The sequence below is a fragment of the Enterococcus sp. DIV0421 genome, assembly GCF_051713745.1.
GTDB lineage: Bacteria > Bacillota > Bacilli > Lactobacillales > Enterococcaceae > Enterococcus_D > Enterococcus_D casseliflavus.
Window position 1 is genome coordinate 605,514 of sequence record NZ_JBIOQM010000001.1, and the last position, 115,343, is coordinate 720,856.

Genomic DNA, 115,343 nt, shown 5'->3' on the forward strand with positions numbered 1-115,343 from the left:
ATAATAAGAAACATCTGCGATATGCACGCCCAAATAGAAGCTGCCGTCAGGCAATGCTTTTACCGTCACCGCATCATCCAAATCTTTGGCATCCGCTCCATCGATCGTTACGATCTGTTGATCTCGCAAATCCCGTCGTTCTGGAAAGTCAGCAGGATCGATCGTATCGGGTACTGCATCTGCCGCTGCCAAGGTTTCTTCCTCAAATTTTGTGGGAATCCCATTCGCCACGACGATCGATAAAATATCCATTCCAGGATCGTTTTTATGCCCCACAACTTTTGTGATCAACCCCTCTAAGCTTTTCGAATAGCCTTTTTCTGGGTAATGGCTGATCTCAACGATCACGATGCTGCCGTCTACTGGACGAATTCCTTGGGCGCCGATAAACACCTTTAAATCGCTTAGTTTTTTATCTTTAGGTTGAACAACGCCATATAGATCCGATTCTTCGATCTCTTTTTCGTCAAATAATGTAAACTCGCCGACCAACTGACTGATGGCGCGTTGCTTGATTTCTACGACCTTTCCCTCTGCGCCGCGATCTGAAAAAGGATCGGCAACATGCACGATGTCTACAGCAACGGTATCGCCGTCCATGGCATAGCCTGTTGCTTCTTTAGGGATATAAATATCGTCTTCTTCTTCATCCAACGTGACAAAGCCGAAGCCCCGCTCGTTGGCACGAAAGGTTCCTTCCACAAACACTCGTTTCATTGGTAATTTCACTTTGCCTTTTTTGTTAAAAATCACACTGCCTTCTCGTTCCATCGCCGCTACTGTCTGGACAAGATTCTTAAAGTCTGTACTTTTTTGAAGTCCTAGACCTTCAGCAATTTCTTCCATTGAAAAACTTTTTTTACGGCTTTCTTCGAGAAACTGAACAATTTTTGTTTTAATCGTTTCTGTCATAACTCACTCTTTCCAAGCAAGTGTTTCTAAGAAAGAAAACACATCCTGCTCTAATTTTTTCCGTTCTGGTCCAACCGTCACCACATGACCACTTTGAGGATACCATTGAAGCGTATAGGGAACATGGGACAATGCCGCTGCGGTTTTGAAAACCGTCTGTGGATCGATCATTTGGTCCCTTCCTGCTTGCGCCAGGAAGATTGGGCGCTCGATTTTTCCTAAATGCTCAGCTGTGGTTTGTCCGACTGTTTCGATTCCTTGCAGTTGTTCTCTGACCTTACGAGGGACTTTTGCCAATATTTCTTTTTGGGTCGCCTCATCTAAATCAGCGTAGGGTATGACCATTTCAGCATACTTTTCAAAATTGACTGGTACTTCGTTCTTGGTTTCAAATAACGGTGAGCAAAAAAGACCGCCGCCCATCAATGTTGGGTCTTGCGTCAAACGATCCATCGCTAAAATCCCACCCATCGAAAGTCCAAGAACGGCAACTTCCTCATAGCCTTTTTCTTTCACATAAGCAACTGCATCCGCGGCATCCTGCTGCCAAACAGTCATTCCTTGATTTAAGATATCATCTGGATTCGGTGTACCATGTCCAGTAAACATCGGTGTATAAACCGTGTAGTCTTTTTGTTCTAACGAACGACAAAGCATGCGTACATCGTTAGGACTGCCTGAATAGGCATGGAACAAAATGACCGCTCGTTTGCCGTGTTCAGCAAAAACCGGTTTTGGTTGATTAAATGTTTTCATGTTTCCTTTCACCTCACGTCCAATTCTACCATAGTTAGCAAGAATACTTCGACAAATGCGATCAAAATCTTCCCGTTAAAAAGAAAAAAACCTCTCTTTACGAGAGGTTCGCTAACAAAGTGATTAGTTTGATGAAAGAAAAGCCAAAATAAAGAGCAAGACCATCCAAACAAAACCTAAAATGGCCGTTGAACGCTGCATCACCGCTTCAAATCCACGGGCTTTTTGCTTACCAAACAATTGATCTGCACCGCCGGTAAAGGCACTAGCTGCACTATTTTGCTTGCTAGGCTGCATCATGATCGTAATGACCATTAAAATCGAAATAACGATCACAGCAGTTAATAAGATGTTATACACGTTAGCTCCTCCTTGCTTGCTAAAGTCGTCCTTTCCATTTTAGCATTTTCCGCTGGAAATTACTACTCTCTTTTTGTCATTGACCGTTGCAGGACGGTTTAAAAAAAAGACTGTCCTTTCTGACAGCCTTTTTCTCATAGATCACTTTCGTTCAAATCAGCGAACGAGTACGTCATCGTATTCTGGTTTTTCTTTGAACTCTTTGACCGCAAAGGAGCAGACAGGCATAATTTTTTTCTCTTCCCGTCTTGCTTTTTCAACAACCGCTTTGAGTAATTTTTGCGCCAATTGCTGGCCGCGATAATCAGGGTTGACGAAGGTGTGGTCTACTTCTAGAACATCATCTGGCGTTTCTTGCCATGTGATTTCTCCCACCTCTTTTTCTCCATCATACAAAGCAAAACGTTTATTTTCTTCTTTGATTTCCATTGCTTTCTTCCTTTCTATCAGACGATGTCTGTATTTTGTTTGATATTCTCAATGAATTGCAAAACGGTTGGCCAATATTCTGGTGCATCTTTCACTGCCTGTAAATGTCCCATATTCGCAAAGAGGACTTTTTGTTTCGGTCCAGCCGTTGCTTCCATTAAGGTATTGATCTCTTTTTCCGAAAGAAACGAATCTTTTTCTCCTTGTAAAAACAGCACAGGTAAATGGTTGCTGCCGACTTGTCGGGTCACCGAGATCTGCAAGAAGGGATAACCGACTAATTGTTTGCTATAGCGATTCGCTAAGCGCAAAAAGCGTTTGATCGGTAACCGAGAAAATTGCGGCAAGCTTGATCGGATCGCACTGTAAACGGACGTATAGCTGCTGTCTGAGATCAACCCAGCCACTTGCACCGGCATGACTTCTCCACTAGCCAGCAGCAAGGTCGCAGCCCCCATTCCTAAACCATAGAGGAAGATTTGTGTTTGTGGGTCTTTTTCCAAAATCTTATCGATCCACAAAAGTAGATCCATCCGATCTAGCCACCCTAAACCGATCTCTTTGCCTTCACTGCGGCCATGTCCACGTAAATCAGGAACTAAAACATTGTAACCAGCAGACCAGAATTTCTCGGCTGCCTCTTGACAGTCTGCTTGCCCATCACTGCGATACCCATGCAAGCAGATCACCCACGTTTTTGCACACTGATCAAAGACTTCCGCTGTTAGGATCAGATCATCGGCGGTCGTTACCGTACATTCCGAACCTTGTGCCCAAAAAGCCGAACTCTTTGTTGCGATCCGCTCTTTGTATGGAATCCCCAGTTTCTTTCTGCCTTCTTTTTCATACCATTCATTGTTTCGCATAATGATCGCCGAAACAAAATAGCGTACGCCCTTTTTCAAAACAGACGTGCGATATACATAGTACACCAAAAAACCAAAAATAAGCAGTAGTAGCAATAGCCAAACCATAGGATCCCCCCTTAATTTTAGTTTACCATTTACAATGGATTTCAGCCAAAGTTTTGTCGCACGTCTTAAATAAGTCCTATACTTTAAAAAAACTTTGCCCTGACTTCTAGCAGAGAAGCAGGACAAAGTTTTAATTGGTTAACTATGTTTTCGTCGACAAAGTATGCCAACGCTTGTAACGAGTAAAATACTTCCAAGGATACTCCACTCATAAGAAGAGCGCTCGTTTGTCTTAGGCAATCGTTTTTCAGTAGTCGCATGGTTTACGTCATTCTTGTTGTCATCTTCCGATTGTTTAGAAGTATCTGGCTTTTTAGGTGACAACGGGACCTGCGGCTTTTTAGGATCACTTGGTGTTTTTGGTGTCTCTGGCCCTGTATAAGTGTTGACTAAGTTATAGCCATTTATTTTGGTGGTGTATCCTGGAACATTTTCTTCTTGGATCGTGTAGGTATAGGCTTTTCCTTCGGCATCGTATTTTGGCAGCTTATCAAAGCGATAGGACCAGTTGCCTTTTTTATCTGCTTTTACGATTTTTTCTGCGTATTTTTCGCCGTTTCGCATCAGATTGACAGTGATGCTTTCAGGACGGGTATTGAACTTGTTGTCGTTGTCATTCCAAGTTTTTCTGCCTGAAACTGTGGTTGTTTCCGTATTGACTAGGTCATAGCCGTTTACTTCACTGATATATCCAGAAACGGTTGCTTCTTGAATCGTGTAGACATAGGCTTTTCCCTTGGAATCATACTTAGGCAGATTCTCGAAGTGATAAGTCCAGTTCCCTTCTTTATCGGCTTTTACGATTTGATTGTCGATCTTTTTACCATTTTGCATCAAACCGACAGTGATACTTTCTGGTCGGATGTTGAGCTGATTGTTGTTATCATTCCATGTTTTCATTCCTGATACTTCTGTCGTTTCGGTATTGTGGTAGGTGTTGACTAGGTCATAATCATTGATTTCACTGGTGTATCCTGGAACATTTTCTTCTTGGATCGTGTAAGTATATGCTTTTCCTTCGGTATCATATTTAGGCAAATCATCAAAGCGATAGGTCCAGTTGCCGTGGTTATCTGATTTTACGACTTGCTTGGCGATTTCTTTATCATTTTGCATCAGTTTGACAGTGATGCTTTCAGGACGGGTATTGAACTTGTTACCATAATCATTCCACGTCTTCGTTCCCGATACTTCTGTCGTTTCAGTATTGCGGTAGGTGTTGACTAGGTCATAGCCATTTACTTTGGTGGTGTATCCTTCAACGGGTGTTTCTTGAATTGCGTAGTCATAGGTCTGACCAGATTCGTCAGTTGTTGGTAGATCGGTAAATTCATAATGCCATTCCCCCTCTTTATTCGGGGTAACCGTTTTTGTTTGGAACACTTCACCGTTTTGCAGTAATTGAACCGTAATGCTTGTCGGACGAGTATTAAATTTGTTGTCATAATCATCCCACGTTTTGGTTCCGCTGATTGTCGTTGTATCAAGAGACAGCAGGTGATTCATTGCAGCAAGTTTGATTATCGGTACAACCGTTTCATTGGCTTGAAGATCCCAGCGGTGGGTTTCCGCATTAACCAAGACCGTATCAGCAATGATACTGCCGTCAACATTTTGGTGGACATCAACTGTATCACCAACAGCCAAAATCGTTCCTTGGAAGGGACTATTAATCGAAATCATTTGATTTTCTGGCTGATTAATAAAATTCCACAGGATAACGGCATCATCAAAATCTTCTGTTTCATGACTATTGCGCGTCGTGCCATCTGTATATTCTAGTTTGATTTGTGACTTGATATTAACGGTACTTGCTCCTTCGGTATCCACATTGATGAGCACAGGAGACGTGCCTTTTGTTAGCCCTTTGATGGTAATAGGTGTATCTTTTTCTAATTCTGTTTTTGAAAGAGTAACGACTACCTTTTGATCTTCTTCATCAATAGTATCTGCCGAAAAGGAAATTGGTTTCTTGTCGATTAGATAACCGTCTGGCGCTTCTGTTTCAACAAAGGAATAATCCCCTTCTGGAAGATCCGTTTCGATTACTTGTCCTTCATCATTTGTGACCTCTTCATCAACCTCTTTATGTGTCTTTTTATTTTGAAGTTCGTAAACACCGTCATCAAGCGGGTTGCCTTGTTCATCCGTTAAGGTCAACACCACCTCTTGCGTATCATTTTCAGCACGGGCGGTATTGATGACCCGCTGATTATTGTCAGTAAAATCTTTGGTTACACCGGGTGTTTGCGGATAGACTCCTAGCCTTTCTGACGTCGCCTGTAACGTTGAAAATACCTTTTTAAAATCTATATACGGTTCACTTGCAGATTGATCTTGGAAAACTTCGTAAGTTTTCAAGTGATCCATTCTCTGTCCATTTACAAAAACGGCAGGTTGTTGATTTTGATCTGCTAAATCTACTGTGACTGATGGGCCAAAGACAACTTTGTTTTTTCTGCTATCAGTTCCTGATACAAAGGAAGAATTTGCGATCGTATTGACCTTTTGAATATAATTGATTTCTGTCGCCAACGAACCATCCTGAATACTGGTTCCAAAACTGACATTGCCATTTAGTTCTCCCACTGCTAAGTTTCCGTTTGTGTGGGTATTTAGCGTCGCATGGTTAGCAAAAATATGAAAATACTGAGCTTCTCCTAGAAGTACGTTATCAACTTCTGGCACATCATTCTTAAAGCTGCCGCCACTTGATAGTTGTGAAGCTGCTGGCGCACTTGCTTGTGCATCAAGTGGTGATTCGATTGCTGTTGATGCGGTAGTTGATTCTGCTTGTGGTTGTGACTCGCTGCTTTTTGTGGCAGGCTGTTTTTCGGAAGCCTCTGTTTGTTCCTGACTGTCAGCAAGCAATGCTTCGGCACTCGTTGCTTCTGTGGATTGATTGTCAGGTAGAACAACTACTACATCTGTTGTGTTGATAATGTCTTCTTTCACTTGTCCATTTTCTTCCTCTGTTTGAAGAAATGCGGATTTGATTGTCAAAGTTTTAAGAGCTTTTGTTTGAAACGTTAGCGTCATTTGGCTAAAGGAGCTGCTAGTAGTTTCTTCCATCAGCTGCTGTCTTTGCGGATCATATGTAAATTTCGTGCCGCTGCTTTGGATTGATTCCGGCAAAATTGTTTGTTCCCCTTCACTCAAGCTAAATGCTAGTTGATTAGATGCTGCTTGTTGATTTTTTTCTACTTGGATCCTCCAAGTGATCTCCCCTGTGGTAGGATCTGGTAATGAGATCACATGTGCTGTGCCTTTTTCGTTCTGAAATAGGACTGTCTTGGTGTTTCCCTCGCTGTCTGCATGAGCTGTAACGACTGATAACAATGGCGTCACATACGACATGACAAGCAAGGACAACATGAAAATTGGGTAAGCTATTTTTTTCACATAAGTAAGCATTTTTTCTTCCTCCAAACAACAAATTTTACTCAGGTGATTATCCTAATCGGAAAAAAGACAAAATGCAAAATACCTCAAAGTTTGTTTATGTGAAAAAAATGAAAGCAAGAACCATAAAATGATTCTTACTCTCAGAAGAATTTGTGAAAATGAAATATAATTTCTTTAGTTTTTAAAAAAAACAGAACAATTTATTCATGATAAATACTCAAAATCCAGAAAGAATCTTTTGTTTGTGATAAAAGTTCTTTCATTCAAAACTCTTGAGCAACAGCAGTGATTGGCAACTCGTTAAAATTTCACTAGTCAAAAAATAATAAATGTAAACTGGAAATGAAAATTTTCATAAACAATCAGATTATTTTCATTTTCGATTACAAAAATTTTAGCTGATTCTTTAAAATCTTACTGTTATTTTCCCTCTATTTATAAGTTCTCTTAATTTTTCAACTTACTTTCTATAAAAAAAACTGTTCCTTGTTCATCTACTAGAAACAGGTTTTTTCTATATAGCTTTCATTCACTTTTAATTACTAAAAGTTTGAGCAATCTCCTCTTGATCAAAGTCACAAGCCACATCCAAGGACAAAGAATCTGCAGTAGCCAATGCACCCCATGACACACAAAATTTTAAATCAGTTGGACTTTGATTCCCCTCAATAAAATAAGCTGGGAATCCCGAGTCAGACCTGTCAAGTTGATATACACCCCCAGATTTTTTCAGGAAACACTCATCGTCATAATATTGAGTTACAGCAAAATTAAGGTTAATGGCAGATTTTTTTAACAAATATTGCGCGCCATAGTATCTTTGCCCACTAACGATTTCAAAATCACGGAAAGAGTGTCGAGGAATATCCGTTTTTATCTCAAGTTTTCCCTTCCCTTTGATCATTTTTAAATTAGGCAATAAGATAAAGCGACCGATTATTTCGTTGACCCAATCTGGATGACTTTCACCGTAGTAACTCGAAAAATTGCTATGACCATCGATTACTTTAAAAGAAATCGGCTCCCCGTTAAAGGTTAACCACCAGTTGCCAACAGTTGTGGGTAGCAACTGTTGACTATAAAGATCGCCAAACAATCTGTCTGGTCTTTCATCACATGAATCAGACACAGCTATATCCTTACAATGCTTTTCTATATATACCAATAGATCTGTATCGTCTGTAACGACAGAATATGAGCTACCATCATCAATGATTAATTCTAAGCTGCCTAATGGATGCTGAATGTACGGAAGATCTACATCACGATTCCAGCCTTCCCACTCAGGATAAGAATCAAAGATCAAAAGATCATCCAAAGAAATGCTGGGTAAAAAACCAGTTAGCACCCCTTCATAAAGATAAGTACCTTTGATTGCATCCAATAAATTATGGCCGCTCAGCCAAATAAGCGACTTTCCATTTTTCTTCTTTTCACTTGAACGCAAAATACTTGTGTCACCTGAATAATCGGTAATCAACCAATTATACTGGAGGATCACTTCTTCTGGAAATAAGTCAATAATTCCTGCAGCGGAAACGATATGTTTTCCTTTAAAGCTACATTATTTATGTACAATTTTTTCATCAGCATTCTCTCCTAAAATACTAAGTTTTCCTATAGTCTATCATACAATTAGCATACCGAAAAAACTCGTAAAAAAGTCCCCCCATGTCATTTACACATGAGGGGACTTTACCATCATTTCAGTTCAGCCAAACGACAACGTTTGATTAAGCTAAGATTATTTATTTTTCAAGTTGTAGAATGCTTGCAAACCTTTGTATTCAGCAACTTCACCAAGTTGGTCTTCGATACGTAGCAATTGGTTGTATTTTGCAATACGGTCAGTACGTGAAAGAGAACCAGTTTTGATTTGGCCAGCGTTTGTTGCAACTGCGATATCAGAGATTGTTGAATCTTCTGTTTCACCAGAACGGTGAGAAACGACTGCAGTGTAACCAGCTTCTTTCGCCATTTCGATAGCATTGAATGTTTCAGTCAATGTACCGATTTGGTTAACTTTGATCAGGATTGAGTTACCGATACCGTTTTTGATTCCTTTTTCAAGGATTTCAGTATTTGTAACGAACAAGTCATCCCCTACTAATTGAACTTTGTCGCCTAAGCGTTCAGTTAATAGTTTCCAACCATCCCAGTCGTTTTCATCCATACCGTCTTCGATAGTGATGATTGGGTATTTGTTAACTAATTCTTCTAAGTAGTCAACTTGTTCAGCAGCAGTACGTTTTACGCCGTTTTCGCCTTCAAATTTAGAGTAGTCGTAAACACCGTTTTCGTAGAATTCTGATGATGCACAGTCAAATCCTAGGTATACGTCTTTACCTGGTTCTAAACCAGCAGCTTTGATTGCTTCTAAGATTGTTTCAACACCGTCTTCAGTTCCTTCAAAACGAGGAGCGAAACCACCTTCGTCACCTACTGAAGTTTCTAAACCACGTTTAGACAAGATTGATTTCAAAGCGTGGAATACTTCAGTACCCCAACGTAAGCCTTCTTTGAATGTAGGTGCGCCTACAGGCAAGATCATGAATTCTTGGAAAGCGATTGGTGCGTCAGAGTGAGAACCACCGTTGACGATGTTCATCATAGGAGTTGGCAATACTTTTGTATTGAATCCGCCTAAGTAGTGGTATAAAGGTACTTCTAGGTAATCAGCAGCTGCACGAGCAACAGCGATAGAAACACCAAGAATCGCGTTTGCGCCTAATTTGCCTTTGTTAGGAGTTCCGTCTAAAGCGATCATTGCTTTATCGATAGCCATTTGGTCACGTACATCGTAGCCGATGATAGCTTCTGCAATGATGTTATTTACATTGTCAACTGCTTTCGTTACACCTTTACCGCCATAACGAGCTTTGTCGCCATCACGTAATTCAACTGCTTCGTGTTCACCTGTTGAAGCTCCTGAAGGAACCATTCCGCGGCCGAAAGCACCTGATTCTGTGTAGACTTCTACTTCGATAGTTGGGTTACCACGTGAGTCTAAGACTTCGCGTGCGTAAACATCAGTAATAATTGACATGTTTTGTCTCTCCTTTGAGTTTGTTTTATCTTAAGGGGAAAGCCCCTTGCGAACAACTTAATTGTAGTGAAAAAATCACGATTCTGCAAATGTTATTTTCATGAAAATGAAATTATTTTACAGCATCTAATAATGCTAGGAATGAATCAGCTTGCAAGCTTGCGCCGCCAACTAATGCTCCGTCAACATTTTCTTTTGCCATGTATTCAGCAATGTTTTCAGGTTTTACAGAACCGCCGTATTGGATACGCACGCTATCTGAAACTTCTTTGCCGTATAATTTTTCAACGGTTTTGCGGACAACGCCACAAATTTCGTCTGCGATGTTTGCATCCGCTGATTTACCAGTACCGATCGCCCAGATTGGTTCGTACGCAATCACAAGATTACTTACTTGACCGTCTGTTAAACCGTCTAAGCCAGCAGTGATTTGTCCTTCGATCCACTCCGCTGTTTTGCCAGCTTCATAGGTTTCTAAAGATTCACCACAGCATAGGATTGGGATCATGCCGTTTGAAAAGATTGCTTTGGCTTTTTTGTTGATGTCTTCATCTGTCTCATGGAAGTATTCACGACGTTCTGAATGACCAATGATGACATAGTCAACACCTAAATCTGCTAAAGCTGCTGGTGAAGTTTCACCAGTAAAGGCACCTTCATTTTCCCAGTAGCTGTTTTGAGCAGCAATTTTTAATTCTGTTCCTTCAGCAGCATTCACTAATGTTTCTAAGAATAGAGCTGGCGAACCGATCACAGAGTCAACTGTATCGTTGCTAGGAATTTTAGTTTTGACTGCTTCAGCAAATTCTTTTGCTTCTTTCGCAGTTTTGTTCATTTTCCAGTTTCCGGCAATAATTGGTTTGCGCATGTTCTGGCACTCCTTTTCGTTATCAAGCGTGCAAAGGAGATCCTTTGCACGGCTTGTCATTGATTATTTATCGTTGATCGCAGCTAGGCCAGGAAGTGTTTTTCCTTCTAGCAATTCAAGGCTGGCACCGCCACCTGTTGAGATGTGGGTAAATTTGTCAGCAAAACCTAATTGTTCTGCTGCAGCTGCAGAGTCACCGCCACCGATGATCGTTGTTGCATCTTCAAGGTTGGCAATTGCTTCACAAACACCGATCGTACCGTTTGCGAAGTTAGACATTTCAAACACACCCATAGGTCCGTTCCAAACGACTGTTTTTGCGCCTTTTAATGTTTCAGCAAACAAAGCGATAGTTTCAGGTCCGATATCTAAGCCCATTTGTCCTTCAGGAACATCACCAGTATGTTCTTCTGTTGGGACATCATTTGAAAATTCAGCAGCAGTGATTGAATCAACTGGTAATACTAATTTATCGCCAGCTTTTTCGATCAATTCTTTTGCTAATTCTACTTTGTCTGCTTCCACAAGAGAATTACCGATTTCCATGCCTTTTGCTTTGTAGAACGTATACGTCATTCCGCCGCCGATCAAGATTTTGTCTGCTTTAGGAATCAAGTTTTCGATTACGCCGATTTTGTCAGATACTTTTGCTCCACCAAGAATCGCGATCATTGGACGTTTTGGTTCTTCGACTGCTTCACCGATGAATTTGATTTCTTTTTCCATTAAGAAACCAGCAACTGTTGGGATACCTGTTGAAGCGATCCCTACGTTTGAAGCGTGTGCGCGGTGTGCGGTACCAAAGGCATCATTTACAAAAACATCACCTAAAGAAGCCCAGTATTTACCTAGTTCAGGATCGTTTTTGCTTTCTTTTTTGCCATCGATGTCTTCGAAACGAGTGTTTTCAAAAACAACGACATCGCCATCTTGCATGTTGTTGATCGCTGCTTCTAATTTTTCGCCGCGGGTTTCATCCACGAAAGTTACTTCTTTGCCTAACAATTCGCCTAGACGTTTCGCAACTGGCGCTAAAGATTTTCCAGCTTTATCTGCTTCTTCTTTCACACGACCTAAGTGTGAGAAAAGAATTGCTTTTCCGCCGTTTTCGATCACGTAATTGATTGTTGGTAATGCTGCTTTGATCCGTGTATCGTCTCCGATCACTCCATCTTTCAATGGAACGTTGAAGTCCACACGTACAAGAACTTTTTTATCTTTTAAATCGATATCTTGAACTGTCATTTTCGCCATGAACAGATTCCTCCTAGCATAATTGTTAAAAAAAGCGGAGAAGCGCGATGCTTCCCCGCTTTCTCTTGCGATGGTTTAAATTAAAGTCGTTCGCAACTCTTATAGGTTAGCGAAGTATTCTAAAGTACGTACTAATTGTGCAGTGTATGACATTTCATTGTCGTACCAAGCAACAGTTTTAACTAATTGTTTGTCGCCAACAGTCATAACTTTTGTTTGAGTTGCATCAAATAATGAACCGTAAGTCATACCAACGATATCAGAAGAAACGATTTCGTCTGTGTTGTAACCGTAAGATTCGTTTGAAGCTTCTTTCATTGCTGCATTGATTTCATCAACAGTTACTTCTTTGTCAAGAACAGTAACTAATTCAGTTAATGAACCAGTTGCAACAGGAACACGTTGAGCAGCACCATCTAATTTGCCGTTCAATTCTGGGATTACTAAGCCGATCGCTTTAGCAGCACCAGTTGAGTTAGGCACGATGTTTGCAGCAGCAGCACGGGCACGGCGGAAGTCACCTTTAGGGTGTGGTCCGTCTAGAGTCATTTGGTCACCTGTGTAAGCGTGGATTGTAGTCATTAATCCTTCAACTACACCAAATTTGTCGTTCAATGTTTTCGCCATAGGAGCTAAACAGTTTGTTGTACATGAAGCACCAGAGATAACTGTTTCTTCACCTGTTAAAGTTTCATGGTTTGTGTTGTAAACGATTGTTGGAACATCGTTTCCACCAGGAGCTGAGATAACTACACGTTTTGCACCAGCTGTTAAATGTTTTTCAGCAGCTGCTTTAGAAGTGAAGAATCCAGTACATTCTAACACGATTTCAACACCTAGTTCGCCCCAAGGCAATTCTTCAGGGTTGCGGTTAGCTAAAACTTTGATTTCGTTTCCGTTCACATTGAATGAACCTTCGTGAACTTCAACTGTACCGTTGAAACGTCCTTGTGTTGTATCATATTTTAACAAGTGAGCTAACATTTTAGCATCTGTTAAGTCATTGATAGCCACAACTTCGATTCCTTCTACTTCTTGGATACGACGAAATGCTAAGCGTCCGATACGTCCAAATCCATTAATACCTACTTTAACTGTCATTTAAGATTTCCTCCTTATGAAAATCATAAAAATATTTATTTTAAAGGGTTGCCCCTTTTAAAATCTCATTTGCGCAAGCTTCATCGGTGATGAGCCAGGTTTGTTTTGGTGCATTTTTCATGTATGCATTGACCGCTTTGGCTTTTGATTGTCCGCCAGCGACCGCAAAAATGATTGGGACTTTTTGCAAATCTTTTAATTGAAGTCCGATGCGAGGAACTTTGTAGACGACCTCACCAGCTTCGTTAAAGAAATACCCAAAGGATTCTGCAACTGCATTTTTTTGTTTTAACATCAGAATTTCTTGTTCTGACATTTTTCGTCGAGCCGCCATATGCAACGCCCGTCCAATACTATGAATAACACAATTCGCTTGACTTATCAAGTTTAAGACATCAACGATGGCGGGTTCTTTCAAGAGAAACTCGTAGGTGTTCATGCTTAATTGTTCTGGTACAAACAAGGAGCGATAATCGCCGTTTGTCTGCATCGCCATTACTGAGCTGACTGAGTTTGCTTGCACGTTGACTGATTCTCCGATACCGCCACGGGCTGGAACAAACAAGTTATGACGTTTGGCGGTTTCCAAATTGCCCAATTCCTCGGCAACTTTCGCCATTGTCGTCCCTCCCATCACTGCGATGGTGTTTTTGCCTTCTGGCAATAAGAGATCCAACGATTCATTCAGCAACTGGCCAAATTCAGCAATCACTTTCGGTTGTCGATCACCATCGCCGCTCGCAATCAAACAACGTTCGATGCCAAAGGTCTCTGATAATCGTTTTTCGATTTGGTGCATTCCGAACAGCTGATCCATCAGTGCACCGATCTTCGTATACACTTCTTCTCCATAGGCGGTCAATTGCATGCCGCTTTTTGAAGAGTCGATCAGTTTTAGCTTTTTAAGGATATCTGTTTCCGTCCTCAACACGCGTTCCGTCATTGATAAACTTTCCGAAAGTGTCCGGCGGCCAACGGGCTGCATCCAATAAATATTTCTTAAGATACGGTAACGTTCCTGGAGTACAGCGAGAATATCCGGGGTGATTGCCTCAATCAATTTTAATTCATCGAGCATTTTATACCCTCCCGTTGGACAATTTTCGTCCTACAATGACTTAAAATGACCCATCGATTGCAAAAAAAATTTAAATCTGTTTCCTACACCAATAATAGTAGCACTTATCGCCTTGATACGCAACTATTTCAGTCACAAAATCTTGCTTTTCATAAAATCGTCATAATTTGAAAAAGAGGAAAGGATCGATAAAAAAAGGAAAGGCTTTGCTGCCTTTCCTACTCGTTAATAGTACGTTTTGCTTTACTCGAATCGTTTCCGCTTGGAAGAACCTGGGATATTCATGGCTTCACGATACTTTGCCACCGTTCGTCTGGAAATATCGATGCCCTGGGCTTTGAGGGCATCTGTCAACTTCTGATCTGACAATGGTTTGTTTTTGTTTTCTTCATCGATCAGTGCTTTTAGCTGCTGTTTGATCGATGCCGTCGTCAGGTCATCACCGCTTTCTTGTGTCGAAACTTTCTGTCCAAAAAATAGTTTTAATTCAAACACCCCAAAGGAGGTTTCCAAGTATTTCCCGTTGACCGCTCGGCTGACCGTCGATTCATGAATCCCTAATTCTTCGGCAACTTCTCTTAAAACCAATGGCTTTAATGGGCGATCTGGTTGAGTGAAAAACTCCTTTTGCCGTGCAACGATCTGCACCCCGACACGATAGATGGTATCCCCTCGTTGCAGCAAGGTCTTTTTCAGCCACTCGAACTCTTGGGCTTTATTGTCTAAATAACTTAATACCTCTGGATCACCGCTTTGCTTCAATTGATCAAAATATTGCTGCTGAAAGCGAACCTCTGGCAAGGCGCGTTTGTTTGATTTCACGATCGGCTGTCCTTTTTCAACCGTCACTCTCAGGTCAGGAACGATGTAAAGCCCATCGGTTGACCCAAACGCAGCCCCTGGTGTGGGGGTCAATGTTTGAACATAATCAAAGACCTTTTGGATCTCAGTTAATGGAATCTGCAGCGCTTTGCTGATTTTGTCCCACTTGCGCTCTGCCATTTCCGTAAAAAATTCTTCTAAAATGAGATAGGCCATTGGCGGCGCATAGTCATCTCTTTCCGTTTGCAGCATCAAACACTCTCTTAGATCACGAGCACCGACGCCTGCTGGATCTAGCTGCTGGATCAAGGTCAAGGCATCGAGCATTTGGATTGGGGTCCCACCAACAAGTTTTCCAGCTTCTTCCAGATCAATCGTCAAAAAGCCGTTTAAATCAATGTACTCGACTAAAAATAAAACGATCGTCCGCAAGAAGGTATCTCGGTAGTTTAAATGTACTTGATCAATGAGGTATTCGAATAAAGACGTATGCTGGTCAGGGATCTGGCTTAAATAATCCATCAATTGTTCTGATGAGCCATTGCTTTTGCTTGGTGTGATGGGCGAATCATATTCCCCCAGATCAATCAATGGATTTTCTAATGCTTGGTTATCTATGAAGGACAATAATTCGTCTGCAGAAAATTGCAACACTTGGATCGATTGCTGTAATTTCTGCGTCATAGCAAGCTTTTGCGTCTGTTTTTGTTGTTGTGAAAATTGCTGTTGAAATTTCATCATTCTACCTCTTGTTTTTTTCACTGAAATTGGTTAAACTAATATTTGTGCTTCGCGCCTTTAGTGTAGTGGATATCACGTAAGATTCCGGTTCTTGAGACGGGGGTTCGATTCCCTCAAGGCGCGTTTTTTCTTTTCGTTACAAGTATACTCGATTCAAATCAATAATTCAAAAGCACTTAGGGACCGCTGATGCGGTTCCTTTTTTATTTGTATCTATGTAAGAAGGCGAACTCGTCCTTCAACGATTAAAAGCTGCTTGCAGCCATAAGGCGAAAAAAAGAAGAGGATTACTCCTCTTCTTCCTCTTCATCCGCAAAATCATCTTCATCATCGTCATCGATAATGGTTAGATCTTCCTCAATGCTGTCAGGTAATTCTTCTTCATCATCGGTGCTGTTGTCGGCGCCGATTTCTTGCAAGTCTGAATTGTATGCCGAGATTTCTTCATCCTCGTCATCATCATCATCAAAGAGATCATCTTCTTCGTCATCTGACAAATCAGTATCCTCAGGATCATCATCGTTATAATCGATTGCGTCTTCATCATCGTTGATAAAGGCATTGACTTTTTTACGTTTGCGACGACGTGGTGTATCTTCATCCTCGTCTTCGATGCCATGGTTGACTTCTTCATCGATCGAATCAATGGCGTACCATGAACGTAAGCCCCAACGATTGTCGCCTAAAGAAATAAAACTACCGTCGATATTCAAGTCTGTATAAAACTGCGCCAATGAATCACGAATCTCGCTGTCTGAAGTTTCAAGATAGTTTTGAATTTGGTTGACCAAATCAGAAAAATCCATCACGTCACCGCGCTGCTCTAAAATCGCATGGGCAACTTCAATCATCGACAATTCGTTTTTATTTACACCTTCAAATACATTAATTTCCAAACGGGACACGTCCTTTCACAGTCTACTCCTAATCATACAAAATTACGCCTCAAATTGCAATTTTTTCTTTCAATTTCCCTTTGATCAAGCGGTAAATTCTAAAGATAGTTTGTATTCGCCGACTTTGTCAGCAGCCATGAACAAGTCATAATCGATATCGATCTTTCCCGAGTATGGACGGTCTTTCAAGCTAACGTGCAGGTGATTGGTGAAGGTGTGGAACATCATCAAACCATACGGGGTTTGGTAGCTCGTCTCTAACCGTTCCTTATAAGAAAATTTCAAACGCATGCGCATTTCCCCTGAGCGAATCAATTGAATCAATCCGTCTGGCATGATTTTCATCGTGACGGGAACGTCGGTACCGTCTGGCTGGATCTCTTTGTAACGGATATATAAGGTATCACCGATCTTGACTGCTTGTCCTTGCAGATCAAACAGAAAGTTCTCTGTTTCCCCTGCTTGACGTACATTGGTTGTTAAATGAATCGAGATTGGGATTCCTTTTGATAATTCTTGCATGTACGTGTGCCTCCTTTGAAGATTTCAGTTTCATTCTTGCTTTTTTTCATTCGTTTGTCAATCATTTCAGTTGATTCTCCTTGGTCTATTTCTTCATTGAAAATAAAAAAGCGAAAACAAAAGCAAGTTTTCATTCTTTTCTCCAAGTAATTTTCCAAGAATCGTATATAATAAGGATAACAGGTATTTTTAAAGGAGTTTAACCGATTTGACTATCTATATAATGGATCAAACCTTACCACGTATCCACAATCCTTATGAGCCGTTTGCTTTCACCGATGTTGCCACCGAAGCTGCTGGCAAACTGGAACAAGTTTATTGTCATTTTTGGCAGTTGTCCGATACGATGATTTTAGGAATGAAAGATACCCGGCTGCCTTTTTTGATAGATGGTCTGCAGGTTTTGAAAGAAGCTGGCTATGCCTCGATCATCCGCAACTCAGGCGGGCTTGGGGTCATCAATGATGCCGGTATTTTGAATGTCTCCCTCATTTTCCCTAAACATTTGGCTGCCACTACGGATGCAGCCTATGAAATGATGGCGACATTGCTACAAGCAGCCTTTCCTGAGCGGACAATTTTGGCTTATGAAATTGCTGACTCGTACTGCCCAGGCACCTATGACCTGAGTATTGACGGAAAAAAAATTGCTGGCACAGCACAACGACGGATAAAAGACGGCGTGGCTGTCATGATGTATCTGAGCATCAATGGCGACCAACCAGCCCGCGGCTCTCTCGTTCGTCGTTTTTACCAAGCAGGTTTAAAAGAGCGCTTTGGTACGGATGGCTATCCAGCCGTCAATCCTGCGAGCATGACCACTTTAGAAGCGGCTCTCGGCCGTAAGTTTACCACACAAGAGGTGATTGACCGTTTGCAAAAAGCCCTGCTTTTCTTGATCACAGACCAATCCCTATATCCGCTTGAGTCACTGGATCAATGGCTTTCAGAAAATGACCTTAGCGAACAAATGCAGCAACGCTTAGCTGGCATGGAAAAGCGAAATCACCCAATAAAGGAGTTTAGCGATGAGCCTACCATATAAATATCAAACCTTAGCGATAGAAAAAGTGTTTCGTGACCCTGTTCACAACTATGTCCATGTGCAGCACCAAGTGATTTTAGACTTGATCAATTCCAAAGAAGTGCAGCGTTTGCGACGAATCAAACAACTAGGGACTGCTTCTTTCACCTTTCACGGAGCAGAACACAGCCGCTTTTCTCACTCCTTGGGGGTTTATGAAATCAGCCGCCGCATTTGCGATATTTTCCAACGCAATTATTCGATTGAAAAAGTTGGACCGAACGGCTGGGATGATAAGGAGCGTTTAGTGACCTTGTGTGCAGCATTGCTTCATGATGTGGGCCATGGTCCATACTCCCACACCTTTGAGCATATTTTTCATACGGATCATGAAGCCATCACAGTGGCGATCATCACTTCTCCTGAAACGGAAGTTCATCAGATATTGAACCGAGTGGAAGCTGGATTTCCTGAGAAAGTGGCAAGTGTCATCACTAAAACCTATCCAAATCCCCAAGTCGTTCAAATGATTTCCAGTCAAATCGATGCTGATCGGATGGACTACTTGCTGCGCGATGCTTATTTTACCGGCACTGAATATGGCACGTTTGATCTGACCAGAATTTTACGAGTGATTCGTCCGTACGAAGGCGGTATTGCTTTTTCTATGAATGGCATGCACGCTGTGGAGGACTACATCGTCAGTCGTTACCAAATGTATGTGCAAGTTTATTTCCATGCGAGTTCTCGAGGGATGGAAGTGATCTTAGCCCATTTGCTGGACCGTGCTGCAGAACTTTATCAGGTGGATCAGGAAATGTTTCAAAGCCATTCGCAACTGCTTCTCCCGTTTTTAAAACAAGAATTCACTTTAGATGAATACTTGAAACTCGACGATGGCGTGTTGAATACCTACTTTACCCAATGGACGGAAGAGAATGATCCGATCCTCAGCGATTTAGCCAAGCGGTTCTTAAATCGTAAACCGCTAAAATCCGCTCGCTTTGACGATGAGACACAGTTGCCGATGATTGAAGAAATGCAGGGACTGGTGGAAAAAGTCGGCTTCAATCCCCGCTACTATACTGCCATCAATTCAAGCTTCGATCTGCCTTATGATTTTTATCGACCAACTTCTGGTAAGCATCGGACACAGATCGAATTACAGGAAAAAGATGGTTCCCTTGTAGAATTATCCCAAGCCAGTCAACTTGTTGCAGCCTTAGCGGGACAGACCCAAGGTGACCAGCGCTTTTATTTCCCAAAAGAAATGATTGACCCCAACATCCAAAATCACTATGATTTATTTGGAGAGACGTATCAAGAGTTTGCCAAGCACATTCGCAATGGTGCTTTGATCAAACCAAGCCACTAGGAGGAACTTATGAGTATCAAACTGATCGCCATCGATATCGATGGTACCCTGCTGAACAACGACCGCAAGATCACTCCAGCAGTTTACAAAGCATTAAAAGACGCAGAAGCACAAGGCGTGCGCATCGTTTTGTGTACGGGACGCCCCTTAACTGGTGTCCAAGATTTATTGAAGGAACTAGACTTATTTACGGACAATGATTTCGTGATTACCTACAATGGCTCTTTGGTTCAAAAAACCAAAAATCAAGAGATCATCTCTGAATTCGGCTTGTCCCAAGATGACTATCTCTTTGTTGAGATGACTGCGAGAAAATTAGGGGTTCACCTTCATGTAGAAACTGAGGATACCATGTATACCGCTAACCGCGATATCAGTCCTTACACGATTTATGAAGCCTTCTTAGTCAACATGCCATTGAAATATCGGACACCAGAAGAAATGCCTGCTGACTTGAATATCATCAAAATGATGATGATCGATGATCCCGCAATACTGGATCAGATCATCCCACAATTGCCGAGCAGTTTGACCGACAACTACAATGTGGTTAAAAGTGCTCCATACTTCTTGGAAGTCCTAAATAAACAAGCCCATAAAGGAGCTGCTGTCAAAAAATTGGCGGAGCACTTAGGCATCAAACAAGAAGAAGTCATGGCGATCGGCGATAATGAAAATGATTTAACCATGGTGGAATATGCTGGTATCGGTGTGGCGATGGCCAATGCTACTGAAAACGTGAAAAATGCCGCAGATGTCCTAACCGCTTCAAATGAAGAAGACGGTGTAGCAGAAGTGATCAACAAGTATGTTTTAACAAATAACTAAGTGCAAAAAAAGTCAGGTTTCCTTTTTATCGGAAACCTGACTTTTTTATTTTGCCAACCACTGTTCAACTGCCCATTTATGGCTGCCGCGTTTCAATCGTTGGATCGCTTCTTCTGGCGTGTGCCAAGACAATTGATTGGTTTCTTCTGTCGGTTCGCAAACTTTTTTCCACTGTGTCATTAAATAGAAATAGCCCGGGTGATGGTAAAATGTATCGCGATGGCGCGAATAGAAGTATTCAACTGCCTCCCCTAGATACTCAGCGATCTCCCCTTCAAATCCAAGTTCTTCAATCAATTCTCGTTGGATCGCTTCTTCTTTGCTCTCATTTGGCTCAATTTCACCACCGGGCAAAAAGTATGCGCCGTTGGGTGCTTGCACCAAGATCACTTCATTTTTTTCGTTTGGAAGAACGACATACGCCCCATATCTTGATTTGTATGGTTTCCCCGCTTCTTTTTCCCCGAACACAATTTCCTTTTCTGGCATGATTCCCTCCACCAACACTTTCTTTCCATTTTACCTTATGCCAATAGTCTGGACAAGCTGGAAATAACGCTCGGTTGTCTTTTATTCGTTACAAAAAGAGAAAATATGTTATCATACAACTATCAAGATCGAAAGGATGATTTACCCATGAAAATGGCTCACACATGTGTCCGCGTCAAAGACTTAACGGCTTCTCTAGATTTTTATCAAACTGCCTTTGGTTTTGAAGAATCTCGCCGTCGTGATTTTCCTGAACATAAATTTACTTTGGTTTACTTAACTTTGCCTGGTGATGATTACGAGCTAGAGTTGACGTATAACTATGACCATCCTGGCTATGAGTTAGGCGACGGCTATGGCCATATCGCCATCAGTACCGATGATCTAGAAGCGCTTCATGAGAAGCACCAAGCGGCTGGATTTGATGTCACTGACCTGAAAGGACTCCCAGGAACTTCTCCTTCTTACTATTTTGTGAAAGATCCTGATGGCTACAAAATCGAAGTTATTCGCGAAAAATAAAGCGAAGGTGATCGAAAAAAGGACCTCGTGTCCTTTTTTCTTTTTCGATTCATTTACTAGTAGAAAGGTTTGATCAAATGAAGCCCATTATCGGCATCGCTGCTAATGAACGACCAATGATTGAAGAAGCAGAACATTGGTTGTCCTATACACCCAAAAATTTTGTGACCCATATCCAACAAGCCCAAGGCATCCCCCTATTATTACCAATAGGTGTCGTGGAAGATGCTGCGACTTACATCAGCAAAATCGATAAACTCTTGTTAGCCGGTGGTCATGATGTCTCCCCTGTTCACTATGGCGAAGACCCTCATCCCTTGATTCAAGGCATTCATCCTGATCGTGATGTCTTTGAATTGGCATTGATCAAAGAAGCAGTGGCTCAAAACAAACCGATCTTTGGAATCTGCCGCGGCATGCAGTTACTCAATGTCGCATTTGGCGGGAGTTTGTACCAAGATCTCTCTTTGATCGATCACCCAACGATCAAACACGTGCAATTGCCGACGTTCTTTCAATTCCCTACACATCGGGTAAAAATCAAGGCAGACAGTCGTTTGGCTGCTCTTTTAGGCACAACCTATCACGTCAATTCTTTTCATCACCAAGCAGTCAAAACCGTTGCGGATGATTTCAACGTGATTGCCACCGCTCCTGATGGTGTCGTTGAAGCCATTGAATCCACTGCCTATGGCGCACCGATCTTAGGCATTCAGTGGCATCCTGAGCTAGCCGCTCACAAGCTGCCTTCTGAGCAATCGATCTTCAACTTTTTTGTGCAGGAATTCTAAAGTCTTGCCCCTTGTTTTCTAGATTTTAGCGAATAAAAAACGCCCGATCACGAAAAGGATCGGGCGTTTTGCTTATTTTTCGTTTTTCATTAACACTAATGATTGTTTCAACGTTGCTAAAATGCCATTGTCGTTATAGATCAAGACATTTGATTTGTACATTTTTGCAGAAACCAGCATCAGGACGATCGTGGTAACAGCAAGAATTCCTACTGAAATTAATGCACCGCCGATACCCACTGTATCATTAGCAAGCCGTACTGGCATAATGAAGGAAGATAAAAATGGTACATAGGAAGTTACTCGTAAGACCACGTTATGAGGATCCATACCGCCTAGCACGATTCCAAGCATATACCCGCCCAATGAAAGATACGTCACTGGAATGATGGCCTTCGCCGTATCTTCTGCTTTGTTCACTAACGACCCGCAAAGGGCTGATAAGACCGAGTAGATCAAAATTCCTAAGAAGACGAAAACGATCGCAAACACCAGGAAGGGACCAAAAATGCCATCTGTCGAAAAGTTTGCCAACAAGTCTTTTACCATTGGGTTATCCTTGATCCAGAAATAGCTCCCGCCAAAAATCGCAACATAAGCAACTAGCTGGGTCGCTGCAACCATGATTACACCAGTCAATTTGGCATAGTAATGGATTTGCGCCCGTGTACTAGACAAAATGACTTCCATGATGCGTGTGCCTTTTTCAGAGGCAATCTCTTGTGCAATGATCTGTGCGTAAGTAATGATAAAGAAAAAGAGGATGATTGTTGCGATCATACTTACTAGTGATTGCATCGCGGTATTGTCTTCCCCATAAGTCATTTCGCCATCTTCACCGAAGGAAACTTTTTGACGATCAAGCGGTGCGACTTCACTAAGGACTGCCACTTGCTCAGCAGTCAAGCCAAGCTCACTAGCTCTATAGGAAGACTGCAAACCCGTCAATAACTGTTGGATCGTCAGCTCTAAAGCTTGCCCCATCGAGGACTCGCTTAATAATTCCCCTTGCAGCGTATCCCCAGAAGCAGTAATAAGTAACAAAGCATCAGCATCTTTGTCTGCCATCTGTTGCTGCCCTTGTTCTTCGCTGTCAACAATTTCAAATTCAAAATCATCGCCGCTTTGGTCCACAAAGGTCTGCGCAATGGCTGGTTCATTCGCATAAACGGCAATTTTGTCGACACTGTTCATACCATCAGCAAAATAACCAATGAGATAAAATGCCCCCGTTGCAATAAATGGCACGAGAATCATAATCAAAAACGAAATTGATTTGATATTTTTTTTATAAACATCTAATGCGATTACCCAAAACTTACTCATTTATTTTTCCCGCCTTCCGCTTAAAGATTTCTTCTAACGTTGGCGGTTGTTGATTGAACATAGGGATATAACCATCCGCCGTTGCTAAATCAAATAAGGTTTTTCCTACTGCAGGATCAGCAATCGTAATATCATAGCTGCCATCTTCTCTGGCAAGAACTTCCTCGACACCTGCCACTGCCAAGAGCTGTTCTTTCGTCAAGTTGGATTCTAAATAGACTTTCGTCCGCCCAAAGGATTCACGAATTTCATGAACTTTTCCGTTTAAGACGGTTTGACCATCCCGCAGCATAATCAAGTGATCGCAGATTTTTTCCACATTATCCATATTATGACTGGAGAAAATGACACATGAGCCATTTTTTTTCAGTTCAATGATCCCATTTTTCAACAGTTCTGCATTGACGGGGTCTAACCCACTAAATGGCTCATCTAAAATCACCAATTTTGGTTCATGGATCAACGTTGAGATCAGCTGAACTTTTTGCTGATTTCCTTTTGATAGCGATTTGACTTTATCGGTTTTCTTGCCTTTGACTTTAAATTTGTCCATCCAATAGTCGATTTTTGGTACGATGTCTTCTTTCTTCTTGCCTCGTAACCGCGCGAAATAGATCAATTGATCTTCAATGGTTACTTTTGGAAACAAGCCGCGTTCTTCTGGCAGATAGCCGATAATATTGTATTCTTTTTCACTTATTTTATGGCCATCCCATAATACTTCCCCTTGATCAGCTTTCAAGAAATCCAAGATCAATCGGAATGTCGTCGTTTTACCAGCACCATTTTGACCAATCAAGCCCATGATCTGTCCATCATTGATGGTAAAGGACAATTGATCGACTGCTGTATAATCGCCAAATGTTTTTACTAATTGTTTTGCTTCTAACACATGCTCACCTTCCCTGTCTAATAAAATATATCACTAAAGAAAAAGCCGATAACGGCGCCAATGATCGCTCCGACAAACATCAAGATGACGGTATCGCGGATCACTCGTTGACGCTTCGCCAGTTTCTCTGGTTCATTGTAATAACTTGCTCGATTTTTATATAAGAATTTCATCAGGATCGTGGTCAATCCTACCCCAATCGGGATAAACACCAGCCCCGTAATCAATCCTAGTCCAAAGGACCAAAATGGATTTGTGCGAATATTGAAATAACGGATCAAAAAGTAAATTGCTGCTAATATCACTAAACTGATCACCGAAAGTAGAATCGATTTTTTCATTAAATACCGTGTTTCATTATCGATCCGTTCTTGATAGCTTTCTTGGTCACTGAAAATCGCTGGTGTGTCAGGAGACGCTTTAAAATAAAAATAGCGATCTTTATAATTGCTGATATAAGTCCAGCCTCCTGCTTGATACATCGCTAAGTAATCAACGATCTCAGAGGGCTCTCCTTCGAAAAAGTCTACTGCATATTTGATCGTTTCTGGGTCTCCTTTGATAAACTTCAAAAACCCTAACCGATTCATCTTCACAAAGTGCCACCCTAACGACGCTTGTTTTTGCAGACGAACCATTTCCTTTTCTGGGTAATAGGCTACACCAAGTGAAAGAAGGTATTTCTTATTGATGCCCATCTTGCTCTCCCCCTAACGCTTCGAAAACCTGTTCTCCGATTTGATAAAATAATTTGCGCCGTTGAATATCTTTCTCCAGAACTTGTCTTCCTTCTGGTGTAATCTGATAGATTTTTTTTCGGTCAACGCTTTCCTCTAAATCGATCCACCCCTTTTTCGTCAGCTTCTTTAAAATCGTATACATCGTTGCGGGACCAATCTCAAACGTCCCTTGGCTTAGCTCATGGATCTGTTTCATGATGAGATACCCATGTTTCGGCTTTAAAAGCGCTAATAAAATCAAATAGGTTGAATCTGTCAATGCCTCATCCATTTGATTCCTCCGTCCCACTAGCTATATCACTTAATGATATATTATCGAATGATATAACCAGCGTCAATCTTTTTTTGAAAAATAAAAGCCGTCTCCACTAGGGGAAACGACTTTTTGAACATTAGTTAGCAATTTTGACAGGCGTATTATAAGGGATGTTATAGTAAAACCATTTGGCATCTGGGACTGCTAAACGAATGCAGCCATGAGAAGCCCGAGTGCCTAATTTTCGTCCTTCAACAGAACTAAAAGCATTAGTGGACCAAGCAATGCTCGTTGGGATCGTATGGAATAAATAGACGCCGTGATCTTTAAAGGAACGGTAGTAAGCGGCTCCTGAAAAAGCTAAGCCTTTTTCTGCTTGGATACGGAAATTCCCTAAAGGTGTTGGCGTATTGAAGGCACCGGTCGAGCAAAGCATCGTATAAATCACTTTATTTCCTGATTTGATGTAGACCCGCTGTTTGCTGATAGATACTTCAATGTTTAAGTTTTTAACGTTTAATGAAGGATATTTCCCTCCTGTAGTATACATCCAAAAGTTGCTATTTACATTTGTGGTTTGATTTTCCTTGACCCAACCGATTCGACCAGCTGGCGAAACGAGATACAAGTAATTGCCATCACTCGTTTTTGCTAGTTTGGTCGCTTGTGCCATATAGCCTTTGTAGGCACTCTTTTTCCCAAGTTTCGCACTATTTGGATCGGCTTTTTCAAAGAAATTGCCATCCCCATTCTTGATGACCACGTAGCGGCTAATGTTGCTTTGAGAAGTGATCGTATGGGCATTGGTCACCCCACTTGCATTGATGTAGCCTAACCATTTGTTGTTGAGATAGAGGGAGTAGTAGGTGGAGCCGTTGAAATGTTGATACTTCCCAGTAACTTGGATATTCTTGTTCATGTAATTCGCGCTACTGCCTTTTTTCTTCGCAAAAGCCAAATCTTGCCATAAGGTATAATTCTTACTTTTTAGGCGGACTGTGCGTTTTTCACTTTGCCAAGTGCCCCCTTGATTGTTGGCAACCGTTGCTGCATTGGCATTTAAGTAGCCGATCCACTTGCCATTCGCATCATAAAGGGACAAGTAGACACCGCCATTGACATGGTTGTATCTTCCTTTGGCAAGATAGGTTTTTCCCGCTAATTTCGTGGTAGTATTTTTCTTACTCGACCAGCGAAAATTGCCCCAAATCGTGTAATTTTTCTTGGTCAATGTCACATATTTCCCGTAGGACTGATAGGCGCCTTGCGCATCAGTCGTTAATTTGACACCCGAGGCATTGATATAGCCTAGCCATTTGTTGTTATTTGTATAAAGAGAATAGTATGTCGACCCATTCAAGTGGCGATATTTCCCAGTAACTTTGACTGTTTTTCCATTTAGAGAGGCTGTCGTTCCTTTTTTCGCTGTCCAATGAAAATTTTGCCATAGCGTATAATTTCCGCTGATGATCGTGGCATACTTTGATTCAGACTGCCATACACCCCCAGGTGATGTCGCTAACTTAACGCCGGTAGCTTTTATCCAACCGATGAGAACATTTTTATTTGAATACAATGCGTAATAGATCACGTTATTATTCGTCGTGAATACTTCTTTGATTTCAAAGGTTTGACCAGCAATGCTTGAAGAAGTGCTCGTTTTTTTATCTAAAAACACATCTTGCCAAAGCGGTTCTTTCGCACTTGTAACGGTTGCATATTTTTTCTCGGTTTTGAAGGTTCCGCTGGCAACTTTCACTGCTGCTTCTGCTACGACACCGACAACCTTTTGATCGTCACGAATTTCAAGATAGGTCCGCTTATCGGCACCTTGATACCGTTTGACACTACGGTATACCTTGCCAGCTAATTCATTGATCGTTCCTTGCTCGATCAATTGATCCTTCTCAAAACGGTAAAGGATGTTTTGCGTTTCAGGATTGGCTGCTGCAACCGGAGTGATTTTTATATATTGGTTTTTATCTGCAATTGATTCAACATCAATGATCCCTAAGTCTGGTTCTTCAGAAGATTCTTCCGTCGATTGAGTAGATGAATCTTGTGTGGTCTCGGTCTGACTGGTCTCAGTCGCAGCCGTGCTAGTACTTGACGTTGTTTCTGATGAAGAGGTAGACGTTGATGAAGACTCAGTTGCCGTGCTTGACTCTGTACTCTCTGTACTTGCCTCTTGAGATGATGCTGCGCTCGCTTCTGAGAAACTTTCTGACGTCGCCTCTTGTGCAGTGACAGACGCTGCTGTCGGATCCCCTTCATTTGCTGCATAAACTTGTGTGATCGTTCCTGCAATGGGTGCGACCAGTACCCCAACAATCGCAACGCCTTGAAGCAACCCACGTTTCAACTTCTTCATTTTTATTCCCCCTTTAATCCTATTTTGGTATTACTTTCTTACTATATTAACAAGATATTTTTTAGTGCCACTCCCCACTTTAAGTACACCACTGCCTAATAGAAAATTTGAAAAAAACGTCCCCAAAATAAAAAAAGCAATAGCCACTTTCGGCTATTGCTTCAAAAACGTTTCTTCTATTACATATGTTCCGCAACTAAAGCTTTCAATTGATCTTTTGTATGCACCCCAATTGCTTTATCAACGACTTGGCCGTCTTTTTTCAACAACAAAGTTGGAATAGACATGATCCCGAATGAAGCTGGTGTTTCAGGATTTTCATCCACATCCATTTTCACGATCTTCAATTCGTCTTCCTCATATTCATTCGCTAATTGTTCCAAGATCGGCGCTTGCATCCGACATGGACCACACCAAGTTGCCCAAAAATCAATAAGGACTAAGCCTTTATCGGTTTCTTCTGAAAAAGTTTTATCAGTAATTTCTTTTGCCATCGTACTTCCCCTCCATTTTTAAAACTAAAAAAAGTATACCACGTATCGGAAGTTTTTTAAAATCGTCTGCTTACAAAAGGTAAGGGTTCTTAAAGGTTAGTTAAACTTCACAATGGTCGCTCCATTGCCTCCTTGATTTGCTGGGGCAAATTCAAAACTTTTCACCGAGCGATGGTTTTTTAGGTAGTCAGTGATCCCTTGACGCAATGCGCCGGTTCCTTTACCGTGAACGATCGTCACCTGCGGATAACCTGCCAAAATTGCTGCATCCAAATACTGATCCACTTCATTGAGGGCTTCTTCGTACCGCTTGCCGCGTAAATCCAACTGATTGACCACTGGACTGCTGTCAGCAGAACGAATCGTATTAACGATACGCTGTGTAGGCTCCTTCACTGGCGCTGCTGGTTGGAGATCTGTTTCTGGCAAATTCATTTTCAGAATGCCGATTTGGACTTGCCACTGATTTTTACCGGCTTTTTTCAACAGTACCCCGCGCTGCCCATAAGAAGTTACGAGCACTTCGTCTCCTTCTTTCAGTGTCTTGGCTGCCTTGGCTTTTTGCAGAACCTTGTTTTTTTGCAGATGTTCTTCTTGCTGTAGCCCTGATAACTTGGTGCGCGCGTCGATCAGCTCGTGTTCTTTGACCTTCGTTTGACCGCCGGCTAACTGCATTTTACGAATATCGGCAATGATTTTTTCAGATTCTTCTTTGGCTTCTTCAACGATCTGATTGGCTTTTTGCCGAGCTTTCGCCAATTCTTTTTCACGTTCTTCAAAGAAATAACTATAGGCTGCTTCTAGCTCTTGGTGCAAGCGGGCCGCTTCTTTTACATGATGACGGACTTCAAGATACTCGGTTTCCGTCATTTTTCTTCGATTTTCTAAATCAGCGATCATTTCATTCAGGTCTTGGCTTTCTCCATCCATGATCTCTTTGGCTTGATCAATGATCGTATCTGGCAAGCCAAGTCTTTTCGAAATCTCAAACGCATTGCTTCGTCCTGGAACCCCGATCAACAAGCGATAGGTCGGACTTAAGGTATCAACATCAAATTCCATAGAGGCATTGATCGTATTGGATCGGTTATAGCCATAAACCTTCAATTCAGGATAATGGGTCGTCGCCATGACATAAGCCGACTTAGCCCCAAGTTCGTCCAAAATCGCAATCGCTAGTGCCGCCCCTTCTTGAGGATCGGTTCCTGCGCCTAATTCATCAAAGAGAACTAAGCTTGTCTCGTCGACTTTTTTCAACACTTCAACGATCGTTGTCATATGAGAAGAAAAGGTCGATAGACTTTGCTCAATGGATTGTTCATCCCCAATGTCCGCAAAAATCTCATTGAAGACACCCATTTGGCTTTCTTCTTCTGCCAGAATTGGTAAACCAGCTTGGCCCATGATCTGCAATAGCCCTAATGTTTTTAAGGTGATGGTTTTCCCACCGGTATTCGGCCCAGTAATGACAACGGCTTGATAGTCTTTTCCAATCGTAATATCGTTAGGAACGACTTTTTCTTGATCGATCAATGGATGACGTGCTTGCTTAAAAAAGACATGGTTGTCTTGATTGATCGCTGGTACGATTGCCTTCATCTCTTTTCCAAAACGAGCCTTGGCATTCATGAAATCCATGATCCCGATCACATACGCATTATGGAGAATCTCTCTTTGATATGGGGCTAACTCTGCTGACAATTCTGCTAGAATACGTGTAATTTCATCCCGTTCCGCAATTTGATGCTGGCGCAAACGGTTATTTTGTTCCACTACTTGTTTCGGTTCGATAAACAAGGTTTGACCAGAGGAACTTTGGTCGTGGACTACCCCGCCGAAAACACCTCGGTACTCTTGTTTGACTGGAATCACATAACGCTCATTTCGCATGGTTACGATCGTATCACTTAGATACTTTGCATTGCCACCTCGGACGATGCCATCCAATGTCTCGCGAATCGTCCGTTCTGCTCGTCGGATCGATTGGCGAATTCCACGTAGTGCTGGAGAGGCATCATCTGTGACTCGGCCATCCTCATCGATAGCTTCTTTCAAGCGTCGATTCAAGGTTGGCAAAGACACCAACTGTTCTTCCCAGTGATACAAGCGGGAAAATTCAATCTCGCTTTCAGACAAATCAGCAAAAAAGCGTTTCAATTCCTGCGTAGTTGATAAGACACGGGCAACTTGTGCCAACTCAATGCCGTTTAAATCGGCGCCAATTTCGATCCGTTTCATTTGGGGACGAATATTCTCAATCTTTGGTACAGGGATTCCGCCTCTTAAACGTTGGATCTTGATCGCGTCTTCTGTTTCTGCCAGCCAAGAGGAAATGACTTGCGCATCACTTGATGGCGCAAGCTTTGCTAAGGCTTCTTTTCCTTGGGCTGTTACAATATACTGACCGATTTGACTCTTTACTTGTTCAAATCCTAAAACATCAAGGATCTTAGTATTCATTCTTTTCTCACCTGCTTTGTTTTAACTTTTTGTTCCTAAGAAAAAGGCAGAATGGCTCTGCAACCATCTGCCTGCTTTTTACCCAATCACATCTGTGATCCACAATCGATAGAAGTAATCTGAGAGAATCGGCGACCGATCAACGATGAAATTCGCAGTTCCGCTCGTTTCAAACAGATTTTGAATCGTGGCAAACGGGATCATTGAGAGAATCATGAAAAACATGTACAAATTGATATACATCAAGATAACATTCAAAACACCCGCAACTGCCCAGTCATAACCACCTAAAAAACGTAGGCGTTTGTAACGCAAACTGTCTGCAAAAATCACCACTAGTTTTGTGATCAGCCATCCAGCAAAGAGCACCATCACAAAAGCGATGGCTGCATAATAGGCTTTGTCTAAATCTAAAGCCAGTTCCATATCGTAGTATTTTAACTTTGAGTCCGCCGTTACTGACATATAAGGAACATAGAGCTCAATTTTCTTCGCAATTTCTTGGTAATTTGCTACTGCAAAGAAAAAAGAGATCAAATAGCCCAAAACTGAGACCAATTGTAAACTGGTTCCGCGCCGTGCGCCGCCGTAAAAGGCTGCCAACAACAAAACCAAGACAAATAATCCAATCATTTAGGTATCCTTTCTACGCCGCACTACCCATGGGCTGTCTTTTCTTGAATTTTTCGTTTCCTTTGTTCATTTAAGATCTGTTGTGCTTCCACATGATTATGGATCTCCACATCACTGCGACCTGTCTCATCGAGAACTTTCCGTGCTTCGGATTCAATCGCTTCGATCCGCTTAATGCGATTCTCAAGCTCCGTTGCTTTAATGGCTTGTCCTCGCAGCTCGTCCACCTTTTTTTGTAGGACCAAAAGCTGTTCTTGTTTTTTCAGCTGGTCGGAAACAGCGTTGATCGCTAATAAGATCGACGCTTGTTCTTGATCGGTTTGTGGCGATAATTGCATGATCTCAAGCAGTTGGTCATTGACCAATCTTGTCACCATATCCATGTGTTCTTTGCTTTCGCGTCCAATAATCGTGTAACTTTGATTCGCGATAACTGCTTTATAACGTTTCTTTTGCTCCGTCATAGGAATATTTCCTCCCATTGCTTACATTCTGCTCTATTCTATCACTTATTGAACATGTGTCGCAAACTCTTAACTATTATACGTGATTTTCTTATGAATTTCCATGCCAATCGTTTGTTTGCTGATCGTCTTAGTAAAAAAGAATAAAAAGTATGGTAAAATCTTAAAGTATCCTTTTGTCTACCTAAAAAAAGACAAAAAATCAGGAGGAATCAAATGAGTACGATCGTTATCAAAGTACCAACTTCAACTATCCAAAAGATGCAGCAATTTTACCAACGAGATTTGCTAGCTAAGAAAGTTCCTTATACAGTGTTTGTCGCCAAAAAAGGGCCAACGACGATCACTGCTTATACGTCAGGAAAAGTCATGTTCCAAGGAGCGACTGCTGAAAAAGAAGCTTCCTTATGGGGCGATACGGCAAGTGCTGTACCAGATAAGAAAAAAGCGACTGTTTCATCCACTGCGTTGCCAGCAGGATTTAGCGAAAAAAGCGTCGTCGGCAGTGACGAGGTCGGTAATGGCAGTTATTTCGGTCCTTTGGTGGTCTGTGCCGTCTATGCAAAAAAAGAGCAATTACCACAGCTGAAAGCTTTAGGAGTCAAGGACTCAAAAATGCTGACAGATCCAGAGATCCGTAAGATGGCGCCGAAAATCAAAGAATTGGTTCCTTACCAATTGCTCACCGTCACGCCCAGCAAATACAACGAGATCCAACCAAAATACAACACAGTCCGAATGAAAGTTGCTTTGCATAATCAAGCCATTCGTTTGCTTTTGCAAAAGATTGCTCCTGAGACACCAGATGCCATTTTGATCGATCAGTTCACGAGCGAAAAAAATTATCGCACCTATTTAAAGTCGGAACAAGTAGCGGTCACTGAAAAGCTCTATTTTGCGACGAAAGGTGAACAATATCATTTAGCAGTAGCGGCAGCCTCTATTTTATGTCGTACAGTCTTTTTGGATGAATTAGATGCAGCCTCTAAAGAAGTCGGTTTGCGCTTGCCTTCTGGCGCCCACGCAGCTGCTGATCAAGTTGCAGCAAAATTACTGCAGCAAGGTGGCATAGCACTATTAGGCCAATATGCCAAACTGCATTTTGCGAATACCGAAAAAGCACAGAAACTCGCCAAGCTGTGAGTTCTCGTATTTTCAAAAAAACTGCTGCTACTTCTGAATAAAGGAAGCAGCGGCAGTTTTTGTCCTCAGTACCAGTTGAATGCTGGGAATCAAAGCCCTAAGCCAGCTGCTTCGATTCCCATCGTGATCAACCCAGCCAAATAATTTTCTGAAAACTGATCGGAAAAGTGTAATTTTGGCAAGACGCCATATTGAAACACTGCTGCCAGCTGCTTTTCCAAAAAGGAGCGCGACACGAGCGCCTGCCATTCAGAGGGCAAAAACAAAATGACTTGATGCGGGTCCGTCACTGCCACGATCGCTTGAAGAGTAGCAGTCACTTGTTCTGGGATCGCCTCTGTTGCCAAAGGGTAAGAAGCCGTGTAGAGATGCGGCAAATGCTTGATTTCGCCACTTAAATGGTTGGCTCCTTTAAAGAGCTGTTGGTCGATGACCAGTCCCGCACCTGGCGGATAATTTTTCGGAAAATAAATGCCAGCCACGATTTTTTTCTCTTCTTTGAAATGAAATACCGCAGCATTCACGTCATTCTCAATAAGCGTTTTTACAGCGATCTCCTTTTCAATCAATTCCCCTAGCGCCATGTCCTTAAATGCTGGAGCATCCATGATCTTCAGTCTTCCAGCAATTTCCACACCAGGAATTCCCACGACTGCCAAGCTGATTTTCGGGTATTCCTGTTTTATCTGACGAATCACTTGCAAGAACTGCGGCAATCGGCCCTCTGCTGACTGCTCATGATGCAAAATGTTCCCGACGAGATCGACGACTGAAAAACGAATCACGATCTGCTGGTCTTCTTCGATAAACTGAATGATCAACAACAGTGTCCGTTGCGCATTGTACTGGTAAGCCGCAGCTTGACGTCCTCCCGTTCGTTGCGGTTGATCCGTCGTCAAAAGCAACTGCTTTTCAATCAATTCAGGAAGCAGCTTGTTGATCGTTACCACGCTTAATTGAGAGGCATCTGCCAGTTGGCGCTTGGTCATAGGCGCTTGCTGCTGTTTTAGCAAATCCAGCAATACTGCCTGATTATGTAATTTAATGGTCGTTGACTGATAAGCTTTCATTTTTCTCCCCCTCAACGCTCCTATTTTAACAGATAAAAAGCTGGGAATATACCTTTATTAATTTTGTTAACAAAGGTATAATAGAAGCAACTTATTAAACAAAGTTTACTAAGTTCAAAAAAAAACGATCTATGTTGCTTATTAAAGGAGTTGTCGATAATGAAAATTGAACACATCGCACTATATGTCAATGATTTGGAAAAAATGAGGACATTTTATGAAACCTACTTTCAGGCGGTCAGCAACCCAAAATACCATAATCCGAAAACAGGCTTTCAGTCCTATTTTTTGACCTTTGATTCTGGAAGTCGGTTAGAATTAACGACCAAGAAATTTTTAAGCCCTCGTATCAGCGAAAGCTTAGGCTACACTCACCTTGCGATTGCAGTTGGTGATCAAGCTGACGTCGATCGATACGCTCAACGGTTTGTTGAAGATGGCTACCCTCTTTTAAATGGTCCTCGTACAACAGGCGATGGCTATTATGAAGCAGTTATCCAAGACCCCGAAGGCAATTTGATTGAATTAACCACCGACGATTTACCGTCTTAGAAAGGATTTTGCAATGAAAGAAGACTTTGATTATCAAGCGATGTTGGCTGGTCAATTGTATCAAGCTTCTGGCATTCTCCCTGAGAATGGTTCAGCGGAGGGAAAAAAACGTGCCCAGGAAATCAACCACTTACCAGTCGATGACCAAGAACGAATCATCGCCAAAGAAAAAGCACTCTTTGGCAAATTTGGGCAGCATTGCTTTGTCCAACCACCCCTTTATGTTGATTATGGTCGCCATGTTGAGATTGGTGATCACTTTTATGCCAATATGGATTGCATTTTTTTAGATGTCAATAAGATTCTGATTGGTGATCATGTGATGGTGGGACCACGGGTCAGCTTCTATACCGCCGGTCATCCAATCGATTCTGTGGTCCGCAGTCAAGATTTGGAATTTGGCCTACCGATCACCGTCGAAGATTACGTTTGGATCGGGGGCAATAGTACGATTTTACCAGGTGTCACGATCGCCAAACATGCCATCGTCGCTGCTGGTTCCGTCGTCACAAAAGATGTGCCGCCGAATACGATCGTCGGCGGCAATCCAGCCCGTGTGATCCGTGAGATTCAGCCGGCTGACAAAGAACATTGGGAAACTGCCGCCCAGCTCTATCATCAAAAACGAGCAGACTGGCAGAAGCAGCAAAAATAACGAAACAAAAGGAGACGCCATGATTTTTACAGACTATCACGTCCATAGTGATTACAGCGATGATTCTTGGTATTTGATGGAAGATGTAGTCAAAGACGCCATTAAACTAGGCTTAGCAGAAATCTGCTTTACCGATCATGTGGATTATGGAGTCAAAGAAGACTGGCAAGCGACGGATACGTACCTCGTCGGGGCCAATAAAGTTGTAAAAAATGTCTACTACGACTTGTATTTTAACGAACTGGCACGCTTAAAAGAAACATACAGTGACCAAATCAAGCTAAAAACTGGGCTGGAATTTGGGATACAAATGCACACGATCCCACAATTTACCCGTCTTTATCATTCGCATCCCTTTGACTTCATTTTACTTTCCGTTCATCAGGTAGACGATCAAGAATTTTGGACTGGAGAATTTCAAAAAGGACGCAGCCAACAGGAATGCTACGAGCGCTATTATGATGAAATGTATCAGCTAGTCACGACATATAAAGAGTATTCCGTCTTAGCCCATATGGATTTGATTCGTCGTTATTTAGATAAAGAGAAGGACGCTTTTGAACAAACGAAAGAACAAATCGCAGAGATCTTGAAAGTCGTGATCAAAAATGGCAAAGGCATTGAACTGAATACCTCTTCCCACCGTTACGGAATCAACGGGTATACGCCATCGATCGAGATCCTCAAGCTTTATCGTGACTTGGGGGGAAGCATGATAACCATCGGCAGCGACAGTCATAAACCAGAGCAGCTCGGGTTTCAAATCAAAGAGGGACAAGATCTTTTACGGTCATTAGGATTTACTAAGCTCTGTACGTTTGAACAGATGCAGCCGATTTTCCATCGTTTTGCTTAACCTGCGCAAAAGCTCCGTCTTTTGCAAAAATCATCCCCTCGTCTTTCGTCATGAATCTAAGTATTTTAAACAACAAAAAGAACGACCGCTTCAATCTGCGGTCGTTCTTTTTTTAGACATCAGTTCGTCCAAGCAGCAACTTCTTCTGGGTGATTGGCTACCCAATCTTTGGCTGCATCTTCGGCTGACGTTCCGTCATTGATTGCTAACATGACTTCTTCCATGTCTTCTTGTGTCCAGTTGAAACGATCAAGTACTTCGTAGACTTCTGGCATGTCATCTGCTAATCCTTGGCGTACAACAGTGTTGATGCTTTCTGCTTCACCCATTGTTCCTTCTGGATCATCCAGATATTTCAGATCATATTTCGCAAACATCCAATGTGGAGACCAGCCAGTAATAACGATCTCATCTTGGTTCTTGATGGCTTGGCCTAATGCCACTGTCATCGCTCCTGAAGAAGAGGTAGCGACATTCCAATCGGAAAGGTTGTCATACGTTGCAACCGTATTTTCCGCTGCATTTACGACACCAGCGCCTGGTTCGATACCAGTGATGGTTTTTCCAGCTTCGTCAGAAAGGTCTGCGATGGAATCTACATCCATATAACTTGGTACAACGATCCCCAGTTTTGCCCCCTCTAAGTTAGGACCTAAGTTTTCAACTTGGTCTTGGTACTGTTCATACTGGGATTGATGCGTAGATGGCAGCCAAGCAGCGACCATCCCGTCAACTTCCCCTTTTGCCACCGATTCCCACATGATGGCATTATCCAAAGGCGTCGTATTGACTTCGTAGCCCATTTGCGACAAAACTTCTGCCACCACATGGGTAGATGCAACTTCCGTATCCCATTCGACATACGCCAAGTTCACCGTGCCTTTGCTGTCAGAAACATTTCCAAAGGCAAACGATGCTCCAATCAAAGCAACGACTGCCGCTGCAGCAATCCCGCCAAAAAGACGTTTTTGTTTGCGACTTGTCTTGCTGGCTGCTTTTTGATGTGCCGAACGATTCAAATTCTGGGTAAAGCGATCCATGATGATCGCCAAAATAACTAAGGATACCCCACTGACAAATCCGTTACCGACTTGTGCTCGTTGCAAGGCGGACAAGACGCCGCGCCCTAACCCAGGAGCACCGATCATTGACGCGATCACGACCATTGATAATGCCAGCATCGTGGTTTGGTTGACCCCAGCCAAAATAGTGCTTTTGGCTAGTGGCAATTCTAATTTGATCAGTTTTTGCCAGCCAGTCCCACCGAAGGAATCAGAGGCTTCCACCAATTCACGAGAAATTTGGCGAATCCCTAAGTTCGTCATCCGAACGGTTGGTGGTAGAGCAAAGATCACTGAGGCGAAGACCCCAGGAACCATCCCGATCCCAAAGAAAGCAACCGCAGGAATCAAATAAACGAAACCAGGCATCGTTTGCATAAAGTCTAAGATCGGCGTCACGATACTTTGCGCTTTTTCGCTTTTCGCCATTAAGATTCCTAGTGGAATCCCAATGATGATCGAAACCAAACTCGACAATAAGACCAACGTGACGGTGTTCATCAAGTCTGTCCATAACCCTTGGTTATAGATGAACAGCAACCCGACAAAAGTAAAAGCTGGCAAGCCGAATTTTTTGCGTGAAACGAAAAAGGCAGCAGCCGTCAATAAGACGATCATTAATAACGGTGGTACAAACAGTAATACATTTGTAATAGCGTCCATGATAAATTGTCCGAAAGACTGTAAGGCTGAAAACAATCCACTGAAAGTTCCTGTTAGCCAATCAGTAAAGTTTTCGACCCAATCAGCCACCGGAATCGTATGTTGTAAGAAATTATCCATTTGTCACTACCCCTTCCTCTGCTTGAGCGGCTGAATCAGTCTCAGCCAATGCTTCAATCACACTTCCGCGGATCACGACTCCGATCAAACGATCGTTTTCTACCACGGCTAAAGGTGTAGGCGAATCATAGATCAAATTGAAGATATCCGTTACCAGCATATCTTTATCGATCTTTTTAACATTTTTATCAATAACTTCCTTCAAGGTCAGATTGTTTTTCCGTGCCTCACGAGCAGACTCGGCTGTCAGGCTTCCTTTTAGGTGACGACGTTTGTCGACGGCTAACAGCATGCTGACTTCTTCTTTCCGCATCCGGTTCAATGCTACGCTTGGTCCATCGATCTCGATGTTCGTCGTCAATGCTGGGACCATGATGTTTTGCGCAGTCAAGACTTTGGAACGATCGACATCTTCCACGAAATCACGCACGTATTGGTTGGCAGGATTCGTCAAAATATCTTCTCCTGTACCGATCTGCATGATCTGACCATCTTTCATTAAAGCGATCCGGTCACCGATCCGCAAGGCCTCGTTCAAATCATGGGTGATAAAGATAATCGTTTTTTGAACATTGGCTTGCAATTCTAAAAGTTCATCTTGCATTTCACGGCGAATCAGCGGATCTAATGCTGAAAAGGCCTCATCCATCAAGAGGATCTCTGGATCATTGGCTAACGCACGGGCAAGTCCCACACGCTGTTGCATCCCTCCAGACAGCTGGTCAGGGTATTGGTCTTTAAAAGAAAGCAATCCTGAGTTTTCTAACGCTTTTTCCGCTTTCGCTGTTCGTTCTTCTTTCGAGACCCCACGGACTTCTAGTCCGTATTCTGTGTTCTCTAAAATTGTCCGATGAGGGAAAAGGCCAAAGCTTTGGAAAACCATGTTGATTTTGTGACGGCGAACTTCTCGTAGTTCCTCTTTACTCATTTTGGCAACATCCACGCCATCTATGTAAATATCTCCGCCAGACGGCTCGATCAATCGATTCAATAGTCGAATCAATGTTGACTTCCCGCTTCCAGAAAGGCCCATGATGACGAAAATCTCGCCTTCGTTGACTTCAAAGTTCACATCATAGACCCCAACGGTGGCACCCGTTTTTTCTAAAATCTCGTTTTTGCTGCGTTGTTCTTTGACCATGGCAAGAGCTTGCTGCTTTTTCTTACCGAAGATTTTGGTTAAGTGTTCCACTTTAACTTTACTCAAATGATTAATACTCCTTTTTCTGAAAAATTTCACGAAAGTGACCATACTATCTTAACAAGATGTGGTCACTTTGTCAAAAAAAATTTCCCAATGCTTTTTCTTTTGCAAAAAAAGCATGGGAATCAGGAAAAAGAATTACGCTGAATGGTCCGTTGGATAGAAGAAATTGGTCATGCGCTGCAACGCCAATTCATTCCCGACAAAATAAATCGTATTGCCTGCACTGAATTTCGCATAAGGTCCCGGTGACAACAACAATTCTTCGGTTGTTTGGATCGCGATGATCGTCGCCCCTGTTGCCTGCCAAACATTCAATTCGTTGATACTTTTTTCCAAATGCTGCGCCTGTTCCGTCAGCTGAAGCTCAAAGGGCACAAATGGACTCATGTGGTGTACCTTTTTGGTTTGCTGCACTAGCGTGTTCAACAAGTCAGAAAAATTATCCAGCTCTTGCTGCTGCCGCTCCACACTGTCTAAAATATCTTGTCTAATTTCTTGGATCGACTGCACATCTTGGTATTGTTCCACAAAGGCCTGTGCTTTTTCCTTTGAAGCAATATAGGCGCCGCTGCCATGACGGACGTCCATGATTTCTAAATCAACTAATACATTGATCGCTTTGCGGGCTGTTTCAGGAGAGACATTGAAATTGCTGGCTAACGTTGAGCGTGCATGGATCTTTTGCCCAACTTGGTAGCGATTTTCAACGATTCGTTCCGCGATCGCTACGGCAATCTGCTGATAACGAGGCAAAGCGACCTTCTTTTTATCTTGAAACTTATTCGTCATGATGAACTTCCTTTACTTTTTTTTCATCATAACAAGAAACATTGTTGGTGGCAACTATTCACTGGTTCGCGAATTTTTGATCAAGCGGGCACGAATGATCGCTGTTTCTTGCTGTATCTGCTGCTGTAGATCTTGCAGCAGTGTTTCATTTGTCTCATCAAGATCAATCAAAGTATAGGCAACTCCGGCTTTTCTCTCACTCGCCAAATTATCGATATCCACGCCTGCTTCAGAAATGATCCGCAATAATGGGGCAAAAGCACCAGGCTTGTCGTGATAAAACAGCGCTAAGCGATACGGTGCCAAAAAAGGCAACTCTGCATGGGGGAAATTGACCGATTCTTGAATCGTCCCAGCGCGTAAATAGACATGCATGCGATCAAAAACTACGTGATCCCCCTTTTCCAAGGCATTGGTAGTACTGCCGCCGATATGCGGATAACACAACACTTTCGGTTGTCCGATCAAGCCCGCACTAGGAAAATCAGTGATGTATTGTTTGAGCTGATTTTTGGCTAATGCTTCTAAGACGGCTGCTTCTTCCACGATTTCCCCGCGACCAAAATTCATCAACACTGCATTTTTTTTCATCTGCTGAATCGTTTGTCGATTCAGCATGCCTTTGGTCTCTTGACTTAAAGGGAGCAAGACCACTACAAAATCTGATTCGGTCAACAGCATTTGCAGGTCACTGACTTGCTCGTAATCGTGTGCTGCTTTCTTCGTTCGGGCATAGCCCAAAACCTCCATCCCTAGCTGATGACAGGCTTTTGCCACCCGTTCACCGATCTCTCCTAACCCTAAAATACCGATGGTTTTTCCAGCTAATTCTTCGCCAATCACTTCTTTTCGCCGTTCTTCAGCTACCTTCAACACCTCTTCTGCTTCAATTTGACCGGACGTTAGTTCTTCTTGCAAATCGGCTACCGTCTGGATCGCTTTGAATAAGGGGCGGACGCTGAGAAATAAATTGGATAGCACCAACTCTTTGACTGCATTGGCATTGACACCAGGACTATTGAAAACTACTGTGCCATTTTGAGTACACCGTGCCAAATCGATCGTATTGGTGCCTGTTCCTGAGCGAGCGATCACAGCTAATTCTGGTGTGATCAATTCGTTAGGAACCGTTGAACTGCGCACAAACAGCGCCTCTGGGGCCGCTTGATTTTTTAACGAGTATCCTTTTTTGATTGCTCGCTTAGCTATCGTTTCGGTCATCTTATCTAACTGATAAATCGTCTCCATAAAGCAGACCTCCTTTTGTCTTTAGTGCGTATTAGTCAAATAGTACAAAAAAGTGCGGTAAAATGATAGCAATACGCAAGAGAGGATGATTTCTATGCACCTATCGATCACAAATTTTCCAGATGAACAGCCGATCGTTGGCAAAGACTCGCAGCTTCAAGACACAACTTTAGGAGACTATGTCGAAATTGGCGAAGCCAATCACATTGATCATTCTTCCATCGGCAATTATACCTATACGGGGCAATATTGCTTTATTCAGAACAGCCAATTAGGACGTTTTATCAGTATCGCAGCGATGGTCCGCATCGGCCCTACCAATCATCCCTATGAACGCCCTAGTCAGCATCTTTTTGCCTATAATGGCGAAGGCTATGGATTTGCGCCAAAGGACGAGTTCTTCTTAGAAAAACGCAAAGCAAAAACGACTGTCATTGGCAATGATGTCTGGATCGGCCACGGTGCCGTGATCCAATCTGGTTTGACCGTCGGTGATGGTGCCGTGATCGCCTCAAACGCAGTCGTAACCAAAGATGTGCCGCCTTATGCGATCGTCGGCGGGGTTCCAGCAAAAGTGATCAAATACCGCTTTGATCCAGAAACGATCACTGCTTTGCAAGAAATCGCTTGGTGGAATTGGAATCGTGCAGAATTAAAAGCACGCTATTTAGACTTTCGCCTCCCAATCGAAGATTTTGTAGCAAAATACACTCGTTGATTATGCACTTTTTCCGCTTAGTACGAGGAATGAATGATAACACATCACAGTCATTCATTCTTCGAAAGTCTTTGCCCGGATGATTTTTTAGAAATAAATAAAAAACACAAAATATCTATTGTATCGAGGAATTCCTGTGCTAAAATGGAGAAATCAAATGAAGTTTTTCACGAACTTTTAAAGGAGTGTTCTATTTGTCCATTTTAGACTATCGTCCATTGAATCTATACACCAATTATCGCGAAGCTGCTGAGACGTTTCCTGACACCCCCATCATTCATGATGAAGTGTTGCCAGCATTTCCTGAGCTTGGCTATCGTAGTACCTACCGTTCGAGCCATGAAATGATTTTAAAGCGTGCTTATCAACTTGCCTCACTTGGCGTGCAAGCAGGAGATAAAATCATTCTGTATAAATCTTCAAAATTCGATACGTATTTGTTAGCAACGGCTGCTTCTTACCTTGGTGCCGTTCCTGCTATGATCTCCTATCATTTTCCTGCTGAAACCATCGAAGTGTTTGTGGATCGCTTAGAAGATCCTTACATCTTATTTGATGAAGAAACCGAAGGCCGCGTCGCACAAGTGAAAAATAGCAGTACTGACAAACAGATCGCTGTTCGCCATTTGCTGCAGCAGCCAGCGGAACCAGTGGAACAAACTGAATTACCGGTGGATCAAATTTCCTATATGACCCATACTTCTGGAACGACGGGTATTCCAAAATTGATTTGTCATTCAGCAAACTCCATGGGCTGGCGGACAAAATGGCAAAAAACGATCTTCACCAAGATCGATCGCACCAAAGCTGACTCTGATTTAATTGCGTTCCATATTTCACCGGTGCACTCCCGCTTCAATATCGGTATCTCCTCCTTGATGGCGATGGGCTTTCCGATGATGCCATTAGCCAATGCCAACGGCGCTCATGTCGTAGGCATGTTAAAAGAATATCCACCGATTGCTTTGGAAACTCATCCAAACAATTTTGTCCAATGGAGCTTTGTGGCAAAAGAACAACCAGATGCTTTTGCCAATATTCGTTACTATCACTCAACCTTTGATGCCATCAACAATCAAACAATGGCGACTTTTTTAAATACTTCAGCAACAAAAGAAGCACTCTTTTTACAAGTCTATGGCCAAAGTGAATGCGGGCCAATGATCCTAAAAGCACATACCTTAGAAAGCATCGCTACCAACGATGCCCGTGATATGGGTGTCGGTCTGGAGGACTTAACGAGAGCACGGATCGCCGATGCCGAGGGAAACGAGCTGCCAGCCAATACCGATGGGCACATCCATTTCCTTTCAAAAGGACGCGCGTTGACCTATTATAAAGAAGATCAGCGTTTTGCTGACAATGTCTATGGCGCTTGGTGGGACAGTGGTGATTACGGCATGATGGATGATCAGGGACATCTTTACTTAAAAGACCGTCAAGTGGACTTGATCAAAAATATTGAAAGCAATCTTGCCTTGGAAGACCTTTTGCTGGATCATTTAGACTTCCTTGCCGAAGTCGTGATCGTTCGCGACAAAGAAAACTCACCGCAACCAATCATTGCTTTAGCACCAAATCGTCAAATGGATTGGGATGCTTGGTGGAAAATGGTGGAAGATCTCCCTCACCTCAATCAGCCAATTTTACGCGACTACGAAGATATCCCACGAACAGCAACCATGAAAGTCCAACGACTACAAATTGAAAAAGAATTCAAAAACGCAGAATAAAGCAAAAGAAACGGCCCGCAGATTTCCCTGCTGGCCATTTCTTTTGCTTTCGCTGTTTTTTCTTTGCTGATGTTATTCTTTCGCTGATCGTTTTCTTGAGTAGATGCATTCTTTAGGTTGCCCATACTGACTTAGCTTTGTTTCTGCTAACGTGATGCCAAAGCCCTTTCCATCAGGTACCAGCAGCTTGCCTTCATGCAAAGTTGCAGGCTGTGTAATGACATCATCATAAAAGTAACGATCAGAAGCGGAAAGATCGCCAGGAAAATGGAAAATATCTTGACTCGCAAATTGCAAATTCATGGCTCGTCCCACACCAGACTCAAACATGCCGCCTAACCAAACGAGTAGTCCATGAGTTTGACATCGATCAAGGATTCGCAAGGCTTCGGTGATCCCACCGACACGGGGGATTTTCAGGTTGATCGCACGGCAGCTGTCCAGGGCTGCGACGGTATCGACGTCTTCTGCCGATCGAATATCTTCATCCAAACATAGAGGCGTCTTCATCTGCCGCTGCAGCTGACTGTGCCCCACCAGATCTCGTACCTTAAGTGGTTGCTCGATCATCACCAAGCCTAAGTCATCAAGTGCCAAAATGCGTTCTGGCTCACTCTGATAGGCTCCGTTTGCATCTGCCATCAAAAGCAATTCTGGAAAGGCTTGTCGAATCGCTCGCAAGGGTACCAGATCTTGCCCAGGCTTGATTTTTAATTTGATTCGTTGATACCCTTGGGCGACATAATCGGCAACAAGAGCCACTAGTTTTTCGACAGAGTCTTGTATGCCAAGACTAACGCCAACAACGACACTCGGTCGGGTTGCGGTATACAGCTCTTTCACACTTTGATGCGTTTGCTTGCCATATAGATCCCAAATCGCTGTTTCCAAAGCCGATTTTGCCATGTAGTTTCCTTGGACCGTTTGAAACAGTTGACAAACTTCTTGCGGATGCTCGATCTCTTGGTCAATCAATAATGGGATCAGTGCTGTTTCAATCACTTGTCGAGCAGAAAAGAGGGTTTCTTCAATGTAATCTGGCTGCTCAAAAGCGACCAATTCACCGATGCCCATCGTTTTATCCTCTGTCGTCACCAAATAAAGATCAAAAGCTTTTTCTGTTAATTGTCCATAACTTGTCACAAAGGGTTGTTTGAGGGGCAAGCGACAGGCGATGCGTTCAATTTTTTCAATCTTCATTGCGTTCTCTCCTTGTCAATCAGCTGACTGTGGCCCCGATCCTTTTACAAACCATTGATCGATTTCATGACGAACCTGTGTCGGCTGTTCTAAATGGATACAATGTCCAGCATTAGCAACGACTTTGATGGTCATCTCTGGTTGCAGCTGCTTCATTTGGTGGGCGATTTTACGAAACTTTACATCTTTTTCCCCCGCTAAATAAAGAATTTCACAAGCTAGCTGCGGAAGTGCCGACCAACAGCTTGGCTGTTTGCCAGTACCACCGTAAATCAAGCTTACTGCCAAGCCAAATTTGTTTTGCTGCAAGCGTCCTTGCCGTACAGCAGCCTGCTGCGCTAAAGGTAGCTCCTTTTGACTAGCAAACAACGGCAGTTCTTGCCAGTAATCGACAAAATCGACCAAAGGCTCCCTTAGTAAGCGCAACGCTAAGCGACGATCGTGCCGCTGACGAGCGAGTCGTTCCGCTGGATCAGCTAACCCAGGTGAACCACTCTCAAGCAAAAGATGGGTCACTGCCGTTGGTTCCATGACCGCCCAGACAAGTGCGATTCGCGCCCCCATCGAGTAGCCATACAGGCCATAACGTTCAATCCCTAACTTCGCTAAAAGGTGTGCGAGATCCTCCACCAGTAAAGGAAGTTCATAACGCATGGGATGGACATAAATCGATGAACGTCCATGTCCAATCAAATCGATTGCCAATACATTGTAAAAACCTTCCTCTGCAAAAACCGGTCGAAAGCTTTCCGAAGAACCCGTGAAGCCATGCAATGCCACAAGGGTTGGTAAGGATGGTCGATACGGCTGCAGCCACTGATAAAAATAACTGACGCCATTTATCGTGTCCTTCATTGCTGCGCTCCTGCCTCGCTAAACTGCTGTTGGAGTGCTTGCCAAGTGTTGACCGGATCTTTTTGCTCACCCTTCACTTCGATTATTTGAAAGTGCGGCTGTTGACTTGTTTCCGTTAAAATCGTTTGAAACTCTAGCAAAGAGGTCGGTGTGTGCCAATCTGCCTCATATAAGGCCGCCACTTTTTGAAACTCAAGATCTAACGGAGTACCAAAGAGCGGGACAAAGTCGTTTGGTTCTAAGGTGTTTTGTGACAAAAAGGAAAAAATCCCACCACCGTTATTATTCAGTAAAATGATCGTTACTGGCAATTGATACTGGCGCAGTAGTTGTAGGCCGTTCATATCATGGTACAACGCTAAATCACCAATCAACAAGTAGGTAGGCTTTTGACTGGCGGAAGCAATCCCAGCCACGGTCGAGACAAGGCCGTCGATCCCATTGACGCCCCGGTTTCCATACACGCGATAAGTGGAGGTAGTTTTGCTGCCGTAGCGATCAAAAAAACGGATCGCATTGCTGTTTGCCAAAAGAATTTGCGCTTCTTCAGGCAAACATTGTTGGAGCATGCGCACAGCGCTGCTCTCATCCCATTGTTGCAACTGGGGACTTGCAGCAATCACCTGATCTGCCCGCGCTTGAAGTGCTTGCCATTGTTGTTGCCACGCCGTATGTTTGACGATCGGCAACTGGGTGATGGCCGCCACGAAAGTGCTGATCGCTGTTTCGATCAAATAGTTTGCCCGATGCAGCTGATCTTGCCACTGCCCCGATGGATCAACAAAGAGCCACGTCGTCGTATCCGCTGCTTTGTTCAACCATAATAGGACATTTTTAGTGACTGGTAAGCGACCAAAACGCACGACCACTTCTGGTTGGAAGGCAGAAGTCAATTGCGGGAAAACAAGATCGGCTTGACTGATAAATGTTCCTACTTTGGTACCGGCTGTCGCCAGATTGGTCAATGGATCGCCGACGATCGGCCAGCCTAATTTCTCCGAAAAAGCCAGCAACTGCTGCGCTTCTTCGATCGTAAGGCTTTCTCCAGCAATCAGAATACCTTTTTTCTCAAAGTAAGGGGCTAGCTGGGTGATCATCTCTGCTGGCAGCTCTTGTTGTGGTGCCAGATAGCTCACGTCTTGCTGCATACTGCATTGGCGACTAAAGTCAGGCAACAGCGGCTCCCGTAATGGAAAGTTGATTTGGACAGGGCCTTTCGGCTGTTTTTGCGCTTCGATCGTGCAAGTTGCAGCTTGCCAAAAACTATAACGCAACAAAGCAGGATCGTTTTCTGGCACCGTCATCTCTACCATCTTTTTGACATGAGAGGCATACAAATTCTGTTGATCCATTGCCTGTGGCGCCCCAACGCCCCGCAGTTCTGGTGGGCGATCAGCCGTTAAGACGATCAGTGGCAAGTTGGTAGCTTCTGCTTCACAAACAGCTGGATAATAATTGGCTGCTGCAGTTCCAGAAGTACACAGTAAGATCGTTGGCTGGAGATCAACTTTGGACATCCCTAAAGCAAAAAAAGCAGCCGAACGTTCATCGACAGCCACCGTACAGGTGATCTCAGGATCACGATGCAATAGTAGCGCCAATGGCGTGGAGCGTGAACCGGGACTAATGACTGCTCGCTTCGCACCCGCTGCTTTTAGTCCTTGGATCGCCGCTAGTAAATAGTCTGTCATGACTGTCTGGTTATTCATCTCCTAAGATCCCTCTCCTCATCGGTTGAAATTTTAACCGTGTTTCTTGACGTTCGGATTCCGCATCTGAATCGGCAACGATCCCACAGCCCGCATACAGCGTTGCTTGATTGCCGCTAAAGAATCCTGAGCGGATCGCCACAGCAAACTCGCCAATATCTTCTTGAATACCCAACCAACCGATCGGTCCACCGTACATCCCTCTGCTGGCTGGTTCATGGGTACGAATCCATGAGACGGCTGCTTCTTTCGGTTCTCCCCCCAATGCTGGGGTCGGGTGTAGTTTTTGCACGGCGGTCAGAAAGTTGACTCCTGCCTTTCTTTGCCCTGCTAAAGGAACAAACAAATGCTGAATGTCACGATTTTTGATCACGGAACGGGCTTCTGATTGAAAGCCGTCAGCTAACAAAGTGGCCAATGCCGTTTCTAAGCGATCGACAACTACTTGATGTTCATGGGTATTTTTTGCGTCCGCTAAGAGGGCTTGTGCCAGTGCCTCATCTTCATCTTTGGTTTTGCCTCTTGGTGCGGAACCTGCGATACTCACCGTTTCAAACTGATCGACAGTCGCTTTTAGCAAGCGTTCTGGCGTCGCACCAGCAAAAACATGGCCCCCATGTTCGATGGCAAAAAGATAGGTATTCGGCTGCTGTTGCGCCAACCGTTGCAACACCGCAGCACTAATGATCGACTGCTTCGTTTCTACCTTCATTCGTCTTGCCAGAACCACTTTTTTCAACGGTGTTTCAGTTGAGCGAATGGCTGCCACTGTCTCTTCGACCGCTTGCAGCCATTGGGTCACCTCTAGTTCCTCTTGTGCCTGAAAAGCAGGCGTTTCTGCTACAAGACTCTTGTCCGAATTGGCCTGCAACCAGCTTGCGACTTTTTCCTGTAAGGCAGCGACTTTTTGTTGTCGTTGTTTCTCGGAAGAAGCGGCTACTGTATAAACGACGCCACACTGATCGCCAGTTTTGCTGACCAGTATTTCTGGCAACGCAAAGAGACCAGCACCTAGCTCAGCCCAATCCTGACTGACTTCTGCCTGTTCATCAAAAGCAAAACCGCCAACTAACTGCGCCTGAAAAGGTGCCTCTGGTTGATAGTGGGCTTGCTTTAAGAGAGAGCGGACTTCTGAAAAGTCTGCAAGTTTGGGTTGCGAAAAAGTGGCTAACCAACCCAACCCTACCATACTAGTCGTTTCATCAGGAGTACGCCAGAAATAGCGTTCCCCTCGATATTCTTGTGCCGCTGCATAAAGAGCCAGTAAGTCACACCTTTCTATAGGTTGATACTCACTCAAATAGGTTTTCCCGGCAGCGATCGCTGCCTCATAATTACTTGTTGATTTGCTGTTCAATGTAGTTCACTCTTTCTTCACTCAGCAATAGCCTTTTTAAAACTTTACCGCTTGCTGTGCGCGGCATTTCTCGCACGTGATAAAAGCGGCGCGGAAATTTATAGTGGGCGATCTGCCCTTCTAACGTATCCAATAAAGCTTGGAAGTGGATCGGTTCATTTAACGTTAAATAAGCCGCGACAGATTGTCCCCACTCCTCGTCTGGCTCCCCCACCACAGCTGCCTCTTTGACCGCTGGATGCTGCAACAAGGCTTGCTCCACTTCTGCGGGATAGATGTTTTCTCCACCAGATATGATCAGTTCGCTTGCACGACTGACTACATACAAAAAGCCCTCTTGATCAAGATAACCTAGATCTCCTGTGGCAAACCAGCCCTCTTGGTCCCACTGCTGTGGACTGCGATCGTTCAAGTAACGAGTCGTGATCGCAGGTCCTTGCAGTTGGATCTCTCCGATCGGCTGGGTATTTTCAGCAGTCTGGTGGTCTGCCATTTTCCCATCAGTCGCAATTCGTAAATGGACACCTTGCAGGGGAACCCCAGAGGCGCCGATTTTCTCAGAAGCTTTTTCTGGCGGCAATGCCACCACTTGTGAGCAGGTTTCTGTCATCCCATAGGATTGAATCACAGAAAGCTGATTTTGCTGGCATTTTTCCAATACACTTTTGGCAATCGGACCGCCGCCTAGCAGGATATAACGCAACGAATCAAAGCCTTGTTGGGGCACCAAGGGCAGCAAATCTATCAGCATTTTTGCCACCAAAGAAACGATCGTCCCTTTCCCTGCTTCAAGGTCTTTTGCCATTTCTCCAGCATCAAAGCGCTCATACAAACGAACACTCATCCCAAGTCGCAAGGACCGTAAGAGAATTGATAACCCACTGATATGATACAGCGGAACTGCACAAAGCCAACAATCCTCGCTAGTGATGGCTAAGTTTTTTTGAGTCGCTTCGGCACTTGCTAGATGATTCCCAAAGGTTTGGGGCACACCCTTGGGATTGCCAGTCGTACCAGATGTATACATAATTGAAGCCACTTGCTCTGCTTGATAGATTGCTTCATTAGGACCAAACGAAGGAACAACAGAACCAACAAAAGCCTCCGCCTGTTTGATCGCTTGTCCAAAGGTCAAGCTGCGAACACCCGAAATCGCAGCCTGATCCGCCGCGATCACCCAGTCGCAGTGGGCATCTTGCAATTGGAAGGAGATTTCAGCGGCTGTCAATCGCGTATTCAGCAGCTGGACTTCGATCCCCAACTCCCATAACGCAAGGATCGTAAAGACCATTTCAGGGGAGTTATTGCTAAAAAGAGCTACCCGGTTTGGCTGATCAACGAATTGGGCTTGATAATAAGCAGCGTAAGCATAAACCTCTTTTTGCAAGGCAGCAAACGACCAGCTTTTTTCATGCCAATAAAAAGCTGGTCGTTCTGGATGAAGTTGTGCTTGCCTTTGCAGCCAACTCCCAGTCATTATGGGAATTTAGGGAATTGGTCGAAGTCTGGTTGACGTTTTTCTTTAAATGCGTCACGACCTTCTTTGGCTTCATCCATCGTGTAATACAATAAGGTCGCATCGCCAGCTAATTGCTGAATGCCAGCTAATCCGTCCGTATCTGCGTTCATTGATGCTTTGATCATGCGTAACGCCAACGGGCTCTTTTGCAGCATCGTTTCTGCCCATTCCATCGTTTCATCTTCTACTCGATCAAGAGGAACGACTGTATTGATCCAGTTCATCGCCAATGCTTCTTCGGCGGTATATTGTTTTGTCATGAACCAAACTTCCTTGGCTTTTTTATGACCGATCGTCCGTGCAAGATAGCCCGAACCATAGCCACCATCAAAACTACCGACATTTGGTCCAGTTTGACCAAATTTAGCGTTATCAGCGGCGATCGTTAAATCACAAACCAATTGTAAAACATTTCCGCCGCCGATCGACCAGCCTTTGACCATGGCGATCACCGGTTTTGGTAACGTGCGAATCAAGCGTTGCAGATCCAATACGTTTAAGCGAGGAACCTGATCTTCCCCAACGTAGCCACCGTGACCACGGACTTTTTGGTCTCCGCCTGAACAAAAGGCTTTATCGCCGGCGCCTGTCAAGATAATCACGCCGATGCCTGGTTCATCGCGACTGATCGAAAATGCATCAATCATTTCAAACACCGTTTTTGGTGTAAACGCATTGTGGACTTCTGGGCGGTTAATCGTGATTTTCGCCACTTTTCCATGTTGTTCAAACAAAATTTCATCGTACTCTTTTAAGGTTTTCCATTCTCTCATTACTTGTTCCTCCTCAATTCACATAGCTCTATTATACACATATCTAGTCGCTTTTCGTTAGAAATTGCTTTGGTTAAGGGAATTTCTTAAGACTTCTCCCCCTGTTGCCGACTTTCTGAGATCTTCGGCTATTTCTACCAAAACTCGTGCTATAATCATGGTAACTTTCTTAGAAAAAGGAGCAAAAAATGAATTTACTGGAAGCCTTAGAAATCGAAGTAGAAGCAGCAACAGCCGATTTTGTTCGTTTACGGATGCCGATCAAAGCGCAGCACAAACAGCCTTTTGGTCTCGTTCACGGTGGCATTAACGGTGTTTTGATCGAGACCGCCTGTAGCATCGGTGCCAATCAAGCTTTGGCTCAAGAAGAGGCCTTTGCCGCCGGCGTTGACCTGCAAGTCAATCATCTAGCCGCCGCCCAAGAAGGAACCCTGATCGTAGAAGCTAGTCCTGATCGTATCGGCGCTCGTATCCAAACTTGGCAAGCCACTATTTGGTTAGCTAGCGGGTTAAAAACTGCCGTTGGGCGCTGCACCTTAACGACTGTGCGCAAATAATCCTTTACGCTCCTGTATTGTGCTCACGGGAGCGTTTTTTGGTCTGTTTTGAAGAAAGAGGTCACCAGTCAACGCCTTATTAAAGATATTCTTTCATTATAAAGATATTGAGAATGTGAGCGTGGTTTTTTCGAAAGGTACGTTGTTTTTTTACAGAATAGGGGTCTTTCGTTATAATGTAGCTAAGAAAGCGAGGCTTATTATGAAAAATAACCGATTGATCCACTTTTTAGGCGGCAAAACAAGCTATTATGTCTTAGGACTGATTATCTTGTCGGCAGTTGCTGTCTTTTTGCTAAATCAGATTTCTTTTTTATTTACACCCTTTTCAGCCATTCTTACAGCTATTATCCCACCCTTTTTATTTGGGCTGATCCTTTACTATCTGTTTAATCCGGTGGTCGATAAATTGGAAACGAAAAAAATTCCCCGCAGTGCTTCGATTGCTGGGATCTATCTGTTGATTCTTTTGTTGATCGTCTTTGCTGGTTTCCAGCTTTATCCGATTTTGGAGCAGCAAACCACCGATCTGATCAATAGCTTACCAAGTTTGGTCAGTGACTTTGAGAAAAACGCGACCGCCTTTTTAGAAAATACCCCATTTCAAGATGAGATGGCACAAATTACAGACACACTACAAAATATCACCAGTAATATCATGAGTTTTATTGGAGACTATTGGCAAACTGGTGCCGCTGGGCTCAGCAGTTTGTTTTCAACCATTTCGACCTTGTTCATTGCTTTGTTTACTGGACCGATCATTGCCTTTTTCTTATTGCGTAACCCAAACAAGTTTTATTTTTCGGTCCTCTCATTAGTGCCACCACGTTTTCGCAAAGACTTTAATGAAATCGTCAAAATCTCTGACTTACAAGTCGGTGCCTTTTTGAAAGGACAAATCATTTCATCCCTGATTTTAGGGGCGATCTATTGGGTCGTTTTCCTCTTGATCGGCCTAGAGTATGCCAGTATTCTGGCGATCGCCGCTGGTCTGCTTTGCATCATCCCCTATATCGGACCTTTTATCGTCTTTTTCCCGGGGCTTTTCATTGCCGCACAAGACTCCACCGGGATGTTGGTTAAGTTTTTGATTGCTTGGTTTGCTGTACAGCTGCTTCATGGCGATTTAGTCGTGCCCCGTGTGATGGGTGACCGATTGAAAATCCATCCTATTACGATTCTGGTTGTTTTATTGGTGATGGGTGATTTGATGGGAATCGTTGGGGTGATTTTCGGAATCCCGATTTATTGTCTGCTAAAAGTTCTTGTCGTTTACGTGTTCCGCAAATTCAAGCAGCGCTACAACCGCTATTACGGTCAAGACGGCAAATACTTCCACAGTGCCTTCACTAGCAAAGATTACCTAGGTGACGAAGACAAAGACACCAAGAAAAAAGCCTAAAAAACTGCTGCGAATCGTTGGTTCGCGGCAGTTTTTTTGTCTATTTTATTTCATCTCATGTTCCAAAAAGAAATGATAGAGCGCCCCTAATAAATTGGCGTCATTTTGAAATTTGCAGGCTTGGATCTCCGGCTTCGTCAAGGTCTGCTGCAAAATCGGCAAACTAGCCAGCAGTTGCTGATACTGACGGTCGATTTCTTCCACCACGATCGCTTGGGCACTGATGCCACCACCAATCACGAAGCGCTCTAAGTCGATCACGGCTTGAACATTGAGTATGACACACGCAATTTCTCGGCAATACGCTGTAAACAGCGCCCAGACCCATGGCTCTTTTTGATTGATAGCGTCAAAAACTGCTTCGCCATCCGCAAAATCAGCTAAGCCTAGCAGTTGGGCGCTGCGGCGAATCATGGCGACCGCTGAACCGCTAAAACCTGCCAATTGCTGCAGGGTCAATCCCTGATTATTTGGTTGCTCAGCGTTTTCTGGAGCATCGCTTCTCTTAGTGGCATTTAGTAGAAAACTTAATTCCCCTGCTTGAAAATGTGCACCTTGGATCAGTTTTCCTTCAACGATCACACCACCACCCAAACCAGTACCTAATGTTATGGCAGCCCCATTTTGAATCCCTTTAAGGTTTCCTAGCCACCATTCAGCTAATGCGGCTGCCTTACCATCGTTGGTCACAGCCAGCGGCACTTGGTACTTTGCCAGCAGCTGTTTTAAGGAGACTCCATCTAAAAAAGGCAATGCCCCGCCAAACGAGATCGTCCCTGTCTCTGGGTTGACTTTTCCTGGAGTACTAACAGCAATGCCCCGAATGCTCCCATGAACGTCTTCAATGATCGTTTCAATCCCTGTCAGAAATTCCGTAAGATTTTTCGGCGTATCCATCCGTCCTCGCGTCAGAATATTCCCCGAGCGATCAATGACAGCCGATTTGATTTTCGTGCCGCCGATGTCGATGCTTAAATAGTTTTTATTCACTGAATCCCACCCTCTGCTTCTACTGCCCATCGTAGGACCGTTTTGGCTTTATCTGGTGAAACTTTTCGCGGATCAGACAAATAGATTTCTCGATGCTGGAACGTGTCCATCGTTGGACGGATCACTAACTGCTCTTGTTTTAACAGCTCCTTCATTTTCGCAAATGTTTCCGCTTCAGTGTCAAAAGAACCTGTATGCATCGCTTGCAGACACAATCCTTCTTCATAGCGCTCAAAGATGAGCTTTTCTAGATTTGGATTGTCTTTCTTCTCTTTGACGGCCAAGAGCTGTTCTTGAAACAGTGTTTCCGTGACTGGTTCTGGTTGGCGAATCATGATTTTGTAGATCAATTCTTCTTTGTTGACGGCACCGGCTGGCTTTGTCAGAGAGGTCCACACACCTTCTAAAGGAAAGACCGTGTATTCAAAGGGTTCATTGCCAAAAGCCCCTTTTTTCAATCCCATCCTGAGTGAATAAGAAATCGTATATAAAGCGGCGATCTCTTCGCTGAATTCAGGTCGATTCGGATTGCCGCTGCCGCTCAAACTGATAAATTGATACGTTGGCACCTCGATCACTGTTGGTTTTTTGGGAAGATAGAGCTCTTTTTCTAGTTTGCGCCATTCATACTTCATAAGGACCCTCCTCGATTTGCTTTTCTTTATTTTACCATGAATCACTTGAGCCGAACGAATGAAATATAGACTGTTTAAGTGAAGGAAAATAACTTGGTCAGCACCATTTTCATACTGAAACTAGTTTGACATTACAGAAATTTCTCTATCTTCCTTGCCTTTGGTCATTGTTTTACTATGGCAATCTCCTTTCTTCTATCTTTTCAAATACAAAAACTGCAGAAATCAATTCAAGAAGAGAGTGATTTCTGCAGTGATCGAGCCTCGGCTCTTTTTTTATTGTCTTACAGCCTCATTAGAGGCAAAGCGTTTTGAAAAATGTTGTTCTAATCGCTTTTGCCCGGCTTCAATCAAAATGCACAACAGCCAATAAATGATGGCAACTAGCACATACATGGACATGTAATCAAAGGTTCGTCCGCCAACGATCTTAGCTTTTTGAAAAATATCAGGAATCGTGATCATTGCTGCCAAGGAGGTTCCTTTCAACAAATCCATTGCCACATTACTCAATGCCGGTACAGAAATACGAAAGGCTTGTGGCAAAATAATCAGACGCATCGTTTTCGTAAAGGATAACCCTAACGCATAGGCAGCATCAAATTGCCCACGATCCACACCAGCAATTGATCCTCGGTAGATTTCCCCGATAAATGCGCTGCTGGTCAATGTAAAACAGATGATCGCAGCACTAAGCGCCGACAATTGATAAGGCAAGCCAAAATACAGTAGGAACAACAAGACCAACGCTGGGACGCCTCTTAGAAATGAGAGGTAGCCCCGCACGAACCCTTTAATGATGGGGTTTTCCAGCATCCCTAAGAAGGTGACTGTGATCCCTAATACGTTGCCTCCTAGAAACGAAACGACAGCAATGCCGACCGTATAGGACAAGCCCGACAGCAAATAGGGCAATGACTCCCACATCAACGGCAAATCAAGGGTTGGAATATACATTAGTCTGTTTCAACCGTTTGGATCGCTTGATCAGATTTTACTGAAATATCGGTTTGAAAATACGTTTCCGCAAGTTCTTTTAAACGGCCGTCTTCTTTCATTTCTGCTAAAACAGCATCCACTTTTTCCTGCAATGCTTGATGATCTTTCACAAATAAGAAGCCCGTTTCATTCGGATTAAAGTAGACATCTTCCAAAATTTTTACAGGGATATCTGGCAAAGCAGCGACTGCCATTTTTTGCAAATAATAATCATTCAAGATCACATCCGTTCGACCATTCGCAACATCTGTCAAATACTGATCATTCGTTGCGTTGTCGTAAGTCACTAATTCTGCCCCATAGGATTCGGCTAAGCGCATGTAGCTGGTATTCGGTTCACCAGCAGCTTTTTTGCCATCCAAATCTTCTAAAGAAGCAATCCCAGAGTCATCACTTTTACGCACGATCATACTATCGAACGAGTATTTAATAGGCGTTGAGAGACTGAATTTTTCCGCCCGTTCATCTGTCAAACCAAAATCGTTGGCAGCAAAATCGGCTTCTCCACGTGTTAAAGAAGAAACTTGTCCATCGACATTGTACTCTTTAAATGTGATCTCTACGCCTAATCGTTTGGCGACTTCTTTTGCCACATCGACATCATAGCCCACTAATTCATTTTCATCGTTATAGTAAGACGATGGATACAAGGTTCCCGAAGTAGCAACAACCAATGTTTTGGCTTCTTCCACCTTGCTTAAACTGGTGTCTTCTTCCGTTGGTTTGCTGCAGGCACTTAACAGGACCCCCGCAAATAAACCTAAAAAGCCAACCATTGCAACGATTTTCCCTTTTCTAACTTGTTTCATAATATCCTCCTCTTAGTTTCCTTGTTTTGGCAACAGAAATCGTTGCTGTGTTTCAAATAAATAGCCGACTTGGAAAAGTATGTCTTCTCTGCCTTTAGACGCCATAAATTGGACCCCTAGCGGCAACCCTTCCTCGCTAAGAGCAGTTGGCAAGCTGATGGCTGGCTGCCCCGTTAAATTGGCTAATTGAGTGTAAGGTGTCAGAGCATAGCTCTTGGCAAACATTTCTTCGATCAACTCACCCGCAGCACTTTTTCCAAGCGATTCGATCTCATGCAGTCTTTGGCGAATGCTATCGCTTTGTAAGTCTTCCTCGATCAAAGGGGCTGGAAAAGCCGTCGTCGGGGTCAAAAAGAGATCATAGGTTGAAAAGACTTCTTCCATTTTTTCTGCCAGCTGATCCCACCACTGCAAGGCAAGAACGTAATCGGCGGCAGACAGTTTTTTGCCATATTGGTAAAGTGCCCAGGTCATCAATTCCATCTCTTCCCGTCTGACCGGTACTTGACGAGCAGCATTGATCTCAGCAAACATCGCGGCTGTTTCGCCGCCATTCATGGCGTAATAGGTGGTCATCATTTGCTGACCATCCACTGGATAGCCCACTTCAACGACTTCATGTCCCTGCTTTTCTAAAAATGTGGCTGCACTTCGCACTGCTTGGATGGCAGTTTCAGACACTTGGCCACCGGTCGGCGATGCGGTAGTAAAAGCAACCTTCAACCGCGGTTTTTGACTCGCTTGCCGATGATGCCATTCTACTTGCGGTGCCTGATAAGGGGCTGTCGGCTGTGACGTCCGCAACGCATAAAACAACTGTTCCGTATCACGCATGGAAAGCGTCAACGCAAAGTTGATGGAAGCGCCTTGCCAGCTACGCCATTCACTAGGACCCACTGGCATCGTACCACGGGTTGGCTTCAAACCAATCAATCCGCTAAAGGATGCTGGAATGCGGATCGATCCGCCGCCATCACTGGCACCCGCAATCGGAAACATCCCCGAAGCCACTGCCGCTGCCGCACCACCACTGGAACCACCAGCTGAATAGGCAGGATTCCACGGATTACGTGTAGGCCCATACAATGTTGGATCAGTAATATTTTTGAATCCAAATTCTGGTGCATTGGTTTGCCCTAACGGCACAAAGCCTGCCTCTTCTAAACGAGAGACAAAATGAGCCGTGCGGCTGGCTCGTGCATTTGCAAACAGTTTGGCTCCTGACGTTGCTAGCCACCCTGCTTTGGTTTGGCCGAGTATTTTTAACGGCATGGGTTGTCCCCCAAAAACCGTTTTTTGAAGATGCTGCTCGTAATGCTGGATCGCTGCTTGCGGATCAAATGTTACAAGCGCATTCAAAAGCGGATTTTGTTGATTGACTTTTTCTTCGATCATCGCCACCCGCTCTGCAAAACTGATTTTTCCTTGCCGCAATTGTTCCGCCCAATAGGTCGCATCTTGCATGCTTGCCCCTCCTTTTTCTCAAAACCTCAAACAATTATCTATACTGTAACACACGAAAAAATCTTCTTTATATAGACTACAATATACCAAACACTAGGAAATCTTTCAACAAAAATAGAACAGTTTTTAAACCTGTATTATATCGTTATCAAACGTTCCCATATTTTTTACTACCAGCTGTCGACCAACGCTTCTTCTTAGCTGTCCCCATCATTACCTAACAAAAACGGCACATCGCCAAACGATGTGCCGTTTTGATTTACTTGTATTTTTCTTCCAGCTTGCTCATCCAAAGACCTAACCAAGCCCCCAAGACAAACAAGATAATTCCGATGACAGCCGTTACCCAAGTAAAGCCGCTATAGTTTGCCACCGGAGGAATCACGATCAATATCGTTGAGGCAATAACGATCCCTAAAATGAAGTGATAGACTTTTGAATGATAATGGCTCAATAGCCACTCCATCAATTTCGAAAACAGCAGCATCACTGCCAAGCCGCCAATGGCGATCGGTAGAAAGACCCCCATGATGTCAAAGCTCTTAAAGCCTTTCAACATCGGATCATAAAGGCCCAGAACGAGCAAAAGGTTTGAAGGACTCAAGCCAGGAACCAAAACACCTAACGCGATCAGACCGCCGGCGATAACAAAACCAATGAAATTGGCAGGGATCGTTCCTAAGATATCGCCCATAAAATAGAGGAACAAGAAGCCGATGACCATACTGCCGAAGAACCAAAGCAGGTCGCCGGTTGTCCGTTTGCTTTTCAAGGTCGATTCTTTAGCAAGTGCCGGTAACGTCCCAATAATTGCCCCCGCAAAGCCCCACAAAACGATGATTTGATAGTTTTGCAGCAGCCACTCTAATGGCTTTGATAAAAGCCCGATCCCTACGATTCCCCCGATCCCTACTGGCAGGAAAAAGAGGAGATTCTCTTTAAAATTCTTCGTGAGATGTGCCATAAAGCGCAGCATCCGCTCATAAATGCCTAAGATGGCTGCCAATACGCCACCTGAAACACCAGGCAAGATAAAGCCCAAGGCAATCACCACGCCTTTAAGAAAACGTGACAAAATACTTTCGTTTCTCTGTTTTTCCATTTACAATTGCTCTCCTTAGCGATGGTTTTCACCAATCGTTCTTTTTTCATCAATCCCTTTAACTATACTTGATTGCCAAAAAAATGGAAAGTAATTTCTAATTCCTCATACAAAGGCAGATTTCAAAGTTCTTTCAGCATCAAGAAATCCATCTGCTCATCATCCCCCATAAAAAAGGAATGACTGCCAACTCTTTCAAAGCCCATCGTATGATAAAAAGCCAACGCATTGTCGTTAAATTCCCAAACGCCTAACCAGATCGACTTTTTCTGCAGCTCTTTGGCGGTCTCTTGAGCAAACAGCAGCAGTGTTTTGCCATAGCCTCTGCGCTTATGTTCTTTTTTGATATAGATTCGTTCAATTTCCAACCCCTCTGGGGCGATTGCTTCCGTTTGCGCCTCACCCCAGTTAAGTTTGATATATCCTACGGTTTGATCATTTTCTTGTAAAAAATAAAACGCCGATTGCGGATTTTCTAACTCTCGGGTCAGTTTCGGCAGATTGTAGGCTTCTTCTAGATAGCTACGAGTATTTTCCTCCGTATTGAAAGGAGCAAATGTATCGTAATAGGTGGATACGCTAATTTCTCCCAATTCTTCTAAATCTGCCAAAGTACATCGTTTGATAGCCATCAAAACGCCTCCTCATTTTTTCAAGCTATTCTATCACATCTCCATCATCCCTTGCAAAAGCAAAAAGGACGGACAGCTTTCCCCACTGTCCGTCCTTTCATAGACTTACTCTTTTATAACCAAGAGCCAGAAAACTGATGGATCACCATCGTACTCGGATCTTCCTCGACCTCACCAGTGATATAGCTTTTTGGTGAAAACGTCATTTGCGGGAAGATTTCTACACCCTTAACGGTTTGTCGTTGATTATTCAATTCTAATCCGTGGTTTTGCAACAGTTCCGTCACTCGGATCACATTGGTGACGACATCTTCCGTTTTTTCTGCCCGGACAAATTTTCGGTCATCGTAATCGTGGTACCACTCTTCCATAAAGGGATGATGCGGCACCGCTCCAATGATCCCAGTAGAAATCTTGGTTTCGATCTCAAAGCCCATAAATGCCTCCAGTGTCAAGAGCTCATCTAAAGGTTTGACCACCTCGATATCAGTATCCATATAAATACCGCCTTCTGTCACTAACGCATACAAACGAACCACATCTGACACAAAGGCCCATTCTTCTTGGTCATAGGCCTCTTTTAGATAAGGACCGAATTTTGAAAGGTCGATCGTTGATTCATCCCAACGTTTGATCTCATAATCCGGACAATATTTTTTCCAGGTATCCATGTATTTCTTTTCTTGTTCACCTAATGGATTGCCGCCAAACCAGCAATAATGAATAATTTTTGGAATCATCAATCTCTCTCCTTTAGTTTATTGGTCTCTTTTAAGTGTAGCTGATTTTACAATTGTTTCAAAATCATATACACTTTTTTCAGCGAAAGCAGTTGCTCCTGCTCCTGGGCATGATCAGAAAAATCCATTAAAAAAGCACCAGAATCAGCGATTCTAGCGCCTTTTTGAGGGATTACTTATAAATAGCGATTGTCCCGTAAAACGGCTTTTTTAATATCTGCCACCGTTTGCGTCCCCGCAAGCTGCATGACCATCTCCAATTCTTTTTTGAAGAAATCAAAGACTTGTTGAACACCGGTGGCACCACCTAGAGCCAACCCATAAATCACTGGTCGACCGATTGCCACCAGATCTGCTCCGCAAGCAATCGCTTTAAAGACATGTTGTCCTCGCCGTACCCCGCTATCAAAGACGATCGGCGCCCGACCTGCTACTGCTTCAGCCACGATCTGCAAGGAATCAAAGGAAGCTGGACCACCATCCAATTGGCGTCCCCCGTGATTTGAGACCCAAATCCCTTGTGCACCTGCCCCTAATGCTCGTTCCACATCTTCTTCTGATTGCACCCCTTTGACATAAACCGGCAAATCAGATTCTTTGGCGATAAAAGCGACATCCTGAGGACTTAATTTTTGTTTTGAGGAGCCGTAAACGGCATCCATCGTTTGTCCGATCCCTGATTGATAAGCCTGAACGATCGGCATTGCCAACGGAAAGGTGAAGCCATTGCGGCGATCCGTTTCTCGATTGCCCCCCACGGTTGCATCTGCGGTCAAAACGATCGCTTTGGCGCCATTGCGTTTTGCCATCGCCAAGATGTCTTTGTTAATACCATCGTCTTTACTCATATAAAACTGGAACCACTGCGGCGCTTCTTGACCTCCAGCCGCTCGGATTTCTTCCAACGTACAAGAGGCATACGAACTCGCCGTATAGATCGTGCCAAAACGTGATACACCTTTGGCTGACGCTTGTTCTGCCGCAACATTTGCTAAGCCGTGGGCAGCCACAGGCGCCATAATGATTGGCGCTGACAACGTGTCACCGCCAAAGGACAACGTTGTGTCCGGTAATTCAATGTCCTTTAAGACATGAGGAATAATCAATTTGTGATTGAAGGCGCGTTCATTTTCTTGATAGGTAAAAATATCTCCCGCACCACTGCTGATATAGCCATACCCACCTTTAGGAATCACTTCCTCTGCCGCGATCTCCAAATCGCGCATATTGATAAAATCGATTGCTCCTTCTGCGGTACTTGCTTGATAAATTTTTTCCATGCCTTTCCCTACTCTCCAATAAGATAACGTTTACATTTTCATCCTACCCCTGATTGCAGGATCACGCAACTCATTCGCTCACTCCTACTCAACACGCTGCTTTTACTTTTCCACTCAAGACAGCCCTCCATTTGAGTGGGCTGAATTATTTTTATGTTCGTGAGAAATATTCTGCCAATAACAACGGCTGAATCGTTGGATATGTCCAGTTGGCAGGCGGCTCTGCCATTACATAGATTGCTTCGATCTCTGAGGTCAATTCATCCTGCAAGTCCGTGATCTGGGCTTCAAACACCAAGCCATAATCGGTCTCCCCGTTTTTTTCTACACCATAGATAAATAACGGTTCTAGGGTAAAGTGCTTGGCGCCTGTTTCTTCTTTTAATTCACGGGCAGCACACTCTGTGATGCTTTCTCCTAGTTCTCGCTTGCCTCCAGGGATCTCCAATGTGTCTCGTTCTTTGTGTTTGACATAGACGAACTTTTCTTGGTACTTGCTGATGATCACGGCAAAAACTAGCTGCTCTTCTGCGATCTTTTCAAGCTCGAATATCGTTACGTTACTCATTTTTCTCATTCCTTTCAAAAAGCAGACATGCTTCTAAAATAAACAGTCGTTAAATCAAAAAAAGTGCTGATCCCTTATGGAAAGGGTCAGCACTTGCAACTTATTACTCTTCTTCTTCCGCCATGAATGTGTTGAAGACTTCTTCAATCATATCCCATTCTGCTTCTGTTTCGATCTGTTCTAATTCACCTTCAGAACCGTCTTCGTTTTCAATATAAGCGTACGCTTGTAATTCAACGTCTTCTTCTTCTGGTACGCCTGCTGGATAAAGCAAGACGTAGTTGCGGCCGAATTCTTCCGTACCGTCAACCGTTAATAGAATTTCGTATAAGGTTTCATTTCCTTGATCATCGATTAAAGTAATGTGTTCATGTCCTTCATGATCGTGATCGTGGTTATGATCGTGTGTATGTTCTGACATTTATTTTCCTCTTTTCTGTAAATTAAAACAGCTGTTTCCCAGCACCATCTAAATAATTCTGCAAAATCATGACTGCTGCTAATTTATCAATCACTTTTTTTCGTTTGGCACGCGATGTATTCGCCTGTTCTACCAGCATTCGTTCTGCTTGAACGGTCGTCAGACGTTCGTCTTGGTAAACGACCGGCAAACCGAATTGCTGTTCGATCGCTGCGCCGTAAGCCATAGAAGCTTCCGCTCTAGGTCCGATCGTATTATTCATATTTTTAGGTAGTCCTACCACAAAACGTGAGACTTCATATTCTTTCACCAATTCAGCAAGTCGATCATAACCGAAATTGCCTTCATCTTCATTGATGCGAATGATCTCGATCCCTTGTGCTGTCCAGCCCATTGGGTCACTGACCGCCACGCCGACTGTCCGCGAACCAACATCCAATCCCATGATTCTCATTATAGGTTGATCCCGTGATTGCCTAAATAATAACGGATCAGAACTTCCATGATCTCATCCCGTTCGTGACGACGAATCAAATTCCGGGCATCCCGATAACGAGGAATGTAAGCCGGGTCGCCAGAAAGGAGATAACCGACGATTTGATTGATCGGATTGTATCCTTTTTCCTCTAATGCTCGGTAGACGATAGCTAATGTTTCGCTGACTTCTTTTTTACGGCTATCATCAAAATCAAAGCGAACTGTTTCATCTGTAAAACCCATTTCACGACACCTCTCTTTTGTATAGATTTTAGCATATGTTCCTACTATATTGTACTAAACGTTTGATAAAACTACAAACATATGCTTAGATTTTCTCCATTATAACAAAGGTTTATGATGTTTTTATGAACTTTCTTAAAAAAAGCTAGAAAGCGCGATAGACATACTGGTTTTCTGGTGCTTCAATCGTCTTCTCTTGGTCTGCTACCACCATCGGCAAGTCCCGTTTGAAGGGTTGATAGTACTTCGATTGGATCGTCCCTTCCACGTGGAGCCACTGGTTATTTTCTGCCGTTGTTTGTTGCGGTAATTCCACTCGCAAACCAAAAACGCCTGAATCAGCCACACAATGGATAATGCCAAAACGAAACAAAAAGATTTCATTGGCATCATCTTGATCTGCATGGTACACAAATCCATCATAGGTGATTTTCTTGCCAATAAATTCGCTCGGGTACGTATAGATCAACTCCATGACTTCCAAGTAATTTTCTTCCGTTACCGCAATCGTCTCATCTTTGGCGTAACGTGCCAATGCTGCATCCATCTGAGTGTCATAATCTTCTTTGTTAAAATAAAGACTTGTATCGGGTTTCAGATATTGGGTCGTCATTTCTGGATCCCCCACAGATTCTTCACTTAGGGGGAAATTAAACCCTTTTGCTTCAACGATCGTCGTATCCAAGCTAACGGTGGGGAAAAAGAGACCCACGATGATCGGTAAGGCTAATAGAAAATACGCAATCACTCGTTGGTGTTTTTTCTCCAATCCATGCTGGTGCTCATCGTCATGATGATGCTCGGGCTCTTGTTTGACCCAAAAATACAGCTGGACCAAAGCCATTAATAAAGAAATGATCATGGATAAAATAGCGAGATAGCGATAATGAATGTTGATAAACTGATTAAGTTTGCCCGTCACTTGCAAATACATCATCAATTCAAAATAGCCTGATAAGATCAAAAAACGAATCATTCTTTACACCACCCATGCATAAATTGAAACGACGATTGCGACTAAACCAACTAAAGAAGCGATAAAACGCCCCGAAAAGTACCGCTTCATCATCAACAGGTTTTTAATATCTACCATTGGACCAAAAACCAGGAAACCGACGACTGGTCCCGTGCCGAATAAACTCAACAACGAAGAGCCGATAAAGGCATCTGCTTCGGAACATAAGGATAACGTTAATGCCAACAGCAGCATGACAAAGACCGCTAACAGCTTCGTGGAGCCTAATGTCAGCATCAAGCCAGTTGGCAGATAGGTCTGCATCGCTGAGGCGATCAACGCACCAATGATTAAATAACGCCCAGTATCGAAAAACTCATCCAAACTATGCTGCAACAAATGACGAATCTGCCGAAGGAGTGGATGGCTGGTCTTTTCCGTTTGATGGTGGGCGTGAGCATGCCCATGATGGTGTGGGTGAGCTGCCTGCTCATTCCCGCCACTTAATTGATTGGCAAGCCGTGTTTTTAAGATCTCTTGTTTGTTAAAATACGCCAGCCAGATCCCCACGACCATTGCGACCAATAAGCTGCCCAGTACACGCAAAAAGGCGAACTTCGCGGAATTTCCAAAGGCAATGAATGTAGAAAAAATCACGATAGGATTGATGATCGGTGCAGTCAGCATAAAGGCAAACGCCGTATACACTGGCACCTCTTTTTTTACGAACTGATTAACGATCGGTACGATCCCACATTCGCAGGAAGGAAAAAAGACCCCCAGACCACAACCAACTGTGATCGATGCCAATTTGTTTTTTGGTAAGAGTCTCGTGACTCTTTCTGGCGTCAAGAAGACTTGTAAGGCACCTGAGATCAAGCAGCCCAATAGGACAAACGGCAAGGCTTCAATGACGATAGATAAAAAAATAACACTCATTTGCAGGACAGAATTCGGTAATGCCTGAAACATAACTTTAACCTTCTTTATCAATAAATTCGAAACGCTGGAATTACTATACGTTTTTTCCTTTTTTTATACAACGTTTTTTTTAAAGCAGCCTATTTTTTTAATCGTTGCTTTAGATTTCCCTTATCTTTGAATCCTTCTTACTCACCTAAGCGATCAGCTGCTAGCAGATATTTTGACTTTTCCTCAAGAACAGCGTACATTTTCCATGGAGGAATGACTTATGCAAAAAAATCAACCGATCCAAGAGCAGCTCGCCCAACAACCGTTGGCACTACTCTATCTCTCTCAACCGAATTGCAGTATTTGTGTTGCAGACAAACCACGCATCCAAAAACTGGCACAAACCCAGCAACTCCCCCTATTAACCATCAACACGCTGGCAGAGCCAGAAGCAGCCAGTTTATTTTCGGTCTTGACGGTTCCCGTCGTCCTCTTGTTCGCGAATGGGAAAGAAGTGCATCGTGAAGCCCGCATCATCGATTTCACACGTTTGACTCAACAAATCTTGCGGTATCAAGAAGCGCTCACAAGCGTTGAAGAGCAAGATTCCTACGAATCACTTTTTGACCAGTTAGACGAGTAAGTTCAGTGGCGAAAAAGCAAAAAACAGCTGTCAGATCGTTGTATATACTACGATCTGGCAGCTGTTTTGTTGGTTCCTATTTATGTGATACGATTATTCGCTTAGTGATGGTTCTTCTACTGGTTCTTCATGGGACAAGACGTTGCCTGAATGCAAGAAATAAATCAATGTTTGCAATTCATTGGTTAAGTCAACGTTTTGAATCAGCACGCCTTTTGGTGCAGTGATCCGTGCAGGTGTAAAGTTCAAGATTCCTTTAATGCCAGCTTTCACAAGCTCGTTCACTAAATCTTGTGAATGTTGTGCGGGAACCGTCAAAATAGCCACATCGATCTGCTGGATCTTCACTTGTTCCTTCATGTCATCCATTGGATAGACCGGCACACCATCTACGATTCGACCAACTAGATCTTCATTGACATCAAATGCAGCACTGATCCGAATGCTGTTGCTTTGGTGAAATTTGTATTTCAACAAGGCGCTCCCCAAGTTTCCGACACCGACTAAAGCTACATTCGTCATGTGGTCTTCGTTCAATGTCTTCGCAAAGAACTGCATCAAGCTTTCAACGTCATAGCCATAGCCGCGTTTGCCTAATTCACCAAAGTAGGAAAAGTCGCGGCGAATCGTCGCACTATCAACTTGAACAGCTTCACTTAGTTCGGTCGAAGAAACTTTTAATTTGCCAGCTTGGTGCAAAATACGCAAGTAACGATAATATAAAGGCAATCGCTTCGCTGTTGCCTTTGGAATTTGATGATCTTTCAAAGAATACTCCCCCATTGTGAAAAATTCACTTGTGATGAAGCTATCATAACAAATACATTGTTCAAAAATCAATTTGAATGCTCATAATTTGAAATATAAATTTTATAATGGTAAAATCAAACTTTTTCCCAATCGCCGTTTCCCTTAAAATATGATAGACTTGTAGTATTGCAACCTTGATACAGACAAGTTTCTTAAAGATAGGAATGACATACACATGATTTTATTACAAGCCAACCAAATCGCCCGTCTTTTCGGAGCCGAGGTTTTATTTGAAAATATCCAATTAGAAATTGCCAGCAATTCCCGAATCGCGCTTGTTGGGCGCAACGGTGCTGGTAAATCAACGCTACTGAAAATTATTGCTGGACTCGAAAGTCCTGATAAAGGAACGATCGCTAAAAACAAGACCGCTACGATGGGCTACTTAGCTCAAGATACCGGACTTGATAGTCAAGCCACCGTTTGGGAAGAAATGCTAGGAGCTTTTGCAACGGTTCGGCAGATGGAGCAGCGCATGCGTACCTTAGAGATCGCCATCTCCGAAGCAGATCCTGCTGCTGACTCTGGCAATCTCCTGAAAGAATACGACCAATTGCAGCATGAATTTGCAGAAAAAAACGGCTATGGCTATGAAAATGAGATTCGCTCCGTCTTGCACGGTTTTCAGTTTGATCCTTCTTTTTACACGCAAGCCATCAATACCCTTTCTGGTGGTCAAAAAACCCGCTTGGCACTAGCAAAAATGCTGCTGCAAAAACCTGATATCTTGATCCTCGATGAACCGACCAACCATTTAGACATCGAAACGTTATCTTGGTTGGAAAACTATCTGCAAGGATATGCCGGTGCGTTGCTGATCGTTTCCCATGACCGTTACTTCCTAGACAAAGTCGTCAACGAAGTCTACGAACTGAGTCGTCAAAAAATGCGCCACTACAAAGGCAATTACAGCCGCTATTTGACCCTGAAAGCGGAGCAGTTGCAAAGTGAATGGAAAGCCTTTGAAAAGCAGCAAGAAGAAATCAATAAACTGGAAGACTTTGTTGCCCGCAACCTTGTCCGTGCGTCTACCACCAAACGCGCGCAAAGCCGCCGTAAGCAATTAGAGAAAATGGACCGGCTGGATCGCCCGCAAGGAGATGAAAAATCCGCCCACTTCCTTTTTTCTATTGAAAAGCCTTCAGGAAATGTTGTGATGCAAGTAGAAAATGCCGCTATCGGTTATTCTGAAGAAGAAGTCTTATCGGCGCCCATCGACTTAGATGTTCGGCGCAAAGATGCGATCGCTTTAGTAGGACCGAATGGGATCGGCAAATCAACCTTACTGAAATCGCTGATTCATAAAATCCCCTTTATTCAAGGAAAGGTCCATTTTGGCGCCAATGTCTCAATCGGGTACTATGACCAAACCCAATCCGATCTGCACTCAACCAAAACGATCCTCCATGAGCTTTGGGATGACCACAGTACCACACCTGAAGTCGAGATTCGCAATATATTAGGCAGCTTCTTATTTTCTGGAGAAGATGTTGAAAAGCCGATCACGCTATTAAGCGGTGGCGAAAAAGCCCGTGTCGCTTTGGCAAAATTAGCCATGGACCATGACAATTTCTTGATTTTGGATGAGCCAACCAACCATTTAGACATCGACAGCAAAGAAGTCTTAGAAAATGCGCTGATCGATTATGAAGGCACTTTGTTCTTCGTATCTCATGACCGCTACTTTATCAATCGAATCGCCACCAAGGTCGTGGAACTGTCTGAAAACGGCAGCAAGCTCTATCTCGGCGATTACGATTATTATTTAGAAAAGAAACAAGAAGAAGCTGAGATCGCAGCAATGTTGGAAGCAAAAACAACCGAAACCACTCTCTCAGCGGGCAAGCAAAACTTTGTCCAAAGCAAAGAACAGCAAAAAGCCGTTAGAACCTTACAGCGAAAAGTCGCCCAAATCGAAGAAGAACTTGCCGCAATAGAAGAAACGATCCAACAACTGGAACAAGACATGACCGCACCAGATGCGTTGAATGATCATGTCAAATTGACCTCGTTGAATCAAGCATTAGAACAAGCCCGCACTGAACAAGAAGCCCTATTAGAAGCATGGGAAAGCACTAGCTTAGAACTAGAGGCATTTGAAAGTTGATCGTGGAATCGGTCTGTAGGCCGATGACAAGCGCCCCCTCCTTTGTTTTACTTAAAAGAACAGGATGAATACGTACGATTCGTAAAACAAGGAGGGAAAAATGCAAAAACAGACAGATGTTTATCGAAAGCGTCGGCCAATGGTTGTTTTGGCAGGATTGGCGTTGATTTGGATAGGGTTCAATCGAATCTCTCATCACGTGTTGTACGGAGAGTTGTCCGAACACGTGATGAGAGTTATGACGACGAATATGTTTATTCTCAGGCTATTTTTAGTGAAGATATCAATGCTTACTTATGGGAAATGGACATCACGACACCGATTTTCTTGCAGACGAACGAAGAATGGGCTGATAGATCCTATGGCAATGATGGCAGCCAAAGCTTAGCAGAAAATGGCTGTGCGATTGCTTCTCTTGCGATGGTTCAATCCTATCTTGAAGGCTATCCCATTTCGCCACTAGAAGTCCTCGACTGGGCAGGAGATCATTATTACGTTGACGGCCAAGGAACGGACTGGCGGATTTTTTCTGACTTTGCCGATGCAAACGGCTACAACTATTATGATCTTGGCACAGATCTAGCCAGCGTTGAAGCTTACTTGCAACAAAATCATCCCGTCATCGTTTCTGTGACTCCAGGGGAATTTACAGATGGCGGCCATATTATGGTCTTAGGTGGAATGATGGACGATCAAGTGTTTGTCTTAGATCCCAATGATGATCCAGAAAAATCCCATTACGCTATCTATTACACACTAGATGAAATCGCTAATCAAAGCTTGCGTTTTTGGACCTTCAGCTGATTGATCAAAAAAAGTCCCCTTTCGGGGCTTTTTTCTTTGTCGTGGCGTAGGCAGCAACTGGATCTTACTTTTTTAATAAAAAAACCATTCTTTCTCCCCTTAGGAATCCGCTTTCTATTATAATGGAAGAAAGAAAGGTGTGAAGTCTATGAAAATCGGTATCCCAAAAGAAATCAAGAACAATGAAAATCGTGTGGCATTGCCGCCCTCGGGAGTCTATGAGTTAGTCCAAGACGGACACGAAGTCTTCGTTGAACAAGGCGCTGGTGCAGGATCAACCTTTTCTGATCAAGCGTATCAGGAAGTCGGCGCTACGATTACTACCGTTGAAGAGGTTTGGGCCTCTGAATTGGTTATGAAAGTCAAAGAACCTTTACCAGAAGAATACCCCTTTTTGCATGAGGGACTGGTTTTATTCACCTATTTCCACGTAGCCGCCAATCAACAGCTTGCTCAAGCATTGATCGACAGCAAAGTGATCGCTGTTGCTTATGAAAACGTCCAGCTGGCGAACGGCACCCTGCCTCTGCTATCGCCTATGAGTGAGATCGCTGGAAGAATGTCTGTTCAAATCGGCGCACAATTTCTCGAAAAAATATATGGCGGAAAAGGGATCCTGCTTTCAGGTGTTCCCGGTGTCCGTCAAGGTCGGGTAACGATCATTGGTGGTGGCGTTGCCGGTGAGAATGCCGCGAGAGTCGCTGTAGGTTTAGGCGCACAAGTGACGATTTTAGACGTTTCGATCCCACGCTTACAAGAGCTGGATCGACAGTTTTCTGGTCAAGTTCAAACCTTGTATTCCAATCGCTTGAATATCGAACGAACGATCCAATCCGCAGACTTGGTGGTAGGAGCCGTCTTATTGCCAGGACAAAAAGCCCCGTGCTTAGTGACCCGCGACATGGTGAAACAGATGCCTGAAAAATCCGTGATCGTCGATATTGCCATTGACCAAGGCGGAATTTTTGAGACCGAAGACAAAGTCACTACCCACGACGAGCCAACCTATATCCGGGAAGAAGTTATTCACTATGCAGTCGCGAATATGCCAGGTGCTGTGCCGCAAACGGCAACCATCGCTTTGAGCATTGCCACCTTACCGTATGCCCAGCAGCTAGCGAACGATCCTTTAGCAGCGTTGCGAGAAAATCAGGCACTTGCCAAAGGGGTCATCGCCTATGAGGGCGCATTTACTTCAAAAGAAGCCGCTCACGATCTGTCATTGCCTTTTACCGATCTATCGGAATTGATTTGAGTCACTCTCCCACAATAAAACCAGCAGCCGCACAAGTAATTCGCGGCTGCTGTTTTGCTTTCTATGAGAATTTCCTTTTTTGGGTAGCATGGGCTTTGGAAGTATGCTATATTCATACTTAAAAAAATTCGACCTAGACAGGAGGAACACTGTGCTTACTCAACAACAAATCCAAGCATTTCCCAAAGTAGAACTTCACTGCCACCTCGACGGTTCCATTCGTCCAGAAACATTGATCGCCATCGCCAATCAGCAAGAACTACCGATCGAGCAAGACATAGAAGCTGTGAAAGCACAGATGCAAGCCCCCAAAGATTGTCATGACCTGAGGGATTATCTTCGCTGCTTTGATTTCGTTCGGCCGTATTTGCAAACACAAGAAGCGTTAGCAGCTGCCGCCTATGATGTGATGGAACAAGCCGCTCAAGATGGGGTCGCTTATATTGAGATCCGCTTTGCTCCCAGCTTATCGATGGACAAAGGACTCACTTGCAGCCAGACCATCCAAGCCGTGATCGAAGGCATCGCACGAGCAGAAGAACGCTACCCAATCAAAGGCAATGTTTTGATCATTGGGATGCGTCAAGAAGACCTACCAGCTATTACGGCGATTTTTGATGAAGCGATCGCTCTTACCGATGAAAAAGTCGTCGGCATTGATCTGGCAGGTCCAGAAGAAGACGGGTACGTCCCTGATTTAGCTGCCAGCTATCAAGTGTTCCTCAAGAACCAAAGTGTCCAACTGACCTTACATGCAGGCGACTGCGGCTGTGTGCAAAACATTTATCAAGCCATCGAAAGCGGTGCGCAGCGGATTGGCCACGGCATCGCCTTAAAAGGAGATCCTACTGCTCAAGCGTTTGTTCGAGAACAAAATCGCTGTATCGAAGGCTGTCCTACCAGCAATGTTCATACGCGTGCGATTCCCACATACTCGGTATACCCATTAAGAGAATGGCTAAAAGCCAAGGTCCCTTTTTGTTTGAACACCGATAACCGAACGGTCTCAAACACGACATTGACCAATGAATACCTGCAAATGGCTCATCATTGCGACATGACCGAATCAGAGATGCGCTTCTTAAACGAAACCGCCGCTCAGCATTCCTTTGCGGAAGCTGCCGACAAAGCGGTACTCTTGAAAAAAATTCAAGAATGGCAATTCTAATAAACATGGACGCTAGTGATCCCCACTGGCGTCCATGTTTTATTTCCAAAACGTTCAACTTTCTTTCCTTCACGCAAAGAAGAGCCGATCGATCCGTGTTAACCCCAATGCATCGATTTCTAAAAGAGCTCTTTCGTAAATTTCTGTATTCGTTAAAGCCGCACTCTCGTGGGCATCGATCCCAATAATACAAGAGCAGCCGACTTCCTTGGCGATCTTCCAAAATTCAGGATGCGGATAGCCACCGTTCGTATAGCCTGCCAAATTATACTCCAACGGCAGTTGATACTCTTTGGCTTTTTCACATAGGCGGTAGGCAACTTCTTCACAATGAGAATCGAAGGTTTTATAGCCCCGCATGAACACATCTGGGTGTGCCATATAAGCAAAAATTTCTGATTCAATTCCCTGTAAAGAAACACGGAGATAATCTTTGATCGCTTTTACCGAATCCCCGGGTGTATGGTCGTAATAGTGATTGCTTTCGATTTCAGGAAAGTGATTGCCAAAAATCAAATAGTCGATCGACAGCCTTTCTTTCTCTGCAACTAGCCAAGGGATCATTGTTTCAAAATATTCACACTCTAAACCTAATTTCACATCGATTTGTCCTTGGTATTTTTCCTGTAAGCTTTTCACCGATGAAACGTAATCTTCCAATTGCACAACATCCATCCGCATGGGCGAGACATACCCATCCTCAAAGGGCCAAGGGCAATGATCAGCGAAGCCAATTTCCTTAAAGCCAGCTTGGATGGCTTTGATCACATAGTCTTCATCAGAATCCCGTGCATGTTTGCATCGAGTTGTGTGGGTATGATAGTTTGCTTTCCACATGGTTAATCACTCCTTCTTATTACATTTAGGTTAATTTGTTTTTGTGATCGCATTTTAGGTACACTCTTCTTGAGGCGTTATCCTTCAAACCGTTCGTTATTTTACAAAATCTTTTGTAAGCGGAACCATTTTTTCGAAAAATAGTACTAGCTATCAACACCTATCACTTAGCAACTTCCTCATTCTGGATTTATTCCAGTCCATTTCATTATAGAATTGCGGCTATCCCAAGACAATCAAAAGAAAGCTGCAATCGGTTGCTTCTTTTCCCATCACTTCCATTGAGTCGTTTCTCTTGGGACAAATGAATTTTTCAAGAGGACGTGTCTTGGTGCGGTTTTGTCTCCTTGTACCTCTTGAAAAAGTAGCTGGGTCGTCCAATCCACCATCTCCTCTAATGGTCGTGCGATGGACGAAAGCAAAGGGCTAGTACAAAGACAAACATTGGTGTTTTCATAACCAATCACTTGAATCGCTTCACCAACCTTTTTATCCAGTGAATGAAGGGAACGTAAAGCACAGGCTGCCAAAAAATCGCTTGCCGCAAAAATGCCATCGATAGAAGGCCATTGACGAAAAAGTTGATCAAAGGAAGTTTGCGTGACATTTACAAAATCGAGTATGACCTCGTGAACATAGATCTCTGGGTATTGGTCCATCACTTGATAAAAACCAGCTGATTTTTCTTGAACGGAATGTAATGTCTTTGGTCCATTAATGAAGAGGATCTCGCGACAACAATTTTGGATTAAGATCTGTGCTGCCAACTGTCCACCTGAGGTATTATCCGCAGAAACGGAGGATACTTCATCGCTAAGGACTCTACCCACACTCACTAGAGGTAATTTGAGAACCTTTTGCAACAACGGACCTTGCGTACAAAGGTTGGTACATAAAATTACCCCATCAATATTATTTGCGAGAAACAAGTTCAAAAAATAGGTTTCTCTTTCAGGATTCCCTTGTGTGGTACCGATCATCAAACTATAGCCTTTCTCAATCAGTTGCGACTCGATTCGGGTAATAAATTGATTATAAAAATCATTTTTCAAATCATAAATCAGCAAGCCTATCATCTTTGAGGAATTGTAATAAAAGGACCGTGCTAATTCATTTGGTACATAATCAAGTGCTTGAATTGCTTCTAGCACAATCTGCTTTGTTTCTTCATTGACATATTTTCTGTTATTGATCACTCGTGAGACGGTGGTCACAGATACATTGGCAAGTTTTACCACGTCTTGCATGTTTGCCATTGGTTCCTCCTTTCTCTCTTTTACATGTCTCGTAAATATTAAATCCTTTTCCATTTGATCCATTATCCGAATGCAACAATCCAAAACACTTATTTTTATTCTATAATAACAAATTTTATCTAGTATTTTTTATTTTTATGAAAATAAAAAAGTTGTTTAGATGAAATTTCATCATAAACAACTTTTCTATGCTAGATAAAATTTGCATTCAATGCCAGCGTTTTTTAAGAAAACAAGAAAACTACTCCCGTGTTCTCTTACACAATCATCTACACAAACCCCCAGCTAATTTTTTAGATCTAAGCCTTCAATCAACGCCACCGCACGATCGATCCCAGCATCTTTTGTTTCTTCTAGCACCACGTAACAGTATGGCTTGTGTTTGATCAAAAGCTGTAAAATTTCTGGATACCGTATTTGTCCTTCGCCTAATGGGACAGGGATCACTTCTTCTCCCGAGAGTTGAAAATCCTTTAGGTGCAAGCAGACGATTTTCTCTCCGAAAAGAGTAAATGCTTCTTCTACCAATGCGACTTGATCAGCAGCCGTTTTTGCGGTGATCAAATTCGTTGGATCGTAAATGATCCCTAAATAATCAGAAGGAACACGTTCAATCAGCTCGGCGATGCGCTGATTCGAATACAGCGGATGATTCAGTCCAGCTTCGATCCCTACCATGATTTGATATTTTTCTCCCACTCGAACGAGTCGCTGGATCACATGGATCAAGTCTTCAAAAACCTCATCCGAAAAATTCTCTTCGCTATATCCCAGCGCGGCAATGACTGAGCCTGTTTCTGAAGCCACCATGCTGGCACCAAAATAACGGGCATGGAATAAATAGCGCTCAAATTTCTGTAAGATTTTTTCTCGTTCCCCTGGTTCGGGGTGAATCAAGTTACTATAACAACTTAACAAAGCGATTTGAACGCCTTGTTCTTGGAATTCATTCTTGAAGAAGGTCCCCATACCTGGATTCATCTTTTCAGGAGCACTTAGATCTGGAAAAGACGCATTCAAGGCAAACTGAACGTTTTTTATTTTCTTTGCACCTACCGCTTGTGCTAACTGCTTTGGTGTATATTCTCCTGAAAGGTCATGCCCTCGGATGGCTAAATGAATCATCTGACTCCTCGCTTTCTACTATTTTTTCCCATTCAATAATCAAATTTTCATAAGGTTCTAGCCTATGGTTACCGCGCGCCAGCGCTTCACCTGATAAGCGTTCGAAACCGGGTAGATGTAAGGTAAAATCAGCTGTCGTCAGCCCTAAGTTACTGATCCAGAGTTGGACATGGGTCGCTGACTCTCGGCGATACTTCATCACACCTTCCGAACATTTGATCAACTGGCGCTCTGATTCATAAGGGAAAAGTTCTTTGCGACAAAACGACTGCCATATCAAACTGTCTGGTAAATTGCTAGGTAGCGCACCTAAATAGATGATCTCTCCTTGAGCCAGTTGTTTCTTAGCTAGTAGCGTTTGGTCATTCCCTCGTCCGATCGTTTCCCAATCTTCTGGGCAGTGAAAAACTGTGACCAAATGATCCAAAGGTTCTTTTAGGCCGTCATAGGTTAGCTGATAAGTCAGTCCTTTCACCGTAAACTGCTGGATTTGGTCAAACCCGAGCCATTCTCCTAAACGATCTAAGCCATTCGTCGCTGGCCACGCCAGCTCTTTTGTCCGATCCCCCGTCATCGGGCCTAAAATCAGCTTGCCTCCTGCTTCAGTAAAGGCGGCAAATTTTTTCAACAAGGTAGGACTGATCCAACGAACAAATGGGGCAAGAACAACATCATACTCTTCTAACGGACTATTTTCTTGAATGATTTCTACACGAATCCCTTGGCGAATCAGACTGCCGTAAAATTCGGTAAACAGGCTGCGATAATCATAAACACCCCCATGATCGATCGTGTAAAAACGTTTCGAGTAATCCGAGTAGATAATGGCTATTTTTGCCGATACATACTTCGTTTCCGCTAAAAGTGGTGCGATCTGTTGTCTTAGTTCGCCAATCCGAACTACTTCTTCATACCCACGATCTGGCTCCCCCCAAGCAGTTAACACGGCACTATGGGGTTGCTCCACACCATAGCGATGTCCACGAAAATGCCAAAAGCAGAAGGACTTCAAATTACCAGCATAGCCAATGAACGCTTCACTTGTGACAAACCCATGAGGACGAGGTGCCGCATAATTTTCAATATGACCTGCATTGGCAGTACAAGTTTCTAACAATAACATTTCCTTGTTGCGCGGTTTGACATTCCGCCAACGATCCAAGTTCATCGTATACGCTGGATAGTTGTCTGCCGGTGCATACGTATCAAAACCAGCAATATCTAAATCAGCAAATAGCTCATCATTTTGCAAGTTAAACCCAAAAGCGGAGTTATGGGTAATGGGTAACGCGGTCTCCATTCGGATAAAATGACAAAGATCATGCGCAAACTCATTCAACGTATCGGTGGTAAAACGGCGAAAGGCATTCATCAAGGAAGAATTATGCAAAAATGGGGTCGTTAGCGGCAAGACGACATCCTCAAATGCGTCATACCACTCACTCCACACCTTCGTTCCCCAACACTCATTGAGGTTAGTCACGGATTGATAGCTGTCTTTTAAATACGTATGCCAACGCGTTTGGCACGTCGTACAATAACATAGATCGACATGACATTTAAACTCATTGTCCAATTGCAACATAACGACATTTTCATGTTTTTCGGCAATCTCAGCGATTTTTCTCGTTAACCGATAGGCATAACGGCGAAAGTCCTCGTTGTTGGTACAGACATGCTGTCTTGAGCCGTGATGCATCTTCGTTCCATCTTGGTTAGTGACCAATGCTTCTGGGTACTGTTTTGTAAACCAGCGGGGCGGAGTTGGCGTTGGAATACATAAGCAAACATCGATGCCATTTGCTTGGTACTGTTCTAGCGCACGTTCCAACAACGCAAAATCATATTCTCCAGGTTGAGGCTCCAAGTCACGCCACATGAATTCCCCAATTCTAGCAAAATTCATGCCCAACGTTTTCATCGTGTGACTATCACTTTGCATGATTTCTTCCGACCAGACTTCTGGATACATGCAGGCGCCGTAATAAATATCAGGAAACAGTGGTTGCTCATGGAAAAACGCCTGTAAACGAATCGCTACATAGCGAGCGATCATATGCGCCCCGAGCTTTGAAAAGTGGGTATCATCTGCGAGACCTGCAGGATAATTGGGGTGCTCATCCGGTGCTAACCAAACAAAGAGTGCTTTGGAAGCTTCTAGTCCTAATGTGTCATAATAATGATAGGTATAGCGATTTAAATCAAACAAAACTACTTCTTCCGTTCGACTAAGTTCTCTTAAGACAGGTAAAAATGCTGACAACGTATGCGCCAGTCGTCCCTCTTCTCCTACCCGCCGTTCAACAGGTGTACACAGGATCGGGATTCCTGCTTTTTCTTTGATTTGACGGATCATGTCTGTCAAATGAGCAATGTACGCCTCCATCGTGACATGATTTTTCTCTTTTTGGTCATTATGTCCAAATTGCAGTAGGACGACTGTATTCGGTTCGACTTCTTGCAGGAGTTGCTCAAACAACCCTTCTTCGATAAACGAACGAGTCGTACTGCCGTTTTTTGCAAAATTGCGTACGTTTACTTCTGGGGGTAGATAGCTTGGTAAGGCTTGTCCCCAGCCCATCATTGGCTGTTGATCAAGGGGATAATCCGCCACGGTTGAATCTCCGCCTAGAACGATTTTCATTTCTTTTCTTCCTCCATCTATTTACTATCAGATTTCCAACAGCGTTGACAAGTCCGCTGGTTTTCTTGCTGAACTTAAGCTGTATTAGAAATCGCTTTCTTTTCTATTATACAAAACATTCGCTGACGAAAACATGGAAAAATCAGAGCAAAAGCTGCGAAAATGCGAGCTTTTCCGCAGCAACCAACAGTGATCAGCTCTGACCTTTTCGATATTGTCCTGGGGTCATTCCCGTGCACTTTTTAAATAAACGATTGAAGTAACTGGGATTATACCCAAGGTTTTCTGCGATTTCATTGATTTGATGATCGGTTTCTAGCAACTGCCGTTTTGCTTCTACGATGCGAACATTGGTTAAATAATCAATAAAGTTGACCTGCTTGGCACGCTTGAACTCCTTACTCAAAAAGATTGGGTCTACTTCGAAACGATCCGCAACATATTCTAACGAAATTTGTTCATTGCGAAAATCAGATTGGATGTACTCCGCTACTTTTTGGATCATTTCACTATAAGAATTAGCGACATTTTCTTGCCAGAGGATGGAAACGGGCTTTAAGAAATGATGGTACAAAAAGGCTTGGATTTGATTGATGTCCAAAAGTCGTTCGATTCGCTCTAACACAACCGTTTTCGATAGATAATCCGTTCGTGAGACACCATTTTCATTTAAAAGGTAATCGACTTGATCATACAGTCGATTGACCACATAGATCACCGCAGCCTGTTGATTGTTTTCTGCCACGACCTGTTCCAAAAACCGCTGGACACTTCGTTGCAATTCTTCATGATAGCCACTTTTCAGCGCTGTTAAAATCAAATTTTCTTGCGAAAGAGAATACTTCGGCAGCGGGCGCATTTTCTCTCCTTGAAGCACTTGATTTTCGGGAATCAACCGTTGCAGATGGATTTGCTTTTTGAGACGTTGGGCAACTTCAGGCAACTTGCGAATCTCAGTTTCTTGTTGCGAACTAACGATGGTGACATAACGACAGACGATCAAATTGATTTGCTTGGTGACCATCGTGAAGTAATCTGTCAGTTGCTGCTCTTGATTGACCACAAAAACCAAAATCCGCCCTTCATTTGACGAAACGATGGTTGATTCTGGGAAAAACATGGCTGTGACATCCGTTATAATGTTTTCTAGTGCAAACAAAATGTGGGTTTCATCTTGTGAATTTGCTTGATTGCTTAATAGATCATTGAGTTGGAAATAAAACAGGCGATACCCTTGGTCACTTAAGCGCCAGTTTTTTTGCTGCAGTAATTGTTGCGATTCTTCCTCTGACAAATAGCCATAATACCCTTCCATCAAATGTTGGATCACTTGCCGCTTCAGCGAATCTTGAAAGCGTTCCGCCTGATTTTGTAGCAATCCTTTTTCCCGACTTAATTGTTGCCAACGGTCCACCAAAAACTCCAGATCGTTTTCTTTTTTCCATTGGGTATTACCAAAGAGCTGATCCATCGTTTTTTCAAAAGGTTGGTATTGTTTTTTTGCCAAAAAGAGACTCATGACTGCCACACAAGCAATAAAAAGAATACTTACGACGATCAGCACTCTAGCCAAATGAGTGACTGGCTCGGTAATCAATGCTAAGGGAACGACGGTATAAAATGTCCATATTTGGTTGAGTCGCGTACTGTTTACGGCGATCATGCTATAATCATTGCCATTGATCGATTCGACCCAGGTTCCTTGATGCTCCTCACTCAGCGGTTGGATAACATTCGCTAAGTTCTGATCGCCAATAAAACGAAAACTCTCATGATTAAAGGAAATCGCTGCGAGACCATTTTCAATTTGAGTATCATAAAAATACTTTAACAATGATTGCTCGTCGATCGTTGCAACTAAAAAAATTTTAGGCTGATCTTCGCCTTGGCTATCAATGTTTTGTACAAAAATCAATTCATCCTCTTCTTCAATGATCTTCCACTGATACTGCCTACCATTATCGATCCGATAGCGTTCAAATGCTGTTTTGGTTTGCTCGAGCGTTAATTCATACGTGCCGCCACTTTCAATCCCAAAGGGCGCCTCTCCGAGCGAATAAATACCGATTCGATTGACATAATTGGAGCTATTGGTTAAGTAAAACAATTCTTCCGACAGCTGGATCAACGTCTGATAATTCGTCGTTTCCAATAAATCTTCTTGGTAGCGCCTTTGAAACGATTGCCCCCAAACGCTTAAAGTCACTTCCAGCTGCGAGAACTGTTGGTTGATGTTACTAACGATTCCTTCGACTTGGCGATTGTTTAGTTCTTGATACGATCGTTGTAATGGTCCGATCAAATAGGCATGCAAAAAGATTGTAACGGCTAATAGCGGCACGACGATCCATAGACTGGCTAGCTGCAGTTTTCGATGAAAACCGCCTGTTTTAAAGTACTTCATTCCCAAACACCCTTGTAATAGATTTTATGTAACAAATTGTCATGCGAAAAAACGCATGACAACCTATCCACAACTATTGAAGTGTATCATCCTTTGACGGATCCAATCAGCATTCCTTTGGCAAAATGTTTTTGCAAAAACGGATAGAAGATCAAAATTGGTAAAGTCGCCACAATGATGACTGCAAATTTGATTCCTTGTTCAGGCGGCACATAGTTGGGGTCCATACTTGCTAACGCATTGGCACCACTGGAGGCCATCGTGATCTGTCTTAACAATAACTGAATCGGCCATTTTGCTGAATCGTTGATATAGAGCAACCCACTCATGAAGTCGTTCCAGATACCAACGGCGTAAAAAAGGGTGAAGGTCGCGATCACTGGTTTTGATAATGGCAAAATGATTTTCCATAAGATCCCTAGTTCCGTACAGCCGTCCATCTTGGCGGATTCTTCCAATTCGATCGGCATTTCTTGGAAAAAGTTTTTGATGATCATTAAGTTGAACGGATTGATCGCGATCGGCAAAATCAATGCCCAATAAGAATTGATCAGTCCTAAATTTTTCACCACGATAAACGTTGGGATCATCCCACCTGAAAAGAGCATTGCAAAAATCACGAGATTCAACAAGGTGTTCCGTCCTTTTAGGTGCTTGCGTGATAAAGGATAGGCAAAGGTGAAGGTACAGAAAAGCTGCACCAGCGTGCCAACGATGGTAACGCCGACCGTTACAAGCAAACTACGGATAAAGGTGTTGGTTGAAAAAATAAAGCGATAGGAGTCGAGACTGATCTCATTTGGCCATAAGAAAAACGAACGTGTGGTCAATTCTAACTCCGTAGCAAATGAACCTGCGATCACATAAATAAAAGGAATCACCATGAATAACCCAATCAATGCCAAAAATAGCGCATTAAAAATGTCAAATATTTTCCCTGCCTTCGTATTGTGTAAAGTATCCATCTTTTTCCTCCTTAGTATAAGCCGCTTTCGCCAAAGCGTTTCGCTAATTTATTGGTACAAAGTACGAGGATGATCCCAACGATCGATTTAAATAATCCGACGGCTGTTGAGTAACTGTAAGCGCCATTGGTGATCCCCATCATATACACATACGTATCAAAAACATCTGCTACTGTTCGGTTCAACTGATTAGTCATCAAGAAAATCTGATCAAACCCAGTAGACAAAATCGACCCGATCCGCATGATCAGCATAATGATGATCGTCGAACGAATCGCAGGCAAAGTGATGTGCCACACACGACGAAAACGTCCTGCACCATCCATGATCGCGGCTTCGTATTGTTCCTGATCCACACCTGATAAGGCAGCTAAATAAATAATAGTCCCCCAACCGATCTCTTTCCAAATCGATTGCATCACGATCATGGGGCGGAACCATTGCGGGTCTGAGAGAAAGTCGATTTCAACGCCTGTCAACGAAGCGATAAATTGAGTGATCGCTCCATGATCGATGTTGAATAAGATATGCCAAAGACTAACGACGATCGTCCATGAAAGAAAATGTGGTACATAGACGAAGGTTTGAATGGTCCGCTGAAACAGCTTGTTGCGCAATTCATTCAGTAACAGTGCCAAAAAGATGGGTGCTGGAAATGAAAAGAAGATGTTTAAAAAGGCAATCATCAACGTGTTCCACAAGATCCGAAAGAAATCAGGATTATTGAAGAAATCCATAAAATTTTGTGTTCCGACCCATGGACTATCTGCGATTCCTAAAAAAGGCACATAATCTTTGAAAGCAATGATCAACCCATACATCGGTGCATAACGAAATACTGCAAAATAGATGATCCCGGGAATCGTCAAAATATAGAGCCATTTATTTTGTTTAAAATGGTTGAGAAAACTCCCCCATTGCTCTTTCGTTTTCGGCACTTTTTTTATTGTTGTTTCCATTCATTCTCCTCCTCTAACTCCGCTCCGATCAGTGCTAAACAACAAATCGTATTTAGACCCCACTGTGACAACACATTGGTCGATACCCACGGCATTTCTTTTATTTTTTTCCACGTTGTCGCTGCTTCAATGGTCGCTTCGATCGGCAATGGAACACCCGATTTGTCATTATCAAGCAATAACTGCCAAGCCCTTTGGCTAATTGCTTGATCGTTACGCACTCGCCCAGCAAAGGCCATCATCGTCGACGCAAACATTGGCCAGGCAAAATGAGGTTCCGTCAGTACCCCGTTTGATTCTTCTGCTTTTCTCTCAGGACTCAAGCTATAAAACCAGCCAAACTCCCCTAACATCTCTGTCCACTCGGGGTCTTCCAGCACTTGAGCAAGTTCTAACCAAACTTGCGGTGCCCCAAAGGAGATGACCATGTGATAGCCGCCAAAATTCCCAGTTCCCATATAAGATAAGGTTTTGTCTTGTGGATCAAATAACACTGTGGGACCAGACAATAGGCGCTGGGGCATGGCTTTGATGCAGGTGATGCCGGTGCGAATTTTTTCAAGGTAAACAGGATCATTCGTCCGTTCCCACTGGGTAAACCAGTTCGAGACTAGCGCAGCCCAATCTGGTCCGATGCGAATCGGTATCCGCTTCGTTTCTCGTTCATAAAACTCGCGCATCGGTGGTAACGCATCAAAAGCATAGGTTTCATTGTCTTTGACTTGTTCCATAATCTCCCCAATGCGTTCATCCGCTGTCAAATAGTAGTAGTAGCGATGGAGACCCGCCATTGAAATTCGAACTTCTTTTGCTTGGCAGCCCCAATGAATGACATTATGCCGTGACCCTAATCCTTTGTATTCACCAGCATGGTACTGATCGACTTCTGAAGTATGTCTCGTCATGCTTTCAGCCAGATAGTAAACGCTTGGATCACCAGTCCGTAAGAAATCTAGCCAAAGCCACATGTTAGGGACCAATTCAGTGTTTTGCCAAGCGTACCCACCAAGATCGTAGCGCCATTGGTGTCGAAATTGATCATAGGTATGCATGACATCACCATAGTTCCAATAGCCATACCAACTTCTTTGTTGGACTTCTGCTAAATAGAATTGACGCATCTCAGTCAATTGTTGCTCCAGCAACTGTTTCGTTTTCGTTGATTCGTCTGGTAAACTGATCCTGCCAAAAACCTTCGTCTCTTGATAACGCTCAGGCAATGAAACGATCTGGGCAGGTTCTTGGTTTTCTTGAGCTAAGCCCAGCAACACTTCTTCTGACGGGGCTTCTTCATATAGATCCAACCAACAACGCGTCGTATTTGCTACACCAACTGCCGTCGAACGAATCTCTTCCATTCCTTCGTATCCGCTAAGCATATGATCCCGTTTGGAATAGTGCTGAAAATCCATTGGCTTGGCATTCGGTGACCACTGCCACATCGTGATTTGGGTTTCTTTTTGGGTGATGCCTGTCACCTCGATCGCAGATGGTGCTTTTTCCCAAAATTTCTCCATGCTGCAAGCAACGCCGCCGGTTTCTCCCCCAGCGTAAAAGGTACCTGAATAATGCTCGCCATCCCCAATGGGCAACCAACAGTACCCAGCTTCGGTCTGTTTTTCTAATTCAAATGACCGATGATTGATTTGATTGACCCGAAAATTGTCCCAAATAGCATTTTCCACCGCATGAGACAGCATCGGCTCGTCCGCTGGGGTCAATGAAACGAGCTGTCCACTGGCTTGTTGTTGATAGGGAATGTTTTGCTGATAGTGTCGCCGTGAAAGTAACAATTGTGCCGCTTCATGATACACAGCGTCTGCAATAAATTTGACTTGTCGATTCCAATTATCACCTGTCAACGCATAATCAAATGCTATCCCCATGCCTTCATAAGCAAGTGGTTTGATGATAATGACCGTATGAATGATTTCCAATTTGCTGATTTCGCGAAAGATGCGGAACCGTAAAATAAACTCTTGCACCACTTCTTGATTGATCTCAATGACGCCCGATACTTTGATAACGGCTTTTTCTGAACCATTTTCTTCCAACATCAAGTCCGTTACTTTGGACTGCACCTTTTTGTTTTGGTATTGCAGGATTGCGTGAAGATCTTGCAATTTTTTCTGCCCATTGACCGCTACCCAGTCCAATACATTTTTCCCTTCCCCATGTTTCGGGAAGAAGCCTTTGATCGTACCGTTGTCAAAATAAATACCGTTGTAAGCTTCCCTAGCAATCGCCTGTTTCTTCTGGACACGCTGTTTTCTTTGAAAAAGTAACTGCGTCGTTTCTGCCACCAGACCACTGTGTCCTGTCCATTTCACACTGCCATCTGGCCAGTAAGCCAGTACTTTCGTTTGCAGCGGTTCCTCCCCCAGCAAAAACAGTTCCTCCCTTAGAACCTCAGGTTGTAAAGCTCCTTTTTCCCATGGATACCCAAAACTCAGCCCACGTTTTCCCTTAGGTTTATTTTTGAGCCATTTCAATGCCATGTTCGATTTCCTCCTCTTCCCTCTCTGCAGGTTGAACTGCATCGTTTTGTTGCTTTAGCTTTTGTTCATTTTCATCAAATAATTTCAAGTAAATCCCCATTGTGCCAATGATCCACATCCCAATACTTAAAAATGGAAGGAGACCGGGGAGAAAAAAGCTGATCGTACTACAAATCCCAAACCAAAGGACGCCTAAAAAGGTGCCAATAGGTTGAAAAAAAAGAAAGCGTAGCGAAGCGCCTAGGTACTTCTTCGTTGGGAGCACATAATATTCGTACATGCTAAGCAATGTATTGATCACAGCGATCGCTACGCATTGGCTAACGATCAATAGGATCAAGCCTGTTTGAGTCAATGCCGCTAAAAATCCTTGCTGGATCACCATCATGGGGCACAAATAAAAGAGAATGATCGGTAAGCCCAAGCGATTCGATCGCCAAAAGTTCCTGCGGTAATACCCAAAGAACGTTTGAAAAAAAGGCGGCGATTCCTGTTTAAGGGTTTTCTTTGCTACGTGGAATCCTGCTTGTACGCTAGGCGCCAGTCCAAAGATGATCCCACCTACTAGCGCACCTATAATAACGGTTACATTTATCAGCAAACAATAAAAGACAAAATCTGCTGCTTGATATGCTTTCTGCCAATTCATCACCGTTCCTCCTCTAAGGAATATACCTTCAAGTCTTTATAGCGGGCCTTCATTGGCGCCATTTGCCGAAATCCGATCGCTCCTTTAGTTAATACGGGACCAAACTGTTCCTCATCAAGGTACCTTAACACCAATAAGTCGTTGATCCAAAAGGAAATCGTTGCACCTACCTTATCGATTCTTAGGTGATAAAACCCTCGGGCATCTGCTACACTCGGAAGTGGGTCTGCGCCTTGGGCGACCAGATGAAACCCATGGCTTTTGCGCAAATTACACGTTTCAAACGCCCGTTCCTCCTCATACTTTCTTCGAAAATAAGAAAGGTGGTAAGCATTGATCCCTCCAGAATGATACTCGGGATATGACCCGGTTCGTTTGGGTACTCCAGAATCGAAGATCGAGCCACCCTTGCGATTGGTTGCTGCAAAAAAGAGCATACATAATCCTGGTTCAGCCAGTGGTTGAAACTGCCAGGTGATTCGTAGGTCCGCTGGAAATTGTTGAGGCAGCCATAAAACAAAATGTGGTTGTTTGTTTGATTCTTCAGAATACGTATTCGCCAGAATCATCCCGTCTTGGAAAGTAATTTTGGGCTCTCCTTCAGCAATAAAGTGTTGAATATCTACTGCTTGGTTCAGCGGATTTTCATAGATCAATTTCGCTAACATTTCTTCTTCTCCTTTTATGCGTATATGAGCTACTTTTCTCTTTTCATAGTAAACTTGACCTACATTTCTAACAATTGACTTTTTTTGAATTCCTTGATATCAAGCGTTAGATTAGGGTTTCCACTTGTTTTTTTCCATTTTTTCTTTTCTGATTTCTTACTACCTGTCTCGTCTCACCTGAATAGTACTCCATTTTATTAGCTGAATAATTAGCTGAAAAAAATTATTGAAAAAGAAAAAGGTTGAGAGCAAGATCCACTCAACCTTCTTCGACTGTCGTTATTGTGCTTGATGAAGGGCATTCGTTTCTTCCATCAGCTGCGTGCCTCCTTGATTCTTCCAAAGTTCGATCGCAGCTTCCCAACCCGCTTCATCGATTTGTCCTGCAATAAATTGAACCCGCGCATCACTAATGATCTGATCAAGCTGTGCCCCTTTTGTTACATACGTATCTGTATTATAGGAGGCTGCTGAGTTAAAGACAGCGTGCTCTAAATCAGCTTCCATCAGTGACAATCGTTTTTCATAGCTTTCAGTAGCCGCTTCTGTATCAGGCTTAGCAATATAGTACAGGGTATCTTCCGTTACATTCATCCCAATTTGTGAGTACCCTTTGACCGCATTGGCTAACGCTTCAGCTTCTGATCCTTCTAGTGCGACGGACATTCCATCCACTACTTCAAAATTGATTCCTTCGATTCCGTTGTTCAGCAACACCTGTGCTTCTTTATCATTTAATTTATCAAGGAACGTCAACACCTCTTTTAGATGTTCCTCTGTCTGGACACTCGACTTAGGAATCGCCAAGAAACCAGAATAGCCATCTGTCGGTAACGCATTCATCGTACCGCTATTATCTTTTAAATTCCCTGTAAAGACGACGAGGTCTTCTTCTCCAGCTTGCAATAATTTATTACTGATTTGTGCTGCTCGTGAATACGTATCAATAATGATCCCACCACGTCCATTGATAAACGGCTCATCCCATTTATCTGCTGCCATGGTTGCAAAATCACGATTGACATAGCCTTGTTCCACCATGTCTTTAACAAATTGCATTGATTCTAGGTATTCTGGTTGCATAAAGGATGGCTCTAAAGTGCCGTCTATTTCTTTCCAAGCATTTCCTGCCCCAAACCAAGTAGCTAACACATCGTAAGGGCTATTTGAATTGATCGAACCAGGCCATTGGGGAATAATCAAACCAAACGTATCATTTTCACCATTCCCATCGGGATCGTTCTCAGTAAATGCTTTGGCAACCTCATAGAGATCATCGATCGTTTCTGGTACATCTAAGTTTAAGTTTTCTAACCAATCTTTTCGGATGATCACCGCCGTCCGCATCGCATCACGTTTCCGATAAATTCCGTACACTTTGCCATTCACAGAAGAATTACGCAAAACATCCTCGTTAGATTGAGAGAGATTAGGATAATCAGCTAAATAGTCGGTCAAATCCCAAAAAGCGCCATTTTCTGCTGACTTGATAAATCCTCCTGATTTTCCTTGAATGACCATCACTTCTGGAATATCATCTGAAGCTAACGTAATATTCATTTTATCCTCGTAGGATGTATTGGGTGCCCAGGTAATATCAATGTTTTTGCCAGTGTACGCTTCTAATTGCTTCAAAATCTCGTTGTCACTTGCAGGGGGTTCAGTTTCAATGTACGGCGATAAAATCGAAATCGTATCATAATCTGTTGTGGAACCTGCTTCCTCCTTCCCACATGCCGACAAAAAAGCGACTGATAGTAACCCCAAACCAAGAATCGTACTTAATTTTTTCACTACTTTTCCTCCTTAGATTTTGTTGTTGAGCCCGATTAAATAAACCGCTTTCAATACCAAAAGCATAACGAAAAGCAGGATTTCCAGCAATTGACATTTTTTGTTAATCGTTGATATATGGCTAGGTAGGGGTTTGTTGACAACGATCTGCTGAGTCTTCCCTTTCCAAAAAAAGTAAGAACATCTGAAGCACTGGCTCTTGGCTTAAAATCTTCGCTCTCTTTTCTCTATCCGTCTCTAATTTCATGCTATGCTTCTAAATAGATGGACAGATCTTTCTTACTCAAGTAGCACATTCTCTTAAGAAGTTACTTGTGACCAAACCAATTAGGCTGTAAATTTTTCAAATTAAAAAAGACCAATTTCTTGGTCCTTTACAAACTGATTTCAATCTTATTTTTACTCTGATAGTGTTTGCCATCGATCAATACCGTAATGCCTACGCCCTTGCCAAAATGTTCTCCTGATCGATCATACCAGACAGAAATAAAATCACCTTTCATCGGCAAATCCTCAAAAGAAAAATACTCAAGCGTCGTATCTTTAATTGGATCGATCGTCAGCAGTCCCTCATCAGAAAGATGAATACCACAATATCCACGAATGAATAAATCACTGAAAGCAGAATGATTGTAATCTTTTCCACGTTCATAGCCACCTTTTCCTATGGGCCAGTTCTGGTCTTTTAAAATTTTTCTGGAAAGCCATTCTCCTGTATCTGGATCAATATTTTCATCAAGCCAATTGACTTTTGTCCCATCTGCTTTGTTTCGATAAAAACTATTCCCATAGGTCAGCAATTCTCGTGAAATGTCTGTTGCTTTAAGTGAACTATTTTTGTTTTGACGTGAGGCTATCATTGCATTGATCGTTTGGGTTGTGGCAAACGGCCAAGATGGTCCATTCCAAAGGCACTCATGATTTTTCTCACTGGGTAAGTTATAACACAGATGATCTCTGGCTGCTGTAGTCAGACCATACTCACCGTGAAAACACATGGGATCACTCAAATAGCGCCAAGCCCTCGCATGAGTATCTTCGGCAATACCAAAGAGCCAAGGGAGATAGCCAATCAATTCTTTTACATTGTGTTGCTTTGGTATTTGTTTAAAGTCAAATGTTGCAATTTGCGCATCTTTATCCTCTAAGGGAATCACTTTAAAAAATTCTTCTTCAGAATCCCATAAATACTTTATTATATTTTGTTTTAAAAGTGACGCTTTATTTCGATAGTCTTTAGCAAGTGAAGAATCACCTGCTTGCTCGGCAAAATAGGCAATTCCTAAGGCATTGGCATACATGTAACTATTTAATGTTGGCCTCAATCCGCTACCACTAATAGAACACTCCATGGCATCCCGGTCATCATTTGACCAAAACAAACCATAACGAGTCAGATGATGCGTTTCGATCTCTTGATAAAAGGTTACCAAATGAGGTAATAACTGAACACCATACTCAGCATCTGACCAAAGAATCGCATAATTTTTGATCGCATCAATGATCCAAGACGAATAGGCATACTGATTTCCACTGCCTTTAAACCAAAAATCAACATATTCGTGAATGAGTTCGCGACCACATTTTAACCAACGAGCTTCGGAAAGATGATGTCCAACAGCACAATTGATGGAATTGTATGGTCCTGACCAACGAACGGGTGGTAAAAACTCAGTTATGATCGTTCCCTCTGGTGTGGCTTTCAGATGCTTCCGAAATACCCACCATCGAAAATAATATGCTTCTTCAAATAATGGTTGATTACATGTAAATACTGGGACGTTTTGCATCATCCAGGTTTCTGCGTCAGCATTTGATATACATTGAGAATAAAGTTCTTCATCATTGTGATTAAATGTATCAATATATTTCTTTATAAAATTTTCCCTCATTGTGCCCCTCTCTTTTCCTACTTAGCGATGTACGTTCTCGTTGTCTCTCTACTACCGCTCATACACATCATTTTGATCCAAGGTTGGCGCTAACGCAGTGACGATCGTTTCCACCATCTTTAAGTTCTCAACCCCTGCAATCTTGCCGAACTCGTCGGCATGGATGGAAAGATTTTTTAATGTTAGATTGCGGATCGGTTCTGCTGGGCTGGCCTCGATGAAAAAAGCACGCACGCTTTGTTGTCCTGTTTTGGTAGCTTGCACGTTTTCAATAGTAATGTCGCAGACCTTTGCTGGACCTACTGGAATAGCTGGTTGTACCATCAATTTGTGCCAATAGTCGGGAATCTCTTCCTCATAATCAGCTGGCAGTTCTGGATAACTATAATCTGGGTACCAATTTGTTTGTAAGAGAAAAGGAAAGCCAACATCCTTCATCGTTAAATCCGAAGCAGTGACCTTGCGTATAAATCCACCTCGATTGTTGGCGGATTTGATCCGAAACCCTGCGCCAGTTTGCTCAAAGACGACTTTTTGGATTTTGATCTCTTCGATCCCACCCGAAGTTTCACTACCAATGGCAATTCCTGAACCATACCCTAACTGACAGTCTTTGATCGTGATTTTCCGACAGCTTCTTTGCTGGGCTAAGGCTTCTGCCCCACGTCCCGCCTTGATCGAGATATTGTCATCGTTGCAGGAAATGTAGGCATTTTGAATCGTGACTTCTTCACAGGAATCAATATCGATGCCATCAGTACTAGGCCCTTTTCCATTGTCTATCGTGATGCCGTCGATCAATATGTGGTGAGAATACGTGATTTGGGTATTCCAAAAACCCGACTGTACCGACGAAATGCCTTTGATGGTTACTTGCTGACTTTCATAAACAAGGATATTTCGTGGGCGCTTGCAATCATAATCTGCTGCCCAGCGTAAGCCTTTCTTTGCGTAATCCGCCATCATCCCGCTGGCTTCATCTGTTCCCCAAAACGTTTGCCACCATATTTCTCCACGACCATCAAGTTTTCCTTTTCCAGAGATCATGACATTTTCTGCGTGAAAAACATTGATCATCGCTGCAGGCCACTTCATATTGATCCCTGCGACCCGATTATCTACTTCGGGATAATCGGCCAGTTCTTGACTACCATACAGAATCGTATCCTCTGAGACAATCAAGTGCACATTGCTTTTTAAAAACAATGCGCCGATTTGATAGGCGCCGGGTGGTGTAATCACTGTTCCCTGCACAGTTGATGCTTGGTCAATTTCTCGTTGCAATAATTGCGTGATGTCTTCCATTCTTGCTTGCCTCCTACGTTTTTGTTTTAAGCTGTTGATAGGTTTGTCGATACCCATGATTGTAAAAATTGCGCATCGCCAACCTTTTTTCATCTATCATTTCGTTGGATAGAACTGAGTGCTTCTTACTGGCGCTGTCCATCAAGTAAAGCGTTCCTCTTGGCACATCTCGTTGTCTTCTCCCATGTGCTTTCTGGCGTCCTTTTCCCTACATTCTTTACTATAGTCCCCTTATCGGGAAATGAAAGTCCTTTTTGATTTCTGGGGATCGTCTTTTTTTGCATCGTCCTTTCTTGTTAGAAAAATGCGCCTTTTTGTCTACAAAAGCAAAAAGGCGCAACCTGTCAAGGGAGGAAATAAGGTGCTTAACTAACTGTTTCTCATTGGGAGAACCAACGCAGATCATTTTCAAAAGCTTGTTCTACGTGAGTTTCTTTTGTCCCACCATGGATAGTTCGACTGTTTCTTGGCAACTTATTGCGTCACTTATGGCCGCTCGATCAATGATCGCTGCCTCTTTAAAGCTGACCTCCTGACACTGTTCAAAAATCATTTTCTTTTGCCCTTTAGCTGATTCAAAGGCAACTGACTCAAAAGCAACGCGTTGGATCGGTGAAACCTGCTGTGCTTGTTCATCGACAAACCCTTTTAGCTCGACCAAAGGGTTCTGCCCTACGATACGGGTATTCTTGACCAAAATACCCGAAATGATCGGTAACTGTTGGGCTGCCTGACCATCGGCATTGTAAGCAACAGGATGAGCCATGAAACGATCCAACAGGCAATCGGTGATCGTCACTTGACGAATATAGCCACCACGATCATTCTGCGCTTTCAATTCTAGCCCATAAAGCGTATTGGTCAGTTGACAATCTCGAAAGACAAACTATATTAAGTCAAGCACAAAATGAAAAGTTTGAATAACGTAGTTTTGACATTATTTGAAGGCATGACAAAGAACCCTTAGGCAAAGGGGATTTTTGAAAAGATCAGTTAACAATCATTTTCTGCTCCTCATAAGGCTTATTATCTTTCAGTAGTTGATAAATGATTCGTACCAGTTTTCGAACAACATGACTGATTGCGACATTGTAGTGTTTTCCTTCTGCTAGTTTTTTCTGGAAATAGACACGCATAGACGGAGACCAAATAGACATGAGTCTGGCGGCTTCATGCAATGCCCAGCGAAGCTGAGAGGAACCTCGTTTGACCATTCGACCAGTTTCAGTCTGATTCATTCCAGACGTAGAGATGGAAGGTTCTGCGCCTGCATAGGCAAGCAATTGATTCGGCGATCGGAAATTATTAATATCTCGAATTTCGGCGAGAATGACACTCCCTAATTTAAAACCAATGCCAGGAATCGTTAAAATAGGTGAATCGATTTCACTCATTAATCGAGCAACTTCCTTCTCGGCTTTGTCTCTCATAGTTGTAAGGTACTGAATGGCATCAATAGTTTGAAGGAGTTCAAATTCTAACGCTGGCGACTCTTGACCAATAGAGGTTTGCGCGAGTGCTTTGAGCTTGACGGCCTGTTCTTTTCCAAAGTGACCTTTTGAGTGCGTTGAAATGAGATTGGTCAACTTCGTTAAGTGTGCATTTCCTAATTTTCTAGCAGAGGGGTATTCTTTTAAGATTGCGTACACATAGGATTGGTACTTCGCGGAAGAAGAACCCAAAGAAGGTGCTAATTCTGGAAAGAGAATATCTAAAATGCGTGTGTAGTTCACTTTTTTTCGAGTACAGTCCTCTCTTAATCTAGCTGTGTGTCTGGTTAAATATTTCAGCTCAATCATTGAGGGGTTCGCACTAAATGATTGTTTATCAAGATCTGCTCGTAATTTACGAGCGATCGTCATGGCGTCTTTTTTATCGGTTTTGGTTTTTCGTAAGCTTTGATTTTTGGCAAATTCTTTAATTAAGTATGGATTATAGCTATAAGTTGGGTACCCTTGCGTCCGAAGGAAGCGTAAGATATTAAAGCAATAATGACCGGTATCTTCTAAGGCGATTTGAATCTCTTCGCCGGTTGTTTTCTGCAAATTGGCAAGCGTCATTTGAAGCTTCGTAAAGCCTTCACGATTATTTTCAATCTGAAGATGACGGATAAAAACCGTTCCTTCAGTATCAATGATCGCTAAGTCATGTTTGTGCTTGGCAATATCTATTCCAACGTACAACATAAGGACCACTCCTGACAGATAAAATTTACGCTATGCTCCACTTACTCTTTGCCTATGTAACCTTGTGATCAATCAAGCGTCACGAACAGATGTCATGCGCTAACAAACTTATTAACAATGTGACAAAGAGCTGTGGCCAGAGCCTTTCGACAACAGTATTCCAAAGGAATCTGGTGGAGGTTATACTAGTCCATAGCGTCTAGCTCAATTATAGACAAAATAACAGCTAGTTAAAACGGAATAGCTGATTAATTGAGTATCTTAAATATACAAGGAGATATTTTCGACGCCACCAGATTGCTCACTACCAATCGCGATGCCATGTCCCCCACGAATAGCCAAATCAAACAGCCGAATATTTTTCGCTGGTCTATTGATCTGATTTCCTTCTGGATTTTTGCCAGATTTGATTGCGATACAATCATCACCCGTATCAAAAACGGTGTCAAAAATCAGCAAGTTTTGCGAAGAATCTGGATCCCAACCATCGCCATTGTCGATGCCTTTGGACTGAATATTCACCCCATGGGTCACAACGGTGTCACAGTAAATCATATGAACAGTCCAGCATGGTGGATCAATCAACGTCAGCTCTGTCAAATGGATGTTTTTGGCCTGCATCATACAGATCAAACGTCCCCTTACTCGTCTTCCAGGTTTTCCATCAGAAACATATTCTGGATACTGTTCACGATCTGCATAAGGGTTTCGCATCGCCAGTCCTAATGGATTTCCGCCACCAATGATCGTCCCTTTGCCACAAAGACGGACATTTTCACAAACGATACGCCCTCGATCGCCTTGATCGATATACCCAATGTTGATCAATGAACGAAAGCAAAACAATTCCCAGCCTTCATAACGGCTTAATGGTAAGCCCTCTTGATTCACGCTTCCTAAATACTCGTGAGGGGCAACCCGATACGTTTCTATGTCGAGGCTTGCTTGCAATGTGCCATCTACCTGAAAAATCATATTGCTTTTTAGCTCCAACGCACCAGAAAGGATCACCGCCCCTGTTGGGATCCAGACAGTGCCATTGCTAGGGCAATCGTTGATCGCTTGCTGGAGAATGGCGGTACTATCTTCTTTGCCTGCGCTATCAGCATGGTAGGGTGCTTGCGTAACATCTAACACAACACTTTTTTTCTTTGTACGAAAGGTCGTCGTGACTGCGGTATTTGTAAGCAGGCACCCCTGATGATCGAGGCAGATGATCGTTACTTGATACGTTTGATCGGCAGATAAGTTTGTCAACGTCCAATGCGTCTTGTTTGTTGGTCTGGTTTGGATCAAATCGTTGTCTAAAAACAATTGATAACCAAAAATAGCTTGAGCGTGCAGCGGCTTCTCCCAAATAAGGGTCGCTTGATGAGCGCCGATCGTGCTTGGTACGACATGAAAATCAATTACTTGAAATGGTTCCATCGGTTTGTCCTTTCTTCAACGAATTCATTCAATAGAAAAAAGATATTCCAAAACAGCGAATATCTTTTTCCACAATTATTTAAGACCAGTCGTGCTGATGCCTTCAACAATGTATTTTTGAAAAATAAAGAAGATGATCAACACAGGCAGTAAGGAGACCACAGACATCGCGAACATCGCTCCCCAATTGGAGGTGCTGCTAGCATCTAGGAACTGCTTTAAGGCAATCGATACCGTGTAGTTTTGCGGACGTGTAAGGTACAGCATCGGTCCGATCAGTTCTTCCCATTTCCAATAGAAAGAGAAGATCGCAGCGTTTGCCAAGGAAGGCTTCATCAACGGTAGAATCACGCGGAAGAAAATACCGCCCCGTCCACAGCCGTCCATTTTTGCTGCTTCATCTAAATCTGTCGGGATCGCAGAGACGAATTGAACCATCATGAAAATAAAGAAAGCTTGTCCGAAGTATGAAGGAACGGTTACCGGACGAATCGAGTTAAGCCAGCCTAATTGATTAAACCAAAGATACTGAGGCACCATGATGATCTCTTGCGGCAGCATCATCGTGACCAAGATACAAGCAAACCAAAAGCCTTTTCCTTTGAAAGGAATTCGACCAAATCCATAAGAAATGACAGCCGAAGAACAGACCGCCCCTACCATTGAAATCAACGCGATTTGCAACGAGTTGAAAATATAGCGAATGAAGGGAATCCCTGCGATCCCTTCAAACCCCTTGGTAAAATTTTCTAACGTCCAGTTTCGGGGGATCAACTCCGTTGCCGTTCGAAAAATGTCACTACTAGGTTTAAAGGCACTAAACAGCAGCCAGAAAATCGGATAAAGCATCAGTAATGCAGCAACTAAGATCACGGCATCAAAGAAATAATTTTGTTTTTGTTCACGCATCAATCAAACCTCCTCGTTTTCTTTAAACACCCAAAATTTCGATGTTGCGAACAACAGAATCGTAATCAACCCAACGATGACCAGTAAAATCCACGCTAAGGCTGAAGCATAGCCCATTTTGAAATCGGTAAAGGCTCGTTGATACATGTACAAGGAATAGACTAACGTGCCGTTACGGGGTGAACCCGTCCCATTCGAAATGATAAACGCAGGTGTAAACGTCAAAAAGGCCATGATCGTTTGATAGATCAGATTGAAAAAGATGATTGGCGTCAGGACTGGAACCGTGATATTGAAAAACTGTCTGATTTTCCCTGCCCCATCAATTTCTGCCGCTTCGTAATAATCTTTCGGAATATTTTTCAAACCGGATAAGAAAATCAACATCGACGAGCCAAATTGCCACGCTGCTAATAAAATCAAGGTCATCAACGCTAAGCCAGGACTTTTAAAGAAGTAGATCGGGTCTAAGCCGATCGCCGCTAGCACGCCATTGATCAACCCTGAATCGCCAAAAAGATTCCGCCACATGATCGAGACCGCCACGCTCCCACCTAAAATCGAAGGGATATAAAATAATACCCGATAAGCGCCGCTTAATTTCGATGGGCGGTTGATCAGCATCGCCACTGCTAATGCGACGATCAGCCGTAAAGGGACTGCCAACACAACATATTTCAGCGTAACAGTCAGTGACTGAACAAACTTGGGATCATTCGTAAAAATCGTCTTAAAGTTATTCCAGCCAACAAATTGCGCCTCTGTCAATAAATCATAGTCATGAAAAGACATAAAAAGAGAAATCCCCATCGGGACGATAATAAAAGCAAAAAAGCCAATGATGAAGGGTGAGATAAATAAGTAGCCTGTAACCATATTCTGTTTTGATTCTGGTAATCGATTAAACCAGCTTTTGAGTTTCCCAGGCTCTTTTGCCGTGGGTGATTTTGATTGTAGTTCCATAATTTTCACTTCCTACCTCCTATAGTTGATTACGCTTACAAGTTGATTTTAACGAAGTGCTTCTTAAGAATGAATAGAAAAAAAAGCACAGAAATGTGAAAAACTAGAGGACCTATATTTTTTCCTCCATTGCTTCTCCTAAAAAAACGCCTTTACTGAAAAAGTCAGTAAAGGCGTCGCAGCTATGCTTATTGATAGTTTTCTGCAAAAATTTCTTCGCAGCGTTGCGTAAAGGCATCATAAGTTTCTTCTGGTGTCATGGTGCCATAAGTGATCTCTGCGTACAGCTCTTTAAAGTACGTGTTGATTTCAGCAAACCCAATTGGTGGGATTGGGGATGGATCACCAACGATGTCTGCAATATCATCTAAGAAATCAGAGGACTCTTGTTCTTCTGGTGTCATGTCGGCATAAAGCAATTCTTTGATGGCATCATTGGAAGGAATCCCCCGCTCAGTACCGATGATCTTATTGGCTTCTTCACTATTTACTAAAAAGTCAACAAACTTCGCAGCTGCTTCTTTTGATTCAGAAGCATTCGCGATCGAATAAAAGAACCCTGGTCGATACGCCATCGCCCCGTTTTCTGAGTCGAATGGACGAGCCAAGTTGATTTCGACATCTTCTGCGGCGGAGGCCTTATAGGTCAAGTATTGATTGGACCAAGTCATCATATAGGCTGCTTTTCCTTGTGAAAACGGATATTGATCCATACTGTTGGCATTGCTAGTCACTTCTGCGGTTGGCATTGCTTTGGCTTGCGTAAGATCTGCGATAGCCCCCATAAATTCAATCCAGTTTTCTTTGGTAAAACCGATCTCTGGTTTGCCGTCTGCATCGTATTGGTATAGATCTTCGCCTTTAGTACGTAAAAAGTATTGCAAAATCGTACTGTTGTCATTGTTATCATTCCAACCATAATCACCGGTTGCTTCAGCGATCGCTGCCGTACTTTCTACAAGGTCATCGAAGGTATAATTGCTAAAGTCGATCCCAGTGCCCCCTTGTTCTACCAATGAGGGATTGTAGAGCATCGCCATCGTATTGACAGAAGTTGGTATGCCAAAAACTTTTCCATCTAACTCGCCAGTTGCTAAAATTGATTCTTTGATATCATCGGTTTGAATCTCATTGCCGATAAATTCCGACATATCTGCTAATTGATTTTTCGTTCCATATTGCGCAATGTACTGCACATCCATCTGGATCACATCAGGTAATTCTCCAGAAGCCGCTTTTGTTGCTAGTTTTTTCCAATGGTCATCCCAAGAACCATATTCATATTCAACTTTGATGTCAGGATTTTGTTTCTCAAATTCTTTGATCGATTCGATATACTTCTCGTGTCTGACTTCTGAGCCCCACCAGGTAAAGGAAATCGTCGTTTTCCCATCTGCATCAGCTTCTGAGCTTCCGCTACTATTGCCGTTGTTGCCACAAGCTGCTAAGGTCGCACCAAGAAACAACAAGCTCGCTGCTTTTAAAAAAGTTTTCTTCATTCTTCTACACTCCTTTTTGTTTGCGCTTACAAGGTGATTGTAATGGAAATCCTCGTTAATAAAAATGAAAAAACAAGAGCAAATATGTGAAAAACTAGACTGTCGTTTTTGCTGAAGGCTAAGCCTTCACGGGCAATAGCTAGAAAAAAATAGAAAAACAGATGAAAAATGTAAAAAAACAGACATGCTCTATTTTTTCCAATATACTATGCTATACTAGCGTTGAAAAGGCTTACTTTTCAAAAAACAAGGTAGGTGGAAACAATGAAAAAAATACAAACCGGACTGTTTCGTCTTTTTACGGTAACAGCTTATTTTGCTAAATTAAACCTTTTATGGCTTTTCTTTACCCTTTTAGGGTTGGGGATTTTTGGCTTCGGTCCTGCCACCGCTGTCACGATTAAATGTTTACATGATTTTCGTAAAACTGGCCATGACTATTCAGCTGTTGCCTTCTGGCAAGCCTACAAGCAAGCCTTTCGCACCTTTTCCCTTTTTGGCATCGGATTATTGAGTACAGTACTCCTGTTGTTGTTTAACTTACGGATTACTCATTTTTTCCCGACTGAAATGGCTTGGCTGCGCCCTGTCTATTTACTTTTAACGATTCTCCTCCTTTACACTGCATTCATCAGCTTTATGACCTATGCCAAAGCCGAACAACACGCTTGGAAACAGACCTTGTACGTCAGTATCTTTCTAGTCTTTCGCTACCCACTGCAAGGCCTTGCCTTGTTGTTTACCTGGTATTTATTGTTTCTCTTATTGACTGCCAAAACCTCCTTGTTACTCGTCTTTGGACTAGTGATTTTCTTGTTTTTCGCTGAATTTTTTCATGGTCAGATGATTGAAAAAACCAAACAATTGCAAGCAAAGCGAGGCAGTGTCCATGAAGTCCCAGAAGCTGATCAATCACTTTAAAAAGCAGCCTTTTGAGCGACAGTTACATTTTGTCTTTTTTGCGACGGTGGCAATTATCGTCTCATTGGCTGTTCTCCTGACCTTAGTTTGGCGACAAGTCTACATGGCGCAGCTGAAAGAAGCCGCGTATAAAGATGTCTCGATCATTTCAACAAATATCGCCAAACGTTTAACTGCCGTCGAAACCCTCTCTTTTCGCATTATTGATAGTGCACCGATCCAAAATGGCCTACAAAGGATCTTGGCACAAGATTCCTTGCAATCCTTAGAGGCGATCGACCAAAAGAATGCCTTAAGTGCAGAAATCAACGCCCTCGTACGCAATGAATCAACGATTCAAAACGTCTATCTCTTTACCCCAACGAACGAAAACATGATCAACTTTCTAGCCGAGACCGACCATATCTTTAATGGCCAAACCATCAAAGATATGATCGAGACTTTGCCCGATAAGCCTGCCAAAGGGAGTTGGTTTTTTGCAAAAGACCTTTCTCAAGGTGTCTACCTGCGAAAAATCTATTCAACAGCCGATCTTTCTTTAACCTATATTGGTACGGTGATATTTCTAGTCAATACGTCCTTCTTTCGTAACGAGATCGAAAGTCTTCCCATTGTCTCTGAACAAAACCAATTTTTCATGGCGTATCAGAACCAATTTTATAGTACCGCAAATGACGAGCAAACCCTCGCTGCGGATCAAAATACCTTGCAGCAAAAAATAGGAACCTTCCAGCGATCGATCGGCTCCATGACGTTTGATAATCGCCAGTACTACTATGCAATGGATCGGAAGACGATGCCGAATATGACCTTCATTTATTTACTGCCTGAAAACCAAGTCTTAGCGGATCTTTATAAACTACAAGGCCTTTCCATCGCTGTGAGTTTGCCTTTTTTATGTTTGATTATTGTTGTGATTCGGAAAATAAGCAATCAGCTGACCCGTCCTTTAGCTGACTTGGCTTCGCAAATGGCCGTTCTGCGGAAAACGAAAAAACTGGCCTCTTTAAAGACCCTCGCTGTCCCAGAAAATAGTCAAGAAGAGATCATGGTCCTTTACGAAAGCTACAATACGATGATCGATGAATTAAATGCCTTGATCAAGGACAATTATGAAATGCGTATTTTGTCCCAAGAAATCGAATTTAAGGGATTGCAAGCGCAATTAGATCCGCATTTTCTCTACAATACGTTAGACTCGATCAACTGGATCGCCATTGAAAATCAGCAGTGGCAGATCTCAGAGATGGTCACCTCCCTTGCCTATTTGTTTCGTAAAAAAATCGATACCAAGTCTGACTTCACGACGCTGCAAGATGAGTTAGATATCGTGCATGCCTATATCAATATTCAAAACGTTCGCTTCGGGAAACGGATCGAGTATATCGAAGTAATTTTGGTGAATGACCTGTCCTTTAAGATTCCTAAGTTACTAATTCAACCATTGATTGAAAATGTCTTTAAATACGCCGTCAATGATATGAAGGAAACGTGTCGACTCATCCTCACGATTGAACAACAAGCAACCTTTCTCCAAGTCAGTGTCTCTGACAATGGCCCTGGTTTTAAAGCCAACTTCTCGATTGAAAAAGAAGGCGGCATCGGATTGACCAATATTCAAAAACGATTGCAACTGCATTATGGTGATCAAGCGTCGTTAGCCATCGTCTCCTCGATTCCCTTCAAAAAGACGACGGTGCGCTTTGTGATCCCCTTAAAAGGAGTGAGTGAAACATGAAAAATATCCTCGTTGTTGACGATGAACCCTTGATAGCAAATGGTGTGGCTAACCTCGTTGCTTCTTTTGATTTCCCATTAGTGGTCAAAGGAATTTACACAGACAGTGAAGAAGCCTTGGCATTTTGTCAGCAAAACACCATCGACATCGTGATTACCGACATCAATATGCCTAAAGTCAATGGACTTGCCTTGATCAAAAAATTAAAAGCCATCAATCCTGCGATTCAAATCATTATTTTGACAGGTTTTGGCAGCTTCTCCTTTGCCAAAGAAGCGATGGCTTTAGGGGTCAAATTTTTCCTTGAAAAACCTGTTTTTCCGAGCAAGCTTTCAGAAGCGTTGGCTGAGACGATCGAACGCTCTGAACGTCGCCAAATGGAATCTACCCTCTATTTAAAACAACAAATTGAACAATACATCAATAGCTGCGGAGAAGAACCGCTGCCTGAATCGTTCGTTTTTCCATTTTGTATGTACTTATTTGATTCGAAATTCTATCACGCCATCGCTAAGCGGATCGAAAGCTATGAGAACCATCACGAGTTGGTGATCGGTCATCAAAACAAAGTTGGCTATATCCTGAACTTCAGTACGGAAAATACCTTTAATCTCTTTTTTAAAACGAAGGTACAGGCTGCGCATCTAGGAAAAGGGATCGCCATCAATTGCTGGGTCGAAACTCCCGAAAAATTTTTACTCAGTTATCATTTAGGCAAGCGGAACTTGGATAAGGAGTTTTATTTTGATACCTTTGAAGTCATCCAAGAAGCCCAAATCTCACAAGAAAATGTCTATGAAAATAGTCTCTATATGGAATACCGTGAAAAACTTTTGGCATTGATCGACAAAGGCGAACTGACTTTAGCCCAAGTTCTTACGGAAAACTTTTTTTCTACCTGTCGCATGGAGCTTTACCCTGTCCAACTATTGCGGCTGCAGGTCAACGATTTGTTATCGGCAATTTTTGAAAACCATCGCATCAAAAAAGACATTTACTTTGATGACTATTCCCCAAAGATCATGCTCTTGAATAATTGGCACGAACTCCAGTTTATGCTGCTTCACTGTATCGATTTGATGCGGGGCAGCTTAGATGATAGCGAGAACATGCAGCTGTCCCAAAAGGTCAACCTGATCATCGAAGAATATTATGACCATGAAGCATTGTCATTGAAATGGATCGCAGCCCATCTTTTGTACTTGAATCCTGAATACTTAGGAAAAACCTATTACAAAGAAACCGGGATTCGCTTCAATCAAAAATTAGCCGAATACCGCATCCAAAAAGCACAAGAACTGCTGAAGAAAAACTACAAAGTCTACGAAGTGGCAGCGATGACGGGCTTTAGCAATGCGCCTGAATATTTTGTTCAAACGTTCAAAAAGATTACTGGTATGACACCAAAGAAATTTTTGAAGCAACAAGAAAAAGCCCTTCTCTCTTAACGTTTCTTCTATAACGAAAGCATTGTTTTGCTATTTCAACAAAAGAGGTAGTCCGCTCACGAATGTGAGCGAGCTACCTCTTTGACTAACGAGTGATTGATGTCAAACAACTGATGCGACCGTGTTCGTTTTAAGGAATGAGCGTTTTGTCTAGCTTACAGCGTAAAGACTTCCTTTAACTCCTGTGTCACTGGCGAATCATCAGGATTTGTTTCCATGAGTTCTGCCATGTAATGCCACCATTTTTGGTTGATCTCGGTTGCCGCTAACTGCTGCCAGCGGGTTTCATCTTCAATCTCAAGGTAGCCAAACAACGCAAGGGTTTCTGGATCTAAGAAAATCTGGTAGCTTTTCGCCCCGTGTGCTATGAGCTGCTCTTTTAGTTCTGGCCATAGTTCGCGATGCCGTTTTTCATATTCTGCTTCATATCCAGGATGTAGCTTCATCCGAATCGCTTTTTTGATCATCTTTGTCTGCTCCTCTCTTCATTGCCTAAGGTGTTTAACTTAACAAAATGAAACCAATAGTTCAGTAAATGCTAAGACTGTCAGTGATTGCCCGTAAGGCATCGCCGTAATCGCAATGTTTTTGTAGTACGCCAAGTCTTCTCCCATTCCAGTACCGATGGAAACATTTTGGACTTCTCCATCTTCTGCGACTTGTTCGATCAAACCGGCTAACGCTTTATAGGCAACATCTTCCCAAGCTTTGTCAATGTAACGCTTATGAACGGCTTTTAAAATCCCATAGGCAAAACCAGCCGTCGCGGAAGCCTCCACATACGAACTAGGATCGTCTAACAAGGTGTGCCACAGGCCACTTTCATCTTGCATTTCTTGCAAGGCAGTTAGTTGGTCTAAGAGGGTATTGATCAAGAAGCCCCGTAACGCATCTCCTTCTTGCAAGTCGAGAATTTCAATGATCTCAGGAATCGCAATGGTGATCCAGCAGTTGCCTCTTGCCCAAAGCGCTTGTGCATAATTGTGGCGTTCTTCAAAGGTCCAGCCGTGGAACCAAAGCCCAGTTTTTTTATCCACTAAGTATTTGATATGGATCATAAATTGTTGTTTTGCTTCTTCGATATAAGCCGGACGATTCAGCAACATGCCAATTTTCGCCAAAGGCAAAGCAGTCATCATCAAGGTATCGTCCCAAAGCTGGTTGCGATTTTCTGGTCCATAGGTCGCATGCTGCAGACCATTTTCGTCGGTTCGCGGCATATCATGCATGACCCATTCCGCCCATTGTTCAAGGTAAGGCAAGTAACGAGAATCTTTGGTGTCTTCATAAAGATACGCCATTGCCAAAAGCGGCGCCATCGTGTTGACATTTTTAGGCGGCGCGCCTTCTAACATCCGCTGCTCAAACCATTCTTCCACAACTTGGAGCGCTTTAAGATTTTTGGTGATTTGGTAGTTTTTATAAATGCCATATAGTCCCACCCCTTGCGGCCAGTTCCAAATCCCCCAGCTTTTATCATCAACGATCAAGCCGTCAAAGTCTAATAGAAATTCACCATTATCATCCTTGATCGTCGTTAAATTTTCGATCATGCGATCAATTTTTTCTTCCACGACACGTTTTTCCACAAATAACTGTTCTAAAATCACCATTGGGTTCATCCTCTCATTTCTCTTTGATAGATTGATCGTAACACGCTTACATTTACACAAAAATAGCAGTTATTGACACTTTACTATCTATTCTTGTATGATAAAATCAAACGAGCATGAAAGGAGCCAATCATGGAGAAGCAAAGTGCGGACACGATGATCAACGATCGCTTTGAGACCTTTCATATCAAAGACATCGTAGAAGAAAGCAATACCCTTTATCATTACCATAGTTTTTATGAGATTCACTGTACCTTAAAAGGATCAGCGATCTTCTTTATCGATGGCGGAGAATTCCCTTTAGAACCTGGTACGATCATCTTGATTCCTCCGAATGTCTTGCATCGAATCGTCCATCAAACTTCTGATTTTTTCGAGCGAACCTACCTGTATATCAATCCTAGTTATCTCGCTGCCCTCTCCACTACCCAAACAGATCTCACTGCCTGTTTTCGTAGCAACGGCGGCATCAACAGTCGTATTTTATCGATCGATGCCGACCAACTAGACCAGCTATTGCGACCTTTGCGCAAAAAAACGGATAGCAATTATGGCACCGACTTACTTTATCAAAATCATTTGATCGCGTTTTTGATTTCCATCAATACGATTGCCTATCAGGAAAAAGAACCGCTGTTTTTATCCGACTCACTCTATAAAAATAAAGACATTTTGGCTGCCATTACCTATATCAATCAGCATTTGACCGCTGATCTCTCCTTAGAGACCGTCGCCAAAGCCCTTTTCATGAGCCCATACTCGCTTTCAAGGACCTTCAAAAAAGAAACTGGCGTCGCCTTTCATGCCTATGTCGTCAAGAAACGACTCTTAAAGAGCAAAGAAATTTTACGTAAAACCAGAAGCGCCACCGCCACCTTCGAAGCTTGCGGCTTCAACTCCTATACCCATTTTTTACGCTGCTTCAAACAAGAATTTCAACTGACACCAAAAGAATTTTTACAAGAAGAAGCCCAAAATCAGTTTGTTCGTTTTACGCATTTTGCAGGGAAAAAATAGCAAGCCGTTGCAAAGCGTCCACCATTGGCTCGTGTAAAAAAAGAGTTCCTGCTTCCCTGTCCTGATGTTGCACGACACAATACAAAAAGAATGACACATTTTCTCGTGTCATTCTTTTTGTATATTATAAAACTTCCCCATTTGAAGCGATCACTTTTTTATACCACTCAAAGGATTTTTTCTTGGTTCGTTTCAAGGTGCCGTTGCCTTGATCGTCTCGATCCACATAGATAAAGCCGTAGCGTTTACTCATTTGACCGGTGCTGGCTGCTACAAGATCAATACAACCCCAAGTAGTATAACCAAGTAGTTCCACGCCGTCGATCGTCACCGCATCTTTGAAGGCTTGAATATGTTTTTTTAAATAGTCGATCCGATAATCGTCTGCGACAAACCCATTCTCATCAGGGGTATCGATCGCCCCTAACCCATTTTCTACTATAAACAACGGTTTTTGATAGCGATCATACAATTGATTCAATGAATTTCTCAGTCCTAACGGATCAATCTGCCACCCCCACTCAGTCGATGATAGATGTTCATTTTTAATTGATGGAAAGAGATTCCCTGTCGCTTGCGTATAGTCTTCTGGGTGGGCACTGACCGTTCGAGAACAGTAATAAGAAAAACTGACAAAATCAACAGGAGAAGCCGCTAAAATCGCCTCGTCCTCAGGTGTTATTTTGATTGTTAAGCATTCTCGCTCAAATTTTTTCAAGGCATAATTGGGGTATTTGCCTCGGGCTTGCACATCGATAAAGAAATAGCCTTCGCGATCACGATTGATTGCTTCTTGGTAATCTTCAGGTCGGCAAGTATAAGGATAATGACTGCCACCAGCCAGCATACAACCAACTTGATTGGTCGGATCGATTTCATGAGCCTTTTGGGTTGCTAAGGCACTGGCGACTAACTGATGATGCGCTGCTTGGTATTTGATTTCTTGACGATTGTCCCCTTCTTTAAAGACGATCCCGCCACCTACAAAGGGCTGATGCAGCAAAATATTGATTTCATTGATCGTCAGCCAATATTTGACCAACCCGCGATAGCGTTGGAAGACGGTTTCCGCATAAGTCACATAGAAATCAATGAGTCGGCGATTTTTCCAGCCACCAAATTCCTTGATCAAATGCAGCGGAACATCGAAGTGGGCAATCGTGACTAATGGCTCGATTTGATGTTTTCTCAATTCTTTGAAGATTTTCTCATAAAAAAGCAGTCCTTCTTCGTTGGGCGCTTCGTCATTGCCATTCGGAAAAATCCGTGACCAAGAAAGTGACATCCGATACACGTTAAACCCCATTTCGGCAAAAAGGGCAATATCTTCCATATAATGGTGGTACATATCAATGGCCGTTTGGGCTGGATAAAAAGAATCTTCCTGCCATTCCAACATTTCCAGTTCACCCGTAGCGACCTTTGCGCGATCAGGACCAGTTGGTAAGAGGTCGACATTTGATAAGCCACGTCCTCCTGCTAATACGCCTCCTTCTGCTTGATTGGCAGCCGTTGCACCACCCCATAAAAAATCATCTGATAATCCCATGTTATTTCCTCCTAAACTTTGACTACAAGTACTTCCTCTTCTTTAGCTACCAATCCTTCCTTCACAAGTTCGACTGCGGTATATTGTGGTGTATTGGTAACGATGATCGGTACTTGTGTGACATATCCTGCAGCTTTTATCTGCTGTACATCGAACGTCAGCAGTCGCTGTCCTTTTGTAACTTTTTGCTCTGCTTCTACTAACGCATCAAAATACTGACCATTTAGTTCCACTGTGTCTAAACCGACATGGATCAACAATTCAATTCCCGTGTCTGAAACCAATCCAATCGCGTGTTTGGTAGGAAAAACAGCAGCGACTTTTCCATCAAAAGGCGCAATGACTTCACCGATGGGTTCATCGACCGCAAATCCTTTTCCGAGTGCTTCAGAAGCAAATGCGTCATCTTTGACTTGATTCAGTGGCATCACGGTTCCTGGTACAGGATTGATCAATAGGGTATCTTCTAAGACTACTGCTTTCATATCTGGAACATCAATTGTCACTTTTGTTTCATATTTGAAACTTAAGACATAGGTAACGACCGCACTCACCACAGCTGCAATCACCAATGCGATAATGATATTCCAAAAATAGCGCATCGTATCATCACCGATATATAGTAAGACTGCTGGGAGACCAGACGAACCGGTCGCAAAGCGATGCGTATTGGTCAAGCCAGCATACAAACCACCAGAAGCCCCACCGATCATTGCCGCAACTAACGGATATTTTTTTGGCAAATTGATTCCATATAAAGCGGGTTCAGTAATCCCCATGTAGGCAGTAATCGCCCCTGATACCGCCAGCTGCTTAGTCTTTTTCTCTTTCGTACGCAATGCGACAATTGCTACTGCGGTTGCTTGAGCTATGTTTGAGACTAATGCCCCTGGACCAAAAATACTGTCATACCCAAGTTCTGCCATTTGCATCACCCCTAAAGGAGCAATCCCATTGTGCAAACCAAACATCACCATGATTGGTAAAAAGCCCCCAATCAAAACCGCTGGAACCCAGCTAGCATGGACACTTAAGAAGGTAAAGAAAGTTGCCAAATAGCCACCCAAGATACTACCGATCGGTCCAAATAGCGAGAAGGCTAATGTACCCATTATCAAGAATGTTAGCATTGGAACAAAAACCAGTTCTACTGATTTTGGAATCACTTTGTTCAAAAACTTTTCGACATACGATTGGAAAAAAATCACGATCAGGATCGGAATAACTGATCCCGTATAGTTTGCTAATGTAAAAGGAATAACCCCAAAAAAGTGAACGGGTTCGCCTGCTGTGACCAAGGCACCCCAATTAGGATGCATCATCATAGCAGCCACTGAAGCCGCTAAAATCGGATTGCATCGCAATTTTTGTGCCACAGTGAAGGCCAGGATCATTGGTAAGAAGAAGAAAACACCATCTGCAAAAAGATTCAGCATGTAATAGGTTTGCGAATCAGCGGTGATCACATCAAAGACGATCAACAAAGCCAAAACTGCCTTAACCATTCCAGCACCGGACAATGCCGGAATAATTGGTTGAAACGTTCCTGCCACAAAATCGATCACTGCAGCTGCCGGCCCTTTTTTCTCCCCAGGCTCTGACGTCCCTGATGATTGAAGCGAAACCAATTTTGTGACTTCTTCATAGACATCTTTGACATGTGTTCCAATCACGACTTGATGTACCCCTGCGTTATTGATGTATTTGGCAACCCCATCGAGTGCCTCTAGTTCTCCTTGATCTATACACTTTTCATCTTTGACTTTAAAGCGTAATCGTGTTTGACAATGATAGGCATCCGTGATATTTTCTTGTCCCCCCAGATACTGGACGATTTTTTTTGCTAATGATTGATAATTTTCACTCATACATTCCACCCCTAGATAAATTTCAAAGAAAATCTATGTTGTATGTGCTCACCGGTAAAACATACTGTTCTTTCTGCCAGCAATGTACCATTTTTAGAGAGCGGTTCCAACACATTTTCCTAAAGTCGAAATGGATTTCACCTTTTCATTAAATACCGCTCTTTTTTCGAAATTTATTCCACGAAAAGACCCCGCACTGCCTTGACGAAGCCAGGAGAAACAATGGTATAATTTACTCTATGAATGCGACACTTTTGAATTGTGGCAATCAAAAACAATCGATGGGCGCACGCCATAGAATAATCATGTAAAAAATGGCGGCATAATACTCTCTTAAAATTACTGGAACTGCAGCTTCTTTCCCCCAAACCGTTGAAGCACCTCATAATGGAACAACGATTCAGCATAGCCTGTTACGAACGGCGATGCTGCGTTGGAATAAAAAAACAGGCGAAGGGAACGAAAAAAAATGACAAACGCACAACAAGCAATTCCTCCAAAAACGATTGTCTTTAACGAAAAAGCTTTTCAAAAAACGGATCAAACGATCATTCGATGGTTAGGAAATTCCGGCATTCTTTTAAACAGCCGGGGTACTTGTATCATGGTCGATCCGGTCTTAGAAGGATTTGACCTGCCGTTACTGATCGATCTGCCAATCAAACCGTCGGCAGTTCCTCACTTAGATGCGGTATTGATCACCCATTCGGATAACGATCATTACAGCATTCCGACAATTGACAAATTAGTTTCTGTTACCGACAGCTTTCATGGACCCAAGTATGTCGCCGAACTTATACAAGAGCACTTTCATGTTGCTGCCCAAGGCCACGATATCTATGATTCATTCACCGTGAAGAATTTGACGATTTCTTTAACAAAGGCGTATCACCTTTGGCAAAATGAAACGACAAAATTTGATCGTGTCTTCCAAATTGAGGACTATTGTGGCTTTTGGATCGATACACCTGATGGCTCCTTGTGGATTCCTGGAGATTCTCGTCTTTTACCAGAGCAATTAGAGATGCCTCAGCCAGATGCGATCTTGTTTGACTTTAACGACAACGCGTGGCACATCGGCTTTGAGAATGCCGTCAAGCTGGCAAACACCTATCCGCATGCTGAATTGATCCTCTCCCATTGGGGAACAGTGGATGCTCCGCATATCGATGCCTTTAATGGGGATCCTGAAGCTTTGTACGATCGGATCGTCAATCCAAAGCGGATTCGTCTTGTCGCTGCCGGTGAGCCTATCGAATTGAAATCAACCACTCCTAACAATGTACAATAGGGAAAAAGGACCACACCATATTCGGTGCGGTCCTTTTATTCTTCTGCCATCTCTTTAAACGTCGTTTTTCGGCTCGTCTCTAAAAAACGAGCATTGGTGATTTTCATTTGGATATTTTCCTGATAATCGAGGGAAAAAATCTTAGCAAACAAAACTGTCAAAAGGAACTGAATCGATTCTTCTGTGGAAAAATTTCCGATTTTGGAATACAGTTTTTCTCGGCTAGCAATCGTCAAGACGATCGTCGAATAGTCCCGCAAATAGTTCTCTCCACCACTCGTAATACTGATAATCGGCACACCATTTTTCAACAATGTTTTCACATTTTTCATAGGATACGTTTCTGAATTATTACCAGAATAAGAGATCAGAATGGCACAATCCTGTGGGGTCAGCGTATTAGAAATCAAGCCAGATTCATCCGCATCTGCAAGAAAGGCTTTTTTATGGATCGTGTTTAAGTTGCGTTTAAACAGCTGTCCGAAATAAGAATTTGGACTACGCCCATAGATGACGATGGTTTGAGCGCCATTGATGAGCCTCGCAGCTTGATTCAGGTCTTTTACGGTCATAAGTGCCGCTGTTTCTTTAATCGTTTGCATACGCAAGTTCGCCAAGTTTTCAATGATTTCTAATGTGTCTGCAGCTTCATCAAAAGGAATGTTCACATCGATTGCTGCTGACCCATCATCAAAATGAGCCAATTCGTGCATGAAGGCATATACAAATTCTTTCCAACCAGAAAAGCCAAAATATTTTGCAAAACGGACCAGCGTCGGCTTGGAAGTATGGGTCAGTTTTGCGATTTCTTCCATGCTATACTCACTAACTTTTTCTCGATTGCTTAATAAAAAGTCACCGATCGTTCGTCTCGCATCATTTTGTTTAAACGCTGCTTCTTCAATTTTTTGAAAAAGATACATCTGGTTCTCCCCTCTGATTGACGCCTGCAGTTTGTCTAGTACGCTCAACTCATCATTGTTTCTTTTTATTATAAGCGATGAGAAGGATGAAATGAAGATGGAAAAACGAGGATTAAGCTAGCTTTCGCCTATCCTCGTTCAAAATACAGAAAGTATTTATTTCCCAAAAAAGCTAGAACACCAATCAAGCACAACAAGCCCCCTGATAGGATCATCTGCATCCCTGCTGTTTCATTGCCACTGACTAGTATCAGCAAGCGTGATGCATAAGGTGCTAACGTGACTCCTAAATTGTAAGCAACGATCGAGACGATCGTGCCAAACTTAGCTTCCGCTTCACCACCAGTCGTCAGCAAGTGGGTGAAAAAAGGCATGATGTTGCGAAAGGCAAAGCCTAGTAGTAGAGAACAACCCAAGAGCAGCCCCACCGTCTGCAAGGGATACGTCAAATAGATGCTGCTTCCTGCAAGCAATGCCGCAATGGGTAGCAACCAGCGATGTAGGCGGCTATATATCAAGCCAAAGGCATTGCCTGCGATAAATGCCCCCGTCGCAATGGCGGCGATCATGTTACTGCCATCGGTCGCATCACCGATTCCTTTTTCCAACAACAACGGGGTGATCTGCAGATTGTAGTTGATAAACAAGACAACGATTAGAAACAAGAGCACCCCCAAAACAAATGACTTTTGTTTCCGTTCTTTTGAAACCGTCACGTTCGCTATCAGAGCCGCATCAGTGTTCGCTTTTGTTTCGTTGGGAATAAACACCTGAACAAAAAAGAGACTGATCAAGGCAAAGCCATAAACGAAGAAAGAGATCTCCCAACTGATCTTCACTAGCTGCCCTACCAGCAAAGTCATAAAGATACCGCCTAAACCACCGACGGCACTTTCTAACCCAAGAGCCTTGGCTTTCTTTTGCGGCTCATTTTGAAACAACAAACTAATCATTTGAATCGCCAAACGATTGAATAAGCCGATCCCAAAGCCAAGAATCGCGCGCGAAAGAAACAAGACGGGAAAGCTCCCCTGATACCATGCCGGCAGCGTGCCAAAAATCGCCACAATGACCAAGCCGGTGACCATCGTGTATTTTTTACCGATCCTTTTTTCGATCATGCTGGTAGTAAAAATCCCCAGCAAAAGAAACAATGACGGAATCGTGGTCAGTAACCCGACGTAGACCGCATCTACTTCTGGAAAGCTTGCCGCAATTGCGGGAACATTGGCAGAAATCGCCGGTGCCGAATAGACGACCATTGCCACCGACAACAGTGCCAACAACTTCATTGAAAAAAATTTCATAGTTACCCCTTTTCTTTTTTCAAAATACTTTTTTATTTTCTCTGAGCTCAACCGGATAAGACACCAAAGCAATCTTTTCCTACCTCTTTATTATTTGCTGGATCGCCAGCATTTGACCAATGCTTCCTACGCTGAGGCTTTATGCTTGAAAAGCATTGGTCTTCTGCATTTGCTGCAGATCGTCACCGATAGTCTGCGAAAAAACCTTGCAGTCTGTTTTTCTGCAAGGTTTTCTTCGATCATTCATTTTTTAACAATCCTATCAGCCACACAAGACACCCTAAGAGAACTTATTTCTGCAGCTGTTCTATGACATCTTTCGTAATTGCCTCAGCAGTGATACCAAGTTCGGATAAAACGTCCGCTGCTCGGTAGTTATCATAAAATTTCTTTTCTAAGCCATAGTTTTTGACGGCGATCTCACGATCACCAAGATAGCTGGCAATCATTTGTCCATAGCCGCCCTCTCGTATACCGTCTTCCAACGTGACAACGAGTTTATGCGCTCGTGCCACAGCATCCAGCAATTCGTTGTCGACTCCTGAAATAAACTTAGGATTGATCACCGTTGGGGTAATTCCATGTTGCATTTCCAATTGTTCAGCGATCTCTTCTGCTAGCGCATAAAAGTTTCCGACACCGACGATGGCTACCTGCGTGCCAGCTTGAGTCACCTCATTTTTTTGATCGCTGTAGTCAGTAGAGGCTGCTCGTACCGTTTCGTTGACAGGTCCAACCGGTACTCGGATCGCAACTGGAGCGTTGGTTTGTTCCAGCGACCAATCCAACATTGCTAGATATTCTTCTTTAGAGGTTGGCGCAAGATAAACAAGGTTGGGAATATGTGCCAAAAATGGAATATCAAAAATTCCCAAATGGCTCTCGTCATTCATTCCATGAATCGATGCACCGTATACCAGAATCGTTCCAGGCAGATGATTTAAGGCCAAATCATGGGAAATTTGATCAAAACTACGTTGCATAAAGGTAGAAAAAACGGCCCAGACAGGTTTCGCTCCATTTTTTGCTAACCCAGCAACCATCGATACCGCATGTTCTTCTGCAATACCCACATCTACAAATTGTTTACCTGCTTTTTCTCGTTGTTCTGGAGAAAAAAGCAGCATCGGTGTACCAGCATTTACAGCCACGACTTTAGGATCTGTCGCCATTTTTTCTAATAAATAATCCGTCGTTAAGCTGTTGTAGGTTACTTGATTGCCCCCAGCAGAAATATATTCGCCGGTTTCTAAATGAAAGGGACCGCCTGCATGAAACTTTTCACGATTTTCTTCCGCAAACTTGAAGCCTTTGCCTTTGATCGTATGAATGTGTAATAAAACAGGATGATCAATGTCTTTCACTTTTTCAAATAAAGCGATCAAGGCAGCGAGGTCATTTCCTTCATCTAAATAGTGGTACTCAAAACCAATCGCTTTGAACAGATTGTCTTCTGCTTGCCCCTTGGTTTCCCGCAATACCCGCAAATTCTGGTACATCCCCCCCATGGTTTTCCGCGATTGATTGGTCATTGTCGTTGAGGATCACGATGGTATTGGTGCCTAATTCCACAATATTGTTCAAGCCTTCAAACGCTAAGCCACCTGATAGAGAACCATCGCCAATGACGGCAACGACGTTATACGTTTCATTTTTTAGGTCACGGGCTTTCGCCACACCATTTGCCAACGAAACTGAGGTGGAGGTATGACCGACTGTAAAGAGATCGTGCTCGCTTTCTTTCGGATTCGTGTAACCAGAAACCGCATCATACTGCGTAGCATCAAGAAAGGCATGGGCGCGTCCTGTCAGCATTTTATGGATATAGGTCTGATGAGACACATCAAAAATCAGCTTATCGGTGGGGGAATCAAAGACTTTATGCAACGCGATCGTCATCTCAACCATCCCCAGATTAGGGCCATTGTGCCCTCCATGGTGACTGATTTTTTCCAATAAAGCAGTTCGTGCTTCTACTACCAGTTCTTGAAGTTGCCCGCTGGTCAATTCTTTTAACTCTTTGGGGCTTTTGATTTTTTCTAATAACATGTACGTACCTCCTGTAGAAATGTTTGAATGGTTCGTGTGTTTACTCACAAGGAAAAAGACACGAAGTCGAAATGAGTGGATCGTTCTCTAAAATGAAAAAAAGCGGCAATCGGAGCTGGACGCTCTTTTTTAAATTCCTGTCAAACCAAGAAATAGCAAGTTATCCTAAAGGGATATCGTGATTTTTCTTAGTTCTAACCATCGCTGCTCATTTCTTCTATCTAAAAAGATACCACCTAGAGTTGACTTTAGGTCAAGTGGTTTTTGAAACATTTTGAACAAAACGAGGTTGATTTTTCCTAATTATTGAAACAATTGCAGGTTTATTCTCTATAAATTTCCTTTTCTAATACATATTCCTAGAGGTTCATTTGATATGTCATAGTAAATTATAAAAAACTGCCATTAAACAGGATCCATTCCCTGCTTAATGGCAGTTTGCTTACTTCCGATACATCTTCAATTCCAAGAACAAATCATTATAGATGCCCAGATACTCAGCACCTAAGTTTTCATAGACTTCGAGGTGTTCCATTAATTCATCGGATGGATAGAATTGTTCGTCTTCGGTGATCTCGTCAGGCAGTAATGCCTTGGCTTCTTGGTTAGGTGTGGAATAGCCGATGTATTCTGCGTTTTGTGCAGCGTTCTCGGGTTCTAGCATAAAGTTCAAGAAGGCGTAAGCACCGGCTTCGTTTTGTGAGGTCTTAGGAATGACCATATTATCAAACCACAGGTTGGAGCCTTCCGAAGGGATCACGTAATGAATGTGCTCGTTTTCGTACATCATGTCGGCTGCTTCCCCAGAAAATGTGACCGCAACCGATGCTTCTTCATTTGCCATGTACATCTTGATTTCATCTGCGACGATGGCTTTGATGTTTGGGGTCATGGTCCGTAGCTTATTGAATGCCTCTTGCAGCTGATCATCGTCTTTGCTGTTAAGAGAATAGCCTAAGCTGTCCAAACCTAATCCCATCACTTCACGCGCGCCATCGATCAGCATGATGCTATTTGCTAATTCGGGTTTCCAAAGATCGTCCCATTGGGTGATCTCACCTTCATCAAAGAATTTATCGTTATAGACGATCCCCAGTGTTCCCCAGAAATAAGGGATGGAATATTGATTGCCTGGATCAAAACTCAGGTCCAAAAAGCGAGGGTCGATATTGTCTAGCCCTTTAATTTTACTGTGATCCAATGGTTTTAAAAGATTTTGTTCCATCATTTTCTCAATCATGTATTCACTCGGTATGGCGATGTCATAAGACGTACCACCTTGTTGGATCTTCGTGAACATCGCTTCATTTGAGTCAAAGGTTTCATAGTTGACTTTGTAGCCTGTCTCTTCTTCAAACTTACTGATCAAATCAGGGTCGATGTAGTCGCCCCAGTTGTAGATGTTGACGACCTCAGCGCCTGCCATACCAGAGGAGCGTTCCAATTCACGGACACCAAAGAGCAAGATCAGGACGATCGCAACAATACCGATAATCAGAGATTGTAGTCGTTTCATCGCAGATTTGCCACCTCCACACGGCGGTTTTTACGCAATTTCTTCGCGCCGTTTTCTTTACTGATAAAGTAATAGCCTACCACCAGGATCAT

Annotated in this window: 102 protein-coding genes, 1 tRNA gene and 1 pseudogene (2 of these 104 cut by a window edge); 24 read left to right on the plus strand and 80 right to left on the minus strand. The window is 43.1% G+C overall.

Features of this window, described 5'->3' with window-relative positions:
• The 13 genes from rnr to rpoN all read right to left on the minus strand — a co-directional run.
• Window positions 1–912, minus strand: the 5' end (the start) of a protein-coding gene (rnr, locus tag IGI96_RS02900) for a ribonuclease R (protein ID WP_270287786.1). Its footprint begins 1,449 nt before the window's first position; 912 of the gene's 2,361 nt are visible here — the first part of the coding sequence; it begins with the start codon at window positions 910–912; its stop codon lies beyond the left edge, outside the window.
• A 3-nt stretch (window positions 913–915) separates the two neighbouring features.
• Window positions 916–1,668, minus strand: coding sequence for an alpha/beta hydrolase (locus IGI96_RS02905; protein ID WP_086337980.1), 753 nt, complete (start codon window positions 1,666–1,668; stop codon window positions 916–918).
• A gap of 123 nt (window positions 1,669–1,791) precedes the next feature.
• Window positions 1,792–2,028, minus strand: a complete 237-nt coding sequence (secG, locus tag IGI96_RS02910) for a preprotein translocase subunit SecG (protein WP_005228700.1) — start codon at window positions 2,026–2,028, stop codon at window positions 1,792–1,794.
• A gap of 156 nt (window positions 2,029–2,184) precedes the next feature.
• The gene (locus tag IGI96_RS02915) at window positions 2,185–2,457 is read right to left on the minus strand and encodes a GNAT family N-acetyltransferase (protein ID WP_015510184.1); all 273 of its coding nucleotides are present in this window, start codon (window positions 2,455–2,457) and stop codon (window positions 2,185–2,187) included.
• 17 nt (window positions 2,458–2,474) lie between these two features.
• Window positions 2,475–3,431, minus strand: a complete 957-nt coding sequence (locus IGI96_RS02920; protein ID WP_086337979.1) for an alpha/beta hydrolase — start codon at window positions 3,429–3,431, stop codon at window positions 2,475–2,477.
• A gap of 138 nt (window positions 3,432–3,569) precedes the next feature.
• Entirely contained in the window at window positions 3,570–6,845 is a 3,276-nt protein-coding gene (locus IGI96_RS02925; protein WP_438784818.1) for a Cna B-type domain-containing protein, read from the minus strand.
• A gap of 526 nt (window positions 6,846–7,371) precedes the next feature.
• A complete protein-coding gene (locus IGI96_RS02930) occupies window positions 7,372–8,316 on the minus strand; it encodes a hypothetical protein (protein ID WP_254907812.1) in 945 nt (314 codons plus the stop codon).
• 264 nt (window positions 8,317–8,580) lie between these two features.
• On the minus strand, window positions 8,581–9,882 hold the full coding sequence (eno, locus tag IGI96_RS02935; RefSeq protein WP_005228686.1) for a surface-displayed alpha-enolase: 1,302 nt from the start codon (window positions 9,880–9,882) through the stop codon (window positions 8,581–8,583).
• Window positions 9,883–9,994: 112 nt separating this feature from the next.
• Window positions 9,995–10,750 carry a triose-phosphate isomerase gene (gene tpiA / locus IGI96_RS02940; RefSeq protein ID WP_010749804.1) on the minus strand — a complete coding sequence of 252 codons (756 nt, stop codon included), beginning with the start codon at window positions 10,748–10,750 and terminating at the stop codon, window positions 9,995–9,997.
• Between the two features lie 63 nt (window positions 10,751–10,813).
• On the minus strand, window positions 10,814–12,004 hold the full coding sequence (locus tag IGI96_RS02945; RefSeq protein ID WP_005234355.1) for a phosphoglycerate kinase: 1,191 nt from the start codon (window positions 12,002–12,004) through the stop codon (window positions 10,814–10,816).
• A 99-nt stretch (window positions 12,005–12,103) separates the two neighbouring features.
• Entirely contained in the window at window positions 12,104–13,105 is a 1,002-nt protein-coding gene (gene gap / locus IGI96_RS02950; RefSeq protein WP_005228677.1) for a type I glyceraldehyde-3-phosphate dehydrogenase, read from the minus strand.
• 40 nt (window positions 13,106–13,145) lie between these two features.
• Window positions 13,146–14,183 carry a sugar-binding transcriptional regulator gene (locus tag IGI96_RS02955; protein WP_005228675.1) on the minus strand — a complete coding sequence of 346 codons (1,038 nt, stop codon included), beginning with the start codon at window positions 14,181–14,183 and terminating at the stop codon, window positions 13,146–13,148.
• 243 nt (window positions 14,184–14,426) lie between these two features.
• Window positions 14,427–15,746 carry an RNA polymerase factor sigma-54 gene (gene rpoN / locus IGI96_RS02960; protein WP_176323943.1) on the minus strand — a complete coding sequence of 440 codons (1,320 nt, stop codon included), beginning with the start codon at window positions 15,744–15,746 and terminating at the stop codon, window positions 14,427–14,429.
• 51 nt (window positions 15,747–15,797) lie between these two features.
• Here rpoN and IGI96_RS02965 point away from each other — a divergent pair.
• Window positions 15,798–15,869 (plus strand) — tRNA-Arg (locus tag IGI96_RS02965).
• A 164-nt stretch (window positions 15,870–16,033) separates the two neighbouring features.
• Here the strand turns inward: IGI96_RS02965 and rpoE are convergent.
• Window positions 16,034–16,642 (minus strand): DNA-directed RNA polymerase subunit delta, encoded by a 609-nt coding sequence (rpoE, locus tag IGI96_RS02970; protein WP_005234347.1) that lies wholly within the window; start codon window positions 16,640–16,642, stop codon window positions 16,034–16,036.
• Between the two features lie 84 nt (window positions 16,643–16,726).
• Entirely contained in the window at window positions 16,727–17,164 is a 438-nt protein-coding gene (locus IGI96_RS02975; protein ID WP_005228669.1) for a DUF1934 domain-containing protein, read from the minus strand.
• Window positions 17,165–17,387: 223 nt separating this feature from the next.
• Here IGI96_RS02975 and IGI96_RS02980 point away from each other — a divergent pair, with 223 nt between their 5' ends.
• From IGI96_RS02980 to yidA, 3 genes are read left to right on the plus strand one after another with little or no spacing between them, the layout of a single operon-like run.
• Window positions 17,388–18,209 (plus strand): lipoate--protein ligase family protein, encoded by an 822-nt coding sequence (locus IGI96_RS02980; RefSeq protein ID WP_034869150.1) that lies wholly within the window; start codon window positions 17,388–17,390, stop codon window positions 18,207–18,209.
• Window positions 18,193–19,563, plus strand: a complete 1,371-nt coding sequence (locus IGI96_RS02985) for an HD domain-containing protein (RefSeq protein ID WP_010749809.1) — start codon at window positions 18,193–18,195, stop codon at window positions 19,561–19,563. Before IGI96_RS02980 ends, IGI96_RS02985 begins: the two co-directional genes overlap by 17 nt.
• A gap of 9 nt (window positions 19,564–19,572) precedes the next feature.
• Window positions 19,573–20,391, plus strand: a complete 819-nt coding sequence (yidA, locus tag IGI96_RS02990; protein ID WP_086337977.1) for a sugar-phosphatase — start codon at window positions 19,573–19,575, stop codon at window positions 20,389–20,391.
• 45 nt (window positions 20,392–20,436) lie between these two features.
• Here yidA and IGI96_RS02995 read toward each other — a convergent pair whose 3' ends face one another.
• Entirely contained in the window at window positions 20,437–20,880 is a 444-nt protein-coding gene (locus IGI96_RS02995; protein WP_005228661.1) for an NUDIX hydrolase, read from the minus strand.
• 147 nt (window positions 20,881–21,027) lie between these two features.
• Between IGI96_RS02995 and gloA the strand changes: the two genes are divergently transcribed.
• Both gloA and IGI96_RS03005 read left to right on the plus strand, forming a co-directional pair.
• Window positions 21,028–21,402, plus strand: a complete 375-nt coding sequence (gloA, locus tag IGI96_RS03000; protein ID WP_005228659.1) for a lactoylglutathione lyase — start codon at window positions 21,028–21,030, stop codon at window positions 21,400–21,402.
• Between the two features lie 77 nt (window positions 21,403–21,479).
• Window positions 21,480–22,193 carry a gamma-glutamyl-gamma-aminobutyrate hydrolase family protein gene (locus IGI96_RS03005; RefSeq protein ID WP_438784819.1) on the plus strand — a complete coding sequence of 238 codons (714 nt, stop codon included), beginning with the start codon at window positions 21,480–21,482 and terminating at the stop codon, window positions 22,191–22,193.
• 72 nt (window positions 22,194–22,265) lie between these two features.
• On the opposite strand, the gene IGI96_RS03010 is transcribed toward IGI96_RS03005, so the two are convergent.
• The 9 genes from IGI96_RS03010 to zapA form a co-directional block, all read right to left on the minus strand.
• The gene (locus IGI96_RS03010; protein WP_005228656.1) at window positions 22,266–23,519 is read right to left on the minus strand and encodes an ABC transporter permease; all 1,254 of its coding nucleotides are present in this window, start codon (window positions 23,517–23,519) and stop codon (window positions 22,266–22,268) included.
• Window positions 23,512–24,411 (minus strand): ABC transporter ATP-binding protein, encoded by a 900-nt coding sequence (locus IGI96_RS03015; protein WP_005228654.1) that lies wholly within the window; start codon window positions 24,409–24,411, stop codon window positions 23,512–23,514. The genes IGI96_RS03010 and IGI96_RS03015 overlap by 8 nt, the downstream gene beginning before the upstream one ends.
• A gap of 17 nt (window positions 24,412–24,428) precedes the next feature.
• Complete coding sequence (locus tag IGI96_RS03020; RefSeq protein ID WP_005228651.1) at window positions 24,429–25,109, minus strand: DUF2812 domain-containing protein; 681 nt, start codon at window positions 25,107–25,109, stop codon at window positions 24,429–24,431.
• Entirely contained in the window at window positions 25,096–25,422 is a 327-nt protein-coding gene (locus tag IGI96_RS03025; protein WP_015510192.1) for a PadR family transcriptional regulator, read from the minus strand. The genes IGI96_RS03020 and IGI96_RS03025 overlap by 14 nt, the downstream gene beginning before the upstream one ends.
• 121 nt (window positions 25,423–25,543) lie before the next feature.
• Entirely contained in the window at window positions 25,544–27,778 is a 2,235-nt protein-coding gene (locus tag IGI96_RS03030; protein WP_128431594.1) for a L,D-transpeptidase family protein, read from the minus strand.
• A gap of 179 nt (window positions 27,779–27,957) precedes the next feature.
• Window positions 27,958–28,272 carry a thioredoxin gene (trxA, locus tag IGI96_RS03035; protein WP_005228645.1) on the minus strand — a complete coding sequence of 105 codons (315 nt, stop codon included), beginning with the start codon at window positions 28,270–28,272 and terminating at the stop codon, window positions 27,958–27,960.
• A gap of 96 nt (window positions 28,273–28,368) precedes the next feature.
• Window positions 28,369–30,732, minus strand: coding sequence for an endonuclease MutS2 (locus IGI96_RS03040; protein ID WP_074933413.1), 2,364 nt, complete (start codon window positions 30,730–30,732; stop codon window positions 28,369–28,371).
• 78 nt (window positions 30,733–30,810) lie between these two features.
• The gene (locus IGI96_RS03045) at window positions 30,811–31,365 is read right to left on the minus strand and encodes a CvpA family protein (RefSeq protein WP_005228642.1); all 555 of its coding nucleotides are present in this window, start codon (window positions 31,363–31,365) and stop codon (window positions 30,811–30,813) included.
• 23 nt (window positions 31,366–31,388) lie between these two features.
• Entirely contained in the window at window positions 31,389–31,829 is a 441-nt protein-coding gene (zapA, locus tag IGI96_RS03050; protein WP_005228634.1) for a cell division protein ZapA, read from the minus strand.
• A gap of 216 nt (window positions 31,830–32,045) precedes the next feature.
• On the opposite strand from zapA, the gene rnhC reads away from it, so the two are divergent.
• The gene (rnhC, locus tag IGI96_RS03055; protein ID WP_005228632.1) at window positions 32,046–32,972 is read left to right on the plus strand and encodes a ribonuclease HIII; all 927 of its coding nucleotides are present in this window, start codon (window positions 32,046–32,048) and stop codon (window positions 32,970–32,972) included.
• Window positions 32,973–33,061: 89 nt separating this feature from the next.
• Here the strand turns inward: rnhC and IGI96_RS03060 are convergent, their stop codons facing one another.
• Entirely contained in the window at window positions 33,062–34,042 is a 981-nt protein-coding gene (locus IGI96_RS03060) for an ROK family protein (RefSeq protein ID WP_438784820.1), read from the minus strand.
• Between the two features lie 159 nt (window positions 34,043–34,201).
• Between IGI96_RS03060 and IGI96_RS03065 the strand changes: the two genes are divergently transcribed.
• Genes IGI96_RS03065 through IGI96_RS03075 form a run of 3 tightly spaced genes read left to right on the plus strand, consistent with a single transcriptional unit; the run spans window position 34,202 to window position 36,105 of the window.
• The gene (locus IGI96_RS03065; protein ID WP_074933412.1) at window positions 34,202–34,594 is read left to right on the plus strand and encodes a VOC family protein; all 393 of its coding nucleotides are present in this window, start codon (window positions 34,202–34,204) and stop codon (window positions 34,592–34,594) included.
• Between the two features lie 13 nt (window positions 34,595–34,607).
• Entirely contained in the window at window positions 34,608–35,249 is a 642-nt protein-coding gene (locus tag IGI96_RS03070; RefSeq protein ID WP_074933409.1) for a sugar O-acetyltransferase, read from the plus strand.
• A gap of 19 nt (window positions 35,250–35,268) precedes the next feature.
• Entirely contained in the window at window positions 35,269–36,105 is an 837-nt protein-coding gene (locus IGI96_RS03075; RefSeq protein ID WP_074933406.1) for a histidinol-phosphatase HisJ family protein, read from the plus strand.
• A 119-nt stretch (window positions 36,106–36,224) separates the two neighbouring features.
• Here the strand turns inward: IGI96_RS03075 and IGI96_RS03080 are convergent, their stop codons facing one another.
• From IGI96_RS03080 to IGI96_RS03095, 4 genes are all read right to left on the minus strand, one after another.
• Window positions 36,225–37,949: an ABC transporter permease/substrate binding protein gene (locus tag IGI96_RS03080; protein WP_005228611.1), complete on the minus strand. Its 1,725-nt coding sequence runs from the start codon at window positions 37,947–37,949 to the stop codon at window positions 36,225–36,227.
• Window positions 37,942–39,156: a quaternary amine ABC transporter ATP-binding protein gene (locus IGI96_RS03085; RefSeq protein ID WP_005228609.1), complete on the minus strand. Its 1,215-nt coding sequence runs from the start codon at window positions 39,154–39,156 to the stop codon at window positions 37,942–37,944. The genes IGI96_RS03080 and IGI96_RS03085 overlap by 8 nt, the downstream gene beginning before the upstream one ends.
• Window positions 39,157–39,291: 135 nt before the next feature.
• A complete protein-coding gene (locus tag IGI96_RS03090; protein ID WP_005228608.1) occupies window positions 39,292–39,945 on the minus strand; it encodes a GntR family transcriptional regulator in 654 nt (217 codons plus the stop codon).
• Between the two features lie 54 nt (window positions 39,946–39,999).
• A complete protein-coding gene (locus tag IGI96_RS03095; protein ID WP_074933396.1) occupies window positions 40,000–41,193 on the minus strand; it encodes an NAD(P)-dependent oxidoreductase in 1,194 nt (397 codons plus the stop codon).
• A 94-nt stretch (window positions 41,194–41,287) separates the two neighbouring features.
• Here IGI96_RS03095 and IGI96_RS03100 point away from each other — a divergent pair, with 94 nt between their 5' ends.
• Complete coding sequence (locus IGI96_RS03100) at window positions 41,288–41,911, plus strand: DapH/DapD/GlmU-related protein (protein WP_005228606.1); 624 nt, start codon at window positions 41,288–41,290, stop codon at window positions 41,909–41,911.
• 194 nt (window positions 41,912–42,105) lie between these two features.
• Window positions 42,106–43,644 (plus strand): AMP-binding protein, encoded by a 1,539-nt coding sequence (locus tag IGI96_RS03105; protein ID WP_005228605.1) that lies wholly within the window; start codon window positions 42,106–42,108, stop codon window positions 43,642–43,644.
• Window positions 43,645–43,716: 72 nt separating this feature from the next.
• Here IGI96_RS03105 and menC read toward each other — a convergent pair whose 3' ends face one another.
• The 6 genes from menC to menB are packed head-to-tail and all read right to left on the minus strand — an operon-like array spanning window position 43,717 to window position 51,057.
• Entirely contained in the window at window positions 43,717–44,844 is a 1,128-nt protein-coding gene (gene menC, locus IGI96_RS03110) for an o-succinylbenzoate synthase (protein WP_016608806.1), read from the minus strand.
• A gap of 15 nt (window positions 44,845–44,859) precedes the next feature.
• The gene (gene menH / locus IGI96_RS03115) at window positions 44,860–45,699 is read right to left on the minus strand and encodes a 2-succinyl-6-hydroxy-2,4-cyclohexadiene-1-carboxylate synthase (RefSeq protein WP_074933394.1); all 840 of its coding nucleotides are present in this window, start codon (window positions 45,697–45,699) and stop codon (window positions 44,860–44,862) included.
• Entirely contained in the window at window positions 45,696–47,408 is a 1,713-nt protein-coding gene (menD, locus tag IGI96_RS03120) for a 2-succinyl-5-enolpyruvyl-6-hydroxy-3-cyclohexene-1-carboxylic-acid synthase (RefSeq protein WP_438784821.1), read from the minus strand. Before menD ends, menH begins: the two co-directional genes overlap by 4 nt.
• On the minus strand, window positions 47,401–48,765 hold the full coding sequence (locus IGI96_RS03125; protein WP_074933389.1) for an isochorismate synthase: 1,365 nt from the start codon (window positions 48,763–48,765) through the stop codon (window positions 47,401–47,403). The genes menD and IGI96_RS03125 overlap by 8 nt, the downstream gene beginning before the upstream one ends.
• Window positions 48,743–50,242, minus strand: coding sequence for an o-succinylbenzoate--CoA ligase (gene menE, locus IGI96_RS03130; RefSeq protein ID WP_123833584.1), 1,500 nt, complete (start codon window positions 50,240–50,242; stop codon window positions 48,743–48,745). The genes IGI96_RS03125 and menE overlap by 23 nt, the downstream gene beginning before the upstream one ends.
• Window positions 50,242–51,057 carry a 1,4-dihydroxy-2-naphthoyl-CoA synthase gene (gene menB / locus IGI96_RS03135; RefSeq protein ID WP_005228595.1) on the minus strand — a complete coding sequence of 272 codons (816 nt, stop codon included), beginning with the start codon at window positions 51,055–51,057 and terminating at the stop codon, window positions 50,242–50,244. The genes menE and menB overlap by 1 nt, the downstream gene beginning before the upstream one ends.
• A gap of 188 nt (window positions 51,058–51,245) precedes the next feature.
• Between menB and IGI96_RS03140 the strand changes: the two genes are divergently transcribed.
• Together IGI96_RS03140 and IGI96_RS03145 are read left to right on the plus strand one after the other, a co-directional pair.
• Window positions 51,246–51,614, plus strand: a complete 369-nt coding sequence (locus IGI96_RS03140) for a PaaI family thioesterase (RefSeq protein ID WP_005228593.1) — start codon at window positions 51,246–51,248, stop codon at window positions 51,612–51,614.
• 202 nt (window positions 51,615–51,816) lie between these two features.
• A complete protein-coding gene (locus IGI96_RS03145; protein WP_005231861.1) occupies window positions 51,817–53,016 on the plus strand; it encodes an AI-2E family transporter in 1,200 nt (399 codons plus the stop codon).
• A 45-nt stretch (window positions 53,017–53,061) separates the two neighbouring features.
• Here the strand turns inward: IGI96_RS03145 and IGI96_RS03150 are convergent, their stop codons facing one another.
• From IGI96_RS03150 to IGI96_RS03220, 15 genes are all read right to left on the minus strand, one after another.
• Window positions 53,062–54,006 (minus strand): ROK family protein, encoded by a 945-nt coding sequence (locus IGI96_RS03150; protein WP_086337974.1) that lies wholly within the window; start codon window positions 54,004–54,006, stop codon window positions 53,062–53,064.
• Window positions 54,003–54,641 (minus strand): GyrI-like domain-containing protein, encoded by a 639-nt coding sequence (locus IGI96_RS03155; RefSeq protein ID WP_086337973.1) that lies wholly within the window; start codon window positions 54,639–54,641, stop codon window positions 54,003–54,005. The genes IGI96_RS03150 and IGI96_RS03155 overlap by 4 nt, the downstream gene beginning before the upstream one ends.
• Before the next feature lie 276 nt (window positions 54,642–54,917).
• A complete protein-coding gene (locus IGI96_RS03160; protein WP_086337972.1) occupies window positions 54,918–55,598 on the minus strand; it encodes an amino acid ABC transporter permease in 681 nt (226 codons plus the stop codon).
• Window positions 55,598–56,449, minus strand: coding sequence for a transporter substrate-binding domain-containing protein (locus IGI96_RS03165; RefSeq protein ID WP_015510211.1), 852 nt, complete (start codon window positions 56,447–56,449; stop codon window positions 55,598–55,600). The genes IGI96_RS03160 and IGI96_RS03165 overlap by 1 nt, the downstream gene beginning before the upstream one ends.
• 12 nt (window positions 56,450–56,461) lie before the next feature.
• A complete protein-coding gene (locus IGI96_RS03170; RefSeq protein ID WP_438784822.1) occupies window positions 56,462–57,913 on the minus strand; it encodes an amidase in 1,452 nt (483 codons plus the stop codon).
• Between the two features lie 259 nt (window positions 57,914–58,172).
• Entirely contained in the window at window positions 58,173–59,015 is an 843-nt protein-coding gene (locus IGI96_RS03175; protein WP_010749839.1) for a DUF368 domain-containing protein, read from the minus strand.
• A gap of 122 nt (window positions 59,016–59,137) precedes the next feature.
• On the minus strand, window positions 59,138–59,647 hold the full coding sequence (locus IGI96_RS03180; protein ID WP_086337970.1) for a GNAT family N-acetyltransferase: 510 nt from the start codon (window positions 59,645–59,647) through the stop codon (window positions 59,138–59,140).
• A gap of 113 nt (window positions 59,648–59,760) precedes the next feature.
• Window positions 59,761–60,387 carry a glycosyltransferase family 32 protein gene (locus IGI96_RS03185; protein ID WP_010749841.1) on the minus strand — a complete coding sequence of 209 codons (627 nt, stop codon included), beginning with the start codon at window positions 60,385–60,387 and terminating at the stop codon, window positions 59,761–59,763.
• A 176-nt stretch (window positions 60,388–60,563) separates the two neighbouring features.
• Entirely contained in the window at window positions 60,564–61,667 is a 1,104-nt protein-coding gene (locus tag IGI96_RS03190) for an alpha-hydroxy-acid oxidizing protein (protein ID WP_010749842.1), read from the minus strand.
• A 151-nt stretch (window positions 61,668–61,818) separates the two neighbouring features.
• Entirely contained in the window at window positions 61,819–62,235 is a 417-nt protein-coding gene (locus IGI96_RS03195) for an NUDIX hydrolase (protein ID WP_086337969.1), read from the minus strand.
• 103 nt (window positions 62,236–62,338) lie between these two features.
• Window positions 62,339–62,656, minus strand: coding sequence for a DUF1292 domain-containing protein (locus IGI96_RS03200; protein WP_005228559.1), 318 nt, complete (start codon window positions 62,654–62,656; stop codon window positions 62,339–62,341).
• Window positions 62,657–62,678: 22 nt separating this feature from the next.
• Window positions 62,679–63,110: a Holliday junction resolvase RuvX gene (gene ruvX, locus IGI96_RS03205; protein ID WP_005234242.1), complete on the minus strand. Its 432-nt coding sequence runs from the start codon at window positions 63,108–63,110 to the stop codon at window positions 62,679–62,681.
• On the minus strand, window positions 63,110–63,376 hold the full coding sequence (locus IGI96_RS03210) for an IreB family regulatory phosphoprotein (RefSeq protein WP_005228556.1): 267 nt from the start codon (window positions 63,374–63,376) through the stop codon (window positions 63,110–63,112). The genes ruvX and IGI96_RS03210 overlap by 1 nt, the downstream gene beginning before the upstream one ends.
• A 145-nt stretch (window positions 63,377–63,521) precedes the next feature.
• The gene (locus tag IGI96_RS03215; protein ID WP_086337967.1) at window positions 63,522–64,352 is read right to left on the minus strand and encodes a TIGR03943 family putative permease subunit; all 831 of its coding nucleotides are present in this window, start codon (window positions 64,350–64,352) and stop codon (window positions 63,522–63,524) included.
• A 3-nt stretch (window positions 64,353–64,355) separates the two neighbouring features.
• Complete coding sequence (locus IGI96_RS03220) at window positions 64,356–65,303, minus strand: permease (protein WP_086337966.1); 948 nt, start codon at window positions 65,301–65,303, stop codon at window positions 64,356–64,358.
• Between the two features lie 220 nt (window positions 65,304–65,523).
• Between IGI96_RS03220 and IGI96_RS03225 the strand changes: the two genes are divergently transcribed.
• Window positions 65,524–65,886 (plus strand): thioredoxin family protein, encoded by a 363-nt coding sequence (locus IGI96_RS03225; RefSeq protein WP_086337965.1) that lies wholly within the window; start codon window positions 65,524–65,526, stop codon window positions 65,884–65,886.
• Window positions 65,887–65,979: 93 nt separating this feature from the next.
• Here IGI96_RS03225 and IGI96_RS03230 read toward each other — a convergent pair whose 3' ends face one another.
• On the minus strand, window positions 65,980–66,654 hold the full coding sequence (locus tag IGI96_RS03230; protein ID WP_005228549.1) for a redox-sensing transcriptional repressor Rex: 675 nt from the start codon (window positions 66,652–66,654) through the stop codon (window positions 65,980–65,982).
• 217 nt (window positions 66,655–66,871) lie between these two features.
• Here IGI96_RS03230 and IGI96_RS03235 point away from each other — a divergent pair, with 217 nt between their 5' ends.
• The 4 genes from IGI96_RS03235 (at window position 66,872) to add (ending at window position 72,030) form a co-directional block, all read left to right on the plus strand.
• Entirely contained in the window at window positions 66,872–68,803 is a 1,932-nt protein-coding gene (locus IGI96_RS03235; RefSeq protein ID WP_086337964.1) for an ABC-F family ATP-binding cassette domain-containing protein, read from the plus strand.
• Between the two features lie 168 nt (window positions 68,804–68,971).
• Entirely contained in the window at window positions 68,972–69,607 is a 636-nt protein-coding gene (locus IGI96_RS03240) for a C39 family peptidase (RefSeq protein ID WP_438784823.1), read from the plus strand.
• Window positions 69,608–69,755: 148 nt separating this feature from the next.
• Window positions 69,756–70,862, plus strand: coding sequence for an alanine dehydrogenase (gene ald, locus IGI96_RS03245; protein WP_081116086.1), 1,107 nt, complete (start codon window positions 69,756–69,758; stop codon window positions 70,860–70,862).
• A 151-nt stretch (window positions 70,863–71,013) separates the two neighbouring features.
• Window positions 71,014–72,030 carry an adenosine deaminase gene (gene add, locus IGI96_RS03250; protein ID WP_438784824.1) on the plus strand — a complete coding sequence of 339 codons (1,017 nt, stop codon included), beginning with the start codon at window positions 71,014–71,016 and terminating at the stop codon, window positions 72,028–72,030.
• A gap of 69 nt (window positions 72,031–72,099) precedes the next feature.
• On the opposite strand, the gene IGI96_RS03255 is transcribed toward add, so the two are convergent.
• The 19 genes from IGI96_RS03255 to IGI96_RS03345 all read right to left on the minus strand — a co-directional run bounded on the left by IGI96_RS03255 (window position 72,100) and on the right by IGI96_RS03345 (window position 98,011).
• Entirely contained in the window at window positions 72,100–72,867 is a 768-nt protein-coding gene (locus tag IGI96_RS03255; protein ID WP_086337961.1) for a histidinol-phosphatase, read from the minus strand.
• Between the two features lie 272 nt (window positions 72,868–73,139).
• Complete coding sequence (locus tag IGI96_RS03260; protein ID WP_254907811.1) at window positions 73,140–74,123, minus strand: LacI family DNA-binding transcriptional regulator; 984 nt, start codon at window positions 74,121–74,123, stop codon at window positions 73,140–73,142.
• Between the two features lie 285 nt (window positions 74,124–74,408).
• Window positions 74,409–75,248, minus strand: a complete 840-nt coding sequence (locus IGI96_RS03265) for a sugar phosphate isomerase/epimerase family protein (RefSeq protein WP_086337960.1) — start codon at window positions 75,246–75,248, stop codon at window positions 74,409–74,411.
• Window positions 75,220–77,892: a beta-galactosidase gene (locus IGI96_RS03270; RefSeq protein WP_086337959.1), complete on the minus strand. Its 2,673-nt coding sequence runs from the start codon at window positions 77,890–77,892 to the stop codon at window positions 75,220–75,222. The genes IGI96_RS03265 and IGI96_RS03270 overlap by 29 nt, the downstream gene beginning before the upstream one ends.
• A 193-nt stretch (window positions 77,893–78,085) precedes the next feature.
• On the minus strand, window positions 78,086–80,296 hold the full coding sequence (locus IGI96_RS03275) for a helix-turn-helix transcriptional regulator (RefSeq protein WP_086337958.1): 2,211 nt from the start codon (window positions 80,294–80,296) through the stop codon (window positions 78,086–78,088).
• 86 nt (window positions 80,297–80,382) lie between these two features.
• Entirely contained in the window at window positions 80,383–81,261 is an 879-nt protein-coding gene (locus IGI96_RS03280; protein WP_005234200.1) for a carbohydrate ABC transporter permease, read from the minus strand.
• Window positions 81,262–81,272: 11 nt separating this feature from the next.
• Window positions 81,273–82,220, minus strand: a complete 948-nt coding sequence (locus IGI96_RS03285) for an ABC transporter permease (protein ID WP_005234199.1) — start codon at window positions 82,218–82,220, stop codon at window positions 81,273–81,275.
• On the minus strand, window positions 82,205–84,718 hold the full coding sequence (locus IGI96_RS03290) for a hypothetical protein (RefSeq protein ID WP_086337957.1): 2,514 nt from the start codon (window positions 84,716–84,718) through the stop codon (window positions 82,205–82,207). The genes IGI96_RS03285 and IGI96_RS03290 overlap by 16 nt, the downstream gene beginning before the upstream one ends.
• Window positions 84,693–85,367 (minus strand): YesL family protein, encoded by a 675-nt coding sequence (locus IGI96_RS03295; RefSeq protein ID WP_010749862.1) that lies wholly within the window; start codon window positions 85,365–85,367, stop codon window positions 84,693–84,695. The genes IGI96_RS03290 and IGI96_RS03295 overlap by 26 nt, the downstream gene beginning before the upstream one ends.
• Window positions 85,367–86,035, minus strand: a complete 669-nt coding sequence (locus IGI96_RS03300) for a DUF1961 family protein (RefSeq protein WP_086337956.1) — start codon at window positions 86,033–86,035, stop codon at window positions 85,367–85,369. The genes IGI96_RS03295 and IGI96_RS03300 overlap by 1 nt, the downstream gene beginning before the upstream one ends.
• Window positions 86,036–86,314: 279 nt before the next feature.
• Entirely contained in the window at window positions 86,315–87,829 is a 1,515-nt protein-coding gene (locus IGI96_RS03305) for an extracellular solute-binding protein (RefSeq protein WP_086337955.1), read from the minus strand.
• A gap of 374 nt (window positions 87,830–88,203) precedes the next feature.
• The gene (locus tag IGI96_RS03310) at window positions 88,204–89,721 is read right to left on the minus strand and encodes an MGH1-like glycoside hydrolase domain-containing protein (protein WP_086337954.1); all 1,518 of its coding nucleotides are present in this window, start codon (window positions 89,719–89,721) and stop codon (window positions 88,204–88,206) included.
• Between the two features lie 51 nt (window positions 89,722–89,772).
• Window positions 89,773–91,026 (minus strand): glycoside hydrolase family 28 protein, encoded by a 1,254-nt coding sequence (locus tag IGI96_RS03315; protein WP_086337953.1) that lies wholly within the window; start codon window positions 91,024–91,026, stop codon window positions 89,773–89,775.
• 421 nt (window positions 91,027–91,447) lie between these two features.
• A complete protein-coding gene (locus IGI96_RS03320) occupies window positions 91,448–91,864 on the minus strand; it encodes a hypothetical protein (protein ID WP_438784825.1) in 417 nt (138 codons plus the stop codon).
• A gap of 151 nt (window positions 91,865–92,015) precedes the next feature.
• Window positions 92,016–93,212: an IS110 family transposase gene (locus tag IGI96_RS03325; RefSeq protein ID WP_077454773.1), complete on the minus strand. Its 1,197-nt coding sequence runs from the start codon at window positions 93,210–93,212 to the stop codon at window positions 92,016–92,018.
• A gap of 261 nt (window positions 93,213–93,473) precedes the next feature.
• Window positions 93,474–94,640, minus strand: a complete 1,167-nt coding sequence (locus IGI96_RS03330) for a glycosyl hydrolase family 28 protein (protein WP_438784826.1) — start codon at window positions 94,638–94,640, stop codon at window positions 93,474–93,476.
• A gap of 75 nt (window positions 94,641–94,715) precedes the next feature.
• On the minus strand, window positions 94,716–95,549 hold the full coding sequence (locus tag IGI96_RS03335) for a carbohydrate ABC transporter permease (RefSeq protein ID WP_086337951.1): 834 nt from the start codon (window positions 95,547–95,549) through the stop codon (window positions 94,716–94,718).
• Window positions 95,550–95,552: 3 nt separating this feature from the next.
• Window positions 95,553–96,512, minus strand: a complete 960-nt coding sequence (locus tag IGI96_RS03340; RefSeq protein WP_016608843.1) for a carbohydrate ABC transporter permease — start codon at window positions 96,510–96,512, stop codon at window positions 95,553–95,555.
• Between the two features lie 188 nt (window positions 96,513–96,700).
• Window positions 96,701–98,011 carry an ABC transporter substrate-binding protein gene (locus IGI96_RS03345; RefSeq protein WP_086337950.1) on the minus strand — a complete coding sequence of 437 codons (1,311 nt, stop codon included), beginning with the start codon at window positions 98,009–98,011 and terminating at the stop codon, window positions 96,701–96,703.
• A gap of 264 nt (window positions 98,012–98,275) precedes the next feature.
• Here IGI96_RS03345 and IGI96_RS03350 point away from each other — a divergent pair, with 264 nt between their 5' ends.
• The 3 genes from IGI96_RS03350 to IGI96_RS03360 are packed head-to-tail and all read left to right on the plus strand — an operon-like array spanning window position 98,276 to window position 102,118.
• Entirely contained in the window at window positions 98,276–98,932 is a 657-nt protein-coding gene (locus IGI96_RS03350; protein WP_010749870.1) for a DUF624 domain-containing protein, read from the plus strand.
• On the plus strand, window positions 98,901–100,670 hold the full coding sequence (locus tag IGI96_RS03355) for a sensor histidine kinase (protein ID WP_086337949.1): 1,770 nt from the start codon (window positions 98,901–98,903) through the stop codon (window positions 100,668–100,670). The genes IGI96_RS03350 and IGI96_RS03355 overlap by 32 nt, the downstream gene beginning before the upstream one ends.
• On the plus strand, window positions 100,667–102,118 hold the full coding sequence (locus IGI96_RS03360; protein ID WP_005234181.1) for a response regulator: 1,452 nt from the start codon (window positions 100,667–100,669) through the stop codon (window positions 102,116–102,118). The genes IGI96_RS03355 and IGI96_RS03360 overlap by 4 nt, the downstream gene beginning before the upstream one ends.
• A gap of 155 nt (window positions 102,119–102,273) precedes the next feature.
• Here the strand turns inward: IGI96_RS03360 and rhaM are convergent, their stop codons facing one another.
• Both rhaM and bglB read right to left on the minus strand, forming a co-directional pair.
• Entirely contained in the window at window positions 102,274–102,585 is a 312-nt protein-coding gene (rhaM, locus tag IGI96_RS03365) for an L-rhamnose mutarotase (protein WP_060791390.1), read from the minus strand.
• Window positions 102,586–102,624: 39 nt separating this feature from the next.
• A complete protein-coding gene (gene bglB, locus IGI96_RS03370; protein WP_086337948.1) occupies window positions 102,625–103,731 on the minus strand; it encodes a beta-galactosidase BglB in 1,107 nt (368 codons plus the stop codon).
• A 132-nt stretch (window positions 103,732–103,863) separates the two neighbouring features.
• Between bglB and IGI96_RS03375 the strand changes: the two genes are divergently transcribed.
• Complete coding sequence (locus IGI96_RS03375) at window positions 103,864–104,748, plus strand: AraC family transcriptional regulator (RefSeq protein ID WP_086337947.1); 885 nt, start codon at window positions 103,864–103,866, stop codon at window positions 104,746–104,748.
• A gap of 124 nt (window positions 104,749–104,872) precedes the next feature.
• On the opposite strand, the gene IGI96_RS03380 is transcribed toward IGI96_RS03375, so the two are convergent.
• Together IGI96_RS03380 and IGI96_RS03385 are read right to left on the minus strand one after the other, a co-directional pair.
• Window positions 104,873–106,297, minus strand: coding sequence for a 6-phospho-beta-glucosidase (locus IGI96_RS03380; protein ID WP_086337946.1), 1,425 nt, complete (start codon window positions 106,295–106,297; stop codon window positions 104,873–104,875).
• A gap of 11 nt (window positions 106,298–106,308) precedes the next feature.
• Window positions 106,309–108,165, minus strand: coding sequence for a beta-glucoside-specific PTS transporter subunit IIABC (locus IGI96_RS03385; protein ID WP_086337945.1), 1,857 nt, complete (start codon window positions 108,163–108,165; stop codon window positions 106,309–106,311).
• A gap of 469 nt (window positions 108,166–108,634) precedes the next feature.
• On the opposite strand from IGI96_RS03385, the gene IGI96_RS03390 reads away from it, so the two are divergent.
• Window positions 108,635–109,456, plus strand: a complete 822-nt coding sequence (locus IGI96_RS03390) for an MBL fold metallo-hydrolase (protein WP_086337944.1) — start codon at window positions 108,635–108,637, stop codon at window positions 109,454–109,456.
• 35 nt (window positions 109,457–109,491) lie between these two features.
• On the opposite strand, the gene IGI96_RS03395 is transcribed toward IGI96_RS03390, so the two are convergent.
• From IGI96_RS03395 to IGI96_RS03415, 5 genes and pseudogenes are all read right to left on the minus strand, one after another.
• Entirely contained in the window at window positions 109,492–110,379 is an 888-nt protein-coding gene (locus IGI96_RS03395) for a MurR/RpiR family transcriptional regulator (RefSeq protein ID WP_074933326.1), read from the minus strand.
• Window positions 110,380–110,507: 128 nt separating this feature from the next.
• Complete coding sequence (locus IGI96_RS03400; RefSeq protein WP_034858974.1) at window positions 110,508–111,686, minus strand: MFS transporter; 1,179 nt, start codon at window positions 111,684–111,686, stop codon at window positions 110,508–110,510.
• A 290-nt stretch (window positions 111,687–111,976) separates the two neighbouring features.
• A pseudogene (locus IGI96_RS03405) lies at window positions 111,977–113,735 on the minus strand (1-deoxy-D-xylulose-5-phosphate synthase).
• 442 nt (window positions 113,736–114,177) lie between these two features.
• A complete protein-coding gene (locus tag IGI96_RS03410) occupies window positions 114,178–115,251 on the minus strand; it encodes an ABC transporter substrate-binding protein (protein WP_086337943.1) in 1,074 nt (357 codons plus the stop codon).
• Window positions 115,248–115,343 carry the final stretch of an ABC transporter permease gene (locus IGI96_RS03415; RefSeq protein ID WP_005228535.1) on the minus strand. The gene runs 741 nt beyond the window's last position, so 96 of the gene's 837 nt are visible here — the last part of the coding sequence; its start codon lies off the right edge, out of view — the gene reads right to left on this strand; it ends in the stop codon at window positions 115,248–115,250. Before IGI96_RS03415 ends, IGI96_RS03410 begins: the two co-directional genes overlap by 4 nt.

Coding starts and splice junctions, on each gene's coding strand:
- IGI96_RS02905 (WP_086337980.1), bottom strand. CDS start 1,668: ATGAAAACATTTAATCAACCAAAACCGGTTTTTGCTGAACACGGCAAA.
- IGI96_RS02915 (WP_015510184.1), bottom strand. CDS start 2,457: ATGGAAATCAAAGAAGAAAATAAACGTTTTGCTTTGTATGATGGAGAA.
- IGI96_RS02920 (WP_086337979.1), bottom strand. CDS start 3,431: ATGGTTTGGCTATTGCTACTACTGCTTATTTTTGGTTTTTTGGTGTAC.
- IGI96_RS02925 (WP_438784818.1), bottom strand. CDS start 6,845: ATGCTTACTTATGTGAAAAAAATAGCTTACCCAATTTTCATGTTGTCC.
- eno (WP_005228686.1), bottom strand. CDS start 9,882: ATGTCAATTATTACTGATGTTTACGCACGCGAAGTCTTAGACTCACGT.
- tpiA (WP_010749804.1), bottom strand. CDS start 10,750: ATGCGCAAACCAATTATTGCCGGAAACTGGAAAATGAACAAAACTGCG.
- IGI96_RS02945 (WP_005234355.1), bottom strand. CDS start 12,004: ATGGCGAAAATGACAGTTCAAGATATCGATTTAAAAGATAAAAAAGTT.
- gap (WP_005228677.1), bottom strand. CDS start 13,105: ATGACAGTTAAAGTAGGTATTAATGGATTTGGACGTATCGGACGCTTA.
- IGI96_RS02955 (WP_005228675.1), bottom strand. CDS start 14,183: ATGCTCGATGAATTAAAATTGATTGAGGCAATCACCCCGGATATTCTC.
- rpoN (WP_176323943.1), bottom strand. CDS start 15,746: ATGATGAAATTTCAACAGCAATTTTCACAACAACAAAAACAGACGCAA.
- IGI96_RS02975 (WP_005228669.1), bottom strand. CDS start 17,164: ATGCAAGAATTATCAAAAGGAATCCCAATCTCGATTCATTTAACAACC.
- IGI96_RS02980 (WP_034869150.1), top strand. CDS start 17,388: ATGGATCAAACCTTACCACGTATCCACAATCCTTATGAGCCGTTTGCT.
- IGI96_RS02985 (WP_010749809.1), top strand. CDS start 18,193: ATGAGCCTACCATATAAATATCAAACCTTAGCGATAGAAAAAGTGTTT.
- yidA (WP_086337977.1), top strand. CDS start 19,573: ATGAGTATCAAACTGATCGCCATCGATATCGATGGTACCCTGCTGAAC.
- IGI96_RS02995 (WP_005228661.1), bottom strand. CDS start 20,880: ATGCCAGAAAAGGAAATTGTGTTCGGGGAAAAAGAAGCGGGGAAACCA.
- gloA (WP_005228659.1), top strand. CDS start 21,028: ATGAAAATGGCTCACACATGTGTCCGCGTCAAAGACTTAACGGCTTCT.
- IGI96_RS03005 (WP_438784819.1), top strand. CDS start 21,480: ATGAAGCCCATTATCGGCATCGCTGCTAATGAACGACCAATGATTGAA.
- IGI96_RS03010 (WP_005228656.1), bottom strand. CDS start 23,519: ATGAGTAAGTTTTGGGTAATCGCATTAGATGTTTATAAAAAAAATATC.
- IGI96_RS03020 (WP_005228651.1), bottom strand. CDS start 25,109: ATGGGCATCAATAAGAAATACCTTCTTTCACTTGGTGTAGCCTATTAC.
- IGI96_RS03025 (WP_015510192.1), bottom strand. CDS start 25,422: ATGGATGAGGCATTGACAGATTCAACCTATTTGATTTTATTAGCGCTT.
- IGI96_RS03030 (WP_128431594.1), bottom strand. CDS start 27,778: ATGAAGAAGTTGAAACGTGGGTTGCTTCAAGGCGTTGCGATTGTTGGG.
- trxA (WP_005228645.1), bottom strand. CDS start 28,272: ATGGCAAAAGAAATTACTGATAAAACTTTTTCAGAAGAAACCGATAAA.
- IGI96_RS03040 (WP_074933413.1), bottom strand. CDS start 30,732: ATGAATACTAAGATCCTTGATGTTTTAGGATTTGAACAAGTAAAGAGT.
- IGI96_RS03045 (WP_005228642.1), bottom strand. CDS start 31,365: ATGATTGGATTATTTGTCTTGGTTTTGTTGTTGGCAGCCTTTTACGGC.
- zapA (WP_005228634.1), bottom strand. CDS start 31,829: ATGACGGAGCAAAAGAAACGTTATAAAGCAGTTATCGCGAATCAAAGT.
- rnhC (WP_005228632.1), top strand. CDS start 32,046: ATGAGTACGATCGTTATCAAAGTACCAACTTCAACTATCCAAAAGATG.
- IGI96_RS03060 (WP_438784820.1), bottom strand. CDS start 34,042: ATGAAAGCTTATCAGTCAACGACCATTAAATTACATAATCAGGCAGTA.
- IGI96_RS03065 (WP_074933412.1), top strand. CDS start 34,202: ATGAAAATTGAACACATCGCACTATATGTCAATGATTTGGAAAAAATG.
- IGI96_RS03070 (WP_074933409.1), top strand. CDS start 34,608: ATGAAAGAAGACTTTGATTATCAAGCGATGTTGGCTGGTCAATTGTAT.
- IGI96_RS03075 (WP_074933406.1), top strand. CDS start 35,269: ATGATTTTTACAGACTATCACGTCCATAGTGATTACAGCGATGATTCT.
- IGI96_RS03080 (WP_005228611.1), bottom strand. CDS start 37,949: ATGGATAATTTCTTACAACATACGATTCCGGTGGCTGATTGGGTCGAA.
- IGI96_RS03090 (WP_005228608.1), bottom strand. CDS start 39,945: ATGACGAATAAGTTTCAAGATAAAAAGAAGGTCGCTTTGCCTCGTTAT.
- IGI96_RS03095 (WP_074933396.1), bottom strand. CDS start 41,193: ATGGAGACGATTTATCAGTTAGATAAGATGACCGAAACGATAGCTAAG.
- IGI96_RS03100 (WP_005228606.1), top strand. CDS start 41,288: ATGCACCTATCGATCACAAATTTTCCAGATGAACAGCCGATCGTTGGC.
- menC (WP_016608806.1), bottom strand. CDS start 44,844: ATGAAGATTGAAAAAATTGAACGCATCGCCTGTCGCTTGCCCCTCAAA.
- menH (WP_074933394.1), bottom strand. CDS start 45,699: ATGAAGGACACGATAAATGGCGTCAGTTATTTTTATCAGTGGCTGCAG.
- menD (WP_438784821.1), bottom strand. CDS start 47,408: ATGAATAACCAGACAGTCATGACAGACTATTTACTAGCGGCGATCCAA.
- menE (WP_123833584.1), bottom strand. CDS start 50,242: ATGACTGGGAGTTGGCTGCAAAGGCAAGCACAACTTCATCCAGAACGA.
- menB (WP_005228595.1), bottom strand. CDS start 51,057: ATGAGAGAATGGAAAACCTTAAAAGAGTACGATGAAATTTTGTTTGAA.
- IGI96_RS03140 (WP_005228593.1), top strand. CDS start 51,246: ATGAATTTACTGGAAGCCTTAGAAATCGAAGTAGAAGCAGCAACAGCC.
- IGI96_RS03145 (WP_005231861.1), top strand. CDS start 51,817: ATGAAAAATAACCGATTGATCCACTTTTTAGGCGGCAAAACAAGCTAT.
- IGI96_RS03155 (WP_086337973.1), bottom strand. CDS start 54,641: ATGAAGTATGAATGGCGCAAACTAGAAAAAGAGCTCTATCTTCCCAAA.
- IGI96_RS03160 (WP_086337972.1), bottom strand. CDS start 55,598: ATGTATATTCCAACCCTTGATTTGCCGTTGATGTGGGAGTCATTGCCC.
- IGI96_RS03165 (WP_015510211.1), bottom strand. CDS start 56,449: ATGAAACAAGTTAGAAAAGGGAAAATCGTTGCAATGGTTGGCTTTTTA.
- IGI96_RS03170 (WP_438784822.1), bottom strand. CDS start 57,913: ATGCAAGATGCGACCTATTGGGCGGAACAATTGCGGCAAGGAAAAATC.
- IGI96_RS03175 (WP_010749839.1), bottom strand. CDS start 59,015: ATGGAAAAACAGAGAAACGAAAGTATTTTGTCACGTTTTCTTAAAGGC.
- IGI96_RS03180 (WP_086337970.1), bottom strand. CDS start 59,647: ATGGCTATCAAACGATGTACTTTGGCAGATTTAGAAGAATTGGGAGAA.
- IGI96_RS03185 (WP_010749841.1), bottom strand. CDS start 60,387: ATGATTCCAAAAATTATTCATTATTGCTGGTTTGGCGGCAATCCATTA.
- IGI96_RS03190 (WP_010749842.1), bottom strand. CDS start 61,667: ATGGAAAAAATTTATCAAGCAAGTACCGCAGAAGGAGCAATCGATTTT.
- IGI96_RS03195 (WP_086337969.1), bottom strand. CDS start 62,235: ATGAGTAACGTAACGATATTCGAGCTTGAAAAGATCGCAGAAGAGCAG.
- IGI96_RS03200 (WP_005228559.1), bottom strand. CDS start 62,656: ATGTCAGAACATACACACGATCATAACCACGATCACGATCATGAAGGA.
- ruvX (WP_005234242.1), bottom strand. CDS start 63,110: ATGAGAATCATGGGATTGGATGTTGGTTCGCGGACAGTCGGCGTGGCG.
- IGI96_RS03210 (WP_005228556.1), bottom strand. CDS start 63,376: ATGGGTTTTACAGATGAAACAGTTCGCTTTGATTTTGATGATAGCCGT.
- IGI96_RS03215 (WP_086337967.1), bottom strand. CDS start 64,352: ATGATTCGTTTTTTGATCTTATCAGGCTATTTTGAATTGATGATGTAT.
- IGI96_RS03220 (WP_086337966.1), bottom strand. CDS start 65,303: ATGTTTCAGGCATTACCGAATTCTGTCCTGCAAATGAGTGTTATTTTT.
- IGI96_RS03225 (WP_086337965.1), top strand. CDS start 65,524: ATGCAAAAAAATCAACCGATCCAAGAGCAGCTCGCCCAACAACCGTTG.
- IGI96_RS03235 (WP_086337964.1), top strand. CDS start 66,872: ATGATTTTATTACAAGCCAACCAAATCGCCCGTCTTTTCGGAGCCGAG.
- ald (WP_081116086.1), top strand. CDS start 69,756: ATGAAAATCGGTATCCCAAAAGAAATCAAGAACAATGAAAATCGTGTG.
- IGI96_RS03255 (WP_086337961.1), bottom strand. CDS start 72,867: ATGTGGAAAGCAAACTATCATACCCACACAACTCGATGCAAACATGCA.
- IGI96_RS03260 (WP_254907811.1), bottom strand. CDS start 74,123: ATGGCAAACATGCAAGACGTGGTAAAACTTGCCAATGTATCTGTGACC.
- IGI96_RS03265 (WP_086337960.1), bottom strand. CDS start 75,248: ATGATTCATTTAGCCATCCGAGGGCATGACCTTTCAGGAGAATATACA.
- IGI96_RS03270 (WP_086337959.1), bottom strand. CDS start 77,892: ATGAAAATCGTTCTAGGCGGAGATTCAACCGTGGCGGATTATCCCCTT.
- IGI96_RS03275 (WP_086337958.1), bottom strand. CDS start 80,296: ATGAAGTACTTTAAAACAGGCGGTTTTCATCGAAAACTGCAGCTAGCC.
- IGI96_RS03280 (WP_005234200.1), bottom strand. CDS start 81,261: ATGGATACTTTACACAATACGAAGGCAGGGAAAATATTTGACATTTTT.
- IGI96_RS03285 (WP_005234199.1), bottom strand. CDS start 82,220: ATGGAAACAACAATAAAAAAAGTGCCGAAAACGAAAGAGCAATGGGGG.
- IGI96_RS03290 (WP_086337957.1), bottom strand. CDS start 84,718: ATGGCATTGAAATGGCTCAAAAATAAACCTAAGGGAAAACGTGGGCTG.
- IGI96_RS03295 (WP_010749862.1), bottom strand. CDS start 85,367: ATGAATTGGCAGAAAGCATATCAAGCAGCAGATTTTGTCTTTTATTGT.
- IGI96_RS03300 (WP_086337956.1), bottom strand. CDS start 86,035: ATGTTAGCGAAATTGATCTATGAAAATCCGCTGAACCAAGCAGTAGAT.
- IGI96_RS03310 (WP_086337954.1), bottom strand. CDS start 89,721: ATGAGGGAAAATTTTATAAAGAAATATATTGATACATTTAATCACAAT.
- IGI96_RS03315 (WP_086337953.1), bottom strand. CDS start 91,026: ATGGAAGACATCACGCAATTATTGCAACGAGAAATTGACCAAGCATCA.
- IGI96_RS03325 (WP_077454773.1), bottom strand. CDS start 93,212: ATGTTGTACGTTGGAATAGATATTGCCAAGCACAAACATGACTTAGCG.
- IGI96_RS03330 (WP_438784826.1), bottom strand. CDS start 94,640: ATGGAACCATTTCAAGTAATTGATTTTCATGTCGTACCAAGCACGATC.
- IGI96_RS03335 (WP_086337951.1), bottom strand. CDS start 95,549: ATGCGTGAACAAAAACAAAATTATTTCTTTGATGCCGTGATCTTAGTT.
- IGI96_RS03340 (WP_016608843.1), bottom strand. CDS start 96,512: ATGGAACTACAATCAAAATCACCCACGGCAAAAGAGCCTGGGAAACTC.
- IGI96_RS03345 (WP_086337950.1), bottom strand. CDS start 98,011: ATGAAGAAAACTTTTTTAAAAGCAGCGAGCTTGTTGTTTCTTGGTGCG.
- IGI96_RS03350 (WP_010749870.1), top strand. CDS start 98,276: ATGAAAAAAATACAAACCGGACTGTTTCGTCTTTTTACGGTAACAGCT.
- IGI96_RS03355 (WP_086337949.1), top strand. CDS start 98,901: ATGAAGTCCCAGAAGCTGATCAATCACTTTAAAAAGCAGCCTTTTGAG.
- IGI96_RS03360 (WP_005234181.1), top strand. CDS start 100,667: ATGAAAAATATCCTCGTTGTTGACGATGAACCCTTGATAGCAAATGGT.
- rhaM (WP_060791390.1), bottom strand. CDS start 102,585: ATGATCAAAAAAGCGATTCGGATGAAGCTACATCCTGGATATGAAGCA.
- bglB (WP_086337948.1), bottom strand. CDS start 103,731: ATGGTGATTTTAGAACAGTTATTTGTGGAAAAACGTGTCGTGGAAGAA.
- IGI96_RS03375 (WP_086337947.1), top strand. CDS start 103,864: ATGGAGAAGCAAAGTGCGGACACGATGATCAACGATCGCTTTGAGACC.
- IGI96_RS03380 (WP_086337946.1), bottom strand. CDS start 106,297: ATGGGATTATCAGATGATTTTTTATGGGGTGGTGCAACGGCTGCCAAT.
- IGI96_RS03385 (WP_086337945.1), bottom strand. CDS start 108,165: ATGAGTGAAAATTATCAATCATTAGCAAAAAAAATCGTCCAGTATCTG.
- IGI96_RS03390 (WP_086337944.1), top strand. CDS start 108,635: ATGACAAACGCACAACAAGCAATTCCTCCAAAAACGATTGTCTTTAAC.
- IGI96_RS03395 (WP_074933326.1), bottom strand. CDS start 110,379: ATGTATCTTTTTCAAAAAATTGAAGAAGCAGCGTTTAAACAAAATGAT.
- IGI96_RS03400 (WP_034858974.1), bottom strand. CDS start 111,686: ATGAAATTTTTTTCAATGAAGTTGTTGGCACTGTTGTCGGTGGCAATG.
- IGI96_RS03410 (WP_086337943.1), bottom strand. CDS start 115,251: ATGAAACGACTACAATCTCTGATTATCGGTATTGTTGCGATCGTCCTG.